This is a genomic window from Serratia proteamaculans, from assembly GCF_949794035.1.
In the GTDB taxonomy this organism is placed as follows: Bacteria; Pseudomonadota; Gammaproteobacteria; order Enterobacterales; family Enterobacteriaceae; genus Serratia; species Serratia proteamaculans.
In genome coordinates, this window is sequence record NZ_OX461105.1 from 346029 (window position 1) to 458511 (window position 112483).

The window sequence follows — 112483 nt, forward strand, 5'->3', positions numbered from 1 at the left end:
TATTCGCCTTTCTGATGACCCATCAGTTCCAGGCCGATATTCGCCAGCACTTCGTTGGTGTTCATGTTCAGCGAAGTCCCTGCACCGCCCTGGAACACGTCTACCGGGAACTGATCCATACATTTGCCTTTATCCAGTACTTCATCACAGGCCTGGATGATGACATCGGCGATTTTGCGTGGGATGGTTTTTAGTTCTTTGTTCGCCAGCGCAGCGGCTTTTTTTACCATCACCATGCCACGAACAAACTCGGGCACATCGCTAATTTTGCTATTGCTGATATAAAAGTTTTCAATCGCACGCAGAGTGTGAACACCGTAATAGGCTTCTGCGGGGACTTCACGTGTTCCTAACAGGTCTTCTTCGATACGAATGTTATTTGACATGAGAACCTTCTTTATATTGCTGCCGAATTAATTAATTGTCAGGTAACCAAATTATGTTGCCGAAGGCTTCAGGCGTGAAACGATTAACCACAGTGCCCGTTGCTGCCCAGATCATATGCTGGTTAGTAATAAATGACTGAATCCAGATCACCTTCTTAGCCTTCTAAAATCACGTGTTTCCCGTTCTGTGATCTCATTCACGTTTACTAACTTTAGCAATAAAAAAGGGCCTTTGGTTGAAATGACCATTGGCTGACCCCATTGTATTCAGGTCGGCCGTTTACCGGCCCCTTTTTCGCGTCGTCGCCTCCGTGCGGCGGCGTAGATCTACCAGAGGAGAACCAGGTGCGCTGGTTACCGTTACTGCTGATATTTCTGTTGGCATACATAGAAATATCTCTATTTATCAAAGTCGCCGCCGTCATGGGCGTGGCGATCACCCTGTTGCTGGTGGTGTTCACTTCCTGCGTTGGTATTTCGCTGGTGCGTAATCAGGGCATGAAAACCTTCATGCAGATGCAACAGAAGCTGGCCGCGGGTGAAAGCCCAGCGGCGGAAATGGTGAAGAGCGTTTCACTGGTGTTGGCGGGCTTCCTGCTGCTGGTGCCGGGGTTCTTTACCGACTTCCTGGGCTTGTTGCTTCTGCTGCCGCCGGTGCAGAAGTCGCTGACGCTGAAGCTGATGCCGCATCTTTCGGTCTATCGTCCTGGCGGTTGGGGACCGGGCGGAAATGCGGCCAACGGCAATACTTTTGACGGCGAATTTCAACGTAAGAACGACGATCGTTATACGTTGGATCACCAGCCGGACGATCACGACAAACCTAACGATCGATAAAAAAACGCGGCCCAGGCCGCGTTTTTTGCATCCGTAGCCCAGTATGGCCATCAAAAGCGAAAATTTTTTTGTCTGGCCCCTTGAAGGGGGATGGAATGCCCCCATTTCAAATCCCACGAGGCCGGTAATAACAATCCGGTGACAACCCTAAATCTGATAGAGACCTTCTTACAGGAGAGCGTTCAATGAGTATTCGTCCATTGCATGACCGCGTTATCGTCAAGCGCAAAGAAGTTGAATCAAAATCTGCTGGCGGCATCGTTCTGACTGGCTCTGCAGCGGGTAAATCTACTCGTGGTGAAGTAGTAGCCGTTGGTAAAGGACGTGTTCTGGAAAGCGGCAGCATCCAGCCGCTGGATGTGAAAGTTGGCGATATCGTGATTTTCAACGACGGTTACGGTGTGAAAGCAGAGAAGATCGACAATGAAGAAGTGTTGATCATGTCCGAAAGCGACATTCTGGCAATTGTTGAAGCGTAATAACGCTTTATCTTCTGAACTGAACGAGTTGAAGGGAAATACCAATGGCAGCTAAAGACGTAAAATTCGGCAATGACGCTCGCGTGAAAATGCTCCGCGGCGTGAATGTTCTCGCTGATGCAGTAAAAGTGACCCTGGGCCCGAAAGGCCGTAACGTAGTGCTGGATAAATCCTTCGGCGCTCCTACCATCACTAAAGATGGCGTATCTGTTGCTCGTGAGATCGAACTGGAAGACAAGTTCGAAAACATGGGCGCGCAGATGGTGAAAGAAGTTGCCTCTAAAGCGAACGACGCTGCGGGCGACGGTACCACCACTGCAACCGTATTGGCTCAATCCATCATCACCGAAGGCCTGAAAGCAGTGGCTGCCGGCATGAACCCGATGGATCTGAAGCGCGGTATCGACAAAGCGGTTATCGCCGCTGTTGAAGAGCTGAAAAAACTGTCCGTACCTTGCTCTGACTCCAAAGCCATCGCTCAGGTAGGCACCATCTCTGCAAACTCCGACGAAACCGTCGGTAAACTGATTGCAGAAGCGATGGAAAAAGTGGGCAAAGAAGGCGTTATCACCGTTGAAGAAGGCACTGGCCTGCAAGACGAGCTGGATGTTGTTGAAGGGATGCAGTTCGACCGTGGTTACCTGTCTCCGTACTTCATCAACAAACCAGAAACCGGCTCTATCGAACTGGAAAGCCCATTCATCCTGCTGGCTGACAAAAAAATCTCCAACATCCGTGAAATGCTGCCAGTACTGGAAGCCGTGGCGAAAGCCGGCAAACCACTGCTGATCATTGCTGAAGATGTTGAAGGCGAAGCGCTGGCTACCCTGGTGGTTAACACCATGCGCGGCATCGTGAAAGTGGCTGCGGTTAAAGCACCTGGTTTCGGCGACCGTCGTAAAGCCATGCTGCAGGACATCGCTACCCTGACTGGCGGTACCGTAATCTCTGAAGAGATCGGTCTGGAGCTGGAAAAAACTACCCTGGAAGATCTGGGTACGGCTAAACGCATCGTGATCAACAAAGACACTACTATCATCATCGATGGTAATGGTGAAGAACCTGCGATTCAGGGCCGTGTGTCCCAGATTCGTCAGCAGATCGAAGAAGCAACTTCTGATTACGACCGTGAAAAACTGCAAGAGCGCGTAGCAAAACTGGCTGGCGGCGTTGCGGTAATCAAAGTCGGTGCAGCTACCGAAGTTGAAATGAAAGAGAAGAAAGCTCGCGTTGAAGATGCTCTGCACGCAACCCGTGCTGCAGTAGAAGAAGGCGTGGTTGCTGGTGGTGGTGTTGCACTGATTCGTGCAGCGTCCAAACTGGGTGAACTGCGTGGCGTGAACGAAGATCAGAACGTGGGTATCAAAGTTGCGCTGCGCGCAATGGAGTCCCCACTGCGTCAGATCGTTCTGAACTGCGGCGAAGAGCCATCTGTTGTTGCTAACACCGTGAAAGCGGGCGAAGGTAACTACGGTTACAACGCAGCAACTGAAGAATACGGCGACATGATCGCGATGGGTATCCTGGATCCAACCAAAGTAACCCGTTCTGCTCTGCAGTACGCGGCTTCTGTGGCTGGCCTGATGATCACCACCGAGTGCATGATCACCGACCTGCCAAAAGGCGACGCTCCTGATTTAGGCGGCGCTGGCGGTATGGGTGGCATGGGCGGCATGGGCGGCATGATGTAATCATCCCCCACACGTTTGTGTGCTGAAAACCCCGGTCAATTGGCCGGGGTTTTTTTATGCTCTGTGGGATCAGTCTTCCGCAGGTGCAGTGGCTTTTTGCTGACTATTGAAGAACAGAAATGCCGGATACTCGCTCTCGTGGGTGCCAAAAACGGTTTCGATACCGTAATCCGTGGTGACACAGAAGGATATATCACGGGCACCTCTGGCCCAGGCGGCTTTAACGGTGCTGCTGATATCATCTGAGTTGCGATAGTTGCCATTTGAGGCGACCCAGGCTCGTGTGACCTGTCTCCCGCCGCAGACCGGGGCATTATGTTGGGTCAGTGTCTCTTCATCCCAATTGGCGCTGGTTTCAAAGAAATGGAGCATGTGGCTCGAGCCACTGAGGGTATTGGCGCTGTGGAAACGCAGGAAAATACCGTTATAAGGCACTCCGTCCAGTTCTTTTTCTTCGGGCAGCTTGAATTTGAAATAGGCGGTCTGACGCTGTTCCTGTGGGCTACTCGTTCCATTTTGTGCCAGCATGCCGGGTTCGCTGCCGTAGTTGGCATTGGCATACTCGCCACCGCGGGTATAACTATCGGCGATAGCGGGTTCAAAGACACTCGGTAGCCTTTTATCACACAAGACACCACTATTCAGACAGTAGTTGACCGCATATTTGAGGGTATCTTCCCGCCAGCCATTAAAAAAGTCAGCGTGGGCGGTATACAGACTGCCCCATTTGGGCTCAACCCGTCCCCCGGTGATGGTAGGGTTCATCGATAACCGCAGGGCCGAGAGTTTGGTTCCGTTAGGGAGTACGTAAGCAATATTCATTTGCAGCAACGGAATTTTAACCGGGTAGTTGGATGGGCAAACGCCGTCTACATCATATACCGCATTGCGTGGCCCATGATGCGGAGGGGCCAGGTGTTTGCCGTCCCAGCAGTTAGGGAAGGAGAATGCCAGGTTAAATTGGGTGTGGCCATCACCATAGGTTGGGCAGGTTTCCAGTGGGTCCGGAGTGTAATGCCCGCCCTCATCGGTTTTGCAAAAATACATAACGCCTTGTTTGGCGCTGCTGCTTTCGTGTTGGCCAACCATTAATTGCAAACCTTTGGGGAATGCGACTACCGGATGGCGGGTATCGGCATTTCGGTAATAGGTTTTCATATGGTCAGGTTTAATGATTTCACCGTTGGTGGTATCCAACAGCTGCGGTGCCCAGTATGAGGTGCCGTCTGCGGCCGAAGTGCAGGTGTTATCCGGCTTGGCCATCAGCGAATCTACCGTGCTATAGGCATTGGCCTCCTTGTTACCAAAGAAATCGTGCACCATGGACTCCCCCGGGCGGCCAAATGCCATCATCGGATCGTCCGGTAAGGTATGGGACAACAGGCATTCAATATTGAATTGCCCCATGCCCTTTTCTGCAGTTCCGCCTTCGGCATGAACCGCACCGCTGAGCGCCAGCATCACACCGCTGGAAAGGAGAAGTAACCCTTTGTTTTTTTGCCCGTTCATATTAAGAATATCCCTCGATGATTGAGTCCATAAAACAGAATAAAAAGGAGAATGGAGCTTTGGCATCAAGGTGGCATAAAATTGAGATCGGGTAGTCTCAAATTCGATGAATATAAGGTTTTTTAAGTTGTTGGGTTCTTATTAACCCTGAAAATCAACTCATCGGGATGGGATAAACGTGGATTGATGGGTATTTGCGTGCTTAGTCGCACTGTATTTGATGATATTTTTGCAGACCAGGCTGATTTAGCTGGTAAACTGATCTTTCATCAGCTGTCGCTCAAGACGTTGGCCTGGCACCAGTGGCAACGGATGCTTAAGAGATGGCATCGCTTTCTGATAAGCTTTTGCGAAATTCTCAATATCATATGGGGAACAAGATGCGGATTAAAGCCTTACTGGGTCTTTCGGCAGCTGTGCTGCTGGCAGGTTGCAGCAGCACCAATGAACTGTCCGCCGCAGGTCAGCAGGTTAAATTTACCGACACCAAACCGGCAGCAGAGTGCCAGCTGGTTGGCGAAGTGACGGGCACCCAGAGCAACTGGTTGTCCGGTAACGGGGGTGAAGGCAGCTCCATGCGTGGCGCGGCAAACGATCTGCGCAACAAGGCCGCAGCGATGGGCGGCAATGTGATTTATGGCGCAACCAGCCCAAGTCAGAACCTGCTTTCAAGCTTTGCCCCGCTGGACAGCAAAATGGCCGGCCAGGTTTATAAGTGCCCGTAACGGCCTAATGAGCAACTCGTAACATAAAAAAGAGGCATGCCCCGGCATGCCTCTTTTTGTATCTGCAATATATCCGTCAGTCAGTCTTGCATCAGGTGCAGATCGAGAGGGGTTTTGCTTGGCTTTCCGCCGACTTCGCGGGTCAAACGCGGCACCAAATAGCCGGAAACCTTGCTCAACAGTGCCTGCATGATAGCGCGCGCCTCGTCGTCGCTGACCATAAAGTGCGCTGCACCCTGCACCTTATCCAACACGTGGATGTAATAAGGCAGAATACCAGCGTCAAACAGTGCGTTGCTCAGGGCCGCCAGCGTATCGGCATCGTCATTGATACCGCGCAGCAGCACGCTTTGATTCAGCAGCGTGACGCCAGCCAGACGCAGTTGTGCCATGCTGGCCTGCAGCTCGCGGTCAATTTCATTGGCATGGTTGATGTGGGTGACCATCAGTACCTGAAGACGCGACGCCGACAGCCGCCGACACAGCTCTGGAGTAATACGCGCCGGGATAACCACGGGCAAACGCGTGTGGATACGCAGGCGTTTTAGATGCGTAATGGCTTCAAGTTCACCGATCAACCAGTCCAGTTCGTGGTCCTTCGCCATCAGTGGATCACCACCGGAGAAAATAATCTCATCCAGTTCCGGGTGTTGACGGATATAATCCAACGCCTGACGCCAGTTGGCCTTATTGCCCTGGTTGTCCTGATACGGAAAATGGCGGCGGAAGCAGTAGCGGCAGTTGACCGCACAGCCGCCTTTAACCAGCAGCAAAGCGCGATTACGGTATTTATGCAGCAGTCCTGGCACCACGCTACGCTGTTCATCCAGCGGATCGGTGGTGAAGCCGGGGGCGTTGATGAATTCCTCGCTGACGGTCAGTACCTGACGTAACAGCGGGTCATTGGCATCACCCGGACGCATGCGTGCAGCGAAGGCGCGAGGGACGCGCAACGCAAAGAGCTGGCGTGCTTCGCGGCCCTGTGGCAGTTCCGGATGCGTATTCAGTGACAAAAGCTGCAGTAATTCATCGGGATCGGTAATAACATCGGCGAGTTGATGCAACCAATCTTCTCTATATGCCGTATTTTGGGTTATAATGTGTGCCATTTTTTTGGCTAAGCTACCAGTTTAAATATTCAGAGGGCCATCATGGCGACTTATTCTAGCAACGATTTCCGTCCGGGTCTTAAAATCATGTTCGAGGGCGAACCTTACGCTATCGAATCCAGTGAGTTCGTTAAGCCGGGCAAGGGCCAGGCGTTTGCGCGCGTTAAAATGCGTCGTCTGCTGACCGGCAGCCGCGTTGAAAAAACCTTTAAATCTACCGACTCTTGCGAAGGCGCAGACGTGGTAGATACCAACATGAACTACCTGTACAACGACGGTGAGTTCTATCACTTCATGCATCCAGAAACTTTCGAGCAGCACGGGGTTGAAGAAAAAACCGTATCTGACGCGGCAAAATGGCTGCAAGATAACGCGGAATGTATCGTTACCCTGTGGGATGGTCGTCCTATCGCAGTTCAGCCACCGAACTTCATCGAAGCTGAAATCACTGATACCGACCCAGGCCTGAAAGGCGATACTGCCGGTACCGGCGGCAAGCCTGCAACCCTGAGCACCGGCGCAGTAGTTAAAGTGCCATTGTTCGTACAGATTGGCGAAGTTGTCCGTGTTGACACCCGCTCTGGCGAATACGTTTCACGCGTAAAATAAGTTTCAAAACAAAGGAGCCCAGCGTGGCTCCTTTGTTTACCCCTCCCGCATATTGTTGGCAGAATCCACATAATGAAGAAAACTCTGTTGGCCATTATCTCCCTGTTGTTACTGATGTCCCTTAGCGGGTGTAATACTTTCCGTGGCTTCGGTGAAGACGTTCAGCACCTCGGCGGCGCTATCTCGCGAACAGCCAGTTAATAAGTATCAAATGCACTAATGTAATAGTGCGAAATAAGACCGTTTTAAACAGCAACTCCCGCTGATATTTACTAAGCTTAGAAAGCCGTACTTTTTCCTCACTGACAAATAAGGGCTTTCATATGCTGAAGAAAAGTATTATCGCGATTTTCTCTTTGATGATCTTAACCTCATTGACCGCATGCAATACCACTCAGGGCGTAGGCGAAGATATTCAGGCTGGCGGTAAGGCCATCCAGCGTAGCGCGCAATAACTTACCTTGCTGATTTCTGCGGTATTCCGCGAACCGCCACGAACAGGCATCGTCGTGGGATACCGTTTCCCCTGCTGAACTTCCTCCTGCAAGCACCTTTGTGCTGTTATCCTCTCCAGCGGAAGGTATAATCTCTGCGCATATCACAACGCTAAACGGGACGACCTGTTTACGCATCTGCATTCGGGGACGACCCCATCGTAATGGAGCCTGTTACATGGCTTGGATTATTCTGCTTATTGCCGGTTTACTTGAAGTGGTTTGGGCTATCGGCCTGAAATACACCCATGGTTTTACCCGCCTGACCCCCAGCCTTATCACTATTGCCGCCATGGTGGTCAGTATGCTGTTGTTGGCGCATGCGATGAAAACGTTGCCTGCCGGCACGGCCTACGCGGTATGGACCGGTATTGGTGCAGTAGGGGCAGCGATTATGGGGATGGTGTTACTGGGCGAATCAACCAATATTGCGCGCATTCTCAGCCTGTGCCTGATCGTTGTTGGCATACTCGGGCTGAAGTTCAGCAGTCACTGATTCTGCGACTGTTTTACCCAAATCAGCTTATCGATAGCAAAGCCGTTGTTCTTCGCGGTTTGTAATAACCTGTCGCGTGTGGCAGCGTCCAGCTCTGGCGTGCGCGACAGGATCCACAAGTAATCCCGGTTCGGGCCGCAGACCAGCGCGTAGCGGTAATCCGTATCCAACTCAATCACGTTATACCCGCCATAGAAAGGCCCAAAGAACGACACTTTTAGCGCAGCCACCTGCGGTGAGCCAATGAAATAGGCTTTGCCGGTGCTTTCTTGCCACTGTTGTTTTTGCGTATTAAAGCCACGGTTAATCACTTTCAGGCCGCCATCTTCGCGTGGGCTGTAATTGGCGGTGACCTGTTCAAGGCCACGTTCGAAGCGGTGGTCAAGGCGAGCGATTTCGTACCAGGTTCCAAGATAGCGCTGGCTGTCGAAATTATTCACTACTTTGACGTCCTTCGGCGGGGAAACGCTGCAAGCGACAGAGAGCAGGGCGGAAAGCATCACATAAAGTTTTGACCAGAAATGCATGGGTGACTCCTGTTTACCTTATTGAGTTAAACAGTGTAGCCCAAAGGCAGGGCTGGCGACCTACGAAAGTGGGCCGCCAGAAGGGGTTTACAGGGTCACTACGCCGATAACGGTCACGACGCTGAGGATTGCAGCCAGGCCGTAGAATACCCATTTGCCGGCCGGCACATGGATTTTCAGATCATGCATCGCATGGTGGATACGGTGAAGACCGCACCATAGCGGCAGGATAATCATCAGCAGCAGGAACAGGCGGCCGATCAGGCTTTGGCAGAATGCCAGTACGCGGTCGTAGCCCAGCGCATCGCCGGGAAACAACCCCAGCGGCAGCAGAATGCCGACCAACAGTACGATAGCGGGGGCAATGATCGCTCCCCACATGCCGCCGGCGCCGAATAATCCCCAGAAAACCGGTTCGTCTGAGCGTTTAGGTGCTTGATTTATCATGTTTCCTCCGGATTACACCAAGGCCACGGCCAGGATGACCACGCTGGCGATCAGGGTCACCGCCCACAGCGTTTTCACTATGGGCCCCGGGCCCATTTTCTCGCTGTTGACCACTATATTGGCGGCTTTCGGCGCCAAATCGAACCAGGTCTTGGTATGCAGCAGCGCGGCCAGCAGGGCGACGACGTTAATCAGCAGTACCAGCGGGTTTTGCAGAAAACCGACGAAACCCGCCCAGCTGTCCACGCCGCCTTTCAGCGCAAAGACACCGTAGATCAGCACGATACTGAACCAGACTGCCGGTACCGAGGTACTTTCTCGCAGCATATAGAAACGGTAGAAGCCGAGCTTTTGCCACCAGGTCGGCGTCATGGTGCGCACATAGGGCTTACGTTGTGTTGTCATTACTGTTTATCTCCCTTATTGCGGCTTCAGCATGGCGATCATGAAGTCTTTGGCACTCTCTACCTTGCCCTGCTGAATAGCAGCGGCCGGGTCGACGTGCTTCGGACAAACTTCAGAGCAGTAGCCGACAAAGGTACAACTCCAGACGCCGTTTTCACCATTGAGCTGCGCCATACGCTGTTTCTGGCCGTGATCGCGGTTATCCAGGTTGTAGCGGTGCGCCAGAGTGATGGCCGCCGGGCCGATAAACTCTGGATTCAGACCGAACTGCGGGCAAGCGGCATAGCACAGGCCGCAGTTGATGCAACCGGAGAACTGGTGATACTTGGCCATCTGCGCCGGCGTCTGCACGTTAGGGCCATCTTCCGGTTTGCGGTTATTGCCGATGATGTAAGGCTTAATCGCTTCCAGACTTTCGATAAAGTGGGTCATATCGACCACCAGATCGCGTTCAATCGGGAAGTTGCCCAGCGCTTCTACCTTCATGCCGCCGGTATATTCGCGCAGGAAGGTTTTACAGGCCAGCTTCGGCACCCGGTTGACCATCATGCCGCACGAGCCGCAGATTGCCATACGGCATGACCAGCGGTAGGAAAGGTCGGGGGCCAGGTTATCCTTGATGTAGCCCAAGGCGTCGAGCAACGAGGTTTGCTCATCATAAGGCACCGCGAAGGTCTCGAAATGCGGCTCAGAGTCGCGTTCCGGGTTATAGCGCATGACCTCGATTTTCAGCGTGTTCATCTCAGCCATTTGCCTGCTCCTTATCCTTTTTATCCTGCGCTTCGGCTTCAGCGCCGTACACACGTTTGGCCGGTGGCAGTTTGGTGATCTTCACGTCGCTGTATTCCAGGCGGGGTGCGCCGTTCGGGTTATGGAACGCCAGCGTATGCTTGAGGAAGTTCACGTCGTCACGTTCGGTACAGCCTTCGTCCAGACGCTGGTGAGCGCCGCGGGACTCTCTGCGGTTTAAGGCGGAATGTGCCATGCATTCGGCCACGTCCAGCCCGTAACCCAGCTCGATGGTGTACAGCAGATCGGTATTGAATACGCTGGAGCTGTCGGTAATTTTGACGCGCTTAAAGCGTTCTTTCAGCTCAGCCAGTTTATCGACGGTTTTCTGCATCAGTTCCGGTGTACGGTAAATACCGCAGCCTTCTTCCATCGACATGCCCATCTCGTCGCGGATTTTGGCCCAGTTTTCGTTGCCTTCCTGCTTTATCAGGTTGCTCAGCCGGGTTTCGACGTCGCGCCCTTGTGCATCCAGGGCACTGCCGTTGGCCGGGCCGGTTTCCAGCGCGCGGCGAGCGGCTTGCTCACCGGCTACCCGGCCGAACACCACCAGTTCCGCCAGTGAATTGGAACCCAGGCGGTTGGCACCGTGCAGGCCGACGGAGGAACATTCGCCGACGGCAAACAGCCCCTTGATGCGGGTTTCGCAGTTTTGATCGGTTTCAATGCCGCCCATGGTGTAGTGCGCGGTTGGGCGCACCGGGATCGGCTCTTTCACCGGATCGACACCGACGTAGGCTTTGGCCAGTTCACAGATGAACGGCAGGCGTTCCAGCAGTTTCTTCTCACCCAGGTGACGCAGGTCGAGATAGACCACATCACCGCGTGGGGTAGGGACGGTGCGACCGGCGCGCCATTCGTGCCAGAAGGCCTGCGAGACTTTGTCACGCGGACCCAGCTCCATGTATTTGTTCTTTGGCTCACCCAGCGGAGTTTCCGGACCCATGCCGTAGTCCTGCAGGTAACGATAGCCGTCTTTGTTTACCAGAATACCGCCTTCACCACGGCAGCCTTCGGTCATCAGGATACCGGAACCCGGCAGGCCGGTAGGGTGATATTGGACGAACTCCATATCACGCAGGGGGATGCCGTGGTGGAACGCCATGCCCATACCATCACCGGTGACGATGCCGCCGTTGGTGTTATAGCGATACACGCGGCCGGCACCGCCGGTCGCCATGATCACGGCATTGGCGCGGATCTGTACGCGAGTGCCTTCCATCATGTTCATCGCTACCAGGCCGCGGGCCTGGCCATCATCTACCAGAATATCCAGTACAAAGTGCTCGTCGAAACGCTGGATTTGCGGGTATTTGAGGGAGGTTTGGAACAGGGTGTGCAGCATGTGGAAGCCGGTTTTGTCGGCGGCGAACCAGGTGCGTTCAATCTTCATGCCGCCGAAGCGACGTACGTTGACCGAACCGTCTTCTTTACGGCTCCATGGGCAGCCCCATTGTTCAAGTTGGGTCATTTCGCGCGGGCAGTTGTGAACGAAATGGTCGACCACATCCTGCTCACACAGCCAATCGCCCCCGGCAACGGTGTCGTTGAAGTGGTAGTCGAAGCTATCGTGATCCTGAGTGACGGCGGCGGAGCCTCCTTCAGCGGCCACCGTATGGCTGCGCATCGGGTAGACTTTTGAGATAAGCGCGATTTTCAGTTGGGGGTTGGCTTCCGCTGCGGCTATTGCCGCACGTAAACCAGCACCCCCGGCCCCAATAATGGCAAGATCGGCGTTAAAGGTTTGCACTGCATTCCTCCAATATTCTTGTTAAGAACGGCAAATTAAATATCTATGCTTAATATTTATAAAAATTCTTCGGGTGCTAACTAACTGAGTTCATTATCGTTGCATTAACACTAAGGATAGATATCTCCCACCAATAATGTGGAATTAACTATACCTAAAGTTAAGTAGAAGAAATTTGATGTGATCGATTGTTTTGCCTTTTAACCGCTGGCCGGAAGGATAATTTACTGCCAGCAGGATTTAACGTTTATTCACCTTTTATTAACCTTATTACTAACGCTTTATCAGTTAATAGCCCGGTTAAAAGCGTCCTGCCTGTTAAGAATTTGTTTGCATGCCGGGATACGAGTAGACTGCATCCCCTGTTTGATTTCGGAGTAATTACCATGAGCGAAACGGCAAGCTGGCAGCCAAGTGCACCCATCGCCAATTTGTTGAAGCGCGCAGCGATCCTGACTGAGATCCGGCGTTTCTTCGCCGATCGTGGCGTGTTGGAAGTTGAGACGCCAACCATGAGCCAGGCGACGGTCACCGATATCCACCTGTTCCCGTTCCAGACGCGTTTTGTCGGGCCCGGCGCGGCGGATGGCCTGACGCTGTACATGATGACCAGCCCGGAATACCACATGAAGCGGCTGTTGGCGGCGGGTAGCGGTCCGATCTATCAGATGGGACGTAGTTTCCGTAATGAGGAAGCCGGCCGTCACCACAACCCTGAATTCACCATGCTGGAGTGGTACCGTCCGCATTACGACATGTACCGGCTGATGAACGAGGTGGACGATCTGCTGCAGCAGGTGCTGGATTGCGATAGCGCGGAAACTCTGTCGTATCAGCAAGCTTTCTTGCGTCATCTGGATATCGATCCGCTGTCAGCGGAGAAGGCGCAGCTACGTGAAGCGGCGGCCAAGCTTGATCTGAGCAACATTGCCGATACCGAAGAAGATCGCGATACGCTGTTGCAGTTGTTGTTCACCGTCGGCGTGGAGCCGCACATTGGCCGTGACAAGCCGGCGTTCGTGTATCACTTCCCGGCCAGCCAGGCATCGCTGGCGGAGATCAGCACCGAAGATCACCGGGTAGCGGAGCGTTTCGAGGTCTATTTCAAAGGTATTGAGCTGGCGAATGGCTTCCGTGAACTGACGGACAGCCGCGAGCAAGGTCAGCGCTTTGCACAGGACAACCGCAAGCGTGCGGAACGTGGCCTGCCACAGCACCCGATTGATAACAACCTGCTGGACGCTTTGCTGCACGGCATGCCTGAATGCTCCGGTGTGGCGCTGGGGGTTGACCGCCTGGTGATGCTGGCGTTGGGGGCCGAGAGCCTGAGTGAAGTGATTGCCTTCCCGGTTGAGCGCGCGTAACCGCGATACCCGTCGTCTTTCAAGCTGCAGCGTTGTTACCTGCACTAGCTCACCCCAGTTACTTACTCAAGTAAGCGCCTGGGGATGAGCGAGCTGGGCGCCTAGCTGCAACTTGAAAGCCATAGGGTATATTGTGGTGGTAAAAGGGTTCGGTGTTGCATTGCACGCCGAACCCTTTTTGCATTCTGCGCTTACAGACTGCCCGATTCGCGTTTGGTGTTTGGCGCTGGCGTTGACGGCGGAGTACGGCCATTACTGGTCAAGCGCGATAGCGTCTCGCTGCGTACCTGGAACGGTGGGTATGGCAGTGTAATGCCATGCTCGCGGTAACCGGCCAGAATCAACTGATGGATCTCGTGGCGTAGCGGCATGCGGTGACCCATCTCGGCGGCGTAAATACGCAGCTCAAAGATTTGGATACCCTGCTGCAGATCGACCAGATATACCTCTGGTGCCGGGGTATCCAACACCAGCGAACAGCGCTCGGCGGCGTTGGTCAGGATCTTGGTCACCTCTTCGCTGTTGGCTTCTCCCGGCGCCGGCACCGTCAGTACTACACGGGTCAGGTTGTCCGACAGCGACCAGTTAATGAACTGCTCGGTGATAAACGCCTTGTTCGGCACAATGATCTCTTTGCGATCCCAATCTGAAATGGTGGTGGCGCGAGTATTGATCTTGGTAACGCTGCCGGTCAGGTTGCGGATCGTTACGGTATCGCCGATGCGGATCGGTTTTTCGAACAAAATGATCAGGCCGGAGATAAAGTTGGAGAAGATCTCCTGCATACCGAAGCCCAACCCCACGCTGAGCGCGGTCACGACCCACTGCAGTTTCGACCATTCAATGCCGATCCACGAGAAGCTGAGCAGGGCGCCGAACAACAACAGCAGGTACTTGGTGATGGTGGTAATGGCATAGCCGGTGCCTGGCGTCAGATCCAGGTGTTGCAGTACCGCCAGCTCCAGCAGCGCCGGCAGGTTACGTACCAACTGCATGGTGACAATCAGCACCAGAATGGCGATTAACACCGCACCCAGGGTAATCGAATGCGCGGTATCCACCCCATTGACCGTCGAGCTGACGTTCCACAGGGTGATATTTTCCAGGAAGCTAAAGGCGGAATGGATCTCTGACCACAGCACGATCACCGACACCAACGCGATCATCGTCAGGATCGAACGGACCAGCCGCAACGACTGGGCGCTGATGGTGTCCAGATCGATCTCCGAATCATCCAGGTCCATCGAGCCTTCGGTACTGTTAGGCGTGTGTGAGCTTTCTTCCTCACCGCGAGCACGCTGGGCCAGGATATCGGCGCGGCGCTGCTTGGCACGGTCAAAGGCGATACGCCGCCGCTGGATCAGCATCCAGCGGCGAATAATATGGTAAATCACCAGCAGGAAGAACCAGATGGCGACCGAGGTTTCCAGACGCGCCAGCAGCGCCTGTGAAGTGGTCAGGTAGCCGACGGCCGAGGCCAGCGCTGCCAAAACCGGTGCCGACAGCAGCAGTCCCCACAGCGCAGTGTTGACCATGTTCTCGCCGGAGCCTTTCTTGTCCAGATACAGCGGGATCCCGGCACGTTTCAGGCTGTTGGTCACAAGAGCCAATGCCAGACACAGCAAGATAAAGCACAGTCGGCCGAGGGTATTGGCAAATTCGCGTTCTTTCAGGCTGTCGAAGGTGATCAGCGCCATGATCAGCGGCACGATCAGCCAGATCGACATCTTGTAGTAACGCATGGCGCGTGAAACCTGTTTCGCCGGCCAGCGGAAGTGCACGATAAACAGCCCTTGTGGATGGGCGAAGGCGGCGCAGATCATGCAGACCCACAAGATTGGCAGCGTGGCAGTGACGCCCTTGCCGATGGCTTCGGCTACCGGGTAGTTCCAGGCACTTTGCAGGCCAAAGCCGAGCGCAGCCCACAGTACCGGCAGCGGCAGCGCCACCAGAATCGACCAGAACACGGTGCGTACCGTCAGGAAGAACTCATCCTGGGTGACTTTGCCCACCCGGCTGCTGGCGCGTGTCAGGAAGGCGTGGTAGTGCTTGCGGGAACTGATGCTGAAAATCACCAGCAGCAGGGCGCCGAAAATGGGGATCAGCGTTTCTTTGCTGGTGACCATCATCATAAAGGCGCCGCCGAGCTGCGACAGCGTATCCAGTGACAGTAACAGGGTGAGATCGTGCGCCACGTTAATCGGGTAGGACAGGTTGATCGGATTAATGTCCGGTACCCAGAACAGATAGCGGTGGGTGGCGTCCCGGATTTCGTTCAGCGCTTCAATCAGCTGGGTGTTGGCGACTTTCAGCTTGGTCAGTTCGAGAATTTGGGTATCACAACCCGAGAGCAGTGAATTCAGCAGTTCGCGCTGGGTACGCAACTGGGCGTCAACGATACGCCGTTCCGCGCTGGTCAGCTCACTGCCGTCGTCGCGCTTAAACTCACGCTGTGAGAGCTTCTCCAGCTGGCTTTCAAACTGCAGCCGTTGCACGCGGAGTTGGGCCATATCACCGTCCAACTGCTGCGGCTTGGGCATTTCCGGCAGTGTCGCCACCTGGGCACGCAGGGTTTCACCTAGCGCCGATGAGGAGCCGAGCCACTGGGCTTGTTCGATAATGGTGCTTAATGCCTGGCGCACCTGCAGCGTTTGCGCGGCAGCCTGACGTTGTTGGGATGAGATCAGATCCATGCGCTGGGCCTGATTGTTCAACGCGGCGGAAAGCTCGCGGTTGATCTGTAGCTGCTGGCTGATGCTTTTCGGCAGGTCACCGTTCTGCTCGGCCAGCTGCTCGGTTTTTTCCAGTGCCAGTTCGGCTTCACGCTGCCGCTGGGCATTGAGGTTATTACGCAGCGCCTGCAGCTGGATGTCGATTTTCTCGTGGCGCTTTTTGTAGACCTCGGCGCGCATCCGCGCCAGTTCCTGGCGATTATTGGCCGACAGTTGTGCCAGTTCGAGTTCATCGACTTTGGCCTTGCGCGCAGCGGCTTCGGTTTGTAATAACGCCAGCGCGGCCTGAGCATGCGGGGTGGTCGGGTTGGCGGGCTGAGCCTGCAGGCGGCGCTGTACTTCCGTCAGCGCCCGGCGAGCATCGGTCTGCTGCTGGGGCAATTGGCCAAGAGAATCGCTGATTTCCCGCGTTCGCTCCTGTTCCTGCTGTAACAGACGAGCCTGTTCCAGCAGCAGGCTGCTGGTTTGCAAGATCTGCTGCTCGAGATCGCTGGCCGGCAGGTTATCGCCGTTCGGCAGGATCTTACTGTCTTCCACCACCAATTGACGGCGCAGTTCCTGCGTCATCTTCGGAAAATCGTCGATCACCCGCTGATACTGCTCAACGCGGGTCAGCGATTCTTTGCGTTCCGATAACCAGTTAAGGGCGCTTTGCAGCGCCTCAGTGGTTTCCGCCTGATTAGGCGCGTTCTTGGTGCTCTCTACCTGCTTCAGCTCCTGTTTAAGCTGATTTTCGGTAGGCACCGTGGCGGCCAGCACCGATTGAGACAATAAACAACCGAGCAATAGCGTGATAATCAGGCGCACAGTATCAATTCCCTTAGATCTGCGGTGTTTGTGCGGCGGCAGGTACAGCCGGGATTTCTGCGAAGGCCTCGCCCATGCGGGTTACGGTGCCGTTGTTCAACTGCGGGGCAAACTGCACGCTGCCTGGGGTAAACAGGTTGATGACCGTTGAGCCCAGCTTGAAGCGGCCCATTTCTGCCCCTTTCTCCAGTGCGATAGCGCCTTCAGTGCCTTCTGCCGGATAGGTCCAGCGTTTGATAACGCCTTCGCGCGGTGGCGTAACGGTGCCGGCCCAAACGGTTTCGATGCTGCCAACGATGGTGGCACCCACCAGGATTTGCACCATGGGGCCGATGGCGGTATCGAATACGCAGATCACACGCTCATTGCGGGCAAACAGATTTGGCACGTTGGCGGCAGTCAGCGGGTTGACGGAAAACAGGTCGCCCGGGACGTAAATCATTTCGCGCAGCACGCCGTCGCACGGCATATGCACGCGGTGATAATCACGCGGTGCCAGGTAAGTGGTGGCGAACAGGCCATTGCGGAACGGCTCGGCCAGCATGTAGTTGCCGGCCAGCAGTGCTTCCAGGCTGTAGTAATGGCCTTTTGCCTGGAAAATCTGGTCGTCGTTGATTGGGCCGAGTTGGCTAATCGCACCGTCGGCAGGCAGCGCCAGCCAGTTGGCATCGCTGATGATAGGACGCGCGCCATCACGCAGCGGGCGCACAAAGAATTCGTTGAAGCTGGCGTAAGAACTCAGCTCTGGGTGTTGCGACTCTTGCATATTTACACGGTAGTAACGGGCGAATGCCTTCAGTACCAACTGGGTCAGCCAACCGGCTTTTTTATCCGCGCCCCAGCCAGCCAGACGGGTCAGCGCCAGCTTGGGTAACCAATACTGCAATTTAATTTTGATGCTATCCAGCACATTAACCTCGTGAATCGGGGTAAAGGGCGCGCATTGTAACCGTGGCTCCGCCACAGTCAACGCCGCCCGGTATTATCAGCCTGCGGCGTCGGTAAAGTTCTTGCGAACCTTCACGGATGCCATGCTTTCCAGAATGCGATGGTAGTTTTCAAAACGCTCTTTCGCGATATCGCCTTTCTCCATCGCTTCGCGGATGGCGCAGCCTGGGTCGGTGTCGTGGCGGCAGTCGCGGAATTTGCATCCGCCCAAATAGTCACGGAATTCGACATAGGCTTGAGTCACTTGTTCCGGCTCCAGATGCCACAGACCAAACTCACGCACACCCGGTGAATCGATCACATCGCCGCCGTGCTGGAAATGGTACAGCCGCGCGGCGGTGGTGGTATGTTGCCCGAGGCCTGAGACATCGGAAACCTGATTTACCAGAATTTGCTTATCGCTCGGTGGCAGCAGAGCATTCAACAGGCTGGATTTGCCCACCCCGGACTGGCCGGCAAAGATACTGATGCGATCAACCAGCGCTTGTTCAAACGCCTCCATGCCTTCACGCGTCTGGCTGGAGACTTCCAACACCCGATAGCCGATATGGCGATAGATATCCATCATGCCGTCGACGTGCTTGCGTGCTTCGGCATCCAGCAGATCGATTTTGTTCAGTACGATCAGCGGTTCGACCTCCAGTGTTTCACAAGCCACCAGGTAGCGGTCGATCATATTCAGTGACAGCTCTGGCAGGATCGCGGAAACGATGACGATCTGATCGATATTGGCAGCGATGGGTTTCACGCCGTCGTAAATGTCGGGACGATTCAGGACGGAAGTGCGTTCATGCACGGCCTCGACGATGCCTTTGACCCCTGCATGGGTGCCGACACCTGGGCGCCACACTACGCGATCGCCGGTCACCAGCGAACGCAATGTCCGGCGGATATTGCAGCGGTGCTGGGTGCCATCCGCGGCTTCAACGTCGGCGTGCATGCCGAAACGGCTGATGACGATGCCGTCTTGCGGCTCGCCCAGCTGGGAATCATCCAATTCCGGTTTCTTATCAGTGCGTTTCAGGCGACGTTGATGGTTCGCCTGCACGCGGCGTTCTTGACCTTTGGACAGTTTGTTCTTGCTCACTGCGCCTCACTTGAATCCGCTTTATCGCTCATGGCGACCAAAACGACTATGATACACGCTATTTTATATTAAATAACCGTTGTTAGCCGCTACGCGCAGCGGACCTCCGTCGGTAAATAGCCAGCGCCGGTCGCCGCCTTGTCTGCAGTTTGTTTATCTTTTGGCTTTTACGCAGGAAATATCATGACAGGAAACGAAAATAACCTGATTTGGATCGATCTGGAGATGACCGGATTGGATCCTGAACGCGATCGTATCATCGAGATCGCTACATTGGTCACTGACGCCAATCTGAACATTCTTGCGGAAGGGCCGGTGATCGCCGTGCATCAATCCGATGAGCAGCTTGGCCTGATGGATGACTGGAACGTGCGCACTCATACCGGCAGTGGGTTGGTGGAGCGGGTGAAGGCCAGCCAATTCGATGATCATGCCGCCGAGCTGGCCACCATTGCCTTCCTGCAGCAGTGGGTGCCGGCAGGTAAATCACCGATCTGCGGTAACAGTGTGGGCCAGGACCGCCGTTTCCTGTTCCGTTATATGCCTGAGCTGGAAGCCTACTTCCATTACCGCTATCTGGACGTCAGTACTTTGAAAGAGCTGGCGCGTCGTTGGAAGCCGGAAATTCTCAGCGGTTTTAAAAAGCAGGGCACTCATCAGGCAATGGATGATATCCGTGAGTCGGTGGGCGAATTGGCCTATTACCGTGAGCATTTCATTAAGTTGTAATGGATGCACGGCCCCATAACCGGGGGCGTCTTGTCAAAAGCGGCCGATCCCGCCGCTTAATTAGCCAGTTTGGCGCTTTAATCGGCAATCAAACAAAAAACGTGTTTTTTTGCTTTCAGGGGCTTGCGGCAGAAAGGATTTCTCGTATAATGCGCACCCCGTACCGATGAAGAATTTCGTTTAGTTCCGACATCGTTACGCCGGGCGGGAATAGCTCAGTTGGTAGAGCACGACCTTGCCAAGGTCGGGGTCGCGAGTTCGAGTCTCGTTTCCCGCTCCAAATTCAACAATGCTGCTTTATGTGGCGTGATGAATAAAAAAAGTATCAAGTAGTACCCATGCGACGCGGGAATAGCTCAGTTGGTAGAGCACGACCTTGCCAAGGTCGGGGTCGCGAGTTCGAGTCTCGTTTCCCGCTCCAAAAAATTCAAAGGCCATGTTGTTGTTTGATGGCCGGATGCACAAGCATCTCAATGCGGGAATAGCTCAGTTGGTAGAGCACGACCTTGCCAAGGTCGGGGTCGCGAGTTCGAGTCTCGTTTCCCGCTCCAATTTTATCTTCGGTTTAACTTAGTCCAACGCCTTTATCGGCGCGGCTTCTTGTCCCGTTATACATACCCTGTCGAAATGTTGTAAACAGACTTATCCACAGGTAGCGTACATAATACCCTCAGCTCAAAAAATCAACGCCACAGAAATGAAATATTTATTGCATTGATTCGTAAGCATTTTTATTTATCGAAAAACGTTATACCGATCACTTGCTCTTTTTGTTGCACTTGAAAGACAAAGCATTTTTATTTTTATGCACAAATCCACAGAGTGACTGTTGGGCCCGGAAGTAAGGGTTTAGGCATCCCTCGGTAATCCTTTTTCCACAGCCCGAATCAATCGTTTTTTCTGCGTTGTCTGTACTTCTATACCCTGTGCCTCGCGCCGTCCCAACTGCTGCTCCAGCGCCCAATGAATATGTTCGTCCAGCATGGCGTCCTGTTCCAACCGGGAGCGCAGCGCAATGACTATCGCATCCTGATAAGGGGCATTGCCTAATGCCACGGCAATATTACGCAACCAGCGCAAATGGCCGATTCGCCGGATAGCGGACCCTTCGGTAATGCGCAGGAATTTCTCTTCCGTCCAATCGAACAGTTCAATCAATTGCGGCGCATGCAACGCAGCTCGTGGGCTGAAGTCATCTTCGTCGGTGAGCTGTGAGAAACGGTTCCACGGGCAGATCAGTTGGCAATCATCGCAGCCGTAAATACGGTTGCCTAACAGTGGGCGGAACTCTTCCGGGATCGCACCCTCCAGCTCGATGGTGAGGTAGGAGATGCAGCGTCGGGCGTCCACGGTGTAGGGCGCGACGATGGCGCCGGTCGGGCAGGTGGTGATGCAGGCCACGCAGCGGCCACATTGTTCCTGTTGCGGCTTGTCTACCGGCAGGGGCAGATCGATCAGCAGTTCGCCGAGAAAGAACCAGGAACCGGCTTCGCGATTGAGAATAAGTGAGTGTTTACCAACCCAGCCAATCCCGGCCTTGGAGGCCAAGGCGCGTTCCATCACCGGTGCGGAGTCAACAAAAGGGCGAAAATTTAGCTCGCCGCAATAGGCCTGGATCTGGTCGCCGAGCTTTTTCAGCCGTTGGCGCAGCAGTTTGTGATAGTCCCGCCCCAGTGCATAGCGGCTGACATAACCCAATTCAGGGTTTTGTAATGTGCTGGCAAAGGCCGCTTTGGCCGGCAGGTAGTTCATGCGTACGCTGATGACACGCAGTGTGCCGGGCAGTAACTCATGAGGCCGGGCGCGCAGCATGCCGTGGCGCGCCATCCATTCCATTTCGCCGTGGTATTGTTTGTCCAGCCAGGCCTGTAGTTTAGGCTCTTCCGCGCTGAGATCGGTGTCGCAGATGCCTACCTGCTGGAATCCTAGCGATTGGCCCCATTGCTTGATATGTTGGGCTAGCTGATTGAGATCGAGGGGGTGAGTCATGACGGGCCACAGTGAAAAACAATACTCTGACAGTTTATCACACTCTGTCTGGTCTGCGGACTGGATCCGGCGTGCGGAAGCCAGCGCCGCCGCCTCGCAAGGTATTTCACTATACCAACTGATGCAACGTGCCGGAGAGGCCGCTTATACCCTGGCGCTTGACCAATACCCGGCCGGCCACCACTGGCTGGTGCTGTGCGGTCATGGCAACAATGGCGGTGACGGTTACGTGGTCGCCAGGCTGGCAGCGGCGGCTGGTGTCAAAGTTAGTCTGATCGCCTGCGAAGGCACGCGCCCACTGCCGCCTGAAGCTGCCGAAGCACGACAGGCCTGGCTGGCCGCTGGCGGCGAAATTCTTCCGGCTGAGAGCCGTTGGCCGGAAAGCATCGACCTGATTATCGACGGCCTGCTTGGCACCGGGTTGAGCAGCGCACCACGAGCGCCGTACCATGCCCTGATTGAAACCGCTAATCGCCACCCCGCACCGGTTATCGCACTCGACATTCCCTCTGGCCTGTTGGCTGAAAGCGGCGCTGCGCCTGGGGCGGTGATCCGCGCCAGGCACACGATGACGTTTATTGCCCTCAAACCGGGCCTGTTGACCGGTCAGGCTCGTGACTGGGTCGGGCAACTTCACCAGAGTACGCTAGGATTATCTGGCTGGTTGGCGAAGCAACCGACACCGATTCAGCGGCTTACTGCCGAGTCCTTGCCCCAGTGGCTGAAACCGCGTCGTCCCTGCTCACATAAAGGTGAACAAGGGCGTCTGCTGGTGGTCGGTGGCGATCACGGCTTTGGCGGCGCGATACGCATGGCGGCAGAAGCGGCCTTACGCAGCGGTGCCGGATTAGTGCGAGTACTCACTCACATTGAGCATGTTGGACCCTTGCTGACCGCCAGACCTGAGCTGATGGTGCAGCCTTTGAGTGACGAGACGCTGCAACAGGCACTCGAGTGGGCTGATGTGCTGGTCGTGGGGCCGGGATTAGGCCAGGGAGAATGGGGTAGGAATGCGCTGAAAGTATTGCAAGCCAGTGATAAACCGGCGTTATGGGACGCGGATGCGCTTAACTTACTGGCATTAAACCCCGAGAAGCGTCAGAATCGTGTGATTACCCCGCATCCTGGGGAGGCGGCACGCCTGCTGGGGTGCCGTACCGCCGAGATTGAGAGTGATCGCTTACTTGCAGTGCGTAACCTGGTGGCGCAATACGGTGGCGTAGCCGTGCTGAAAGGCGCCGGCACGCTGATTGCCGATCGGCAAGGCCAAATGGCGATCGCCGACGTCGGCAATGCCGGCATGGCTTCTGGCGGGATGGGTGATGTCCTGTCGGGCATCATCGGCGGTTTGCTGGGGCAAAAGCTCTCGCTGTATGATGCTGCCTGTGCCGGATGTGTGGTGCATGGCGCAGCTGCCGATCGCGTGGCGGCAAGACAAGGAATCAGGGGGATGCTGGCGAGTGATTTACTGCCTGAAATTCCTTATTACGTTAATCCTGAGTTGGCATAAATAGAAACTATCGAATGAAAGAACTCGTTTTACCTCTGCCGGATGAGGCAGCGACTGTCGCATTGGGAGCCGTCTTGGCTAAGGCGTGCGATCGTGCCAGCGTAATTTATCTTTACGGAGACCTGGGTGCCGGTAAAACCACCTTCAGCCGAGGTTTCCTGCAGGCATTGGGGCATCAGGGCAACGTTAAAAGCCCAACTTACACGCTGGTGGAGCCGTATGCGCTGCAACCGCTGGCGGTGTATCATTTTGATCTGTATCGCTTAGCCGATCCGGAAGAACTCGAATTTATGGGTATTCGCGATTATTTTGCGCAGGATGCCATTTGCCTGGTGGAATGGCCACAGCAGGGCACGGGCGTATTGCCGGAGCCGGATCTGGAACTGTATCTCAGCTATCAGGATCAGGGGCGAGAGGCAAAAATTCAGGCGGTTTCCGCCTACGGCAGCCAGCTTTTAGACCGTATTCACGGGCCACAGGAATGACGCCGCAATGACGTATGCGTTGAGAAAACTACTCGTAATCGCCCTGATCGCCGTATTGGGGCCCTTGGGTGCGGCCAGTGCGCTGGCGGCATCGTCGCTGTCTGATATTAAAGTCACCAATGCCCAGCGCGAAGCTACGGTTTCGGTGAGCTTCAATGGTCCGCCGGATTATGCCTTCTTCCCTTTGCACGGACCTGACCGGGTGGTCCTGGACGTTAACCAGAAAGGCAAAGTTGGCGGTCTGCCGCTGAATTTTAGCGGACAAAACCTGGTGAAAAGCATTCGCTCCAGTACGCCGAAAGATGCCCAGAGCGTGCGGTTGGTGTTTGATCTGACCCAGCGCGCGAAGACCCGGGTGGCGACACGCCAGAGCGGCAGTATCTATACCGTGGTGTTTACCATTGCCGCGGAAGGCCGTGCGAATACAAATGTCGTGCGTAAAGCCCCGGTGCCGGTGCCTGCTCCGGTGGCCGTGAGCCAGCCAGTGCGCAAAGCGCAGGTGGTGAGTGAACCTGAGCCTGAGCCAGTCCCGGTGCGTAAAGCGCCGAGTGGTTCGAACCCCTTCACCAATAAGCCAACCGTGGTTGCAGGTACCGCATCGGAAGTTACGCCGCGTAGCAGCCGCGTTTCCGCAGGTTCCGGCGATCGGGTCGTGGTGGCGATTGATGCCGGTCACGGCGGTCAGGATCCGGGTGCCATCGGGCCGAACGGCCTGAAAGAGAAAAATGTCACTATTGCCATCGCTCGTCGCCTGCAGGCGTTGCTGGATGCCGATCCTCAGTTCAAACCGGTCTTAACGCGTAATGGCGACTACTTCATCTCGGTGATGGGACGTTCCGACGTGGCGCGTAAGCAGGGCGCAAACGTGCTGATCTCCATTCACGCCGATGCTGCACCAAACCGCAGTGCCAACGGGGCCTCGGTTTGGGTGTTGTCCAACCGCCGTGCCAACAGTGAGATGGCGGGCTGGCTGGAACAGCATGAGAAACAGTCTGAATTACTGGGTGGGGCGGGTGATCTGCTGGCCAACAGCCAGGCGGACCCTTACCTGAGCCAGGCGGTGCTGGATCTGCAGTTCGGTCACTCGCAACGCGTGGGTTACGATGTCGCGGTTAAAGTCTTGCAGCAGTTGCAAAGCGTCGGTTCATTGCATAAACGTCGTCCGGAACATGCCAGCCTTGGCGTGTTGCGTTCGCCGGACATTCCATCATTGCTGGTGGAAACAGGATTTATCAGTAATAGCACGGAGGAGCGGCTGCTCGGCAGTAGCGCGTATCAGGAAAAAATTGCCAAGGCGATCCATAACGGCCTGCGCAGTTATTTCCTGGCGCATCCGCTACAAGCCGACCCAAAGGTGGAAAACCGACCGCTGGACGTCGCAGCGGCGGTTAACTCCTCAACAACAGACGTCAGTCAGCCTGCACCGGTCGTCAGTTCGGCCAGCAGCAGCCGCATTAGCGGCAAAACACAGATTCACGTGGTGAAGCGGGCGGAAACGCTCTCCGGTATCGCCGACAGCTATGGCACCACCATGGCGGCGTTACGTGAGCTGAACAAGCTGAAGAAGGATGGCGTGTGGGTCGGCCAGCGCCTCAAAGTACCGGCGGGTAAAACTGCCGCTGCCAGCACGGTCGCCAAGGCCAAGCCCAGCGTGAAGAAGCCGTCGAAGCATAAAGTGACCCGCGGTGATACTTTGACATCTATTGCCAGTCGTTATGGTGTCAGCGTTAGCGACCTGAAACGCGTGAATAAACTGAAGTCGGACGTCGCGCCGCTGGATCGGACGCTGACCATTCCGCAGGCCTAGTGCCCACATTACAGGAGTCAGCATGCCCATCCAGGTGTTACCGCCCCAGCTTGCCAACCAGATTGCCGCCGGTGAAGTGGTCGAGCGCCCCGCGTCTGTGGTCAAGGAACTGGTGGAAAACAGTCTGGATGCCGGGGCGACGCGCATTGATATTGATATCGAACGCGGTGGCGCCAAGCTGATTCGCATCCGTGATAACGGCTGCGGTATTGGCAAGGATGATTTGGCTCTGGCGCTGGCCCGTCACGCCACCAGTAAAATCAGCACCCTCGACGATTTGGAAGCCATTGTCAGCCTCGGCTTTCGCGGTGAAGCTTTAGCCAGCATCAGCTCGGTTTCCCGTTTGACTCTCACTTCTCGCACCGCAGAACAAAACGAAGCCTGGCAGGCTTATGCCGAAGGCCGTGACCAGGCAGTAACGGTCAAGCCGGCGGCGCACCCGACAGGCAGCACGCTGGAAGTTTTGGATCTGTTCTACAACACCCCGGCGCGGCGCAAATTTATGCGCACCGAGAAAACCGAATTCGGCCATATCGATGAAGTGGTGCGACGCATTGCGCTGGCACGCTTCGATGTGGCAATTAACCTCAGCCACAATGGCAAACTGATGCGCCAGTATCGTGCGGCGAAAGATGAAAGCCAGTACGAGCGTCGCCTGGGCAGCATTTGTGGACCGGCTTTTTTACAGCATGCATTGAACATATCCTGGCAGCACGGTGATCTGACCATTCGCGGTTGGGTGGCCGATCCTGCTGGCGCGCGCCAACTGGGCGAAATGCAATATTGCTACGTCAACAGCCGCATGATGCGCGATCGTTTGATCAATCACGCCATCCGTCAGGCCTATCAGGATCAACTGAAAGACGACCAGCAGCCGGCTTATGTGCTATATCTCGAGGTTGACCCGCATCAGGTGGACGTGAATGTCCATCCGGCCAAGCACGAAGTGCGTTTCCATCAGGCGCGGCTGGTGCACGACTTTATCTATCAGGCGGTAACCACCGTATTGCAGCAGGTTGGCAATGCACCACTGCCGCTGGCCGAGGAAACAGATCAGCCATCTGCACCAGTCTGGCAGCCGGAAAACCGCGTCGCCGCCGGTGGCAACCATTTCTCGCAGCCGGCACCGCGCCGCGAAACCGCATCGACCGAACCTGCCGTCGCGCGTGAGCGTGCGCCACAACCGGCTTATCATTCGGGCAGTGGTTATCAGAAACGTGAAGGTGAGCTGTACAGCAAACTGTTGCAGGCCACTCCGGCTGCTGAGCCTCTACGGCAAGAAACACCGAAACAGCCGCTGTTCCCTCCGGTAAAAACCGAGCAGGAAACGCCGCTGGCCGGCAGTCAGCACAGTTTCGGCCGGGTGCTGATGATCCACCCTCCCTGCTATGCGCTGATTGAAAACCGTCAGCAATTGATGTTGCTTAATCTGCCAGTGGCCGAACGCTGGCTGCGCCAGGCGCAACTCAATCCTTCGCCAGAAGGTTTGCGGCCTCAGCCGCTGCTGATCCCGATCAAGCTGACGTTGAACAAGCAAGAAGCGGCTGCCTGTGTGCACCATCAGCCGCTATTGGTAAAAATGGGGCTGGATCTGCAGGCAGATCATGGGCGTGTGACGCTGCGCGCAGTACCTTTACCATTACGCCAACAAAATTTACAAAAACTGATACCCGAACTGTTAGGCTACTTGGCCGAGCATCAGGAGATGTCGCCCGCGGTATTGGCTACCTGGTTCGCCCGCCATTTAGGGAGCGAACATGAGCAATGGAACACCTCGCAAGCGATACAATTGTTGACCGACGTTGAACGACTTTGCCCGCAGCTGGTCAAATCACCACCGAGCGGACTTTTACAACCTGTTGATTTACAGGCTGCACTGGCAGCACTTAGGCATGATTGAAACTGAAATGACACCACGTCCCCCGGCTATTTTTATCATGGGGCCGACCGCCTCGGGCAAAACCGCATTGGCGATCGCGCTGCGTGAACGCCTGCCTGTGGAATTGATCAGCGTGGATTCCGCGCTGATTTACCGCGGTATGGATATCGGCACGGCCAAACCGAGCGCTGAAGAATTGGCGCAGGCGCCGCATCGGCTGATTGATATACACGATCCTGCCGAAGCCTACTCCGCTGCGGATTTTCGTGCCGACGCACTGAAAGAAATGGCTGCCATTACCGCTGCCGGGCGTATCCCGCTGCTGGTGGGGGGCACCATGCTTTATTTCAAGGCGTTGCTGGAAGGATTATCGCCGTTGCCGCCCGCCGATCCGGCGGTGCGCGAACGCATCGAACAGCAGGCGGCAGAGCAGGGTTGGGACGTTTTACACCGTCAGTTACAAGAGATTGACCCGGTTGCGGCATTGAGAATTCATCCGAATGATCCGCAGAGACTGTCCAGAGCACTGGAAGTTTTTTTTATTTCGGGTAAAACTTTAACGGAACTGACTAAAATTTCGGGTGAATCGTTGCCGTATCATGTTCACCAATTTGCGATAGCACCGACCAGCCGTGAGTTGATTCATCAACGTATCGAGCTGCGGTACCATCAAATGTTGGCGGCAGGTTTTGAAACGGAAGCGCGTGCACTTTTTGCACGGGGTGATTTGCATACGGATTTGCCTTCCATTCGCTGTGTCGGTTATCGCCAGATGTGGTCATATTTGTCTGGCGAGATTAGTTACGATGAGATGGTTTATCGTGGTATTTGCGCAACGCGTCAGTTGGCCAAGCGCCAAATGACCTGGTTACGAGGCTGGGACTCGGTACATTGGCTGGACAGCGAGAAGCCGGGAGAGGCTTTGGACTCGGTAATACAGGTTGTTAGTGCATAGGTTGAGTGATTGTGTACAATTGATGAGTATTCAGCGCGCAAATTTTTTAGGTCGTTTATTTTAGAGCCGACAGGTTCTTAGTTAAAAACAACAAGCAAATAAGGAAAAGATAGAATGGCTAAGGGGCAATCTTTGCAAGATCCGTTCCTGAACGCATTGCGTCGTGAACGTGTTCCGGTTTCTATTTATTTGGTGAATGGTATTAAGCTGCAAGGCCAGATTGAGTCTTTTGACCAGTTTGTCATCCTGTTGAAAAACACGGTGAGCCAGATGGTTTATAAGCACGCTATCTCTACCGTTGTCCCGTCACGCCCGGTTTCGCACCATAGCAATACTCCGAGCGGCGGCACCAGTAATTATCACCATGGTAACAACCCGTCTGCGCCGCAACAGCCGCAGCAGGAAAGCGATGACGCTGAATAAAGCGCGTTGCGAGTCAACCATGACGGGGAGCATAAGCAGCCGTGGGCTGTTTATGTCCCCCAAACTCACGGGTTCCCGTTTGAGAGGTTGCAAGCTTGTTTGACCGTTATGAAGCCGGTGAGCAGGCCGTCCTGGTTCATATCTATTTCTCGCAAGACAAAGATACAGAAGATCTCAGTGAGTTCGAATCCCTGGTGTCCTCTGCGGGTGTCGAAGCTTTGCAAGTGGTGACTGGTAGCCGCAAAGCCCCACATCCCAAGTACTTTGTCGGTGAAGGAAAGGCCGAAGAAATTGCAGATGCGGTAAAAGCCAGTGGCGCATCTGTTGTCCTGTTTGATCACTCCCTTTCTGCGGCGCAAGAGAGAAACCTTGAACGCCTGTGCGAATGCCGGGTGATCGATCGCACCGGGTTGATTCTAGACATCTTTGCCCAGCGTGCCCGTACCCATGAAGGTAAGCTGCAGGTAGAGCTGGCGCAGTTGCGTCACATCGCCACGCGTTTGGTTCGTGGCTGGACGCACCTTGAGCGTCAAAAAGGGGGGATTGGCCTGCGCGGGCCAGGGGAAACCCAGTTAGAGACCGACCGTCGTCTGTTACGCGATCGCATTAGCTTGATTCTACGCCGCCTGGAGCGGGTAGCTAAGCAGCGTGAACAGGGCCGACGTGCGCGTACCCGTGCTGAAGTGCCAACCGTATCGCTGGTGGGATACACCAACGCCGGTAAATCCACCCTGTTTAATCGAATAACGTCTGCGGATGTCTATGCTGCAGACCAGCTATTTGCCACCCTGGATCCAACCTTGCGGCGCATTGATGTGGCCGATGTGGGCGATACCGTGTTGGCGGATACCGTAGGCTTTATCCGGCACCTGCCGCACGATCTGGTGGCCGCCTTCAAGGCAACGCTGCAAGAAACGCGTCAGGCCTCTTTGCTGTTACATGTAATCGACGCCGCGGATACCCGTGTCGATGAAAACATTGAAGCGGTAAATACCGTGCTGGCAGAGATTGACTCGGATGAGATCCCTACACTGTTAGTGATGAACAAAATAGATATGCTGGATGATTTTGTTCCGCGTATCGACCGCAACGATGAAAACTTACCGATCCGGGTGTGGCTGTCCGCCGCCAGCGGTGAAGGTATCCCGTTGCTGTATCAGGCGTTGACGGAGCGCTTATCGGGGGAAATCGCGCATTATGAGCTGCGCTTACCGCCAGAGGCAGGCCGTCTTCGTAGCCGTTTTTACCAGCTTCAGGCAATTGAGAAAGAGTGGAACGAAGAAGACGGCAGCATTGGCGTGGTGGTGCGTATGCCCATCGTCGAATGGCGTCGCCTCTGCAAACAGGAACAGGATCTGATTAACTTTATAGTATGATCATATCCTGTTACATTTGAGCTTCGCGTAAGCCTGAAGTACCCAATCACAGAATATGGAGCTAAAACATGGCGTGGAATCAGCCCGGTAATAACGGACAGGACCGCGACCCGTGGGGGAGCAGCAATAACAATGGCGGCAACTCTGGCGGTAATAACAAAGGCGGTCGCGATCAAGGGCCACCTGATTTGGACGATATCTTCCGCAAGCTGAGCAAGAAATTGAGCGGCTTGGGCGGGGGCAAAGGCTCCAACGGCAATAACAGCGGCGGCACGGGCACCTCGGGTCCAGGCCTCAGCGGTCGTATTATCGGTATCGCCGCGGTTGCGGTGGTGGTGATTTGGGCCGCCAGCGGCTTCTACACCATCAAAGAAGCCGAGCGCGGTGTCGTGACTCGTTTTGGCAAGTTCAGTCACCTGGTACAGCCGGGTTTGAACTGGAAACCGACCTTCATCGATGAAGTTCGTCCGGTCAACGTGGAATCGGTGCGTGAACTGGCCGCTTCTGGCGTGATGCTGACCTCCGATGAGAACGTGGTGCGCGTAGAAATGAACGTGCAGTACCGCGTAACCAATCCGGAAGCGTATCTGTTCAGCGTGACCAATGCCGACGACAGCCTGAGCCAGGCTACTGACAGCGCCCTGCGTGGCGTTATCGGCAAGTACACCATGGACAAGATCCTGACCGAAGGCCGTACTATCGTGCGTAGCGATACCCAACGCGTACTGGAAGAGACTATTCGTCCGTACAACATGGGCATCACGCTGCTGGACGTCAACTTCCAGGCCGCTCGTCCGCCGGAAGAGGTAAAAGCCGCATTTGATGATGCGATTGCCGCACGTGAAAACGAGCAGCAGTACATCCGTGAGGCAGAAGCTTACGCCAACGAAGTTCAGCCACGTGCGAACGGTCAGGCGCAGCGTCTGCTAGAAGATGCCAAGGCGTATAAAGACCGTACCATCCTGGAAGCTCAGGGTGAGGTTGCTGGCTTTGCCAAGCTGTTGCCGGAATACAAGTCTGCACCGCAAATTACCCGCGAGCGTCTGTATATCGAAACCATGGAAAAAGTCCTGAGCCACACCCGTAAGGTGTTGGTGAATGACAAAGGCAACAATCTGATGGTGTTGCCACTGGATCAAATGCTGCGTGGCCAAGCCGGCGCGGCAGCTGACGGCAGTAAAGACACCAGCCTGATTCGTCTCAACCCGGGTACATCTGCCAACAGCGGCGCCAGCTCCAGCAGCCAGCGCACCAGCAACGGCTCGGTCATGGACCAGCGCCGGGCTAATGCACAGCGTGACGACACCACTCGCGTAGGGAGAGAATAATCAATGCGTAAGTCTTTTGTAGTAATCGTCCTCGCGGTGCTGGTGGCGTTGTACGCCTCTCTGTTCGTGGTTCAGGAAGGTCAGCGTGGCATCGTGCTGCGTTTTGGCAAGGTACTGCGTGACAGCGACAATAAGCCGCTGGTATATGCGCCGGGTCTGCACTTCAAGATCCCGTTCATTGAGTCAGTGAAAACGCTGGACGCACGTATCCAGACTATGGACAACCAGGCTGACCGCTTTGTTACCAGCGAGAAGAAAGACCTGATCGTCGATTCTTACCTGAAATGGCGTATCAGCGATTTCAGCCGTTACTACCTGGCAACCGGCGGCGGTGATGTTTCACAGGCCGAAGTGCTGCTGAAACGTAAATTCAGTGACCGTCTGCGTTCCGAGATTGGTCGTCTGGATGTGAAAGACATCGTAACCGACTCGCGCGGCAAGCTGATGTCCGACGTACGTGACGCGCTGAACACCGGTACCGTGGGTGATGACCAGGAAGTGGCGACCACCGAAGCCGATGACGCTATCGCCTCTGCGGCGGCGCGTGTTGAAAAGGAAACCACCGGCAAACTGCCGAAGGTTAACCCGAACAGCATGGCGGCATTGGGTATCGAAGTGATCGACGTGCGTATCAAGCAGATCAACCTGCCGGCCGAAGTGTCTGATGCAATCTACCAGCGTATGCGCGCCGAGCGTGAAGCGGTAGCCCGTCGTCACCGTTCACAGGGTCAGGAAGAGGCTGAGAAGCTGCGCGCGACTGCAGACTATGAAGTGACTCGTACCCTGGCAGAAGCCGAACGTACGGCGCGTATCACTCGTGGTGACGGTAATGCCGAAGCGGCCAAACTGTTTGCTAACGCATTCAGCCAGGATCCGGACTTCTACGCCTTCATCCGTAGCCTGCGTGCTTATGAAACCAGCTTCAGCAGCAGTAACCAGGACGTGATGGTACTGAGCCCGGACAGCGATTTCTTCCGCTACATGAAGTCGCCTGATTCCGTGCGCAAGTAAGCACGACAGGTTAATGATCGAGGGCCCGTTTAAACGCGGGCCCTTTCTTTTTGGGAGTCACTGATGAATTCAACGATCTGGCTGGCACTTGGGCTGGTTTTGGTGCTGGAAGGCTTGGGCCCGATGTTGTTCCCGCAGGCCTGGCGTAAAATGATACTGGCGATGACCCAGTTTCCTGACGCGACACTGCGTCGATTTGGCGGTGGAATAGTGGTTGCGGGCTGCGTGATCTACTACATGTTGCGTACACACGCAGGGGTTTAAAGTTTAGCCTAAAAAATATGCAACCCTATGCTAAAAGTGCTGAAACTCACGAATTACGGTGGTAGAATCCATTTTTAAGCAACCGGTGATTTTTAAAATGGGTAAGAACGTCGTCGTACTGGGCACTCAATGGGGTGACGAAGGTAAGGGCAAGGTCGTAGACCTGCTGACCGAACGGGCTCAATATGTAGTGCGCTACCAAGGGGGCCATAACGCTGGCCACACTCTGGTTATTAACGGTGAAAAAACCGTCCTTCATTTGATTCCTTCAGGCATTCTGCGTGCAAACGTGACCAGCATCATCGGCAACGGTGTGGTTCTGGCTCCCGACGCATTGATGAAAGAAATGGGTGAACTCGAAGCGCGCGGCATCCCGGTACGCGAACGTCTGTTACTGTCCGAAGCCTGCCCGCTGATCCTGCCTTATCACGTTGCGCTGGATAACGCGCGCGAGAAAGCACGTGGCGCGAAAGCCATCGGCACCACCGGTCGCGGTATTGGCCCGGCTTACGAAGATAAAGTTGCTCGCCGCGGTCTGCGCGTTAGCGACCTGTTCAACAAAGAAACCTTCGCCGTTAAGCTGAAGGAAATCGTTGATTATCATAACTTCCAGTTGGTCAACTACTACAAAGTTGAAGCCGTTGATTACCAGGCGACTTTGGATTACGTGCTGTCTATCGCCGATATCCTGACCGCCATGGTTGTTGATGTGTCCGAACTGCTGGACGGTGCGCGCAAGCGTGGCGATCTGATCATGTTCGAAGGCGCACAAGGCACCCTGCTGGATATCGACCACGGTACCTATCCGTACGTGACCTCCTCCAACACCACTGCTGGCGGCGTTGCTACCGGTTCAGGTATTGGTCCGCGTTACGTGGATTACGTGCTGGGCATCGTTAAAGCCTACTCCACCCGCGTGGGTGCAGGTCCGTTCCCAACTGAGCTGTTCGACGAAACCGGTGAGTTCCTGTGCAAGCAGGGTAACGAGTTCGGCGCCACTACGGGTCGTCGTCGTCGTACCGGCTGGCTGGACGCGGTAGCGGTTCGCCGCTCAGTACAGATCAACTCCCTGTCCGGCTTCTGCCTGACCAAGCTGGACGTGCTGGATGGCTTGAAAGAAGTGAAGATCTGCGTGGGTTACCGCATGCCTGACGGCCGCGAAATGACCACCACTCCGCTGGCGGCTGAAGGTTGGGAAGGTATCGAGCCAATCTACGAAAGCATGCCGGGCTGGAGCGACACCACCTTTGGCGTGAAAGAACACAGCAAACTGCCACAGGCGGCGCTGAACTACATCAAGCGCATTGAAGAGCTGACTGGCGTACCGGTAGACATTATCTCTACTGGCCCAGACCGTAGCGAAACCATGATCCTGCGCGACCCGTTCGACGCATAATCTGGCCTTGCTGCAGTAAAACAAACCGGGCAATGTCCCGGTTTGTTTTTATCATTTTTCTCCCCGGTTGCGGTTTCACTTCGAAAAATCCTTTCTTTAACCTGTCCAGAGCCCGAGATACGCTAAATAATTAGCGGCGAACTCTCTGGCTGGTTTATTATCCAATAAGTAATCTTTTGAATAATGCCGAAAATCGGCGTATCAGACGGGTAAAATGATACCCAGAGGTAGATGTGCAGTTAACAAGTTTTACTGATTACGGCCTGCGGGCGTTGATCTACATGGCCTCGCTGCCACCGGACAAAATGACCAGCATCTCGGAAGTTACCGAGGTCTACGGCGTGTCCAGAAACCATATGGTAAAGATCATCAATCAGTTAAGCCGGGTTGGGTTTGTGACCGCGGTGCGCGGTAAGAACGGCGGCATCCGTTTGGGCAAACCGGCCGAAACCATTCGCCTCGGCGATGTCGTCAGGGCGCTGGAGCCGCTCTCACTGGTTAACTGCAGCAGTAACTTTTGCCACATAACCCCTGCTTGCCGCCTGAAACTGGTGCTGCAACAGGGCGTACAGAATTTCCTTGAAGAGCTGGACAGCCATACGCTGGCCGATATGGTCGAAGACAATCCATCGCTCTACAAGCTATTGCTTGTCGAATAAAGCGTCGCTGAGAAGACAAGGCTCAGCGGCACCCTGCTGATGACAACGGAGGAACCGCAATGTCACAAGATCCATTCCTGGAACGAGAAGCAGAAAAATATGAATCCCCAATCCCAAGCCGTGAATTCATTCTGGCCCATCTGGCGAAAAGAGAAACGCCGGCTAGCCGCGAAGAGCTGGCCAAAGAGCTGAATTTAACCGGTGAAGAACCTTTAGAAGCGTTGCGCCGCCGTCTGCGTGCGATGGAACGTGACGGTCAGTTAATCTTTACCCGCCGCCAGTGCTATGCACTGCCGGAACGCCTTGATCTGCTGCGCGGCACCGTTATCGGCCACCGTGATGGCTTTGGTTTCCTGCGTATTGAAGGCAGCAAAGACGACCTGTATCTGTCAGCCGAGCAGATGAAAATGGCGATCCACGGTGATGTGGTGCTGGCACAGGCAATGGCTGCAGACCGTAAGGGCCGCCGTGAAGCGCGTATCGTCCGCGTATTGGTGCCAAAAACCAGCCAAATCGTCGGCCGCTTCTTTATGGACGCCGGTACCGGCTTTGTGGTGCCGGACGACAGCCGCCTGAGCTTTGACATCCTGATCCCTGCCGAGGCCGCCAGCGGTGCGCGCATGGGCTTTATGGTGGTGGTTGAGCTGACCCAGCGTCCGACCCGCCGTACCAAAGCGGTGGGCAAGATCGTTGAGATCCTCGGCGATAAAATGGGCACCAGCATGGCGGTGGATATCGCTCTGCGCACCCATGAGATCCCGCATGTCTGGCCACCACAGGTAGAAAAACAGGTTGCCGACCTCAGCGAACAGGTACCGGAAGCCGCCAAGAAAGGCCGTGTCGATCTGCGTCAGTTACCGCTGGTGACTATTGATGGCGAAGACGCGCGCGATTTCGATGATGCGGTTTACTGCGAGAAGAAACGCGGCGGTGGCTGGCGCCTGTGGGTAGCTATTGCCGACGTCAGTTACTACGTACGTCCGCGCACGGCGCTGGATGACGAAGCGCGTAACCGTGCGACTTCGGTGTACTTCCCGTCGGAGGTTATCCCGATGCTGCCGGAAGTGCTGTCCAACGGCCTGTGCTCGCTGAACCCGCAGGTTGACCGCCTGTGTATGGTGTGTGAGATGACCATCTCCGCCCAGGGGCGTCTGTCGACGGCCAAATTCTATGAAGCGGTAATGAGTTCTCATGCCCGTTTAACCTACAACAAAGTCTGGCACATCTTGCAGGGCGATCAGGAGCTGCGTGAGCATTATCACCCGCTGGTCAAGCACCTGGAGGAACTGCACACCATGTACAAGGTGCTGGATCAGGCGCGTGCCGAACGTGGCGGTATTGCTTTCGAAACCGAAGAAGCCAAGTTTATCTTCAACGCCGAACGCCGTATTGAGCGCGTAGAGCCAACGGTGCGTAACGACGCCCACAAGCTGATCGAAGAGTGCATGATCATGGCGAACGTCGCCGCGGCGCGCTTCGTTGAGAAGAATAACGAGCCGGCGCTGTTCCGTGTGCACGATCGTCCGAGCGACGATCACATTACCGCATTGCGCAGCGTGTTGGGCGAACTGGGTCTGACGTTGGGCGGCGGCAACAAGCCGCAGCCGAAGGACTACGCCACTTTGATGGATGAAGTGTCCGAACGTCCTGACCATGAAATGCTGCAAACCATGCTGCTGCGTTCCATGAAGCAGGCCGTCTACGATCCGGAAAACCGGGGCCACTTTGGTCTGGCGCTGGCTTCTTATGGCCACTTCACTTCACCGATCCGCCGTTACCCGGATCTGGCGATGCACCGCGCGATCAAATATCAGCTGGCTAAAGAGCACGGCGAGCCGAAAGAGCGCTGGACGCCGACCGGTGGCTGGCACAGCGAGTTTGAAGAAATGCTGCAGCTGGGCGAACACTGTTCGATGGCCGAACGCCGTGCTGATGAAGCTACGCGTAACGTGGCCGACTGGCTGAAATGCGACTTTATGCAGGATCACGTTGGCGAAGTGTTCAGCGGTATTATTGCCAGCGTGACCGGCTTTGGTTTCTTCGTCCGCCTGAACGATCTGTTTATCGACGGTCTGGTGCACGTATCATCGCTGGATAATGACTATTATCGCTACGATAATATCGGTCAGCGTCTGATTGGCGAATCCTCCGGCGTGGTTTATCGCCTGGGTGATACGGTGGAGATCCGCGTTGAAGCGGTGCATATGGACGAGCGTAAAATCGACTTCGCTCTGGTCTCCAGCACTCGCAAACCGCGTGGTGAAGGCAAAACCGAACGCGATCGTGCCAAGAATGGTGGCCAACGCACTCTGCGTGGCGGGGCCGGTGCAGGCCGTACTTCTGCGCCACGCAAACGTCGTGGTGGCAAAGCGCCAGCCAATTTTGAACCTGACAGCGCCTTCCGTAAAGACGAAGCCAAATCCGCTGACAAGGTGAAGAAAGACAAAAAGGCGAAAGCCAAAAAAGTGTCCGACAAAACCCGGAAAATAGCGTCGGCGACCAAGGCCAAACGCGCCGGCAAGAAGAAAGGTGCTGAGCAGGCTTAATCTGCCACACGTCATTATCACCGGCTGGCATACGCCAGCCGCACAGTTAAAAGAGCATCATGAGCGAAATTATTTACGGTATTCATGCCGTCAAGGCCCTGTTAGACAACGATCCGCAACGCTTCCTGGAAGTGTTTATCCTCAAAGGGCGTGACGATCGCCGCTTGCAGCCGCTGATTGCCGAGCTGGAAGCGACCGGCATTGTGATCCAGGTGGCAAACCGCCAGTGGCTGGATGAGAAAGTCGAGGGCGCGGTGCATCAGGGCATTATCGCCCGGGTGCGCGAAGGGCGTCAGTATCAGGAAAATGACTTGCCGAAGTTGCTTGAAAGCGTGGATACGCCGTTCCTGCTGGTGCTGGATGGCGTGACCGACCCGCACAACCTCGGGGCCTGTCTTCGCAGCGCCGATGCGGCCGGCGTACACGCCGTCATTGTTCCGCGCGATCGTTCTGCCCAGCTGAATGCCACGGCCAAGAAAGTGGCCTGCGGCGCGGCGGAAAACGTTCCGTTGATTCGCGTGACCAACCTGGCGCGAACCCTGCGTTTGCTGCAGGAAATGAACGTCTGGGTCGTCGGCACTGCCGGCGAAGCCGACCACACCTTGTTCCAGAGCAAAATGACCGGCCCAATGGCGCTGGTGATGGGCGCGGAAGGCGAAGGCATGCGTCGCCTGACTCGCGAGCACTGCGATGAGTTGATCAGCATCCCGATGGCAGGCACGGTATCTTCACTGAACGTTTCAGTCGCCACCGGCATCTGTCTGTTTGAAGCGGTGCGTCAGCGCAGCTGATTTACCGGTAAGGGCGCAGAATTTTGCGCCCTTATTACTTTCTCAATTCCCACCCTGTGATCTTACCTGCGGCAGAAATCCCCCTGACGACCATAATTACTCCTGACGCTTTTATCAGGGAGCAAGCCCATGGTCTGGAATACACACACCGTTTTTAATCAGCCGAAGCCACTGGGGAACAGTAATTTGTTCCTGTCCGATACGCCGCTGCATGAAGCGGTACAGCGCGAACAAGCCGGTTGGGATGTCGAGGTGCTGGCCTCGCTGGGCCAACAGTTGGGCACCCAGGAGTCACTGGAGCTGGGGCGACTGGCCAATGCCAATCCGCCGGAGCTGCTGCGCTATGATGCCACCGGCCAGCGGTTGGACGATGTCCGTTTCCATCCCGCCTGGCATATCCTGATGCAGGGGCTGATTGCTAACCGGGTGCATAACCTGCCGTGGCAGGAGGATGCCCGCATTGGTTCGTTCGTGGCACGCGCCGCGCGCTTTGTACTGCATGCCCAGGTCGAAGCCGGCACCCTGTGTCCGGTGACCATGACTTTTGGCGCCATTCCACTGCTGCAGCGCTCATTACCTGCAGAATTCCAATCCTGGCTGACGCCGCTGCTTTCCGACCGTTACGATGCGCATTTGTTGCCCGGTGGGCAAAAGCGCGGTTTGTTGATTGGCATGGGGATGACAGAAAAGCAGGGCGGTTCCGACGTATTGAGCAATACCACCACCGCCAACCCGCTGGCGGTACGGGACACGGGGGAAGCTTACCGGCTGGTGGGACACAAATGGTTCTTCTCGGTGCCGCAGAGCGATGCGCACCTGGTGCTGGCGCAGGCCGAGGGCGGTCTGTCCTGCTTCTTTCTGCCGCGTATTTTGCCGGACGGCACGCGCAACGCCATTCGGCTGGAACGGCTGAAGGATAAGCTGGGTAATCGCTCCAACGCCAGCGGTGAGGTGGAGTTCCAGGATGCCATCGCCTGGCTGGTGGGTGAGGAAGGGGACGGTGTGCGGCATATCCTGAAAATGGGCGGTCTGACGCGTTTTGACTGTGCGTTGGGCAGCCAGGGTTTGATGCGCCGCGCGTTGTCGGTGGCACTGTACCACGCTCTGCAGCGGCAGGCGTTTGGCAAGCCCCTGATCGAGCAGCCTATGATGCGCCAGGTATTGGCACGGATGGCGTTGCGGCTGGAGGGGCAGACGGCGGCCTTGATGCGCCTGGCGCGTGCCTATGACAGCATTGGCGTCGGAGCCCCTTTGGAACAGGCGCTTTGTCGGGTAATGACCCCGGCGGCGAAGTTTGAAGTCTGCCGGCAAGGCATCCCTTTTGTTGGCGAAGCGATGGAAGCGCTGGGTGGTATTGGCTACTGTGAAGAGAGTGAACTGCCGCGGCTGTACCGTGAAATGCCGGTGAACAGTATCTGGGAAGGTTCTGGCAATATTATGTGTCTGGACGTGATGCGGGCCTGGGGAAAGTTGCCGGTGGTGCAGGAGGCGCTGGAGCTTGAGTTTGGCGAGGTCAGGGGACAGAACCGCCACTTTGATCACCAATGGCGACGTCTGCTCCAGTTGATGCGCAAACCCCAGGAAGAGCAGGGCCGCGCGGTTACCGGCGCGTTATTCAATCTGTTCGCCGCAGCACAGCTTCTGCGTTACAGTTCACCGCCGTTGGCGGAAGCCTGGTGTCAAATGATGCTTGATGCCCGCGGTGAACGAGCATTACCAGACCGACTGTGCGAGATGCTGTTCGCCCGAGCGATGGGTGGCTAGGGAAAACAGTGGCGCTACAGCGGGAAAAGCTTTTTAATTCAGCACTTGGCCCGTAAGGGATACTGACCTCTGACCAGGAAAATGACATGGATATTCTCAGCGCGTTGGCGGCATTCGCCTCTTATTTCTTCAGTGGCTTTGCCATGGTTCTGGTGTTTTTGTTTGTCTATACCCGCATTACGCCGCATGACGAATGGGCGTTGATCAAGGCCGACAATCAGTCAGCCGCCTTTGGTTTTGTCGGTGCCTGCCTGGGTTATGTGATCCCGCTGGCCAGTGCGGCGATCAACTCGGTCAGCCTGCTGGACTACCTGTTATGGGGCGTGGTGGCATTGGTGGTACAGCTGCTGCTGTTTGCGGCGGTGAAAATCTACATGCCGCGTATCAGCGACAAGATTGAAGCCAATCACGTAGCTGCCGGGATTTTCCTGGGGGGCGTATCGATCAGTGGCGGCGTGTTGAATGCGGCCTGTATGACCTACTAAAGATAGAGTATTGCCGAGGCGCGCCAGCCTGGCTGATGCGCCTGTTCTTCCAGCCGCAGGATCCGGTAATAGCTCGCGCCATGCTCATCAGCCTTGCGGGCAATCAATTGTTCGACATCCTGAGGCGAGCCGGACAGGTTATTCAGGGTGATTTCCGCAATTTCGCTAAGCGGCGTAACGCGGTCTGCGGGCGCCAATTCAGCGGATTGGGCGCTGGCGCTGAGTAACCCCATTGAAAGCAGGAGGGCGGTGAGTGCGGCGGAGCGTGTCATGGCGTTCCCCTTGGTCGGATCCTGGATCCACGCCCGCAGGCTGCGGCGCGCTGACCGCCAGTGTGCAACAGCCAACTTCAGTCTGTGCAAAGCCAATGTAAATCTTTTTAAAACTCCAGCGTTTACCGGTACAGGATCGCTTGCGAATACCATTGGCCGGGAACCACGGTTTCACTGTTCATCATGATCATGTAATAGCGTGCACCGCTGGCGTTGGCTTTCTTCTGAATTTCCGCCTCTACATCCATTGGACTACCGCGGACCAGCGCGCTGGTGGTGCCCATTTTCACCAGACTGCCGGTTTGCGCCCGGGTGATCTCTTGCGCTTGCCCGGTGGGTGCCGGTGGGGCTTTTGGCGTAGTGCTCATTATGCCGCAGGCGCTAAGCAGCGTGACCAGCGTCAGGGGCAGTAACAGGCGGGACGGTTTCATAGGCACCTCGGTATAGCGGATAGCATGATTTCAGTGTAACCCATTATAAATTGGAACAGATTAAGCTAATGCTTTTTAGCGCAAGTTTGCCATTATGAGGGCCAACAGCAACGCAGAGGGAAAACGGATGATTGAAATCTATGACGAGCGAGTGGGAGACATTGCGGTGATCCACGCGGTGCCCGCGGGACAGTATCATCAACCGCTGCCGACGGTATTTTTCTACCATGGCTATACCTCTTCGAAAGAAGTCTATGCCTACTTTGCCTATGCCTTGGCCAAGGTCGGGTTTCGCGTGGTACTGCCGGATGCCGATCTGCACGGCGAGCGTTTTGATGGTGATGAACCGAAGCGGCTGGCCAGATTTTGGGAGATCCTCCGTCGCAATATTGACGAGTTACCGGCACTGAAGGCGCATTTTGAGCAGCGCGGTCTGGTTGCCGGAGGGCGTATTGGCGTGGCTGGGGCATCAATGGGCGGGATGACGACGCTGGGCAGTTTTGCCCGTTATCCGTGGGTGAAGGCTGCTGCCAGTCTGATGGGGGCCGGTTATTACACCTCTCTGGCGCAAACGCTGTTCCCGCCGCTGGATGAGCAGGGGGAGCCTTTGTCGCCCAGCGGCTTTGACGCGCGCATTGCCGTGCTGGCGGAATACGGTCTGGAGCACCAGTTGGAAAAAATTGCCGACCGCCCACTGTTGCTGTGGCACGGTGAGGCGGACGATCTGGTACCGGCGGCGGAAAGCCTGCGGTTGGCGACTGAACTGCGCCAGAGCGGCTGGGACCGGCAATTGACGTTGCTCACTGAGCCGGGGGTCAAGCATCGCATTACGCCGCAGGCGCTCAGTGCTACCGCTGATTTCTTCGTGAGAACGCTGTAAAAAAAGCCCCCTGCATGCAGGGGGCTGATGGTGACTTGCGTATTTTAATTGACTGTTTTGGGCACGACTTGCTTCCCTGGTACTGCATTTTCACTTAGCGATACAGCTCGGCGCTGACGTGGATGGTGCTGTTGTTTTCAGGCTCATGCAGGGCAATGATCCGATAGGCAGTGGCGCCGCGCTGATCGGCTATCTTGCTCACCTGGCTGGTGGCGTCATCCGGGGAGACCACATTCTGGTTCAGCGTGACGAATCCTACGCTCTGACGTTGGTCAGCCTGATGGGAAGTGATCTCGGTCGCGGCCATGACGTTGGCGGAAAACAGCAAAGCAATGGCGGTAACGATGGTAATACTTTTCATAATTGCCTCTCTTAACTGTTTGCTTCAACGGCCTGACAGCCGATGCCAGTGCAGCAAAAAGTTATTTGCATGTATTGAATAACCTCAAATCTTTTTCGTCGCGCTGTCTGCGGCGGATAACTACCATTTTAGACCTTCCCGTCGGATTAAAAAGGCCATCATTTTGATAACCTCGTTCAAAAAAAATGAATGAAATTCATGCGGCAGTGATGATTTTATTGAGAGATTTTTTGAACTGATGGATTTGTGTACATAGGTTTTGCTAACAGCAAATCGTGCTATTTTCGCATCCGCTTCGCATTACCGATAATAAGCCCCCTTCGACCCTTGAGTTTTTCAGCCTGCGCAAGTATGATTACGCGTCATTTTTTCAGCCGCACACACATACACGTTCCTTGCTTCCATGGGCCGCGGTTGACCCTGACAGGAGGCTGAATAATCCGTAAGGAGCAATTCGATGCGTCATTACGAAATCGTTTTTATGGTCCACCCTGACCAAAGCGAACAGGTTCCGGGCATGATCGAGCGTTACAGTGCTACCATCACTAACGCTGCTGGTCAGATTCACCGTCTGGAAGACTGGGGCCGCCGTCAACTGGCTTACCCGATCAACAAACTGCACAAAGCTCACTACGTTCTGCTGAACGTTGAAGCTCCGCAGGAAGCGATCGATGAGCTGGAAACAAACTTCCGCTTCAACGACGCCGTTATCCGCAGCATGGTTATGCGCGTTAAGCACGCGGTAACTGAAGCATCTCCGATGGTTAAAGCGAAAGACGAACGTCGTGGCGATCGCCGCGAAGACTTCGCTAACGAAACCGCAGATGATGCAGATGCTGGGGATTCTGAAGAGTAATTTACCGTGACGGCTAATCGGCTGACGTTGTCTGGCACTGTGTGCAAGACGCCGACGCGTAAAGTGAGCCCGTCAGGTATTCCACATTGCCAGTTCGTGCTTGAGCACCGTTCAGTGCAGGTGGAAGCCGGTTTTACCCGGCAAGCCTGGTGTCGTATGCCGGTGATTATCAGCGGCAAAGCCCATCAGGCCATTACTCAAAGTATAACGGTCGGTACGCCTCTCACCGTTTCAGGTTTCATTAGCAGCCATCAAGGGCGCAATGGACTGAACAAGACGGTGTTGCATGCCGAGCAGATTGAATTGATAGATTCTGGAGACTAGCCTAATGGCACGTTATTTCCGTCGTCGCAAGTTCTGCCGTTTCACAGCGGAAGGCGTTGTTGAGATCGATTACAAAGATATCGCAACGCTGAAAAACTACATTACCGAAAGCGGTAAAATTGTCCCGAGCCGTATTACCGGTACTCGTGCAAAATACCAGCGTCAGCTGGCTCGCTGCATCAAGCGTGCTCGCTACCTGTCCCTGCTGCCATACACTGATCGTCATCAGTAATCGGCCGCCGTCTATTAACGACTTTAAGAGGATAAGGTAATGCAAGTTATTCTGCTTGATAAAGTAGCAAACCTGGGCAGCCTGGGTGATCAAGTTAACGTTAAAGCGGGCTACGCCCGTAACTTCCTGGTACCACAGGGCAAAGCTGTTCCTGCTACCAAGAAAAACGTAGAGTTCTTCGAAGTACGCCGTGCAGAACTGGAAGCCAAACTGGCTGAAATTCTGACTGCTGCTGAAGCTCGCGCAACCAAGATCAACGAACTGGGTTCAGTCACCATCGCGTCTAAATCAGGCGACGAAGGTAAACTGTTCGGCTCTATCGGCACCCGCGACATCGCTGACGCAGTTACTGCGGCTGGCGTTGAAGTTGCCAAGAGCGAAGTTCGTCTGCCGAATGGCGTTCTGCGTACCACTGGTGAACACGAAGTTCAGTTCCAGGTACACAGCGACGTATTCGCACAGCTGAATGTAGTTGTGGTAGCAGAAGCTTAATCGCTGCTGCTCACCAAGTTAAAACGCCAGCCTCGTGCTGGCGTTTTGCTTTTCTGCGTCCGGCAAAACGCGTTACCCTGTTATCACCCTGGGTGAGGAGCAGCGGCAAATGGCAGAGATTAACCTACAGCGTGTGTATGACTTTACCGGCCCGGCGCCGGAGAACTGCTATCTGATTGATCGACTGTGGCCGCGAGGCATCAGCAAGGAACGGCTACAGGGCGTACAGTGGCTAAAGCAGGTCGCGCCGGATAATGCACTGCGGCAGTGGTTTCATCAGCATATAGAGCAGTGGGAAGAGTTTGAAAGTCGCTACCGACGGCAACTGGCGGAAAATGACGCCTGGCAGCCGCTGGTGGCGTTATTACGGCAAGGGCAACCCGTGACCTTGCTTTATGGCAGTAAAGACACACAGCACAACCAGGGCGTCGTGCTGCGCGACTTTCTGTTGGCGCAGTTAGCGAATTAACGCTCGCGGCGATAGCTGCCGTCAGCCTGGCGGCGGAATAGCACCTGGCTGTTATCTGCTGTAGTGACCGACAGGGCGGTGATCACACCGTTGGTATCCCGTTCGATACGCACTTCCTGGCCGGCCTTCATATTGCTGAGTGGCTTGTCGTTGCCTTCCACCTGCGCCATGGCGAACACTTCGTTCACTGGCAGGTTGTTGTCGCGGAACAGTTGCGCCAGCGTCTGGCCCGGCTGGATCTGGTAGCGTTGCCAGTTACCCGCCGGTTCCGCCTCTGGGGCGTGCTGTTGCTGAGCGTCATTTTGCAAATCGGCCCGCAATGGGACGCTGTTATCCTGCTGAGTGACCGGGAAGGGCTGCCCGCTGTTTTGCGAAGAATATGGCCACAGCAGCGCCAGCAGCAGGATGATGCCGAAAATCAGGGTCCAGCGGCGGTGAAAATAGGGTAATGGCTCCATCCAACCAAAACCGTCCGGCAGATGCCAGATCTTCAGCAGTAACGCTTTGATATTCTGTCCCTTACCCTTTTCCGGTGGTTGTTCTGAATCCGGATCTTCTACCGCCTCTGGCGCGGAGCCTGGTTTCAGGCGCTGGCTGAAGTTCAGCCAGGTGCGCAGCAATGGCTGGTAGACACGGGTGGTTTTCCTTCTCCTGGGCGAGATTCTGCCCATGGTGACCTCTCTTCAACGGCGTAAAATATCAGAGTACAAAAGGCTGTACCGACGGCCCGATGCCCTGCTTCCAGTATAGCCCGCTAACTGATTGAAGTGAAAGGCAGCAGCAAACTCATGTCTGTTGCGGCAGGCGACTCGCCTGGGATCGCGTAAGCGGGCGTTAACAGAAGGTTATTGTTTCTTTTTCTACGACAAAAGTCATCATTCTCCACACAAGATTTTACCCGGCTTTGCGGCGCTGTTATGCTGCGCTTTCGACTTTTTACAGACTAAAGGAAAACCCCATGACAACCCCTTCTTTTGACAGCGTTGAAGCGCAAGCGAGTTACGGGATTGGTTTACAGGTCGGCCAGCAGTTGCAAGAGTCCGGTCTGGAAGGTTTACAACCGGAAGCTTTGCTGGCAGGTTTGCGTGACGCGCTGGAAGGGAATGCCCCGGCGGTTCCGGTAGACGTGGTTCACCGTGCCCTGCGTGAAATCCACGAACGTGCAGATGCCGTGCGTCGTGATCGTCAGCAGGCAATGGCCGTTGAAGGTCAGAAGTTCCTGGAAGATAATGCCAAGCGTGACGAAGTGACGCTGACCGAATCCGGTCTGCAGTTCTCCGTGCTGGAGCAGGGCAATGGCCCAATCCCGTCCCGTCAGGATCGCGTGCGTGTACATTACACCGGTCGTCTGATTAACGGCGACGTGTTCGACAGCTCTGTAGAGCGTGGCCAACCGGCTGAGTTCCCGGTTAGCGGCGTGATCCCAGGCTGGATCGAAGCACTGACCCTGATGCCGGTTGGTTCCAAATGGCAGTTGTATATCCCACACGACCTGGCCTACGGCGAGCGTGGTGCAGGCGCATCCATCCCGCCATTCAGCGCGTTGGTGTTTGACGTAGAACTGCTGGAAATCCTGTAATCCTATAATAGGTTTCTCTGGGCGCCTTGGTGGCGCCCTTGTTTTATGCGCCGTTTAGCGCGCGGGGGAACAGCAGGTTATTCTCCAGATTGATGTGTTCCATCAGGTCATCGATGAACTCGTCAATACCGCCATACAGCGCCTGCCAGGTATTGCAGGCTCCTTCCGGTGGCGTCACGTTATTGGTGAGGAATTTCACCACCTCTAATTGCTCGCCCGCTTCGTCATGCTCATGTTCCATTACCGAGATCGGCCCAGCCGCCTGGCGTCCCATACCCTGTCTGATCATCGGGAACAGGATCTGTTCTTCTTTCATCATATGATTTTCCAGATCCAGCCGGATCAGGTTCAGCTGTTTAGCCAGACCGCGTGGACAGGTGGGCTTGTCTGCGTGAACCCGTTCGACTTTTTCCGCCATCAGTACCAACTCGGCCAGTTGTTCGCGGTGCCGCTGATGGAAGCGTGGCAGGATATAGTCAATCACGTCGCCGAGGGGGGCCGTGCGCCAATCATGGCTTGGTTCCGGTTCGGCGGCGAGGGTAGCCAGCTGGTTTTCCAATTGCTCGATATCCAGCCCTTTACGCTCGGCGGCGCGTTGCAGCGTTTGTTTACCGCCACAGCAGAAATCCAAATCGTTCAGGCGGAACAGGCGTGATGCCCGGGGAATGGCGATGGCGAGAGCGCCAAGGGATTGGTTACGGTAATCCATGGGAGTGCCTCTTTAAATGAAAGAATTTATAACATGCATTATAAATGCAATTTAAAAGACGCACCAGAGAGTAAAAGGGGTAGATGGCCAAGGGAAGGTGGCTTCCCCCGGCCTACTGCTTATTTATTTACGGCTCAAATCAATCTGATAAACCGCAAAACCTACGCTGTCTGTCCCTTCGGCTTTCATCGGGTATTGGGCGTGCGCTTTGATAAACGCAGTGGCTTTGTCACTCGGTGAGGTTTCGAAGCGGATATCCAGTGGCTGCGAACTGCTGAACGTCGCCAGGCGCCAGTTGTTATCCACCTGTGGCCGTACCGCGCCGCGCCGTTGGGTTTCAGCGCTGATATAAGCCGCCAGTACCGAACGGTTCTCATCCGGTGAGGCGAAGGCGATGTGCTGATCGCCGGTCCCCGCAAACTTGCCGCCGTAGGCGCGGTAGTTATTGGTGGCAACCAGGAAGGTGGCTTTCGGGTCGATCGGCTTGCCTTTGAACGTCAGATCCTTAATGCGCTCTGCCCTGTCGTTGATCAACTGGCATTCGCCGTCGTAACGCGCCGGCTGGCCGACGTCGACCTGATAATTAACCCCGTCAATCACATCGAAGTTATAGGTGCGGAAACCGTCCCAGTTGATCAGGCCCTGGGGCTTGCTGCTGTTAACGTCGATCTGGTTGAACTGCCCGGCGGAACACTCCAGCCATTCTTTCACCTCTTTGCCACTGGCCTTCACCACCACCAGCGTATTGGGGTAAAGGTAGAGATCGGACGCGTTACGGAAGGTGAGCTGACCTTTTTCCACTTCAACAAAGCTGGCCGGATCGTTCTTGCGCCCGCCCACCTTGAACGGTGCCGCGGCTGACAGAACCGGCAGGTCGGCCAAATCCGGATCGCCCTGAATATAGTGCTCGACGTAGGCTTTCTGCGCGTTATTCACGATTTGCACCGTCGGGTCATCTTGTACCAGCGCCAGATAGCTGTACATGTTGTCGTCAGCCTTGCCGACTGGCTTACTGACGAAGTCCCGCGTGCCTTTATGATCTTCCGCCAACACTTTCACCAGTTTGGCGTCTTCCGCTGCCAGTGATTTTTTGTTCTCTTTGTCGTAAATCGGCCGTGCTTGCGCCTTGGCTGCCGTGACTTTCCAGGTGCCGCTGTCGTTATTCAATTGCAGATCGACCACGCCGAGGTGATCGCCCCACTGGCCCGGCATCACCGCCGGTATGCCATTCAGCGTACCCTGTGCGATGTCAGCCCCTTTGATATTGGCGAAATCCTTGCTTGGGAATACCGCGTGAGCATGGCCGAACATGATGGCATCGATGCCTGGCACCTGGCTGAGGTAGTACACCGAGTTTTCCGCCATGGCCTTATAGGGCTCGCTGGACAGGCCGGAGTGTGGGATTGCAACGACCAGATCGGCACCCTGTTTGCGCATTTCCGGCACGTAGCGTTTAGCCGTTTCGGTGATGTCGTTGACGGTGACCTTGCCCTGCAGATTGGCTTTATCCCACACCAGGATTTGCGGCGGTACAAAGCCGATATAACCGATGCGTAAACTATGTTCTTTGCCGTCACGGTCTTTTACCGGCGTATCGACGATAATGTAAGGAGTGAATAGCGGTTTCTGAGTTTTGGCGTCGATCACGTTGGCGTTGATGTACGGGAATTTGGCACCGGCAATGGCGTTTTTCAGATAGTCGAGCCCGTAGTTGAACTCATGGTTACCGATATTGCCGACCACATAGTTCAGGGTATTCATTGCCTTATACACCGGGTGTACATCACCGGGTTTCAGGCCCTTGGCCGCCATATAATCGCCGAGCGGGCTGCCCTGAATAATGTCGCCGTTGTCCACCAGTACCGTATTGGCGGCTTGCTGGCGGGCCTGTTCAATCAGGCTGGCGGTGCGAACCAGGCCGAATTTATCGGTCGGTTTATCCTTGTAGTAATCAAAGTCCATCATGTTGCTGTGCAGGTCAGTGGTTTCCAGCACGCGCAGATCGACCGTTGCCGCCTGTGCCGAGGCGCAAACCAGCACAGCGAGGGCAGACAACGTCAGCGGAGGCTTCATCATTGTTGGCTTTCTCCATTCCATTTTTCGAGTTTTATCGCAGAGGGACATGTAATTAACATTGGTCGTCTCACCAAACTGTGAAGTGTGGCAGAAAATTAGCCGAGGGAGCGCAGGAAATGTCACAGTTGTGACGGCAAAGACTTGAACGATTACCGCAGGTTAAATCGTTGTGATGGATATTCCATGCAAAAAAAACTAGGCTGCTAGCAATGAGAAAGGGGAAATGACCCACGGAACTGCCTATCTGAGGTGAATGATGTTAGAGCAAATTTGCCAACTGTCCCGCGAGGCGGGCGCGGCAATCATGGCGGTGTATGACGGTGAACAACCGCTTGATGTCGCACAGAAAAAAGATGACTCGCCGGTGACTGCGGCCGATCTGGCAGCGCACCACATAATCAAACGTGGCCTGGCGGCACTAACGCCGGAAATCCCCTTGCTGTCGGAGGAAGATCCACCGGCCTGGGAAGAACGGCAGAATTGGACACGCTACTGGCTGGTCGATCCGCTGGACGGCACCAAGGAATTCCTTAATCGTAACGGCGAGTTCACGGTAAATATCGCGCTGATAGAAGGCGGTGAGGCGGTGATGGGCGTGGTGTATGCCCCGGCGATCGACGTGCTGTATCTGGCCGAGCGCGGTAAAGCCTGGAAAGAAGAAAAGGGCCAGCGTCAGGTGATTGGCGTCAGTAATGCCAATCCGCCGCTGGTGGTGGTGAGCCGTTCGCACAGTGACGAAGAACTGAAGGATTACCTGAAACAGTTGGGGGAGCATCAGACCATTTCTGTCGGCTCCTCACTGAAGTTCTGTCTGGTGGCAGAGGGCAAAGCGCAGCTCTATCCGCGTTTTGGGCCCACCAATATCTGGGATACCGCTGCCGGTCACGCAGTCGCGGTGGCCGCCGGGGCGCAGATCCACGACTGGCAGGGCAGACCGCTGCTCTATACACCGCGTGAATCTTTCCTCAACCCCGGCTTCCGGGTCTCGCTGTTCTAAATCAGTTCGCCAGGAGCTGGTGCAGTTGGGTCATTACCTGCTGCACCTCTTCCGGCGTCAGCGCGCCGTCTTTGGCGAACTGGATCCTGCCTTGCTTATCCAGCACCACAATGGCTGAACCCTTCGGCTGCAGATCCCAGGCTTTACGCACGTTACCGTTGCTGTCGACCACAAACTGCGACCAGGGGAACTCTTTCTTGCTGTCTTCAATGCTGCTGCGGACAAACATCGCGGTGCCGAGCAGGGCATCGTCGGTGTTCACGATTGTCGTCGTTTGGTAACGATCGTGCGGTAGCTTGGCTTTCTTAATCGCTTCTATCAGTGGGTCGTTCATGTCTTTGGCGGAACTGCGGCCGGCAATATGCTGGATGACTCGCACTTTTCCACTGAGCTGCGCGCTATTCCAGTTTTGATAGCTAAACTTATCATTAGCGTAGTTCAACTCCCCCTTGTCGCTGACGCCAATTGGCGCGACGCGTTGCTGGAGCTGGAAGTTGTGCGCAGAGGCCAAAAGGGGTGCAAACAGCAGGGATACAATGAGCATGTGACTTTTTTTCATGCCTTCTCCTTGAAGGGGAAACGGTGCCGACAGCACCCGACAGCCTAAAGCATAGGTGGTGATCGGAGGTCTGTCCTGTTAGCCGGATCTCAGTTTTTCCTTCTGGGGAGTAATACCTGGATTTTGAAGGGATATACTGAAAAAATTATATATAATCATATACAATTCTGTCAAAAAGTGTAAATCCAGTGAAGATCACCAGGCGGAAATGAACGATATGGTCTTTACTAGGTCTACTACATGGCAATCAAGTTGCGTTCTTACTTTAGAGGCTGCCACCTTGGCGGCTCGCTGAGCGCATGGACCAAACGGAGGAGAGTAATAGAATGAGAATCTTCCAGCGTTATAATCCGTTGAAAGTGGCGAAGTACGTAAAGACCCTGTTTCGTGGCCGGCTGTATATCAAAGATGTAGGCGCGTTCGAATTCGACGAAGGGAAAATCCTGTTACCGAAAATTCGTGACCGGCGCCACTTCAGCGTGATGTCAGAGGTCAATCGCCAGGTGTTGTTATTGCAGACTGAGATGGGTTGATAGATTACCCGTCGGCTTTCAAGCTGCAGCGTTGTTACCTGCAAAAGCTAAAATAATTGCGGCCCCGATGGGGCCGCTGACGTTTTTATCGCTTGGGATCAGGCGGCGGGATTTTCTTCCGGTGCCTTCGGCAGTACCGATGCCGGCTTGTCGCTCAACCGGGTCACCAACAGCTGGTCAATCTTGTAGCTGTCGATGTCGACCACTTCAAACTTGTAGCCGGCATATTTCACGAAGTCGGTACGTTTCGGGATCTTGCGCAGCATGTACATCATAAAGCCGCCGATGGTTTCGTAGTTGCCCGCCTGCGGGAACTCATCAATGTGCAGAACACGCATCACATCGTCGATCGGCGTACCGCCCTCAATCAGCCATGAGCTCTCATCACGCGCCACGATCTGCTCTTCCTGGCCTTGGCCCACCAGATCGCCCATCAGTGTGGTCATCACGTCATTCAGTGTGATGATACCCACGACCAACGCATATTCATTGAGAATAACCGCAAAGTCTTCACCGGCGGTTTTAAAGCTTTCCAGCGCTTCGGACAGCGTCAGGGTATCCGGCACGATCAGCGCCGAACGGATCTGCACGCCGCTGCTCAGTACCAGGCTCTGATTGCCCAGCACGCGGTTCAGCAGGTCTTTGGAGTCCACATAGCCGACTACCTGATCGATATTGCCGTCACACACCAGGAACTTGGAGTGCGGATGGGTCGAGACCTTTTGGATAATGCTTTCTTCGGTCTCACGCAGATCGAAGTAAACCACGCTTTCACGCGAGGTCATCGACGAAGGCACGGTACGTGATTCCAGTTCGAACACGTTTTCGATCAGCTCATGCTCCTGCTTGCGCAGCACGCCCGCCAGAGCCCCGGCTTCCACCACCGCATAGATGTCGTCAGAGGTGATGTCGTCCTTACGCACCATCGGCAGTTTGAACAGGCGGAAGATCAGGTTTGCCATGCCGTTGAAGAACCACACCAGCGGCCGGAAAATCATGATTGAGAAACGCATCGGGTTGATGATCCGGACGGCAAACGTCTCTGGTGCAATCATACCGATGCGCTTCGGGGTCAAATCTGCGAACAGGATAAACAGGCTGGTCACCAGCACGAACGAACAGATGAAGCTGGCCTGCTCTGCCAGTTCAGGCGACAGGAAACGGTCGAAAATCGGTTGGAAAGTGGGGGAAAAGGCTGCATCGCCAACGATACCGCCGAGGATTGCCACGGCGTTCAGGCCAATCTGTACCACGGTAAAATACAACCCCGGGGTTTCCTGCAGTTTGAGGACTTTGGCGGCATTGACGTTACCTTCGTCAGCCATCAGTTTCAGTTTAATCTTGCGTGACGCGGCCAGAGAAATTTCCGACAGTGAGAAAAACGCACTCACTGCGATCAGAAAAAGAATCAGTAAAATACTGTTTAACATAATCTATCCATACGTACCGACGGGATGACGGCGCTCTTGAGGAAGGGTAGTACATTGTAAAAAAAGTAGCGATAACAACCAGAAAGAAGGTTATCGGGCCGCAGAGGCAGCCCGCACAGTATAGCAGCAGCCCTACAGGGGCCGCCAGCGGTTAAAAAATTACCGTCAATCGGTGTCTTAGCCCTGAGGTGGCAAACAGACACCGATACCGCCCAGACCACAGTACCCTTCCGGATTCTTGTACAGATACTGCTGGTGGTCGTCTTCCGCATAGTAGAACGGCAGTGCCGGTGCCACTTCGGTGGTGATGGCGCGTTTATCGCCGGCCTCGTTCATCGCCTGCTGGAAACGTTGCAGGCTGCTTTCCGCCTCGGCCTGCTGCTCTGGTGTCAGCGTATAAATCGCTGAGCGGTACTGGGTTCCGACGTCACCGCCCTGACGCATACCCTGAGCCGGGTCGTGGTTCTCCCAGAACACCTGCAGCAACTGTTTATAGCTGATGATTTTCGGGTCAAATACCACACGCACCACTTCGGTGTGACCGGTCTGGCCGCTGCACACTTCGCGGTAGGTTGGGTTTGGTGTATAGCCGCCGCTGTAGCCGGCTGCGGTGCTGTAGACCCCCTGCTGTTGCCAGAACAGGCGTTCGACACCCCAGAAACAGCCCATGGCGAAGATCGCTACCGCCATACCGTCCGGCACCTGGGTCATTGAATGATCGGTGACCACGTTGAGCGTGGCAACCGGCATGGGAGTGGTGCGGCCAGGCAGCGAGTTTGCCTTGTCGACGGTTTGTGTTTTATCAAAAAATGGCACCACGGTTGACTCCTGTTGTCACAGTAGGAATTGGCCCAAGAGGCGGCTGTTAAGTTGTATCTAACCGCAACTTTGCCCACAATAAGCTGCATATTGAGATCAGGTATCAGCTTAACGCAGTATTTTGTACGCCAAAAGATAAGAATGCGTCAGTTTACTGTGACACTAAAATCGTAACATGCAGCGTCTGGAATCATGCTGAAAAGGGCTGCCGTCTTGATAGCGCGGAGTAGGCCCTGGCACCAGAGCGAGTGTTATTGCAGGAAAGAAAAATAAATTAAGGAGAACGCGTGCCACGATACCGTGCCTTGTGCTTTTTGTGTGCGCTGCTCGCCACGCCTGTGGCGTATTCGGCGAATGTGCGGCTGCAGGTTGAAGGACTTAGTGGGGAACTGGAAAAAAACGTTCGAGTGCGTCTGTCGTCCATCACGCCGGAAGAGGTCAGCACGGATGGCCGTTTTCGCGCTCGTGTGGATGAAGCCGTCCGTCAGGGCCTGCGAGCGCTCGGCTATTATGAGCCGACCATCGACTTTACGCTGGATGACCGTCCAGGGCTGGCTCGTCCGGTGCTGCACGCCAAGGTTAACCCGGGTGAGCCGGTGCGGATTGCCGGTGCCAATATCGCGCTGGAAGGCGGTGCGAAAACCGATGACGACTATCTGACGCTGGTCAAAAAAGGCAAGCCAACGATAGGCGAGATCCTCAATCACGGTAAATACGACAGTTTTAAAGGTTCGCTGACCGGCCTGGCATTGCGTAAAGGCTATTTCGATGCCGATATGACCAAGAGCCAGCTCGGCGTGGCGGAAGATCTGCATAAGGCCTATTGGGACATCGATTTCAACAGTGGGCAGCGTTACCGCTTCGGCCAGGTGAAGTTCACCGGCTCGCAAATTCGTGAAGACTATCTGCAAAATCTGGTGCCCTTTCATCAGGGGGATTATTACAGTTCGGAAGATCTGGCCGAGCTGAATCGCCGTTTGTCCGCCACTAACTGGTTTAACTCGGTGGTGGTGTCCCCTGATTTCCAAGATGCCAAAGAGAACAAGATTTTGCCGTTAGATGCGCTGGTGTCACCGCGCACTCGCAACACCATCGAAACCGGGGTGGGCTATTCCACCGACGTGGGTCCCCGGATCAAAGGCACCTGGAAAAAGCCGTGGCTCAATGACCGCGGCCACAGTCTGGAAACCAGCGCCAGCATTTCGGCCCCGGAACAGCAGCTTGATTTGACCTATAAAATCCCGTTATTGAAGAACCCGCTGGAGCAGTACTACCTGTTGCAGGGCGGCTTCAAGAACGTCGATCTCAACGATACCAAGTCCGTCACCTCAAAAGCGGTGGTTTCCCGTAACTGGGATCTCTCCAGCGGCTGGCAACGGGCGTTGAACCTGACCTGGCGTCTTGACCACTTTACTCAGGGTAACGTCACCAACACCACCATGCTGCTGTACCCGGGCGTCAGCGTTAACCGTACCCGCTCGCGCGGCGGTTTGATGCCAACCTGGGGTGACAGCCAGCGTTATTCTATCGATGTGTCCGACAGCACCTGGGGCTCCGACGTGGACTTTGCGCTGATGCAGGCGCAGAACGTCTGGATCCGTACGCTGGCCGACAAGCACCGTTTTGTCGCGCGTGGGCAGGTGGGCTGGATCGAAACCAACGACTTTGAAAGGGTACCGCCGGATCTGCGATTCTTCGCCGGTGGTGACCGCAGTATCCGTGGCTATAAGTACAAGGGCATTTCACCCCGTGATGATGACGGCAAGCTGACCGGCGCCTCCAAAATGCTGACCGGCTCGCTGGAGTATCAATACAACGTGACCGGCAAATGGTGGGGCGCGGTGTTTGTCGATTCCGGCGAGGCGGTGAACGATATCAAGCAGAGCGACTTTAAGACCGGTGCCGGCTTCGGCGTGCGCTGGCAGTCACCGGTTGGTCCGGTGAAGCTGGATATCGCGGCTCCGGTTGGGGATAAAGACACCCACGGGGTGCAGTTCTATATTGGTTTGGGGCCTGAACTATGAGCCTGATAAAAAAGATTTGTCTCGGATTTCTGATTGTCCTGCTGTTGCTGATCGGCGGCGTTGCATACCTGCTCGGGACCACCAGTGGTCTGCATTTGGTTATCAACAGTGCGGCGCGCTGGGTGCCGGGGCTGGATATTGCCAGCGTCACTGGCGGCTGGCGTGACCTGACGCTGAAAGGTGTGAAATACCAGATGCCGGGCGTGACGGTGAATGCCGGCCAGTTCCATCTGTCGCTCGATCTGGCCTGTTTTAAAAACAGTTCGCTGTGTGTCAATGCTTTGACCGCACAGGACGTGGACGTGGTGGTGAAAACCAAAGAAATGACGCCGTCCGCGCCGGTGACAGAAACCAGCGAGCCAACCACCAACCTGAGTACACCATATCCGATTACCCTGCGAATGCTGGCGTTGAACAACGTCAAAGTCAGCGTAGACGATACGGCAATTTCCCTTGGCGAATTCCGCACGGGGGCGCAGTGGCAGGAACGTGCGCTGACCCTGCTGCCAACCAAAATCAGCGGCTTGCTGATTGCCCTGCCAAAAACCCCACAGAACCCGTTACCGGAGGCAGTACAGCCGGTGGTCGAGGTGGCGAAAAAGGTAGAGGAAAAAGCCAGTCAGGGCGTGAAGCCGGCACCACAGCCGGAAGAGAAGCCGCTGGGTGAAACGCTGAAAGCCCTGTTTGCCAAGCCACTGCTGCCGGATTTACCGGACATTCGCCTGCCGCTGGATATCACCGTCAAGGAGATCAGCGGTGAACAACTGCGGTTGACCGGTGACACCGACGTGCTGATCACCAGCCTGTTGTTGCAGGCCAGTACTCTGGATCAGCATATCCAGCTGGACAATTTCGATGTCAAATCCCCGCAAGGCACGCTGTCGGCACAGGGACAGGCCACGCTGACGGGCACCTGGCCGGTGGAGATGGTGGCGAATAGCACGCTGAACATCGATCCGCTGAAGGGCGAAAAGGTCAAACTGAACATCGGCGGTGGGTTGCGTGAAGAACTTAAGGTGGCGCTAAACCTGTCCGGTCCGGTCGGCGCGCAGCTTGATCTGCAAACCCAACTGGCCGAAGTCGGTTTACCGCTGGCGCTGACGCTGCAAAGTAAACAGCTGAAATGGCCGCTGAGCGGCGAATCGCAGTACCAGATCAACGATTTCCGCCTGCGCTTTAACGGCAAGGCAACAGAGTATGCGTTGTCGACCCGCGCCAATATCAAAGGGCAGGACTTGCCACCGGCGGTATTGACGCTGGACGGCAAAGGCAACGTTGAACAGTTTAAACTGGATCGCCTGCGCTTGGCAGCCTTGCAGGGCAATACCGATCTGACCGCGCTGGTGGACTGGAGCAAGGCCATCAGTTGGAATTCACAACTGACGCTGAGCGGCATCAATACCGCCAAACAGTGGCCGGAATGGCCGGCGAAGCTGGATGGCAAGATCACCACCCGCGGCAGTCTGCACGGCGGCAGTTGGCAATTACAGGTGCCGGTGCTGCAGCTCGACGGTAACGTGAAGCAAAACAAGGTCACCGCACGCGGTACGCTCAGTGGCAATGCTGCCGGCCAGTGGAAAATCCCGGGTATCGATCTGACCCTGGGACGCAACCAACTGAACGTGAAAGGCCAACTGGACGAGAAGAGTTGGAACCTGGATGCGAACATCGACGCACCGCGTCTGGACGGGGCACTGCCAGGATTGGGGGGCACGGCGAAAGGCTTGCTGAAACTGCGCGGTAACCTGCAGGCACCTCAGTTGCTGGCTGACCTGACCGCTTCCGGTCTGCAGTGGCAGGCGCTGCATATCAACCGGGTGAAAATTGACGGTGACGTACGCTCCAGCGACCAGATCCAGGGGCAACTGGCGGTACGCGTCGAACAACTGAAACAGGATGCGTTGGACATCAGTCTGTTGACGCTGGATGCCAAAGGCAGTGAGAAGCAGCATCAGCTGCAACTGAAAATTGACGGCAAGCCGGTCTCCGGCCAGTTGGCGCTGCAGGGCAGTTTTGATCGCCAACAGCAACGCTGGCGTGGCAACCTGAACAATACTCGCTTCGATACCCCGGTGGGGGAATGGCGGTTAACCCGCGCTATTGCGCTTGATTACCTGAATAGCGCACAGAAAATCAGCATTGGGCCACACTGCTGGCAGAACCCGAATGCTGAACTGTGCGTACCGAAAACCATCGAGGCCGGCCAGAGCGGCCAGGCCAGCGTGGTGCTGAACCGCTTTGATCTGGCGATGATTAAACCTTTCCTCGGTCCGGAAACGGCGCTGAGTGGCGTGTTCACCGGACGGGCAGACGTGAGCTGGAAACCGGGTGGTGCGCTGCCGGAGGCAAAAGTCTCGCTGGTGGGCAACGGGGTGAAGGTGGTACAGCAGGTGCAGGGTAATGCGCTGCCGATTGCCTTTGACAAGCTGAATCTTAATGCCGGCCTCGCCAATGGTCGGGCGCAAGCCGACTGGTTGATCAAGTTGACGAATAATGGTCAGTTTGACGGTAACGTACAGGTTGTCGATCCACAGGTGCGTCGCAATATCAGCGGTAACGTCAACATCACCAATATTTCTCTGGCGATGATTAATCCGGCGCTGATGCAGGGGGAGAAAGCCGCGGGCATGCTGAATGCCAACCTGCGTCTGGGCGGTAACGCGCAGAAACCTTTGGTATATGGTCGTATGGCATTGGACAAGGTCGATATCGACGGTCACTGGATGCCGTTTGACATGACCGAAGGTCGTCTGGCGATGAACTTTGACGGTATGACCTCGACGCTGGAAGGTCTGGTCAGCACCACCCACGGTCAGCTTAATCTGTCCGGCGATGCGGACTGGCGCGACATCAACGCCTGGCGTGCGCGTATCGCTGCCAAGGGCGATAAATTGCGGGTGACGGTGCCGCCGATGATCCGTATCGATGTTTCACCGGATCTGATATTCGAAGCGACGCCGCAGTTGTTCTCACTCAATGGCTCTGTCGATATTCCGTGGGCACGTATTACAGTACAAGAGCTGCCGGAAAGTGCGGTGGGCGTCTCTTCCGATGAAGTGATGCTGGATGACCAACTTAAACCGATACAGCCAAAAACGGCGGGGATCCCGATCAACAGCAACCTGATGATCCACGTTGGCAACGATGTGCGATTGGATGCCTTTGGTCTGAAGGCCCGGTTGAAGGGCGATCTGAAAGTGGTGCAGGATAAGAATGGCCTGGGCTTGAACGGCCAGATTGACATCCCTTCCGGTCGCTTCCATGCTTATGGTCAGGATTTGATCGTTCGCAAGGGCCAGTTGATGTTCTCTGGGCCGCCGGATCAGCCGTTGCTGAATCTTGAGGCGATCCGTAATCCGGATTCTACCGAAGACGACGTCACCGCAGGGGTGCGGGTCACCGGGTTGGCGGATGCACCGAAGCTGGAAGTGTTCTCGGATCCGGCCAAATCCCAGCAGGAAGCGCTGTCTTATCTGCTGCGTGGGCAGGGATTGGGCAGTTCCGGCGCAGATGGCAACGCAATGACCTCAATGTTAATTGGGATGGGGGTTGCACAAAGTGGTCAACTTGTGGGTAAAATCGGCGAGGCGTTTGGCGTAAGTAATTTGGCCCTGGATACTCAGGGGGTTGGCGACAGTTCCCAGGTTGTCGTGAGTGGTTATGTTCTCCCAGGCTTACAAGTAAAATATGGGGTGGGCATTTTCGACTCGCTGGCCACGCTGACGTTGCGTTACCGCCTGATGCCTAAATTGTATCTTGAAGCGGTGTCTGGTCTCGACCAGGCATTAGATTTGCTCTATCAGTTTGAGTTTTAGCGATGCGAATAATTGTCTACGGCAGTTTACGACGCAAACAGGGAAACAGCCATTGGATGACCAACGCCCAATGGCTCGGCGAGCATGAGCTCGAAGGCTATCAGATTTATAATCTGGGCCATTACCCGGCGGCGATCCCTGGAGAGGGCACGGTACATTGTGAGGTGTACCGCATCAACTCATCGATTTTGGCTGAGCTGGACGAACTGAAAAGCAACACCAAGGACTATAAGCGCGAGCTGATTCAGACGCCTTATGGGAGTGCGTGGATCTACCTGTATAAACACAGCGTGGACGGTTACCCGCGGATTAATAGCGGTGACTGGCTGAAGCGTCTCGACGAAAAGTAAAAAAAAACACCGCTCACTGAGCGGTGTTTTTTTATCGGACGGCGGCTAAGAATTACTTCTTGGCAGCACGTTCGAAAGAAGCAATGATTTCAGCTTTAGCCGCGGCAGCGTCTGCCCAGCCTTCCACTTTCACCCATTTGCCTTTCTCCAGATCTTTGTAGTGCTCGAAGAAATGAGAGATCTGTGCTTTCAGCAGTTCCGGCAGGTCGTTCACATCTTTGATGTGATCGTACTCTTTGCTCAGTTTGCTGTGCGGAACGGCAACCAGTTTCGCATCTTCACCGGCTTCGTCGGACATCTTCAAAACGCCAACCGGACGGCAGCGGATCACTGAGCCAGGCTGCAACGGGTATGGCGTTGGTACCAATACGTCAACCGGATCACCGTCCAGAGACAGGGTGTGGTTGATGTAACCGTAGTTGCACGGATAGAACATCGCGGTGGACATGAAACGGTCAACGAACAGCGCGCCGGTGTCCTTGTCGATTTCATATTTGATCGGATCGGCATTGGCCGGGATTTCGATAACTACGTAGATGTCTTCTGGCAGGTCTTTGCCAGCAGGGACGTTAAGCAAGCTCATGTCGGTTTCCTTTAATCAAACCAGAAATGGAGTGGCGGCTATTATAGCGGACTCTTTTGCGATTTCCTGCCCTTTTCATCACCCTCGCCCCGGCAGACGGCCATCCACTGAATTTCCAGATTAATCCTCCAACGGCGTTAAGTTTTTCCCGCGGTTGCCGATAACTTCATCAAATAATAATGAGTCGGCGAAGTCTGGCTCTGCGTTTTACCTCCTCTACGTTAGAACTCACTATTTCTGAAGCCGGGAACAACTCATGTTAAAAAAGATTACGGTCAAGGCCGGGCTGATTGCCCTGCTGAGCCTGATGACGCTGCTGTTGATTATGGTCAGCACGATCGGCGTCAACGCCATTAACGAAGGCTCGCGTTCGTTAAATACCCTGAACCAGATCCTGGGGGAAGAACTGGGATCGCTGGCCAGCAGTTCCAACCTGACGCTGCGGGCCAGAACGGCCGCCTCACTGGCGGTGCGCCAGCGCGAAATTGGCCAGATCGAAGTGTCTGATGCCACGGTGGGCCGTATTTATGATTACCTTGCGCAGTCAAAGCAGGAAATGGCGCGCTTTGTCAGCGTCGGCACCGTTACCGAACGTGGGCGCGAATTGTCCACTCGTTTGCAAAACAGCTATCGCGCTTATCTGGAGCAGGGCGTCAGGCCAATGGCCGATGCCATCAAGGCTGGCAAAGTTGATGATTATTACGACATCCAGGAAACCAAAATCTCCGCCCTGAGCATCGCTTTCGAAAAAGACCTCAGCGATTTCCGTAGCTTTGCCATGAAGATTGGCCAGCAACGGGTACATGAGGCGGAAGGCAATGCCAGCACCAAGATTACCCTGATCCTGATCGCCGGCCTGCTCAGTGTATTGCTGGCGGTACTGGCCTGGTTTGCGTTGCGAGTGATTATCCTGCGGCCACTGGATGAATCTATCGCTCAGCTGGAACATATCGCCGGCGGCGACCTGACGCACCACATCACCGGCGAAGGGGAAACCGAAATGGGCCGTCTGGTGTGTGCGATGCAGCGGATGCAACAGGCATTGGTCAGTTCAGTCAGTAAGGTGCGTGATGCCAGTAGCCAAATTGACACCGGTTCACGCGAACTGGCTGCCGGTAACCAGCACCTGGCGCAGCGTACCGAAGAGTCGGCTGCTTCGCTGGAGGAAACCGCCGCCAGCATGGAGCAACTGACCTCAACGGTGAAAATGAATGCCGAGAACTGCGAACAGGCCAATCAACTGGCGCTGAGCGTCTCTGATATCGCCAATCAGGGCAGTGAGGTGGTCAGCCAGGTAATGGACAAGATGCAGGCGATAACCGACAGTTCACGGCGCATCGCCGATATCATCAGCGTGATGGACGGCATCTCTTTCCAGACCAATATTTTGGCACTGAATGCGGCGGTAGAGGCGGCACGTGCGGGTGAACAAGGGCGCGGTTTCGCCGTGGTAGCCGGTGAGGTTCGCAACCTGGCCCAACGTAGTGCGCAGTCGGCGAAAGAGATTAAAGGGTTGATCGAAGCATCGCAAAACCGGGTGCAGGAAGGCGAACAGATGGCCGAGTCAGCGGCGAAAACCATGAATGGGATCACCGGTGAAGTGGGGCGTGTAACGGCGTTGATGCGGGAGATTTCTGCGGCTACGCGTGAGCAAAGCAGCGGTATTGAGCAGGTCAACCTGGCGGTGGCACAGATGGATCAGGTGGCTCAGCAAAATGCGGCTTTGGTCGAAGAGTCGGCGGCAGCGACACGCTCGCTGGAGGAGCAGGCTCAGTTGCTGGCGCAGAGTATGGCGGCGTTCAAACTATAATGCAGGGGGGCGAAATGCGCCCCCCGCATAGAACCGGTTATTCGTCCGGGTTCTCGGCGATAAAGCGCTCGGCGTCTTCCACCATGGATTTGGTGCCGACGAAGAACGGTGCTCGCTGGTGCAGTTTCACCGGGGTAATGTCCAGAATACGGTTTTTACCGTCACTGGCTTTACCGCCGGCCTGTTCCGCCAGGAACGCCATCGGGTTGCATTCATACAGCAGGCGCAGCTTGCCTTGCGGGTGGCTGGCGGTGCTTGGATAAATATAGATGCCGCCTTTCAGCAGGTTGCGGTGGAAGTCGGCAACCAGTGAACCGATGTAGCGGGAGGTGTAAGGGCGTTGCGTCGCTTCGTCCTGCTCCTGACAATATTTAATGTATTTCTTCACACCGCGCGGGAACTTGATGTAGTTACCTTCGTTGATGGAATACATATTGCCGCTGGCCGGGAAGCGGACTTTCTCATGGGAGAGGCAGAACACGCCCAGAGAAGGATCGTAAGTAAAGGCATGCACGCCATAACCGGTGGTGTACACCAGCATGGTGGATGAACCATAAACCACGTAGCCGGCGGCGACCTGAGCGCTACCTGGTTGCAGGAAGTCTTCTTCGGTCACTGGAATGCCGACCGGGGTAATGCGACGATAGATAGAGAAAATCGTACCGACCGAGACGTTGACATCGATGTTGGACGAGCCGTCCAACGGATCCATCAGCACCACGTACTTGGCATTTTCAGCCCGCTCGCCGTCGAATATCACGATTTCATCTTCTTCTTCAGAAGCGATACCCGCAACTTCACCGCGTGCTTTCAATGCTGCTTTCAGCTTTTCGTTGGCGTACAGGTCCAGTTTCATCTGAACTTCACCCTGTACGTTGGAAACGCCGCTGGTGCCGAGAATATCAACCAGGCCCGCTTTGTTGATATCGCGGTGGATGATTTTGGCGCCCAGTTTAATTGCAGAAAGTAATGCTGTCAGCTCGCCGGTGGCGTGAGAGAAGTCGTGCTGTTTCTCGACGATAAATTCGCCTAACGTTTTCATGACACAATCCCTGAATCTACGGATGGGTAGCGGTTTGTTAACAAACCGCCAACGTATTCGCGAGCAGTGTAGCCCAAAGATGAACGCTATTCATAGGCAAATCCATTTCTTCTGGACGATTCTGAGCGTTAGAATGGGGGCAACATTCGACGTACTCTATGAGAAAACTATGCGCATTCACATTCTTGGGATCTGTGGCACCTTTATGGGCGGGCTGGCGGTGCTGGCACGTTCGCTAGGGCATGAGGTGACCGGCTCTGACGCTAATGTCTATCCGCCGATGAGCACGCTGTTGGAGAGGGAAGGGATCGATCTGATCCAGGGTTACGATCCGGCTCAGTTGGATCCTGCACCAGATCTGGTGATCATCGGTAACGCCATGACACGCGGCAATCCGTGCGTTGAAGCGGTACTGGAGCAGGGTATCCCTTACGTTTCCGGCCCGCAGTGGCTGCACGATTATGTGCTGCGCGATCGTTGGGTGTTGGCCGTTGCCGGGACACACGGCAAAACCACCACCGCGGGCATGGCGACCTGGATCCTGGAAGCCTGCGGCTACCAGCCGGGCTTTGTTATTGGTGGGGTTCCGGGCAACTTTGACGTTTCTGCTCGCCTGGGCGACAGCCCGTTCTTTGTGATCGAAGCCGACGAGTATGATTGCGCGTTCTTCGACAAGCGTTCCAAGTTTGTGCATTACAGCCCGCGTACGCTGATCCTGAACAACCTTGAATTTGATCACGCCGATATCTTCGACGATCTGAAAGCGATCCAAAAACAATTCCACCATCTGGTGCGCTTGGTGCCGGGCAAGGGCAAGATCATTTTGCCTGATAATGACAGCCACCTGAAACAGGTGATGGCGATGGGCTGCTGGAGTGAGCAGGAACTGGTTGGCGAAGAGGGAGCATGGCGTGCGCAGAAACTGACGCCGGATGCCAGCCATTATGCGGTATTCCTCAATGGCGAACAGGTAGGTGAAGTGAAGTGGTCGCTGGTGGGTGAACACAACATGCATAACGGTTTGATGGCCATTGCCGCCACCCGTCATGTTGGCGTGCTGCCTGCCGATGCCTGCCGTGCACTCGACGACTTTATCAATGCTCGTCGTCGCCTGGAGTTACGTGGTGAAGCCAATGGCATCACGGTATATGACGATTTTGCCCATCACCCAACGGCGATCCTGGCGACCCTGGCCGCGTTGCGTGGCAAAGTCGGCGGCACCGCCCGCATTCTGGCTGTGCTCGAGCCGCGTTCCAACACCATGAAAATGGGGATTAGCAAGAACGATCTGGCGCCATCCCTTGGCCGCGCTGATGAAGTGTTCCTGTTCCAGCCGCACCATATCCCCTGGCAGGTTGCGGAAGTGGCGGAAGCCTGCGTTCAGCCGGCCCACTGGAGTGCCGACCTCGACACGCTGGTGGATATGATCGTGAAAACGGCCCAGCCGGGTGACCATATTTTGGTGATGAGTAACGGCGGCTTTGGTGGGATCCACGATCGGCTGTTGGAGGCTTTGGCCAACAAACCGGAACCGAAAGCAACCTATTGATTGCTTGGGAATTTGAAGTGTTTTGTGCAGAGGGCCGGTAACGGCCCTTTTTTACGCCCATAAAAAAGCCCTCGCGAGCGAGGGCAACGGGGTCCGTCGGATAGGACGACGAAGTTTCTTCAGAGAATCAGTGCTTACGACAGAACTCGGCAGTGGCAGTGACGAGGGTAATCAGTTCGGTAAGCATGTCCCCTGAATTGTTATTTGTAGATTTCTGCTGTCGCGTGCCAGTTGCCGTTTTCGTAGGCTTCGATCACGCGGTAGGCTTTAGCGCCTTGCTTGTCGGCCTTGTCGGACAGGGCCTGGCGAATATCGGAAGGCGCGCCGGTAATGCCGCTGGCGGTAATGGTACCGACAGACTGAAGATTGTTGGCCTGGTCATTAGTGATTAACGTAGCGGCAGAAGCACCGAACGAAACGACTGACAGCAGGCTGAGTGCGGCGAGGGTAGTTTTCATGTTCATGATATTGGGTCCTGTTGCGATAACCGCCTGGAAGGGCTTTTGCAGCGTTTTTATTCTTGAAGGCTGTTATCGGTAATGCTGGGTTCCAGAGTTTTATTGCCCGTTTCCGGGTAACACCTTGTACTTATTTGTAAATTTCTGCGGTGGCGTGGAAGTTGCCTTCGTTGCGCGCTTCGATTACACGGTAAGCGGTTGCCCCTTTGGCATCGGCTTTTTCAGACAGTGCCTGGCGGATGTCTGAAGGTGCACCGGCAACGCCGCTGACGGTAATAGTCCCTGCGGCCTGCATTTTTGCGGCCTGATTTGCATCAACAGATTGTGCTGCAAATGCGCCGAAAGAAAGCATGGATAGAACGCTCATGGTTGCGATGGTAGCTTTAATTTTCATGATTTAGCCTTTTCGTATTCTTTTATCAGTTCCAATGAACTGTGATTTACGTCACGGAAATGAGTATACATCTAGTAACCCTAAAAATTAATAGTTAGCTAACAGTTTCTTGTGAAACTTTATTATGGTGTTGCTTATTTTTAATAACCAGATGGAATAAAAACCGCTCATAAAACGATCTTTCAATGTTAAAATTATGTAATTTCAATGAGGTAAGTGCTTTTGACCAAAAGTGCGGAAGATAGCAGTAGCTATCACTGGTTACGGTGAAATGTCATTGAAATGTGTTGTGGTGTGGAGGAAACTTGGTTTTAAACGTGGTAGATGATGGGGGAAAGGTAAGGGTAGGGTTAAAGAAGTGCTAACAAAACGCGACCGTTGGCCGCATTTTGTTAGCGCTATGCATCATAACTCTTGTTCGAACAGCGTCAGGATGGCTTCGTACAGCTGACGAGCGGTAAAGCTGCTGGCCGGGGTAACGAAAATAGTGTCGTCACCGGCGATAGTGCCGAGGATGCCTTCAGATTTACCCAGCGAGTCCAGCAGGCGGGCTATTAACTGTGCGGCGCCGGGACTGGTGTGGATCACTACCACAGCATCGTTATGATCGACGTCCAACACCAGGTTTTTCAGCGGGCTGGTGGTGGTGGGTACGCCGAGTTCGGCCGGAAGGCAATACACCATTTCCATTTTGGCATTGCGCGTACGCACCGCACCGAACTTGGTCAGCATGCGCGATACTTTGGATTGGTTGATGTTTTCGAAGCCTTCTTCTTGCAGCGCCAAAACAATCTCGCCTTGAGAACTGAATTTTTCTTCTTTCAATAACGCTTTAAACGCCTTGATCAGATCTTCCTGCTTTGCGGGATTACGCATTTTGCACCGTGGAATGTTGACAATTGAAGTGATTATTATGCATATAAATGAATTTTTATGCAATAAAAGGACGCCCGGAAAAAACAAAAAGGCCCGGACAATGAGGAAAGGGCAGCATTTTAACAAAATCCGTATCCCATGAATATGCCCTTTCCGTGACCGAAAAAGCCGTCTGCGGTAGTAAAGAAAATGTTATTAAAATGATGTTGTTCTGATGTTGTGTAAGGGTGTAATGTAACCGCCGGTTAACTTGCTCGTGAATAACCTCGCAGTATTTTTGATTAGTGTGCGCTATGCCCTTAATGCGTAAGCGATTTAATCTAAGATGAGCGCGACATCGGCCGTTTTATTGCGCCAGTTCTCAAACAGACTGTTAAGAGATTGTTTTTAAAGGTGTAATAATTTAAGGTCCGTACCCAACATATTCACGGCGCTTTATATATTTAAGATAATAAAGGAGTATAGGATGAAAGTTGCAGTTCTCGGTGCTGCTGGCGGTATCGGCCAGGCCCTCGCCCTTCTACTCAAAACCCAGCTTCCTTCAGGTTCTGAACTCTCTCTCTACGACATTGCCCCCGTTACCCCAGGCGTTGCCGTCGATTTAAGCCACATCCCAACCGCAGTTAAAATCAAAGGCTTCAGTGGCGAAGACGCGACTCCAGCCCTGCACGGCGCGGACGTGGTACTGATTTCTGCCGGCGTTGCACGCAAACCAGGCATGGATCGTTCAGATCTGTTCAACGTGAACGCGGGCATCGTGCGTAATCTGATCCAGCAAGTGGCAACAACCTGCCCGCAAGCCTGCATCGGTATTATCACCAACCCGGTTAACACCACCGTGGCTATCGCAGCAGAAGTGCTGAAGAAAGCCGGTGTTTATGACAAAAATAAACTGTTCGGCGTGACTTCGCTGGATATCATCCGTTCCAACACCTTCGTGGCTGAGCTGAAAGGCAAACAGCCGGAAGAGCTGAACGTACCGGTAATCGGCGGACACTCTGGCGTGACCATCCTGCCATTGTTGTCACAGATCCCTGGCGTGAGCTTTACCGAGCAGGAAGTGGCTGATCTGACCAAGCGTATCCAGAATGCGGGTACTGAAGTGGTTGAAGCTAAAGCCGGTGGCGGGTCTGCAACCCTGTCAATGGGTCAGGCGGCGGCGCGTTTCGGCCTGTCTCTGGTTCGTGCGCTGCAAGGCGAAAAAGGCGTGGTGGAATGTGCTTACGTGGAAGGGGATGGCAAATATGCTCGCTTCTTCGCACAACCGCTGGTGCTGGGTAAGAATGGCGTTGAAGAACGCAAAGACATCGGGACTCTGAGCGCGTTCGAACAGAAAGCGCTGGAAGACATGCTGGATGTTCTGCACAAAGATATCGAACTGGGCGAAAAGTTTATCAATAACTGATCATTCAGTGGTGCATGAGTATACATAGGCCGCCGGACAGCGTACCGGCGGTTTTTTTATGCCCGAAGCTATGACCGGATGCGGGCTTTTCGATCCAGCAGGTTATGGGTGTGTGGATCGAAATAACGGCTTGGCCAAATCTCTGCAGGATGGATGTTAAGTGATTCGGCAATTAACCATTCCCCTTTTGGCCAGGGGCGCGATAGCGCATTCGCCAGCGTTGATGAGCTTAGCCCTGCCTTGCGCGATACCGCCGCCAGTGTGGTTCCCTTCTTACGTAAAGCCGCAATGATATCCGCCGGATGCCAGTCCTTGTTCCTTGAGTTCATGTTTGCATTCCTTTTTTGATTAGCGAAAGTTCTGTTAGTGGTATAACTAACAGGTCAAAATTAATCGTTTGAACAACATGAAACGCTTATACGGAAACTAGGATACCACTAAATTTCTTAAAAAATATCCCATAAATTTCCCAAAAAAAGATATTTGCCGACTTTTGCCCAGAGAACATGGCTATGAAAAAAGAGTGGTTTGCCGCCAAGGAGCTGACAGGCGTAGCAGGATTACCCTCCTCACCACAGGGAATAAATTTGATGGCGCGTCGTGAAGGCTGGATCAGCCGCCGGCGTAAAGGCGTGCAGGGGAAAGCGCTGGAATACCATATTGACAGCTTGCCTGCCGGGATACGTAATTTATTGGTATTAAAAGAAGAACCTGCGAGCTATGAGATTGACCGCAAGGATCCGCTGGCCGTGTGGATTGAATATTTCTATCACCTGACGGAGAGCGAACGTGAGAAAGTTTTGGCGTTCCTGATGCGAGAAGGGATCGGTAGCTTACTGGCGCGTATTTCAGCGGAGAAATGAGCAGACCCGCAGAGCGGGTCTGTGGAAACAGCAAGACGTTTATTGTTTCTTAAAAATCACGTTGAACCGCAAGATGCGCTAATCCTTCCAGCGCGGAACGATGAGCGGATTCCGGGAGAACCTGCAATGCGGCAATGGCCTTGTCGGCCTCTTCCTCAGCACGCTGGCGGGTATATTCCAGGGAGCCGCATTGCTGCATGGCCTCCAACACGGGCTCCAGCAAATGACGGCCGTTACCTTGTTCAATAGCCCCACGGATCATGGTTTTCTGTGCGCCTTCGCTGTTATGCATGGCGTGCAGTAACGGCAGTGTCGGCTTCCCTTCATTGAGATCGTCACCGGTATTTTTACCCAGCGTGCTGCCGTCGGCGCTGTAATCGAGCAGGTCATCGATCAACTGGAAAGCGGTGCCAAGGTAGCGACCGTAATCCTGCAGCGCTTTTTCTTCTGCTTCACTTGCATCTGAAAGGATGGCTGAGGACTGTGCTGCCGCTTCAAACAGACGTGCGGTTTTGCTGTAGATCACCCGCATGTAACTTTCTTCGGTAATGTCCGGATCGTTGACGTTCATTAACTGCAGCACTTCGCCTTCGGCTATCACGTTGACGGCCTCTGACATCAGCGCCAACACGCGCAGCGATTCCAGGCTGGTCATCATCTGGAAAGCACGCGTATAAATGAAGTCGCCGACCAGCACGCTGGCGGCATTGCCGAAGGCGGCATTGGCGGTGGCCTTGCCGCGGCGCATATCTGATTCATCCACCACGTCATCATGCAGCAGGGTAGCGGTGTGAATGAATTCGATCAGCGCAGCCACGGTAATGTGTTTATCACCCTGATAATGCAACGCCCGCGCCGCCAGAACGGCGATCATCGGGCGGATGCGTTTACCGCCACCACTGATAATGTAATAGCCAAGCTGATTGATGAGCGTGACATCGGAATTCAGCTGTTCGAGAATTGTTGCGTTCACGGCCGCCATATCTTGCGCGGTTAACTCGGTAATTTGCTCTAGGTTCATTGTATTTTTTTCAGCTGTGTTTCTCTTCACCGCGTTGAGATCGCTGCTCACATCGGTACATGGCGGTAACTGTCCCTCTGATTGTACTTGAAAAACGGCTCAGATAAACGCCATGAAAGAAACTGTGCTTTTTTTCTTCTTTTTTCTGCTTCTGGTCTTATTCTGCTCTTGTCATATGCTGGATTATTGCGTAGAATTCGCGCCCTATTGTGAATATTTATAGCGCGCTCTGTACTAAACAGTTGGGCACGCGGAAAGCGGAGTTTTATATGTACGCGGTTTTCCAAAGTGGTGGTAAACAACACCGAGTAAGCGAAGGTCAAACCATTCGCTTGGAAAAGCTGGACATCGCAACTGGTGAAGCAGTTGAGTTTGACCAGATTCTGATGATCGCTAATGGCGAAGATATCAAAATCGGCGTTCCTTACGTCGATGGCGGTAAGATCAAAGCTGAAGTCGTTGCTCACGGTCGTGGCGAGAAAATTAAGATCGTTAAGTTTCGTCGTCGTAAGCACCATCGTAAGCAGCAGGGCCACCGTCAGTGGTTCACTGACGTTAAAATCACCGGCATCAGCGCTTAAGTTAGGGGAGCAGATTAATGGCACACAAAAAGGCTGGCGGCTCGACTCGTAACGGTCGCGATTCAGAAGCTAAACGTCTGGGCGTAAAACGCTTTGGCGGCGAAGCAGTACTGGCAGGCAGCATCATCGTTCGTCAGCGCGGCACTAAATTCCACGCTGGTACCAACGTGGGTTGCGGCAAAGACCACACTCTGTTTGCTTTGAAAGACGGTAAAGTCAAATTCGAAGTTAAAGGCCCGAGCAATCGTAAATTTATCAGCATCGAAGCTGAATAATTTTCCGAGCCTTACTAAATAGATGTAAGCCCCGCAATTCGTTGCGGGGCTTTTTACATTTATGGGCTGCTTGTGTATCGGCCCGTCAGCGCTGGCAAAGGTAAGATGGAAACGAAACAGCAGGTCGGAATTGGCATTTCTCTGGCGGTGACTACGGCAGTTTGCTGGGGTGCATTGCCGATTGCGATGAAAGAAGTGCTGGTAGTGATGGAGCCGTTTACCATCGTTTGGTATCGATTTACCATTGCTGCACTTGGATTGGGGCTTATTTTGGCCGTGCGTGGCAAGTTGCCGCCGGTGACCCTGTTCCGTCAACCGCGCTGGTTGTTGATTCTGGCCATCGCCACCGCAGGCTTGCTGGGGAATTTTATTTTCTTCAGCTCTTCACTGCAGTATCTCAGCCCGACAGCATCGCAAGTGATCGGCCAACTATCGCCGGTCGGCATGATGTTTGCCAGCGTGCTGATTTTAAAAGAGCGCATGCGTATTACCCAGGTGATTGGCGCGCTGATGCTAATCTGCGGGTTGCTGTTGTTCTTCAACGTCAGCCTGATTGAAATTTTCACCCGCCTGACGGATTACACCCTTGGGGTGTTGTTGGGTGTGTGTGCGGCAACGGTCTGGGTTACTTATGGCGTTGCGCAGAAAGTGTTGCTGCGTCGATTGGCCTCGCCGCAAATCCTGGTAATGTTGTACACTTTATGTGCAGTGGCGTTATTTCCTCTGGCCAGGCCGGAGGTGATTTTCCAGCTCAGCGGTTGGCAATTAGCCTGTCTGCTGTTCTGTGGTGCCAACACGCTGATTGGTTATGGTGCGCTGGCTGAGGCCATGGCGCGCTGGCAGGCGGCACAGGTGAGCGCGTTAGTGACGCTGACACCGCTGTTTACCCTGCTTTTTTCAGATTTATTGGCGCTGGCCTGGCCACACGTATTCGCCGCCCCGACATTAAATGTCGTCGGCTATGTCGGTGCTTTCGTGGTGGTAGCGGGCGCCATGTTTTCCGCAATTGGTCACCGTTGGTGGCCGCGACGGGCAGAACCCCGCCTGGTTGCTCCTTTGAAGCAGCCTGGTGAATGATTTACGGAGACGGTAAATGAAGTTTGTAGATGAAGCAGCGATTTTGGTCGTTGCAGGTGACGGTGGTAATGGTTGCGTCAGCTTCCGTCGCGAAAAGTATATCCCGAACGGCGGGCCTGATGGTGGTGACGGCGGCGATGGCGGCGACGTCTATCTGTTGGCGGACGAAAACCTCAACACGCTGATCGACTACCGCTTTGAGAAATCTTTCCGCGCCGAACGTGGCCAGAACGGTCAGAGCCGTGACTGTACCGGCAAGCGTGGCAAAGATATTACCATCAAGGTACCGGTAGGTACTCGCGTGCAGGATCAGGGCACCGGCGAGATCCTCGGTGACATGACCCGTCATGAGCAGCGTCTGATGGTGGCGAAAGGCGGTTGGCACGGTTTGGGCAACACCCGTTTTAAATCATCGGTCAACCGTGCTCCGCGTCAGAAAACGTTGGGTACCGCCGGTGAAGCTCGTGACATCCTGCTGGAGCTGTTGCTGCTGGCCGATGTGGGTATGTTAGGCCTGCCGAACGCCGGCAAGTCGACCTTTATCCGCGCCGTGTCTGCTGCCAAGCCGAAAGTGGCTGACTATCCGTTTACCACTCTGGTACCAAGCCTGGGTGTGGTGCGTATGGACCACGAGCAAAGCTTCGTGGTTGCCGATATCCCAGGGCTGATCGAAGGTGCCGCTGACGGCGCTGGTCTGGGTATTCGCTTCCTGAAGCATCTGGAGCGTTGCCGCGTGCTGTTGCACCTGGTGGATATCGCCCCAATCGATGAGTCTGACCCGGTAGAAAATGCCAAAATCATCATCAATGAGTTGAATCAGTATAGCGAGAATCTGTCGCAGAAGCCTCGCTGGCTGGTTTTCAACAAGATTGATGTGATAGGCGAAGAAGAAGCTGCCGAACGTGCCAAGGCGATTGCAGAGGGCATGGGTTGGGAAGGTAAATACTACATGATCTCCGCCGTCAATCGCGAAGGTGTCAATGCGCTGTGCTGGGATGTGATGAAGTTTATCAATACCCAACCGAAAGCCATGGCCATCGCAGAAAGCGCGCCGGAGAAAGTCGAGTTCATGTGGGATGATTACCATCGTGAACAGATCGCTGAAGTGGAAGCTGAAGCGGATGACGACTGGGATGACGACTGGGATGAAGAAGACGACGAAGGCGTCGAAATCGTTTACCAGAAGTAATCTTGCGAAGAGAGGGGCTCAGTTAATACTGGGCCCTTTTTTTATTTCAATACGTTTTCCGGCAACCAGCATTGAGCATTGAGCCCGTGGGTATCCTGACGGTTTTCCAACGTTAAGCGGCCCTGATGCAGTTGTACAATACGGGTCACGATGTTCAGCCCCAGCCCACTGCCGCCATAGCGCTGATCCATACGGCGGAAGGCCTGGGTGAGTTCGCCGACCATTTTCTCTTTGACGCCCGGTCCTTCATCGATCACCTGTAGCCGATGCCCGCGATCCTGCCGAGTCAGTTGCACCTGGATCCTGCTGCCCTCGGGGCTATAACGATGGGCATTCTCCACCAGGTTGCGCAGCAGCAGACGTAACAGCACCGGGTCGCCATGTACCGGCGCGGTGGCCGGAAGCTGCCATTGCAGACTTTGTCCGCGTTGCGCAGCCAACTCCTCGAGTTCTTCCCGTAGCGGTTGAATAACGTCGCTCACCCAATCGAAGCGTTGATAATGGCCACTGGCAAAATCTTGCCCGGCGCGCGCAAGCATCAACAATTGCTCGACGGTGTGCATCAGTTGGTCAATGCGGGTAATCAGCGGTCCGCTTTGCGGGATCCCCTGCTTTTCCATTAACTCCAGATGCAGACGGATCCCCGCCAGAGGTGTACGCAGCTCATGGGCGGCATCGGCGGTAAACAGCCGTTCCTGTTGGATGGTGTTATCCAGTCGCGAGAACAATTGGTTGAGTGTGGTGGTAACCGCCATCATTTCCAGACTGTCACTGTTGAGCGGCAGTGGCGTCAGGTTATCGGCGGAGCGCTTTTCCAGCCGTTGCTGCAGTTGATTAAGCGGTCGGATAATCCAGCTGATAGCCCAAAATGAGGCCAGCAGGGTGACGATCATCATGATCAGTGAAGGGGCGAGCAACGAGGCTATCGCTTCGGCGATTTCCGTATCGACACGCTCGGTACGAACCTTGGCCGACAGGGTTTCATCCACCAGGAAGCTGATTTGCTCCTGGCTTTCATGCCACAGCCAAAAGGCACTGATAAGCTGGGTGACCAAAAGGATCAGCGCCAGCATCAACAACAGACGACGGCGCATGCTGATCATGATGAGGATTCCAGGCGATAGCCGATACCGCGAACGGTACGGATGCGATCCTTACCCAATTTGCGGCGCAGGTTATGGATATGCACTTCCAGCGTGTTAGAGCCCAAATCATCCTGCCAGGTATAAAGATCCTGCTGCAGCAGTTCACGGTTGACCGTTTGTCCGGCGCGCATCATCAGACGCGACAGGATGGCGAACTCTTTTGGAGTGACTTCCACCGGCTGTTGTTGAACATAAACCTGCTGACTGGAGAGATTGAGCTGGAGATCGTCCAACTGCATGAGATTGTCACTGTGGCCCTGGTAGCGGCGGATCAGCGCTCGCACGCGCGCCTGCAGCTCAACCAAAGCAAAGGGCTTCACCAGGTAATCGTCGGCGCCGGCATCCAGCCCGTCGACACGATCTTCCAGTGCGTCACGTGCTGTCAGAATTAGTACCGGCAATTCAACTTGCTGGCGGCGCCACTGCCGAAGCAGGCTGGCGCCGTCCATGTCGGGCAGGCCCAGATCGAGGATAATCATACTGTACTGACTGGTGAGGAGCAGAGCACTGGCCTCCGCCGCCGTGGCGGCGCAGTCGCAGGCATAGCCTTCCCCGGCTAATGCCAGTGCCAGGCCTTGTTGCAGCAGCTCATCGTCTTCAACAATCAGCAGTTTCATCATAACCCTCAGTTATTCTGATAAATATCCCGGTACAGGCGGCTTTCGAAACGTACCAAGGGAGCACGGCGCTGTTTCTGATCTTCCGGCGGCACGGCATAGCCTGACAGATACTGTACGAAGGCAAAACGCTGTCCGCTGGCGGTGGTGATAAACCCGGCCAGGTTATACACGCCTTGCAGCGCACCGGTTTTGGCAGAAACCTTGCCGTCGACACCGGCTTCATGCAGACCGCCACGGTAACGCAGGGTTCCGTCGTAGCCGGATAACGGCAGCATCGAAATAAAGTTTAGCTCGCTGTCATGCTGCGCAATGTACTGCAATGCCTGCATCATGGTTGCCGGGGCCAGCAGGTTATGGCGTGACAGGCCTGAGCCGTCTACCACGATGCTGTTACCCAAATCGACGCCGGCTTTCTGACGAAGGACCTGACGCACCGCGTCGGCACCGGCACGCCAGGTGCCCGGAACGCCAAAACGCTCATGGCCGATAGTGCGGAATACGGTATCGGCGATCATGTTGTCCGATTTCTTCAGCATGATCTTCAACAACTCGTGCAGCGGCGCTGATTGAGCTTGGGCGATCACCGTTCCTTTCAGGCCTGGCTGGGTCTGACGCTTCAGGTGGCCGTCGATCTGAATGCCGGCCTGTTTCAGCTCATCTTTTAAAATAGCACCGGCATAGCTGGCGCCATCCTGGATAGCAAAAGCCAGCGGCAGTGGGTCGCTGCGTTGGGTCAGACAGCCGGTCAGCGTAAAGCGGTTCAACTCGCCCGGCACCACATCCAGTTCGCAATATTGGGCGTCCGCAGAACCTTTCGCCAGCGTACGTACCTGGCTGAACATATTCACCGGATAATAGGAGGCCACGCGAATAAAGGCCATGTCGCCCGGATTTGGCGCGCTGTACAGCGACACCGAGAAGCAGTTGCGGTCGACTATCGCCGCCGCCGGTGGTGCGCTGAAGCACTGCGTCAGGTCGTTCCACGGCCAACCGGGGGCTTTGTCATGGCTGGCGAATACCGAAGTATCGACCAGCACATCGCCGGTGATCTGGCGTACGCCCTGTTTTTTCAGGATCGCCACCATGTTGCGCAGACTTTGGCGCTTAAAGGTCGGATCGCCGCTGAAGCGGGCAATCAGGTTACCGCGCAGCACGCCGTCACTGATATCACCCTGGCTTTCCAGCGTGGTCGTGAAGCGATAGTCGGGGCCGAGCTGCAATAATGCAGCCAGCGCGGTCAGCACTTTCTGGGTACTGGCCGGCAACGCCATTTGCTGAGAGTGATAATCGATGGTCGGTGTGTCTGCACCGATCTTCTGAACTACCAGGGCAAGGTTGGCCCCATCAGGCAAATATTGTGTGTAATCTTCAACCGGGGCCGCATTCGCATTTAGAACAAATGCGCAAGCCAATGCACTGACAATTCGTGAAAAACGCATAATCTCGGGATAACAGCTGGATAACGTGCCGTCATACTACGGTGCATTCAGGGAAAAAGTAAACGATGACCCTCAAGGAACTCTACGCTAAAATGCGTATCAAAATGCAAAATCGATCCTGACTTGGGCAACAGTTCCGAGTCAGGCTTCTTTTGTTTGTCGCCTGGAGGCGGGGGGCATGTACCCACCGTTTTTTCATTCGAACACGTCAGGATGACGGTTATTTGAACAGGAAAGATTTAGAGGTATTTACATTATGAAACAGATTCCGATGACCTTGTTTGGCGCTGAAAAACTGCGTGAAGAACTCGATTTTTTGAAAGGGGTGCGCCGTCCGAAAATCATTGCGGACATCGCTGACGCCCGTGAACACGGCGATTTGAAAGAAAACGCAGAGTACCATGCCGCTCGTGAGCAGCAGGGTTTTTGCGAAGGGCGTATCCAGGAAATTGAAGCCAAGCTGTCGAACGCGCAGGTGATCGATATCACCAAGATGCCAAATAATGGCCGCGTGATTTTTGGCTCCACCGTATCGGTGATGAACCTGGATAGCGAAGAAGAAGTGACCTACCGCATCGTTGGTGACGACGAGGCCGATTTCAAGAAAAATCTGATTTCGGTGAATTCACCGATGGCGCGCGGTTTGATCGGTAAAGAAGTTGATGACGTGGTCGTGATAAAAACCCCGGGTGGCGATGTCGATTATGAGATCTTGAAGGTTGATTATCTCTGATCTCTCTGCATTCGTTCAGAAAATCGCCAGGGTTTTGTAAAGAAAGGAAAAAGGCCGCACGCGGCCTTTTATCTGAATCAGGTGCATGGCACCTTTTCGTTAACCCAATGCTTATTAACGCGGTAGACTGATCTTGCGCTCTTTAGACGGGCGGTAAAGAATAAGCGTACTGCCGATGACTTGCACGTTGCAGGCACCCGTTTCACGCACGATAGCGTCGGCGATCAGGGTTTTGGTCTCGCGATCTTCAGCAGCGATTTTTACCTTGATCAGCTCATGATGCTCCAGAGCCTGTTCAATTTCAGCCAGCACCCCTTCGGTGAGACCGTTATTACCCAGCATGACAACCGGTTTTAACGGATGCGCCAGGCCTTTCAGGTGCTGTTTTTGTTTATTATTCAGATTCATTGTCTTTTTTGCTTAAGTTGGGATTGAAAACGGTACATTCTACCGCCATCTCATGTATATCACCAAATCGGTCTTCACCGGTGTGAGTCTACATGAGCAGCGAACCTGACATTAAGACTCTTTTTATGATAGTTGGAAAACGAGATGGCTAATAAAAAGCGTTCTGCTAGCTCCAGTCGCTGGTTACAAGAACACTTTAGCGATAAATATGTTCAACAGGCGCAGAAAAAAGGGCTGCGTTCGCGCGCCTGGTTTAAACTTGATGAAATACAGCAGAGTGACAAACTGTTTAAACCCGGTATGACCGTAGTGGACTTGGGTGCGGCACCGGGGGGCTGGTCGCAATATGTCGTGACCCAGATCGGCGGTTCCGGCCGTATTATCGCCTGTGATATTTTGCCAATGGATCCTATCGTTGGCGTCGATTTCCTTCAGGGCGATTTTCGTGATGAACTGGTGATCAAGGCTCTGTTGGAACGTGTAGGTGAAAGCAAGGTTCAGGTGGTTATGTCTGACATGGCCCCGAATATGAGTGGCACTCCGGCCGTCGATATTCCAAGATCGATGTATCTGGTGGAATTAGCACTGGGAATGTGTCGTGATGTCCTCGCACCAGGCGGAAGTTTCCTGGTGAAGGTGTTCCAGGGAGATGGTTTTGACGAGTACCTACGGGAAATTCGCTCCCTGTTTACGAAGGTTAAGATTCGTAAGCCAGACGCTTCCCGCGCACGTTCGCGCGAAGTGTACATTGTAGCGACAGGGCGCAAGCTGTAGTACCCTAACGCTGTTTGTTAACACAGTTGTAATATGAGGTTAATCCCTTGAGTGACATGGCGAAAAACCTAATTCTCTGGTTAGTCATCGCGGTAGTGTTGATGTCTGTATTCCAGAGCTTTGGGCCCAGCGAGTCGAATGGCCGTAGGGTGGATTACTCTACCTTCATGTCCGAGCTGACCCAGGACCAGGTTCGCGAAGCGCGAATCAACGGACGTGAAATTAACGTTACCAAGAAAGACAGTAACAAATACACGACCTACATCCCTGTCAACGATCCTAAATTGCTGGATACGTTGTTAACCAAGAATGTGAAAGTTGTTGGTGAACCACCTGAAGAGCCGAGTTTGCTGGCTTCTATCTTTATTTCGTGGTTCCCAATGCTGTTGCTGATCGGGGTTTGGATCTTCTTTATGCGGCAAATGCAGGGCGGCGGCGGCAAGGGCGCGATGTCCTTTGGCAAGAGCAAGGCCCGCATGCTGACGGAAGACCAGATCAAAACCACTTTTGCTGACGTTGCTGGTTGTGACGAAGCAAAAGACGAAGTGAGCGAACTGGTGGAATACCTGCGCGAGCCGAGCCGTTTCCAGAAACTGGGCGGCAAGATCCCTAAAGGCGTGCTGATGGTTGGCCCTCCAGGGACCGGTAAAACGCTGTTGGCGAAAGCGATCGCCGGCGAGGCAAAAGTGCCGTTCTTCACCATTTCCGGTTCCGACTTCGTGGAAATGTTTGTGGGTGTCGGTGCGTCTCGTGTGCGTGACATGTTCGAACAGGCCAAAAAAGCGGCTCCGTGCATCATCTTTATCGATGAAATCGACGCCGTCGGTCGCCAGCGTGGCGCCGGTCTGGGTGGCGGTCATGATGAACGTGAGCAAACGCTGAACCAGATGCTGGTTGAGATGGACGGCTTTGAAGGCAACGAAGGCATTATCGTCATCGCTGCGACCAACCGTCCAGACGTGCTTGACCCGGCATTGCTGCGCCCAGGCCGTTTCGACCGTCAGGTTGTGGTTGGTCTGCCAGACGTACGTGGCCGTGAGCAGATCCTGAAAGTGCATTCTCGTCGCGTGCCTTTGGCGCCAGATGTTGATGCTTCAGTATTGGCACGTGGTACTCCGGGCTTCTCCGGTGCTGACCTGGCTAACCTGGTCAACGAAGCAGCGCTGTTTGCCGCTCGCGGCAACAAACGCGTCGTGTCGATGGTTGAGTTCGAAAAAGCCAAAGACAAGATCATGATGGGTGCGGAACGTCGCTCCATGGTGATGACCGAAGCGCAGAAAGAGTCGACCGCGTATCACGAAGCAGGCCATGCCATTATCGGTCGTCTGGTTCCTGAGCACGACCCGGTACACAAGGTAACGATTATTCCTCGTGGCCGTGCATTGGGTGTCACCTTCTTCCTGCCGGAAGGCGATGCAATCAGCGCCAGCCGTCAGAAACTGGAGAGCCAAATCTCTACTCTGTACGGTGGTCGTCTGGCTGAAGAGATCATTTACGGGCCAGAGAAAGTCTCTACCGGTGCGTCGAACGACATTAAAGTGGCGACCTCGATTGCCCGCAACATGGTGACCCAGTGGGGCTTCTCCGAGAAGCTGGGGCCACTGCTGTATGCGGAAGAAGAGGGCGAAGTGTTCCTGGGTCGTTCCGTGGCCAAGGCGAAACACATGTCGGACGAAACCGCGCGCATCATCGACCAGGAAGTTAAATCCCTGATCGAACGCAACTACATCCGTGCGCGTGCGTTGTTGATGGAAAACATGGACATCCTGCATTCAATGAAGGATGCGCTGATGAAATATGAAACCATCGATGCGCCACAGATCGACGATCTGATGAACCGCAAAGACGTGCGTCCGCCAGCGGGTTGGGACGATGCGAGCAAAGGCAGCAACTCCGACAATGGTGGCACACCAAAAGCTCCAACGCCGGTAGATGAGCCGCGTACGCCAAACCCAGGCAATACCATGTCTGAACAGCTAGACAAGTAACTTTGGCTGTGTAATAACATCGAACCCCGGCATGCCGGGGTTTTTTATTGTCCGGCGGGCAGTGAACCAGGCAACAGTAAGGTGGATTAGTAATGCAGTTAACCGTGCGAGACACGACTTTCGATCTTTCCCATCCACGGGTGATGGGGATCCTCAACGTAACACCGGATTCTTTTTCTGACGGCGGCCAACACAACTCGCTAAATCAGGCGTTGCTGCATGCCCATGCACTGATTTCGGCCGGTGCGACCATGATTGATGTGGGTGGTGAGTCGACCAGACCGGGAGCGGCAGAGGTCAGTGAAGAAGAAGAGATCGCACGCGTAGTGCCCGTGGTGGAAGCGATAGCCCGTCGTTTTGAAGTCTTTATCTCGGTGGATACCTCAAAAGCCGGGGTGATCCGTGAATCGGCCCTGGCGGGGGCGCATTTGATTAACGACGTTCGCTCGTTGCAGGAGCCGGGTGCGCTGGCCGCAGCCGCAGAAACTGGGCTACCAGTATGCCTGATGCATATGCAGGGTGAACCGCGAACCATGCAGCAGGCGCCGCACTATGACGACCTTATTGGTGACGTAAACGCCTTTTTCCAACGGCATATTGAACGCTGTAACGCCGCCGGGATTACAAATCAGAAATTGCTGCTCGACCCAGGATTCGGTTTCGGTAAGAATTTAGCGCACAATTATCAGCTTCTGGCCAGATTGTCCGAGTTTCATCACTTCGGCCTGCCGTTGTTGGTGGGAATGTCGCGTAAGTCGATGATTGGGCAACTACTTAACGTGCCCCCTGAGCAGCGGGTCATCGGCAGCGTGGCCTGTGCGGTGATCGCCGCCATGCAGGGCGCACAGATTGTCAGAGTGCATGACGTTAAAGAAACCGTCGAGGCGATGCGTGTCGTCGAGGCAACACTTTCAGCTAAGGGATGATAGAGACATGAGCGAGCGCAAATATTTTGGTACCGACGGCATTCGTGGCAAGGTCGGTGATAGTCCTATTACCCCTGAGTTTGTTCTGAAGCTTGGCTGGGCGGCGGGTAAGGTACTGGCACGTCACGGATCTCGTAAAATTATTATCGGTAAAGATACCCGAATCTCCGGCTATATGCTGGAGTCGGCGCTGGAAGCCGGGCTTGCCGCAGCGGGGCTGTCTGCCTCGTTCACCGGCCCGATGCCGACGCCGGCGGTAGCGTATCTGACGCGTACCTTCCGTGCTGAAGCCGGTATTGTGATCTCCGCATCGCATAACCCGTTTTATGACAACGGCATTAAGTTCTTCTCGATTGATGGGGCCAAGTTGCCGGACCATGTTGAAGAAGCTATTGAAGCCGAAATGGAAAAACCGCTGACCTGCGTGGAATCCTCAGAATTGGGCAAGGCCAGCCGGATCATCGACGCTGCCGGCCGCTACATCGAATTCTGTAAAGGTACCTTCCCGAGCGAACTGAGCCTGAAAGGCCTGAAAATCGTGGTGGACTGCGCCAATGGCGCAACCTATCACATTGCGCCAAGCGTGCTGCGCGAGTTGGGTGCCACAGTGATTGCCATCGGCGTTGAGCCGGATGGCATGAATATCAATGAAAAATGCGGAGCGACCGACGTTCGTCAACTGCAGGAGCGTGTGCTGCAGGAAAAAGCCCATGTCGGCCTGGCATTTGACGGTGACGGCGACCGCGTGATGATGGTTGATCACCTTGGCAACAAGGTCGACGGCGACCAAATCCTGTATATCATTGCCCGTGAAGGACTGCGTCAGGGCCAGTTACGCGGCGGTGCGGTCGGTACGCTGATGAGCAACATGGGGCTGGAGCTGGCACTCAAGCAGTTGGGCATTCCCTTTGCACGCGCGAAAGTCGGTGACCGCTACGTACTGGAGAAGCTGCAGGAACTGGGGTGGCGTATCGGTGCGGAAAACTCCGGCCACGTGATCCTGCTGGACAAAACCACCACGGGTGACGGCATCGTCGCCGGCCTGCAGGTGCTGACCGCGATTGTTCGTAACAGTATGAGTCTGCACGATCTGTGCAGCGGCATGAAATTGCTGCCGCAAATTCTGGTCAACGTGCGCTTTGTCGGCGAGCACAACCCGCTGGAATCCGAAGAAATGCGTAAAATTACCGAGCAGGTTGAAGTGGAACTGGCCGGTCGCGGTCGCGTTCTGCTGCGCAAATCTGGTACCGAACCCCTGATCCGCGTGATGGTGGAAGGTGAAGACGAGCAGCAGGTGACTGCGCTGGCGCATCGTATCGCTGATGCGGTGAAATCTGCGGGTTAATTGAACGCTGATGAGTCCGGGGGCGGTGGTTGCCCCCGAAAATCACAGACTGCGAATTTTATTGGTGTTTTTTTCCGCAAACGCGCCGGTGGCTGCAAATTGCCCTTGCGTGGTTTAGCGCCTTTGGTTAGTATTCACACCCGCTTCAGTGGGCAGTTTGATATAACGCCTGCGACTTCTTTTTAGAAAAGAAGCCTATGGGGTGTGAAGCATTTGGCACGCGGTGAAGCCGCAAGGATACGGGTACAACTATGTACGAAGCTCTTCTGGTAATTTTCCTGCTGATCTCAATCGGGCTGGTAGCTCTGATTATGCTGCAGCAAGGTAAAGGCGCTGATATGGGAGCCTCATTCGGAGCAGGTGCGTCTGGCACGCTGTTCGGTTCGAGTGGTTCCGGCAACTTCATGACCCGCATGACGGCTGTGCTGGCGACGTTGTTCTTCGTCATCAGTCTGATCCTGGGCAACCTTAGCACCAACCAGACCAAGAAAGGCAGCGAGTGGGAAAATCTGGGTCAGCCAGTGAAATCTGAGCAGACTACCGCGCCGGCAGCACCAACCAAGCCGAGCAGCGATATCCCGCAGTAAGCGCCAGGCAGTAACAGAGTTTGAAAACGGTTGTTGTTACCTCGATATAAATAACAGCCGTTAGCAGTAAGAGTCAGTACCGAGGTGGTGGAATTGGTAGACACGCTACCTTGAGGTGGTAGTGCCCTAACGGGCTTGTGGGTTCGAGTCCCATCCTCGGTACCAAATCCCAGAGATAACTTGCTATTTTGCGATTATCGGCGTAATATTTGCCACGTTTTCGGACGCGGGGTGGAGCAGCCTGGTAGCTCGTCGGGCTCATAACCCGAAGGTCGTCGGTTCAAATCCGGCCCCCGCAACCACTTTCCTTTAAGTGTTTATTTTCAAATACACTTTTCGATTGAATTCCGCTTTTCTCGATCAACATTTGAAAATGACACTTGTTAGAAAGTTGCACCGAAGCCGCTTAGCGGCAAACAGGGTCCAGTTGCATAAAGCCCCGAATTTTCGGGGTTTTTTGTTATTTGGCAACAGAATCACTGGGCTATTAGGCCCTTTTTTTATGTCTTGGGGGTGGGCTTGTCCACATTAGAGCAAAAATTAACAGAGATGCTTTCGGCACCGGTAGAAGCGTTGGGCTTTGAACTTGTAGGCATCGAATTTATTCGTGCGCGCCAATCGACGCTCCGTATCTATATTGATAGTGAAAACGGCATCAATGTTGACGATTGTGCTGATGTCAGCCACCAGGTCAGCGCTGTATTGGACGTCGAAGAGCCAATCACAGTCGCTTACAACTTGGAAGTCTCCTCTCCTGGCCTTGATCGCCCGATGTTCACCGCCGAGCACTATACTCGTTTCCTCGGTGACGAAGTCAGCTTGGTCCTGCGCATGGCCGTACAGAACCGTCGCAAATGGCAGGGCATTATCAAGTCTGTCGATGGCGAGATGATCACGGTTACTGTGGAAGGGAAAGATGAAGTGTTCGCGCTGAGCAACATCCAGAAAGCGAACCTGGTACCCCACTTTTAAAGTTTGGATGAGGCAACTAGGATGAATAAAGAGATTCTGGCTGTTGTTGAAGCTGTTTCCAATGAAAAATCCCTTCCGCGTGAGAAGATTTTCGAAGCGCTGGAAACCGCATTAGCCACCGCCACCAAGAAAAAATACGAGCAGGAAATCGAAGTTCGCGTCAGCATTGACCGCAAAACGGGTGATTTCGATACCTTCCGCCGTTGGGTTGCTGTAGATGAAGTGACTCAGCCAACGCGTGAAATCACGCTGGAAGCTGCACAGTATGAAGAGCCAGGCATGGAACTGGGCGGTTACATCGAAGATCAGATTGAATCTGTCACCTTCGACCGTATCACCACTCAGACCGCGAAACAGGTTATCGTACAGAAAGTTCGTGAAGCCGAGCGCGCGATGGTGGTTGATGCCTTCCGTCAGCACGAAGGTGAAATCGTCACCGGCGTGGTGAAGAAAGTTAACCGTGACAGCATTGCGCTGGACCTGGGTAGCAACGCCGAAGCGGTCATTGGCCGTGAAGACATGCTGCCACGCGAAAACTTCCGTCCGGGCGACCGCATCCGCGGTATCCTGTACGCCGTTCGTCCTGAAGCCCGTGGTGCGCAGCTGTTTGTCAGCCGCTCCAGCGCCGAGATGCTGAAAGAACTGTTCCGCATCGAAGTACCGGAAATCGGCGAAGAAGTGATTGAAATTAAAGCGGCAGCCCGCGATCCCGGCTCCCGTGCAAAAATTGCAGTGAAAACCAACGACAAGCGCATCGACCCAGTCGGCGCTTGTGTCGGTATGCGCGGTGCGCGCGTTCAGGCTGTTTCGAGCGAGCTCGGCGGCGAACGTATCGACATCATCCTGTGGGATGATAACCCTGCGCAGTTCGTCATCAACGCCATGGCGCCGGCAGATGTTGCCTCGATCGTGGTTGATGAAGATAATTGCACCATGGATATCGCCGTTGAAGCCAGCAATCTGGCACAGGCGATCGGCCGTAATGGCCAAAACGTGCGTTTGGCATCCCAGCTGTTAAAACAACATCGTGACGATGACCGTTGGGAACTGAACGTGATGACGGCGGACGATCTGCAGGCCAAGCACCAGGCCGAAGCTCATGCCGCCATTGATACCTTCACCAAACATCTTGATATTGACGAAGATTTCGCCACCGTACTGGTTGAAGAAGGCTTCTCTACTCTGGAAGAGTTGGCTTACGTGCCAATCAAAGAGCTGCTGGAAATCGACGGTCTGGATGAAGATATGGTTGAAGCGTTGCGCGATCGCGCCAAAGCTGCATTGACCACGCTGGCCCTGGCACAAGAAGAAAGCCTGGGCGACCAAAAACCTGCTGACGATTTGCTCAACCTGTCGGGTCTTGAGCGCAGCATGGCCTTTAAACTGGCCGCGCGTGGGGTTTGTACGCTGGAAGATCTTGCCGAGCAGGGTGTTGACGATCTGGCTGATATTGAAGGGCTTAGCGATGAGCAAGCCGGCGAGCTGATTATGGCCGCACGTAATATCTGTTGGTTTGGCGACAACGCGTAATAAACTGTAGCAGGAAGGAACAGCATGACGACAGATGTAACCGTAAAATCGCTGGCAGCAGAGATCCAAACTCCAGTTGATCGCCTGGTACAGCAGTTTGCTGATGCAGGGATTAACAAGTCGGAGAGCGACTCTGTAACCCAACATGAGAAAGAAGCCTTACTGGCGCACTTGAACCGTGAACACGGTAGCGCGCCGGGTAAGCTTACATTGCAGCGCAAAACGCGCAGCACCTTGAATATTCCGAGCACCGGCGGTAAAAGTAAATCGGTGCAAATTGAGGTCCGCAAGAAACGCACTTATGTAAATCGCGATACGCCAGAAGCCCAACAGGCTGAAGCGGCAGAGCAGGCACAGCGTGAAGCGGAAGAGCAGGCACAGCGCGCAGCAGAAGAGCTGGCGAAACGCGAAGCAGAAGCAAAGCGCGCAGCCGAAGAGCAAGCCAAACGTGAGGCCGCGGAGATCGCTAAGCGTAATTCAGCGGAAAAAGAAAAAGTGACGAATCAACATACCGACGAAATGACCAAGCCAGCACAGGCAGAAAAAGCACGCCGTGAAGCCGAAGCCGCAGAACTGAAACGTAAAGCGGAAGAGGAAGTTGGGCGCAAGGTTGAAGAAGACGCCAAACGCGTAGCGGAAGAAGCGCGCCGCATGGCCGAAGAGAAAGGCGAAGAATGGGCTGCTGCTGAGAAAGCCAGCGCAGCGGTTGAAACTGCCGATTATCATGTAACCACTTCCCAGCACGCCCGTGCTGCCGAAGACGAAAACGACGCTAAAGTTGAAGGCGAACGCCGCGCCCGCACTCGTGGCGGTAAAGCGACCAAGCAGAAGAAAGGCAACAAACTTTCCGAGTCTAAAGCAGACCGTGAAGAAGCGCGTGCCGTGACCCGTGGTGGTAAAGGCAAGCGTAAGCCAAGCACTCTGCAGCAAGGCTTCAACAAGCCGGCTCAGGTGGTTAACCGTGACGTTGTGATCGGCGAAACCATCACCGTAGCCGAACTGGCTAACAAGATGGCGGTTAAAGGCTCCCAGGTCATCAAAGCGATGATGAAGATGGGTGCAATGGCCACCATCAACCAGGTTATCGATCAGGAAACCGCGCAGCTGGTTGCTGAAGATATGGGCCACAAAGTTATCCTGCGTCGTGAGAACGAGCTGGAAGAAGCGCTGATGAGCGACCGTGATACCGGTGCTGCGGCTGAGCCACGTGCGCCAGTTGTGACCATCATGGGCCACGTTGACCACGGTAAAACTTCTCTGCTGGACTACATCCGCTCCACCAAGGTGGCAGCAGGCGAGGCCGGTGGTATTACCCAGCATATCGGTGCTTACCACGTAGAAACCGAAAATGGCATGATCACCTTCCTGGACACCCCAGGCCACGCAGCCTTTACTTCAATGCGTGCTCGTGGTGCTCAGGCGACAGACATCGTTGTTCTGGTTGTTGCTGCCGACGACGGCGTTATGCCGCAAACCATCGAAGCTATCCAGCATGCGCAAGCGGCGAAGGTACCTTTGGTCGTTGCAGTAAACAAAATTGACAAGCCGGAAGCCGATCCGGACCGCGTTAAGCAGGAACTGTCCCAGTACGGTGTTATGCCGGAAGAGTGGGGCGGCGAAGCACAGTTCGTTCACGTATCTGCGAAAGCCGGTACTGGTATCGACGAACTGCTGGAAGCTATCCTGTTGCGTTCTGAAGTTCTCGAACTGAAAGCGGTACGCAGCGGCATGGCCAGCGGCGTAGTTATCGAATCCTTCTTGGATAAAGGTCGTGGCCCGGTTGCTACCGTGCTGGTACAGGAAGGTACGCTGAATAAAGGCGATATCGTTCTGTGTGGCTTCGAATACGGCCGTGTGCGTGCGATGCGTGACGAACTGGGTCACGAAGTGACCTCTGCAGGTCCTTCTATTCCGGTTGAGATCCTGGGCTTGTCCAGCGTTCCTGCTGCCGGTGATGAAGTGACTGTCGTGCGTGACGAGAAGAAAGCGCGTGAAGTTGCGCTGTACCGTCAAGGCAAGTTCCGCGAAGTTAAACTGGCGCGTCAGCAGAAATCCAAACTGGAAAACATGTTTGCGAACATGACCGACGGTGAAGTTTCTGAGCTGAACATCGTACTGAAATCCGACGTACAGGGTTCTTGTGAAGCGATTTGCGAATCACTGCTGAAACTCTCTACCGACGAAGTGAAAGTGAAGATTGTTGGCTCTGGCGTAGGTGGTATCACCGAAACCGACGCCACGCTGGCAGCGGCTTCCAACGCCATCATCCTGGGCTTCAACGTTCGTGCCGACGCTTCTGCGCGCCGCGTGATTGAAGCAGAAAGCCTGGATCTGCGTTACTACTCCGTGATCTATAACCTGATCGACGAAGTGAAGCAGGCGATGAGCGGTATGTTGGCGCCTGAATACAAGCAGCAGATTATCGGCCTGGCCGCCGTGCGTGACGTGTTCAAATCGCCTAAATTTGGTGCCATTGCAGGTTGTATGGTTACCGAAGGTAATATCAAACGTCACAACCCAATCCGCGTTCTGCGCGACAACGTGGTTATCTATGAAGGCGAGCTGGAATCCCTGCGCCGCTTCAAAGATGACGTTAACGAAGTCCGTAACGGCATGGAATGTGGTATCGGTGTTAAGAACTACAACGACGTGCGCGTCGGCGACATGATCGAAGTATTCGAAATCATCGAGATCCAACGCACCATCGCTTAACGCTAGCACATCTGCTTAAGTCTGTTCTGGGGGGCCTTGTGCCCCCCGATTTGTCTGGAGAATCCACAAAATGGCAAAAGAATTCAGCCGCGGTCAGCGCGTGGCACAAGAGATGCAAAAAGAGATTGCTATCATTTTGCAACGTGAAGTCAAAGACCCGCGTGTCGGCATGGCTACCGTTTCTGGTGTAGAAGTTTCCCGTGATTTGGCCTACGCCAAAGTTTACGTCACCTTCCTGAACGTGTTGACCGAAAACGCCGATCCGGATCTGGTGCCTAAAGGCATTAAAGCTCTGGAAGACGCTTCAGGTTACATCCGCACGCTGCTGGGTAAAGCCATGCGTCTGCGCGTAGTGCCTGAGCTGACCTTCGCTTACGACAACTCTCTGGTTGAAGGCATGCGCATGTCCAACCTGGTGACCAACGTAGTGAAGAATGACGCCGAACGCCGTTCCGCATCAGGCGATGACGAGGAGGCTTAATGAGTCGCCCTCGTCGCCGCGGCCGTGATATCCACGGTGTCCTGTTGCTGGACAAACCGCAGGGGCTGTCGTCCAACGACGCCCTGCAAAAAGTAAAACGCCTCTATAACGCCAATCGCGCGGGCCACACCGGCGCGCTCGACCCGCTGGCGACCGGCATGCTGCCGATTTGCCTCGGTGAGGCGACCAAGTTTTCACAGTTCCTGCTTGATTCCGACAAACGCTATCGTGTGATTGCCCGACTTGGCCAGCGTACCGATACCTCGGATGCTGACGGTCAGATAGTGCAGGAGCGGCCGGTGAATTTCACCCAGGCGCAGCTCGATGTGGCGCTGGACAGTTTCCGTGGCGATATCAAGCAAGTGCCTTCGATGTATTCGGCACTGAAGTACCAGGGCAAGAAACTCTATGAGTATGCTCGCCAGGGTATCGAAGTACCGCGTGAAGCGCGCAGCATTACCGTTTATGAACTGCAGTTTATTCGCTGGGAAGGGGATGAGCTGGAGCTGGAAATTCACTGTTCGAAAGGGACTTACATCCGCACCATCACCGATGACCTCGGTGAGTTGCTGGGTTGCGGTGCGCACGTGATCTACCTGCGTCGCCTGCAGGTGGCGACCTACCCAACTGAGCGCATGGTCACGCTGGAGCAGTTGAATGAATTGCTGGAACAGGCCCACCGGCAGGAAGTCGCCCCGGCCGAGCTGCTCGATCCGCTGTTGATGCCGATGGACAGCCCGGTGGAGAACTACCCGGAAGTGAATTTGCTGCCCGTTGTCGCGGGTTACGTGAAGCAGGGGCAACCGGTTCAGGTTGCCGGCGCACCGGCCTCGGGCATGGTGCGTATCACCGAAGGTGAAGAGCGTAAATTTATCGGCGTGGGTGATATTGCCGATGACGGTCGTGTGGCGCCGCGCCGCCTGGTAGTCGAATATTTCGACTAAGGGCAGAAAACGCACTGTCTTGCGATCGCACTGCGCTAAGAGTAGAATGGCGCAGCTTATGCATTGGGTTGCTGAATTAGAGATCGGCGCCTGTATTTATTATCTATAATCTGGAGTATGACAATGTCTCTAAGTGTTGAAGCTAAAGCTAAAATCGTAGCTGATTTCGGTCGTGGTACTAACGACAGCGGTTCTTCCGAAGTTCAGGTTGCCCTGTTGACTGCGCAGATCAACCATCTGCAAGGCCACTTCTCAGAGCACAAAAAAGATCACCACAGCCGTCGTGGTCTGCTGCGTATGGTTTCTCAGCGTCGTAAGCTGCTGGACTACCTGAAGCGTAAAGATGTAGCACGTTACACCAGCCTGATCGAGCGTCTGGGTCTGCGTCGCTAATCAAGCGAGTTTCAGTGGAAAGGGGCCTATTTTGGCCCCTTTCTTCTAGGAAGCATAAGCAAATCAGGTTAATGTATTACTGATGTTTCCAAACAGGATCTTCCGTTACAGAGGTTCGCGCGGCTAATGAGAGGCTTTGTCTCAGGCTTGAGATAAGGATTGTCATTAGTCGCGAGGATGTAGTGAGAAGGCAAACCGAGTCACTGGCGTGTCGAGTCGTCAATACGATTGCGCGCCTAATCTAAGGATATAATTTTGCTGACACCGATCATTCGCAAATTCCAGTATGGCCAGCATACCCTCACTATTGAGACCGGTATGATGGCTCGTCAGGCCACTGCCGCCGTTATGGTGAGCATGGATGACACCGCCGTATTCGTTACCGTAGTTGGCCAGAAAAAAGCCAAACCAGGCCAGAGCTTCTTCCCACTGACGGTTAACTATCAGGAGCGTACTTACGCTGCTGGTCGTATCCCGGGTAGCTTCTTCCGTCGTGAAGGCCGTCCGAGCGAAGGTGAAACTCTGACCTCCCGTCTGATTGACCGTCCGATCCGTCCACTGTTCCCGGACAGCTTCCTGAACGAAGTTCAGGTGATCGCGACCGTAGTTTCTCTTAACCCGCAGGTTAACCCGGACATCGTTGCGATGATCGGCGCCTCTGCAGCCCTGAGCCTGTCCGGTATTCCGTTCAATGGCCCAATCGGTTCTGCCCGCGTGGGTTACATCAACAATCAATACGTGTTGAACCCAACCAGCGACGAGCTGAAAGAAAGCAGCCTGGATCTGGTGGTTGCCGGTACCGCTGGCGCAGTACTGATGGTTGAATCCGAAGCTGACGTTCTGAGCGAAGATCAGATGCTGGGCGCGGTGGTCTTTGGCCACGAGCAACAGCAAATCGTTATCGAGAACATTAACTCCCTGGTTGCCGAAGCCGGCAAAGCCAAGTGGGACTGGCAGGCACCTGCAGTCAACGAAGCGCTGCACGCGCGCGTTGCAGAACTGGCAGAAGGCCGCCTGGGCGACGCTTATCACATCACCGAAAAACAAGAGCGTTATGCTCAGGTAAATGCGATCAAGAGCAGCGTTGTTGAAACCTTGCTGGCACAGGACGAAACTCTGGACGCATCTGAAATTCAGGACATCCTGGGTAGCGTTGAGAAAAACGTCGTTCGTAGCCGCGTGCTGCGTGGCGAGCCGCGTATCGACGGCCGTGAAAAAGACATGATCCGTGGTCTGGACGTGCGCACCGGCGTGCTGCCGCGTACCCACGGTTCCGCACTGTTCACCCGTGGTGAAACTCAGGCACTGGTTACCGCAACACTGGGCACCGCCCGTGACGCGCAGAACCTGGATGAGCTGATGGGCGAAAAAACCGACAGCTTCCTGTTCCACTACAACTTCCCTCCGTACTCCGTTGGTGAGACCGGGATGGTAGGTTCGCCAAAACGTCGTGAAATTGGTCACGGTCGCCTGGCGAAACGTGGCGTATTGGCTATGATGCCTAAACCAGAAGATTTCCCGTACACGGTGCGTGTGGTTTCTGAAATCACCGAATCCAACGGTTCTTCTTCCATGGCTTCCGTCTGTGGTGCTTCTCTGGCGCTGATGGATGCAGGTGTGCCAATCAAGGCTGCCGTTGCCGGTATCGCAATGGGCCTGGTGAAAGAACAAGATAACTTTGTTGTTCTGTCTGACATTCTGGGTGACGAAGATCACCTGGGCGACATGGACTTCAAAGTGGCCGGTAGCCGTGACGGTATTACCGCGCTGCAGATGGACATTAAAATTGAAGGCATCACCCGCGAAATCATGCAGGTTGCACTGAACCAGGCCAAGGGCGCGCGTCTGCACATCCTGGGCGTGATGGAACAGGCTATCAGCACCCCGCGTGGCGATATCTCTCAGTTTGCACCACGTATTCACACTATCCGAATCAACCCGGACAAGATCAAAGACGTGATTGGTAAAGGCGGTTCTGTCATCCGTGCGTTGACTGAAGAGACCGGTACTACCATCGAAATCGAAGATGATGGTACAGTTAAAATCGCTGCTACCGACGGTGAGAAAGCGAAATTCGCTATCCGCCGTATCGAAGAGATCACTGCCGAGATCGAAGTGGGCCGTATTTACCAGGGTAAAGTTACCCGTATCGTTGATTTCGGCGCATTCGTGGCGATCGGCGGCGGTAAAGAAGGTCTGGTACACATCTCTCAAATCGCTGACAAGCGCGTTGAGAAAGTGACCGACTATCTGCAGATGGGTCAGGAAGTACCGGTCAAGGTACTGGAAGTTGACCGTCAGGGCCGTGTGCGTCTGAGCATCAAAGAAGCGACAGCACCAGAAGCAGGTTCACCTGCGCCTGAAGCAGAATAACTGTATAGATAGATTTACAGCTCCCAGCCATGGGGTTGGGAGCTGTTCGTATCGCGCGGGTAGGATGCCTGCGTATTAGCAAACGGATGAGAGGATGTTCATCCAATGTTTGTCTTCGGGAGTGGGAAATGAAGCCTTTCTTGCGCTGGTGTTACGTTGCGACAGCACTCATGCTGGCAGGATGCAGCAACCATGATTGGCGTAAAGACGAAGTTTTGGCGATCCCGTTGCAGCCAACTCTGCAGCAGGAAGTGATCCTGGCGCGCATGGAACAAATACTTGCCAGCCGGGCACTGACGGACGATGAGCGTGCGCAGCTTTTATATGAGCGCGGTGTACTGTATGATAGCCTCGGGCTACGTGCACTGGCGCGCAATGATTTCTCGCAAGCGCTGGCGATACGTCCTGATATGCCAGAAGTTTTCAACTACCTGGGCATTTACTTAACGCAGGCAGGCAATTTTGATGCTGCCTATGAAGCGTTTGATTCTGTACTAGAGCTTGATCCAACTTACAATTACGCGCGTTTAAACCGGGGCATCGCTCTTTATTATGGCGGCCGCTTCCCGTTGGCGCAGGATGATCTGCAGGCGTTTTATCAAGACGACCCAAACGATCCCTTCCGTTCGTTGTGGCTGTATCTTGTGGAAAGAGAAATCGATCCCAAGAAGGCTGACGTAGCGCTCAAGCAGCGTTATGACAAAGCGAACCGAGGGCAATGGGGATGGAATATTGTCGAATTCTACCTGGGCAACATCAGTGAAAAAACGCTGATGGAAAGGCTCAAGGCAGATGCAACGGATAACACTTCGCTCGCTGAGCATCTCAGTGAAACTGACTTCTATTTGGGTAAACACTACCTGAGTCTGGGGGACAAGGACACCGCTTCGGCGCTGTTCAAACTGACGGTTGCTAACAACGTTCACAACTTCGTTGAGCACCGCTATGCATTGTTGGAATTGGCGCTGTTGGGCCAAGAACAAGACGACCTATCGGAATCGGACCAGCAATAGCTGACGAACAACTATCAGCCTGATATACATTGGTTTTTTGCCAAAGTTATCGCCTTAACGGGCGAGGGCTTTTTTGTTCGTTTTATAATCTAATTTGAGCCGGTTCACACTTTTCAATGAAAATGACTGAAAATTTTCTCGACGAGTTATGTAGACTGGCTGCCATTATTAATGAGGCACGTGTACATGACTACTGAGCTTGAAACCTCTTTTGCTGACCTGGGGCTGTCTGCTCCGATCATTTCTGCCCTGACCGATCTGGGCTACGAAAAACCGTCACCGATCCAGGCTGAGTGTATTCCTCACCTGTTGAACGGCCGCGATGTGCTGGGCATGGCACAGACCGGTAGCGGTAAAACTGCAGCATTCTCGCTGCCACTGTTGCACAACCTGAAAGCTGAGTTGAAATCACCTCAGATTCTGGTGCTGGCACCGACCCGCGAACTGGCGGTTCAGGTTGCTGAAGCAATGACCGATTTCGCAAAACACATGAATGGCGTTAACGTTGTGGCCCTGTACGGCGGCCAGCGTTATGACGTTCAGCTGCGCGCTCTGCGTCAGGGCCCGCAAGTTGTAGTAGGTACCCCAGGCCGTCTGCTGGACCACCTGAAGCGTGGCACTCTGAACCTCTCTAACCTGAGCGGTCTGGTGCTGGATGAAGCCGACGAAATGCTGCGCATGGGCTTTATCGAAGACGTTGAAACCATCATGGCGGAGATCCCGGCTGAACATCAGACCGCGCTCTTCTCTGCAACCATGCCGGAAGCTATCCGTCGCATTACCCGTCGCTTTATGAAAGATCCGCAGGAAGTGCGCATTCAATCCAGCGTCACTACCCGTCCGGACATCAGCCAGAGCTACTGGACTGTGCAGGGCATGCGTAAAAACGAAGCATTGGTACGTTTCCTGGAAGCTGAAGACTTTGATGCGGCGATTATCTTCGTCCGTACCAAAAACGCGACCCTGGAAGTGGCCGAAGCGCTGGAGCGCAGTGGTTACAGCAGCGCCGCACTGAACGGTGACATGAACCAGGCCCTGCGTGAGCAGACACTGGAGCGTCTGAAAGATGGTCGTCTGGATATCCTGATCGCGACCGACGTTGCTGCCCGTGGCCTGGACGTTGAACGTATCAGCCTGGTTGTGAACTACGACATCCCTATGGATTCCGAGTCTTACGTTCACCGTATCGGCCGTACTGGCCGTGCTGGTCGTGCCGGCCGTGCGCTGCTGTTCGTTGAAAACCGCGAACGCCGCCTGCTGCGCAACATCGAACGCACCATGAAGCTGACCATTCCAGAAGTTGAACTGCCGAATGTAGAACTGCTGGGTGAGCGTCGTCTGGCCAAGTTTGCCGCTAAAGTACAGCAACAGCTGGAAAGCAGTGATCTGGACATGTACCGCGGCCTGCTGGCTAAACTGCAGCCGGGTGAAGAAGAGCTGGAAATGGAAACTCTGGCCGCAGCACTGCTGAAAATGGCACAGGGCGAACGTCCTCTGATCCTGCCAGCTGATCCTGTGTTCAAACCGCGTCAGCGTCGTGAATTCAACGACCGTGACGATCGCGGTAGCGACCGTCGTCGTGACGCGCGTCCAGACAGCCGTGACGGTGGCGCTGAGCGTCCACGTCGTGAACGTCGTGACGTTGGCGAAATGCAGCTGTACCGCATTGAAGTGGGCCGTGATGACGGCGTTGAAGTTCGTCATATCGTTGGCGCGATCGCTAACGAAGGCGACATCAGCAGCCGTTACATTGGTAACATCAAGCTGTTTGCCGGCCACTCCACTATCGAGCTGCCAAAAGGTATGCCGGGCGAGATCCTGTCTCATTTCACCCGTACCCGTATCCTGAACAAGCCGATGAACATGCAACTGCTGGGCGATGCACAGCCGCATGAACGTCGTGAGCGTCCTGCACCTGCCGGTAACGGTGAGCGTCGTGGCGGGGCTCGTCCTTCCACCGGCGAACGTCGTGAAGGGGCAAACCCAGGCCGTCGTTCTTTCGGTGATCGTCGTGAAGGCGGTGCTGCTGCACCTGCCGGCAACGGTGGCGAGCGTCGTGGCGGTAACTTCAACCGTGACGGCCAGCGCGCCCCACGTCGTGATGACGCCGCTCCGGCTGCACCACGTCGTCGCTTCGGTGATGCATAACGCCTGATTTAGCCGTTCACGGTTAATCGGACTAAAAACCAGCCTTCGGGCTGGTTTTTTTATGCCTGAAATTCGCCGTTAATGGGCAGAAAATGGCGTATCATTTATAAGGTTTTTTTCTTATGGATACTACGCACGGGAGATGCCATGAGTTGGCAGCAGTTTAAGTCTCAATACCTGGTGCGCTTTTGGGCACCTTTACCTGCGGTGATTGCCGCCGGGATCCTTTCTACCTACTACTTCGGTTTGACCGGGGCCTTCTGGGCGGTGACCGGCGAGCTTACCCGCTGGGGCGGCCACGTTTTGCAGTGGTTCGGTCTGCACCCCGAGCAATGGGGTTACTTCAAGGTCATCGGCCTTGAAGGGACGCCACTACAGCGCATCGACGGCAGAATGATCATCGGCATGTTCGCCGGCTGTATCGCCGCTGCGCTATGGGCCAACAACATCAAGCTGCGCCAGCCGCAGAACCGCATCCGCATTGTGCAGGCGCTGCTGGGGGGGATTATCGCAGGTTTTGGGGCACGCCTGGCGATGGGCTGCAACCTGGCTGCCTTCTTTACCGGCATTCCGCAGTTCTCGCTGCACGCCTGGTTCTTTGCGCTGGCGACCGCCGCCGGTTCTTACTTTGGTGCCAAATTTACCCTGCTGCCGATGTTCCGCATTCCGATCAAATTGCAGAAAGTGAAGGCCGCCGCGCCGCTGACCCAAAAGCCGGAACAGGCGCGCCGTCGTTTCCGTCTGGGCATGGTGGTTTTCTGTCTGGCGATCGCCTGGTCGCTGTGGACGCTGTTTGATGCCCCGAAGCTGGGGATTGCCATGTTGTTTGGCATTGGTTTTGGCCTGCTGATTGAACGGGCGCAAATTTGCTTCACCTCGGCGTTCCGCGATCTGTGGATCAGCGGCCGTACTCACATGGCGAAAGCGATCATTCTCGGTATGGCTGCCAGTGCGATTGGTATTTTCAGCTACGTGCAACTGGGTGTGGCACCAAAAATCATGTGGGCTGGCCCTAATGCGGTACTGGGCGGATTGTTGTTTGGTTTCGGCATCGTCCTCGCGGGCGGCTGCGAAACTGGCTGGATGTACCGCGCGGTAGAAGGTCAGGTGCATTACTGGTGGGTAGGGTTGGGGAATATCATTGGCGCTACGCTGTTGGCCTATTACTGGGATGATTTGGCCCCAACGCTGGCCACCGACTACGATAAGGTCAACCTGCTGGAGACCTTCGGCCCAATTGGCGGCTTGTTGGTGACCTACCTGCTGCTGGCAGTGGCGTTTGGCGCCATGCTGTGGTGGGAGAAACGTTTTTTCCGCGCCAAACCCGACGCGCAGGTGGTTAATTTAAGGAATGTGTCATGAAACAAGCGGCGATAGTGCCGGATTACCGGTTGGATATGCTGGGCGAGCCTTGCCCTTATCCGGCCGTGGCGACGCTGGAGGCGATGCCGCAGTTGAAGCCGGGGGAAATCCTCGAGGTGATCAGCGACTGCCCGCAGTCGATCAACAACATTCCCCTTGATGCACGCAACCACGGCTATAAGGTGCTGGATATCCAGCAGGACGGACCGACCATCCGCTATCTGATCCAGCGCTAGTCAGCAGTCAGAGGAAAAGCAGGGAGGCAATAAACTGGGGGATCATCTCCCCCAGTTCTCACTTAGGCTTTCACCAAATCGCCCTTCACGGCGGCGACAATCTCAAACGAATGCAGCCGGGCCTGATGGTCAAAGATCTGGCCGTTGACCATGATTTCATCCGCCCCGGTTTCATTCAGTAGCGTCTGCAACCCGCTACGTACGGTCGCTTCATTGCCGATAACCGACATGCGCAGCGCCTGATCGACCCCGTATTGTTCCCCGGCGGTCCACAAGGCGTGGATATTGTCGACTGGCGCCGGCAAGGGGCCCGGCGAGCCGCGGCGCAGATTGATAAACTGCTGCTGCATCGAGGTAAACAGGAAGCGCGCTTCAGCGTCACTGTCGGCGGCCACCACGTTGACACATACCATGGCGTGCGGTTGCTGGCACTGCTCGGAAGGCTTGAAGTTATCGCGATACAGATTAAATGCCTGGAACAGCATCTCTGGCGCAAAATGGGAAGCGAAGGCAAACGGCAGGCCGAGCTGTGCCGCCAGCTGTGCGCTGTACAGGCTGGAGCCCAACAGCCAGATCGGCACGTGCAGCCCCTGGCCGGGTACCGCCTGCACCGGCTGACCCGGTTGGACATCACAGAAGTAATGCTGCAGTTCCTGCACGTCGCGTGGGAAATTATCCACTTCACCGGACAGATGACGACGCAGCGCCATCATGGTGCGTTGGTCGGTTCCGGGAGCGCGGCCCAGACCCAGATCGATACGCCCGGGATAAAGCGATTCCAGCGTGCCGAACTGCTCGGCGATCACCAAGGGCGCATGGTTGGGCAGCATCACGCCACCGGATCCGAGGCGGATGCTCTGGGTACCGGCGGCCAGATAGCCCAGCAGCACCGAGGTGGCCGCGCTGCCGATGCCGGTCATATTGTGGTGTTCTGCCAGCCAATAACGCTGGAAGCCCCATTTTTCGGCATGTTGTGCTAGATCTAAAGAGGCGTGAAATGCATCGCGCGGTTTGGCCCCTTGCGGAATAGGGGATAAATCCAATACTGAGACAGGTACCGCCGTTTTTTCAGTCATGACATCGTCCATCAAAGAGTTGATCGCTTAAAGGGCGATTGCAGAAGTCTGCAAACTACAAAGCCAAATGTGCTTTAAGTGTTAAAAGCATAATCCAATTTATGGTTATAAAAGAGGATATATGTGCTTGTGATATCCTTATGAGTAAAATGGTTTTTTTGGGAGCCGATTGAAATATGGACGTGATGATTCCACCCGCCGCTTATCGCTCAGGGAGCTGAGAGAATGAAAAAAAAGACGTTGTTTACCTTACTGTTGATGGTGGTGGCGGTCGCCATGGCGATCTTGTTCCGCGCGCATAATCAGGATTTGTTATTGCAAGGGGAAGTGGACGCACCGGAGGTGATCGTGGCCTCCAAAGCCAAGGGGCGAGTGATTGAACGGCTGGTGGAGCGGGGTGACGACGTAAAAGCCGCACAGGTCATGATCCAGCTTGATAGCCCGGAGTTGATGGCGCAACTGCGTTCTGCACAGGCGTCACGCGATGAAGCCAAGGCGCAGCTCGACCAATCTCTGCACGGTACGCGTGAAGAAAGCATCCGTAATCTGCGTGCCAACCTGGCGCAGGCCGAGGCGCAATACCGTAATGCGCAGAATGACTACAACCGTAACCTGAGCGTATCCGGCAAAGGTTATATTTCGAAGTCCGAGTTGGATAGCTCGCGCCGTGCACGTGATACCGCATTCCAACAGGTGCAGGCGGCCAAGGCCAATCTGGACGAAGGCACTAACGGCGACCGTATCGAACTGCGCCAGCAATATGCTGCAGCGCTGCGGGCGGCGGAAGAAAACCTGCTGCAAGTGAAAGCCCAGACGGATGATCTGCGGGTTGTAGCCCCGGTGGCCGGTGAAGTGGGGCCGATCCCGGCGGAGGTGGGAGAACTGCTGAATGCCGGCAGCCCGTTGCTGACGCTGATCCGCGTTCCGGATGCCTACTTCGTGTTTAACCTGCGTGAAGACATTTTGGCTCATGTTCGCAAGGGCGATAAGATCCAGATGCGGGTACCGGCGCTGAAGAACAAAATGATCGAGGCAGAGGTACGTTACATTGCGCCGCTGGGCGACTACGCCACTAAACGCGCCACCCGCGCTACCGGTGACTTCGATCTGAAAACCTTTGAAGTGCGCCTGTATCCGTCACAGCCGGTTGACGGCCTGCGTCCAGGGATGAGCAGCTTATGGCTATGGAAAGAGTAAGGGCCGGTTGGCGCTGCTTCAGCCACGCGTTTGACAACGAGTGCCGCGTTGCCTTCCGCAGCCCGGTGGTGCACTGGCTGAGCTGGATTTTTCCGCTGATCCTGTTTGGCCTGATCAGCAGCAACTTTTCCGAAGGCACCTTGCTCGATCTGCCGGTGTCGGTGGTGGATAACGATCACAGTTCGCTGTCCAAGTCGCTGACCCGCAGACTGGATGCCGGCTCTCATGCCCATGTCGAACTCTATGACGGCGGGTTGGCCGAATCGCTGCACCGTCTGCGTAGCGCACAGGATTACGCGCTGCTGTATGTGCCGCCGGATTTCGAAGCCAATGCGCTGGCGGGCAAACAGCCGAGCGTGGTGATGTACTACAACGCGTTGTTCTATGGGGCCGGGTTGTATTCCACCCAGGATTTCAGCGGTCTGATGACCGAGATTAACGCCAACTACCGCAGCATTATCGCCGCCGAGATGGGGAAAACCTTGCCACCGCTGGCGGACGTGACGCTGTCGTACGGCAGTTTGTTCAATGCCAGCGGCAGCTACATCTATTACCAGCAGTTTGCCGCCACCATTCACCTGCTACAGCTGTTCGTGGTGACCTGTATGATCTACGTGCTGGCACGCAGTAAATCGCTGCTGACGGCCCGGCCGTTCAGCCTGGCGCTGCTGGGTAAACTGGCACCCTACACCCTGTGTTTCACCAGTCTGTTGATGGTTGAGATTGCTGCGCTGGTGGGCATTTTTGATGCCCGCGTCAGTGGCAACCCTCTGTTCATGCTGATGATCGCTTTCTTCTACGTGATGGCGGCGCAGAGCATTGGCCTGCTGTTGTATACCTTTACCAGCACCACCATCACCGCCTATAGCCTGATCGCCATCCTGGTGAGTATTGCGCTGACCTTCTCGGGGATGGCGGTACCGGAACTGTCGATGCCGTTACCGGCACGCATCATCTCCAATATTGAGCCCTTGACCCATGCGCTGTATGCGATGTTTGACGTGTTCCTGCGGCAGGTACCGGCCAGTGCCATCTTCAGCGTTTGCGCGTTGTTGTTTGTCTATCCGCTGGTGGCCGCGCTGCTGGTGCGTAACCGACTGCTGCCGCGGTTGCAGAAAGAAGGGAACGCAGGATGAAAATCTACTGGAAAACCTTCGTCCGGGTGCTGTTGGGCATGCTGGAGCGGCCGATGTGGCTGATGCTGATCCTGTCGCTGTGCGTCATGAGCATGGTCTATGCCAACCGAACGGTGTGGGATCTGCCGGTCGGCGTTATCGATCAGGACCACAGCACGGCCAGCCGTGAATTGATCCGCCAACTGGATGCCACCTCGAAGATTGCCATCGTGACTTACGACAGCCTTGAGCAGGCAAAAAGTGACCTCGGCTGGCGTAAGCTGTTCGCGGTGATCATCATGCCGGTGGATCTGGAGAAAAAGATCCTGAGCGGCCAAAATATCGTGGTGCCGGTTTACGGCGATGCCACCAACCGGCTGGCCAATGGGCAGATCCAGCAAGACGTGGTGGCGGCCTATCAACAGCTCCTTTCCCAGTACAACAATGGCTTATTGTTGCGCAGTGGTTTCAGCGAACGCCAGGCACAGGTGATCCTGACGCCCATACAGGGGCAGACGCTGGATGTGTTCAACCCCGGCATCAGCTTTGCGGCGATTATCTTCCCCGGCCTGCTGGTGATGCTGTTGCAGCACTCGTTATTGATTGCCTGCGTACGTGTCAGCATTGCCATGAAGAGCATGCCCGGTGGCAAGCCACCGCTGGCGGCCCATTTGGGCGGGCTGACGGCACTGTTGCCGATCTGGTTATTCCTGTCGATCGTGCTGTTCGTCCTGTGGCCGTGGGTGCTGGGTTACCGCCAGACCGCGGGCATTCCAGAAATTTTGCTGCTGACCTTCCCGTTCCTGTTGGCGGTACTGGGGCTGGGTAAGCTGGTGACCGAGTGCCTGCGCAGCGTTGAAATGATCTACCTGACGCTGGCATTTATCACCACGCCGATATTCTATCTCTCCGGTACCATCTGGCCGTTACAGGCGATGCCGAGCTGGGTGCGGGCGATTTCCTATTGTATTCCCTCGACCTGGGCCACCAAGGCGGTTGCTGGGGTAAACCAGATGGGACTGTCGCTGAACGAGGTCTGGGGCGATGTGATGATGTTGCTGGTGCTGGGGATTATTTACACCCTGCTGGGGGTCGGCGTGGGTTTTGTGCACAACAGCGTAGCGCTGCGCAGCCTGCTCCGCAGACGGCAATCCAGCAAGGAGGGCTGAAGCCACCCTTTCCTTGACCCTTAACAAGGTGGACCGGCGCAGGCTCTCGCATAATCACGCCCGTGGATCCTCTTACTGGTGTGATTATATGGCTTACCAACTGAACCTGAACTGGCCCGAGTTTTTAGAGAAATACTGGCAGAAAAAACCTGTTGTTTTGAAAAATGCCTTCCCGAACTTTGTCGACCCAATCACGCCAGACGAACTGGCGGGATTGGCGATGGAGTCAGAAGTGGACAGCCGTCTGGTCAGCCAGACCCATGGCGAATGGCAGGCCAGCAACGGTCCGTTTGAACATTTCGATGGCCTGGGCGAAACAGGCTGGTCCTTGCTGGCGCAGGCCGTGAACCACTGGCATGCCCCCTCAGCCGAACTGGTGCGCCCGTTTCGCGTTTTGCCAGACTGGCGTCTGGATGACCTGATGATCTCCTTCTCGGTGCCGGGCGGCGGCGTGGGGCCACACATCGATAACTACGATGTGTTCATCATTCAGGGAATGGGCCGTCGTCGCTGGCGCGTTGGCGATGCCTTGCCGATGCGTCAATTCTGCCCACATCCGGCGTTGCTGCATGTTGATCCGTTCGAACCGATCATTGATGAGGATTTGGAACCGGGCGACATTCTGTACATCCCGCCAGGCTTCCCCCATGACGGCTTCACTCACGAAACCGCGTTTAACTATTCAGTGGGCTTCCGTGGGCCAAACGGCCGCGACCTGATCAGCAGCTTTGCTGACTACGCACTGGAAAACGATCTGGGGGGCGCGCACTACAGCGATCCTGACCTAACCCTGCGTGAGCATCCGGGCCGGGTAGAAGAACACGAACTTGAGCGCTTGCGCTCAATGATGGTCGAAATGATCAACCAGCCGGAAGACTTTAAGCAGTGGTTTGGCCGCTTTGCCACCACGCCGCGTCATGAGCTGGATATCGCTATGGCGGAGCCGCCGTATGAAGCGCACGAGGTGCTGAACGCACTGATGGACGGTGAAACTCTGACCCGTTTGAGTGGCTTGCGTGTGCTGCACATCGGTGACAGCTTCTTCGTCAACAGCGAACCTCTGGACACCGTCGATGCACGGGCGGCCGATGCGCTGTGTCGTTATACCGAGCTGGGCCAGCCAGAACTGGGCGATGCGTTGCAAAACCCGGCGTTTGTGGCTGAGCTGACAGAGCTGATAAATCAGGGCTACTGGTTCTTCAAAGAGTAGTTGCCGCTGTGCCGGGTGACGCTATGCTTACCCGGCCTACAAAACCAAACTCCCATCCTGTAGGCCCGATATTCTGTCGCGTGCCTGCGATTACGACACCAATTCCAGCCCGGCGACCCGCCGCCAGTAACCATTGCAGTCGGCCTGATCGGTGAGGGTTAATGGCTGTGTGCCTTGCTCATTGGCGCGAAAGCGCTCGACCAGCGCCAGCGTCTCTGCCCCCTGCGGCGACAGGCGCACGATGTCCACCAGCCCTTGCATACTGGTCAACTCGTTGCCCAGGTTGTAGCAGTAGCCACTCATGGTCTGAATGCCGTTGAGCACAAACACTTGCTGTTGTTCCTGTGAACGCATCACTCGCCCCTGTGGATACTTAATGCAGCAGGTTTCGCATTCATCCTTGGCGCGGTCTTCCGATCGTGCGGTAAAGCAGCGCGCCGAATAGGCCAGCGGCAGATGACCGTAGCTCAGTACTTCCACCTCAAACTGCTGGCGGAAACCCAGTTCATCGCACTGTTCCAGCAGCTTGGCCAGCCAGTCGCGGGACAGCTCGACCGGCATACACCAGCGCGTCATGCCCTGGCGGTGCAGCAGGCGCAGGGTGTAGGCGTTGTAGCAGTTCAGCGCGTGGCCGGCGATAAACGGCAGGCTGCGTTCCGCCGCCATGTTCACGGTACCCAGATCGTTGGCTTCAATCAGGAATTCCCCGTTTTCCACATAGCGCTTCAGTTCGTTCAGTTCGGACGGTGCCTGCAGCAGGGCCAGGGTGGAGAGAGCCACCTGTTTACCGCTGCGGGCAATCTCCTGCGCCAGTGCCAGCCAGTCGCCGACCTTCATCTCGCGTCGCTTGGTGCAGACGCTCTCGCCGAGATAAATAATCTCTGCGCTGCTGTTCACCGCCTGCCGGTAAAAATCTTCGACCTCGGTTTTCGGCCAGTAATACTGCACCGGGCCTAATGCGTATTTCATGCTTCCTCCTGCTACTGCCATTTACGGTGATAGGCACCGAGCGTGGTTTGAGTGCCTTCAGACACGGCACCCAGGGCTTCCATCCAGCCTGCGTCGGCCTGATAAGCGGCGGGGTCGGCCTGGCAGCGATCAATAGCCTGACGCCAGACGCGGGCCACCTGGCTAACGTAGGCCGGGCTGCGTTGGCGGCCTTCGATCTTCACCGAAGCGATATTGGCGGCCAGCAACTCCGGCAACAGTTCCAGCGTATTGAGGCTTGTGGGCTCTTCCAGCGCGTGATAGCGCACGTCGTCCACCAGATAGCGGCCCTTGCACAGCGTAGGGTAACCGGCATTTTCATCATCCCGGTAACGGTCGATCAGCACGCCATTCAGACGTGACTCCATGCCCTGCGCCGTTTGCTGCCAGCGTACGTAGCGTGCCGGAGAACAGGCCCCGACGGTATTGGGAGACTCACCGGTCAGGTAAGAAGAGAGGTAGCAACGGCCTTCGGCCATGATGCACAGGCTGCCGAAGGCGAAGACTTCCAGCGGCACCGGGCTGGTACGCGCCAGCTGTTTGACCTGATGCATCGACAACACGCGCGGCAGTACCACCCGGCTGACATCAAAATGGCGCTGGTAGAAACGGATCGCCTCTTCGTTGGTGGCGGAAGCCTGCACCGACACGTGGCGTTCCAACTGCGGATAACGTTCGGCGGCGTATTCCAGCATCGCCAGGTCAGCCAGGATCAGCACGTCGGCACCCAGTTGTGCCGCCATATCCACCGCGCGCTGCCAGCGGGCATAGCCGTCCGGGTGGGCGAAGGTATTGATGGCGATGTGCAGTTTACGCTTGTGGCGATGCACGTACTCGACCGCCTCCTGCAGCTTTTTCTCGGTAAAGTTGAGGCCGGCAAAGTGGCGGGCGTTGGTATCATCTTTCAGGCCGATATACACGGCATCGGCGCCGTTATCCACCGCAGCCTTCAGGGCCGGCAGGTTACCGGCGGGACAAAGCAGCTCCATAGATTTATCCTGACTCAGCCGTACACCCATGGCGGGCATAGACTGTCACAATGGTTGCCGGTGAGGGTCATCAACCGGCAAACGCTAATCGGGAGGCAATTTTAGTGAAAGCGCGATGAACAGGTTTTGATTTGAGGCAGCTTCTGGCGTATTGATAAAGCTGGCGGCGAAATGCACTATTTGTTGATATAGAGCGCTTCAGCCGTGCGCCACTGTGGCAAAATAGTGCATCTGTGTTGAAAGGAGTGAACGACAGTGTTGGAACAATTACGAGCGCGCATTGTGCGCCAAGGGCCGTCGCTGCTGCGCGTACCGCTAAAATTCACGCCGTTTGCTTTGCAGCGCCAGCTTCTGGAACAGGTGTTGGGCTGGCAGTTCCGTCAGGCGCTGGCAGATGGCGATCTGGAATTTCTCGAATCGCGCTGGTTGAAGATCGAAGTTCGCGATCTGGCGCTACACTGGTTTATGACGGTAGAAAACGACAAACTGGTTGTCAGCCAACACGCCGAAGCTGATGTCAGCTTCAGCGGCGACGCCAACGATCTGATACTGATCGCAGCGCGTAAGCAAGATCCCGATACGCTGTTCTTTCAGCGTCGGCTGCAGATTGAAGGGGATACCGAATTGGGCCTGTATGTAAAAAATCTGATGGATGCCATCGAGCTGGAAGCCATGCCTGCGCCGTTGCGCATTGGCCTGCTGCAACTGGCCGAGTTTGTGGAAGCAGGGCTGCAGGAGGGCACGGTGCAAACTTCCCGTGTGCCACTGACATGTTAATCCGCGTAGAAATTCCGGTAGATGCGGCAGGTATCGATGCTCTGCTGCGTCGCGCCTTTGGGCGAGATGACGAAGCTGACCTGGTACAGCAACTGCGTGAAGACGGCCTGCTGACGCTGGGCATCGTTGCTACCGACGACGAAGGTGGCGTGGTGGGCTATGCCGCGTTCAGCCCGGTGGACGTAGCCGGTGAGGATCGCCAATGGGTCGGTCTGGCACCGCTGGCGGTGGACGAAAGTCTGCGTCGACAGGGGCTGGGCGAAAAGCTGATTTACGAAGGGCTGGATGCGCTGAACGAGTTCAGCTATGCCGCGGTGGTGGTGCTGGGCGAACCGGCTTACTACGGTCGCTTTGGCTTTAAGCCGGCTGCTGCCTATGGGCTGCAATGCCGCTGGCCAGACACCGAGGCCGCGTTCCAGGTTTATCCCCTGGCGGAAGATGCCTTGCTTGACGTTAGCGGGGCGGTGGAATACTCCGAGCCGTTTAACCGGCTTTAACCTCAACGTCCGGCAGTAAATAATCCAACGAAAGAGGCGGGTGACTCACCAGCCTCTCTTTTTGCATTTTGCTCAGTTGCTTGACCCGATATTCCAGTCTCAGTGCCCTTGAACGATCCCCTGCCAGGCAGTGAAACGCCAGCACCAGCTCCCCTTTACCTCGCAGTGCCTTCGCACCCTTACCGGCCTGATGTTGCACCAGCCGCCGAGCCACGTCGGTGGTGATGCCGGTATACAGCATGCCGCTGGGCATGCGCAGCATATAGAGGTGCCAGGTTGGGAGTATTTCGTTCATGAATATGCAGCAACTTTGATGGCCAGGGACGGAATATGATGGCATGTTCTCCCGCGCAATCCCATCCCCGGCGGTCAAGTTGTGTTACTGCTGTGAGCCTTTTTTCCCCACCATTTCGAAACGCGGTGAAACCATGCCGTACAGCGTCCAACCGAGGAAGGTGGCGATAGCGCCCCACATCATCGCTTCTTCACCGGAGCTGTACAGGGCATAGAAACTGTACAGTGCGCCAATACCGGCAATGATGTTGGCAATTCGCGCTTTCTTCTCAGGTACTTTCGCCACTTTCTGAATGATGATCAGCGCCGCCATCGACAGAATATAAGGGATGATATTGGTCACCACCGCCAGATTCACCAGCACGTTGAACTGTTTATTCAGCGACGGGCTGATGGTCATCAGCGACAGCACGCTCTGGATCACAACTATGGTCAGCATGCCTTTGACCGGTGCATCGGCCTTGCTGAGTTTGGAGAAAATTTTCGGGAAGAAGCCGCTGTCGGCAGAGGATTTGAATACCTGGGCGATAGTGAACTGCCAACCCAGCAGTGAGCCGACGCAGGACATGATCATCAAGGCCATGATGATCTTGCCGACCGTTGGGTTGAACATATGGGAAAACGCCAGACCAAATGGCGCGGTCGAATTGGCCAGCTCCATGTTCGGCACGATGCCGGCGATCACGTTGGTCGAAACGATATAAATGACCGCGGCGCTGAGGGTGCCGCCCAGTACGGCGATTGGCACGTTACGTTCCGGGTTTTCCACCACGTCGGTGTTGGCGCAGGCGGACTCAAGCCCCAGGAACGCCCATAACGTCATGGAGATAGAGGCGCCAACGGCTTCAAAAGTCGGTACCGAGTGCGGGTTCCACGCGGCAATATAAGCGCTGCCGCTAAACCAGTGCCAGCCGACGATCGAGATCCCCACGACCGGGATAATTACGCCCCAGACGGTGACGCCGCTGATTTTCCCGGTGAGGCGCGCCCCGCCGAAGTTGGCGACGGTAGCCAGCCATAACACGCCGATGGTGGCGATACAGATCCCCAGCGGCGACAGGTTGGCGCCAAACAGCTCGGTGCCATAGCCGACGGCGGAAATGGCGATGGCGATGTTGGCGATCAGCAGCGACACACCATAGGTGTAGTTGGCCATGAAATTGCCGGATTTACCGAAGGCGTATTCGGCATATCCACCCATACCGCCGGATTTGCGGCTGAACATACCGCATTTGGCGAAGGCGTACGCCAGCGCCATTGAGCCCACGGCGGTGACCAGCCAGGAAACGATAGAAATAGTGCCGACTTCCGCCAGCTTGGTGGGCAGCATAATTATGCCAGAGCCCATCATGTTGACCGCCGTCAGGATCGTTAGCTGCACGACCCCCATTTTATTATTGGTCTTACTCATGATCATTCTCTCTTTTATAATACGATCCGGGCGGTGAATAAAATTCACCGCCTTGTAAGGTGATTAATTTTTCATTACGTAGCCGTAAGCGCGGTTCCAGCCATCTTCATCCTGCTGGATATACACGCCCTGTAATTCCGGTGCGAAGCCTGGCAATAAATTGATGCCTTCTTCCAATGCCAGGAAATAACGTTGAGCGGCACCGCCCCAAACTTCACCTGGGACCACACATAAAACACCTGGGGGATAAGGTAAAGCGCCTTCGGCGGCAATTCGGCCCTCGGCTTTGGCCAGTGAGACCAATTCAACATTGCCGCGGACGAATTCGGTATTAGCGTCTTGCGGGTTCATTGCCACTCGTGGGAAGTAGCTTTTCCGGAACATTTCTTTCTGCAGTTCTTTAACGTCGTAACTTACGTAGAGGTCGTGCATTTCCTGGCAAAGCTGGCGCAGGGTATAATCTTTATAGCGCTGCTGATTGTTTTTATAAACCGCAGGCAGAACTTCGCTAATTAACGAATCTTGCTCGACATGTTTTTCAAAGCGGGCAATCAGCGCCACCAGATGCTGCATTTTGGCGATGTCTTCGGCCGGGGTCAGCAGGAACAGAATGGAATTGAGATCGCATTTCTCCGGTACTATGCCGTTTTCGCGCAGATAGTTGGCCAGAATGGTCGCCGGAATGCCGAAATCGCTGTAGTTACCGCTAGCCGTATCGATGCCCGGCGTGGTGAGCAGCAATTTGCACGGGTCGACAAAATATTGCGATTCCTCATAGCCTTCAAAGGCGTGCCATTTTTCACCGGGAATGAAGTTAAAGAAGCGCAAATCGTTAGACATTGTCTCGGTGTCATAAGACTGCCAGGCTTTGCCATCAATTTGGTCCGGCACAAAAGGTTTGATTAAGCTGCAGGTATCCAGCAGCATTTTGCGCGCTTCAATACCTACGCGAACACATTCTTTCCACAGGCGTCGACCGCTTTTACCCTCGTGCATCTTGGCGTTGACGTCCAGTGCGGCAAACAGTGGGTAGAACGGGCTGGTGGATGCATGCAACATAAAGGCATTGTTAAAGCGTTTATGGTTGCAATAACGGTCTTGTCCCTTGATGTGCTTGTCTTTCTTGTGAATTTGCGAGGTTTGTGAGAACCCGGCCTGCTGCTTGTGCACGGACTGGGTAACGATGATCCCCGGGTCGTTTTCATTCAGCTCGAGCAGTAAAGGCGAGCAGTCTTTCATCATTGGAATGAACTGTTCGTAACCCACCCAGGCCGAGTCGAACAGAATGTAATCGCACAGATGACCAATTTTATCGACCACCTGACGGGCGTTATAAATGGTACCGTCATAAGTACCTAACTGAATGATGGCCAAACGGAAAGGCCTGGCTTCATTGGCGCGTTCCGGCGCTACTTCGCGGATCTGTTGGCGTAAGTAGCGTTCTTCAAAGCAGTGCGCGTCAATGCCGCCGATAAAGCCAAACGGGTTGCGAGCGGTCTCCAGATACACCGGTGTCGCCCCAGCCTGGATCAGCGCGCCATGGTGGTTGGACTTATGGTTATTGCGGTCGAACAGCACCAAATCACCGCGCGTCAGCAGAGCGTTGGTCGCGACCTTGTTTGAGGCGGAGGTGCCGTTGAGAACGAAATAGGTTTTATCGGCATTAAAGACTTTGGCGGCATGCTGCTGTGCCGCGCAGGGCGCGCCTTCATGGATCAATAAATCACCCAGTTTGACGTCCGCGTTACACATATCCGAACGGAAAAGGGTTTCGCCGAAGAAGTCAAAGAACTGGCGCCCTGCCGGATGCTTACGGAAGAACTCACCGCCCTGATGCCCAGGGCAAGCAAAGGTGGCGTTACCCATTTCGACATACTGGGTCAGCGTGTTAAAGAAAGGTGGCAGCAGTTCACTTTCATATTTTACCGCTGCGGCCTCCAGTTGCTTGCCGTAGAACTGGGTGTTCTTACCACAGAGTTCAAATACGCCATGCAGGGCCGGCAGGATGTCATTATCCAATTCTTCTTCACAACACACCGCAACGAACAGGGGAATATTCAGGCCAATTTCTTCGAGGTGCGCCACCATGCCTTGCGTGACGTCTTCCACCGACAGCACAATGGCAGCAATATCATTAAAATCACTCTGATGTACATCGACAACTTCGCGTGCTGTTTCAAAGCAGCTTAATGTTTTGGTATTAGCGGCAATTTTTAATTTATTCATTTTTATCATTCTTCAGGCAAAGGCATCCCATCGACAAGTTAATAATCTTGTCGTTAATACCTTCACTCAATAAAGGCATGAGGAGAACGAGGTAATGCTTAAAGGCATAACCTGAGTTCATTCTATTTTTGATTTTATTTCGTGCGTACCCTAAACAGTCATTTAGCTACACTATTTACCGGATAAATTAAATTGATACCGATCCTGATTCTTCAGGATAAATAATTTAGGCGTAATGGTGACAGGCTGTTAAGAGTAACAACGAGAGAGGTGGGGGTTATCTGCAGTTAAAGAAGGCGAAGCTAAAGCAGCTACGATGGGCCATCATCATAATATGAGTGGTCCGTCTGATGTGTGCCATTTTACGGTTATTGTTTTCCATTTCTAATCCACCTTATGGAGTGAAAAGATGGCGCTATTTTAACGTGCTTCAGACTAAAATATGTGATGATTGTCACGTAAATGCTCTGTTTGATAAATAACTATTCACTTGTTATGCAGTGGTTTGAATAAAAAATGATTTTGAGCATTTTTTGAGATGTAAATATTTTGATAAAAAATGAAGTGGTTAGAGCGGTAATTTTTACCGCGCCGTAGAATGAGCAAAAAAAAATGGATTTAAACCGGGTCTATGATGCCAAAATAAATCTACTTTGTTTTATATATGTTAGAAGGGTAATTATTCAAATTTTGAATATAAATGCAGTGAATGTGTTTATGTATTCCATTTTGTGTGGTGATGGAATTATCGTTATTTGTGACCGACTTCAACAACACAGGGTAAGATAAAGCCAGATAAAGAAGGGAGAATTGACCTTGAACACGACTGAAGAGCAGCAACAGATTGCACATTTCCTCAGCAAACAGCATGTGCTGACGCTGTGCGCCGGCAATGGCCTGGACATGTGGTGCGCCAACTGTTTTTACGTGTTTGATGCCGAGCGCATGGTGCTGTGGCTGATGACCGAAACCCATACCCGTCACGGTGAGTTGATGCTGCAAAATAGCCGGGTGGTCGGCACCATTGCGCCGAAGCCGAAGACCATTGCGTTGATCCGTGGCGTGCAGTATCGCGCCGAAGCGGTGATGCTGAGCGGTGATGAAGAACAGCATGCACGTGCGCGCTACTGCAAGCGTTTCCCGATTGCCAAAGTGATGAAAGCGCCAGTTTGGCAACTGAGTCTGCAAGAAGTGAAGATGACCGACAATACCCTCGGCTTCGGTAAAAAGCTGCATTGGACGCGGGCCTGACACAACACACTATACTTTTCAGAGCGATCAATTTGGCGGAGGGGATATGGCACGGGTATTCATTGTAGGGGCTACAGGGTTGGTGGGTGGCGAACTGTTGCGCCTGCTGCAGGCCGATCCGCAGGTCACGGCGATTGTGGCGCCTACGCGTAAGCCACTGCCGGTGCACCCAAAACTGGATAATCCTGTGGGTGATGATTTGTTCGCGCTGCTGACTGAGCAGGAGCAGCCGGTCGATATTGTGTTCTGCTGTCTGGGTACCACACGGCGCGAGGCCGGCAGTGATGCCAATTTTCACTACGTCGATTACACGCTGGTGATCGAAAGCGCGCTGACCGGTCGGCGGTTAGGCGCGCAGCACTGTCTGGTGGTCAGTGCACTGGGCGCCAGTCCGCGCTCGACCTTCCTTTACAACCGCACCAAGGGTGAAATGGAACAGGCGCTGCGTGAGCAGAACTGGCCGCGCCTGACGCTGGTACGGCCATCCATGCTGTTGGGGGAGCGCTCCTCGCCGCGTTTACTGGAGCGCCTGAGTGCTCCCTTGTTCAAATTACTGCCCGGAAAATGGCGCGGAGTTGCCGCTAAAGACGTGGCACAGACGCTGCTGGAGCAGGCGTTCAGCCCCGGCAGCGGCGTTAAGGTGCTGGAATCCGATCGGCTGCATTGTTACCGCAGTGCACGCTGAGATTATCGAACGCCAGCTCCAGGCCCGGCGGCAGCTCGTTGTCCATTAGCCACAGATCGAGATGGTGGCTGATGTGCGTCAGCAGGGTGCGGCCGGGTTGTAAGCGTTGCTGGGTTTCCAGCGCGCGGGTCAGATCGTTGTGGTTGCGCGGTGCCTGCGGCTGGGGCGGAAGGCTGCAGTCGAGCACCATTAAATCGATGGGTACCCCACGCAGGTAGGCTTCGGTCTCTGGTGGCAGGCCGAGGGTATCGGTCAAATAGGCCAGCGATTTCCCTGCTGCCTGGATCAGGTAGCCCAGAGTGAGTTTCGAATGCTGCAGCGGCAGTGGAGTGATCTGCAGGCCGCCCAGTTCCACCGTTTCGAAAGGTTTGAACGGTGGCTGAAACGCCAGAATACCCGGGTGTTTGAACAGATCGTCACAACCCTGTTCATCGGCCGGGCCATACACCGGAATAAAATTTCCGCAGCCCCAGCGCAAAGGAAATAGCCCCTGTACGTGATCCATGTGGTAATGTGTCAGTAAAAAACGTTTAATTTCCCCCGCCGAAAAG

At 54.8% G+C, this 112483-nt stretch carries 112 protein-coding genes and 5 tRNA genes (2 of these 117 only partly in view); 77 read left to right on the plus strand and 40 right to left on the minus strand.

Translation table 11 applies throughout. From position 1 onward, the window contains the following. Window positions 1–386, minus strand: partial view of an aspartate ammonia-lyase gene (gene aspA / locus QOT07_RS01525; RefSeq protein ID WP_099065431.1) — the beginning only. 1051 nt of this gene lie to the left of the window's left edge; 386 of the gene's 1437 nt are visible here — the first part of the coding sequence; its start codon is at window positions 384–386; its stop codon lies off the left edge, out of view. A gap of 345 nt (window positions 387–731) precedes the next feature. Between aspA and QOT07_RS01530 the strand changes: the two genes are divergently transcribed. The 3 genes from QOT07_RS01530 to groL all read left to right on the plus strand — a co-directional run bounded on the left by QOT07_RS01530 (window position 732) and on the right by groL (window position 3393). Continuing rightward, window positions 732–1223: an FxsA family protein gene (locus QOT07_RS01530; RefSeq protein ID WP_283602449.1), complete on the plus strand. Its 492-nt coding sequence runs from the start codon at window positions 732–734 to the stop codon at window positions 1221–1223. 185 nt (window positions 1224–1408) lie between these two features. Next, the gene (locus QOT07_RS01535) at window positions 1409–1702 is read left to right on the plus strand and encodes a co-chaperone GroES (RefSeq protein WP_085119369.1); all 294 of its coding nucleotides are present in this window, start codon (window positions 1409–1411) and stop codon (window positions 1700–1702) included. A 44-nt stretch (window positions 1703–1746) separates the two neighbouring features. Further along, on the plus strand, window positions 1747–3393 hold the full coding sequence (gene groL, locus QOT07_RS01540; RefSeq protein WP_099065429.1) for a chaperonin GroEL: 1647 nt from the start codon (window positions 1747–1749) through the stop codon (window positions 3391–3393). Between the two features lie 69 nt (window positions 3394–3462). On the opposite strand, the gene QOT07_RS01545 is transcribed toward groL, so the two are convergent. Continuing rightward, the gene (locus QOT07_RS01545; protein WP_283602450.1) at window positions 3463–4902 is read right to left on the minus strand and encodes a DUF1996 domain-containing protein; all 1440 of its coding nucleotides are present in this window, start codon (window positions 4900–4902) and stop codon (window positions 3463–3465) included. A 380-nt stretch (window positions 4903–5282) separates the two neighbouring features. On the opposite strand from QOT07_RS01545, the gene QOT07_RS01550 reads away from it, so the two are divergent. Further along, on the plus strand, window positions 5283–5627 hold the full coding sequence (locus QOT07_RS01550) for a DUF4156 domain-containing protein (RefSeq protein WP_012004874.1): 345 nt from the start codon (window positions 5283–5285) through the stop codon (window positions 5625–5627). A gap of 80 nt (window positions 5628–5707) precedes the next feature. On the opposite strand, the gene epmB is transcribed toward QOT07_RS01550, so the two are convergent. Beyond that, window positions 5708–6736 (minus strand): EF-P beta-lysylation protein EpmB, encoded by a 1029-nt coding sequence (epmB, locus tag QOT07_RS01555; RefSeq protein WP_207978132.1) that lies wholly within the window; start codon window positions 6734–6736, stop codon window positions 5708–5710. 42 nt (window positions 6737–6778) lie between these two features. On the opposite strand from epmB, the gene efp reads away from it, so the two are divergent. From efp to sugE, 4 genes are all read left to right on the plus strand, one after another. Next, window positions 6779–7345: an elongation factor P gene (gene efp, locus QOT07_RS01560; RefSeq protein WP_004952647.1), complete on the plus strand. Its 567-nt coding sequence runs from the start codon at window positions 6779–6781 to the stop codon at window positions 7343–7345. 69 nt (window positions 7346–7414) lie between these two features. Beyond that, window positions 7415–7546 carry an entericidin A/B family lipoprotein gene (locus tag QOT07_RS01565; RefSeq protein WP_085119376.1) on the plus strand — a complete coding sequence of 44 codons (132 nt, stop codon included), beginning with the start codon at window positions 7415–7417 and terminating at the stop codon, window positions 7544–7546. A 122-nt stretch (window positions 7547–7668) separates the two neighbouring features. Continuing rightward, on the plus strand, window positions 7669–7800 hold the full coding sequence (locus QOT07_RS01570; protein ID WP_044553925.1) for an entericidin A/B family lipoprotein: 132 nt from the start codon (window positions 7669–7671) through the stop codon (window positions 7798–7800). A 217-nt stretch (window positions 7801–8017) separates the two neighbouring features. Then, complete coding sequence (sugE, locus tag QOT07_RS01575) at window positions 8018–8335, plus strand: quaternary ammonium compound efflux SMR transporter SugE (protein ID WP_017891350.1); 318 nt, start codon at window positions 8018–8020, stop codon at window positions 8333–8335. Here the strand turns inward: sugE and blc are convergent. From blc to frdA, 5 genes are all read right to left on the minus strand, one after another. Next, the gene (gene blc / locus QOT07_RS01580) at window positions 8329–8862 is read right to left on the minus strand and encodes an outer membrane lipoprotein Blc (protein ID WP_283602451.1); all 534 of its coding nucleotides are present in this window, start codon (window positions 8860–8862) and stop codon (window positions 8329–8331) included. The two genes, sugE and blc, sit on opposite strands and share 7 nt — an antisense overlap. 87 nt (window positions 8863–8949) lie before the next feature. Beyond that, a complete protein-coding gene (gene frdD / locus QOT07_RS01585; RefSeq protein WP_085119381.1) occupies window positions 8950–9309 on the minus strand; it encodes a fumarate reductase subunit FrdD in 360 nt (119 codons plus the stop codon). Between the two features lie 12 nt (window positions 9310–9321). After that, entirely contained in the window at window positions 9322–9714 is a 393-nt protein-coding gene (gene frdC / locus QOT07_RS01590) for a fumarate reductase subunit FrdC (RefSeq protein WP_085119382.1), read from the minus strand. 15 nt (window positions 9715–9729) lie between these two features. Then, a complete protein-coding gene (locus tag QOT07_RS01595) occupies window positions 9730–10464 on the minus strand; it encodes a succinate dehydrogenase/fumarate reductase iron-sulfur subunit (protein ID WP_085119384.1) in 735 nt (244 codons plus the stop codon). Beyond that, a complete protein-coding gene (gene frdA, locus QOT07_RS01600) occupies window positions 10457–12253 on the minus strand; it encodes a fumarate reductase (quinol) flavoprotein subunit (protein ID WP_207978128.1) in 1797 nt (598 codons plus the stop codon). The genes QOT07_RS01595 and frdA overlap by 8 nt, the downstream gene beginning before the upstream one ends. 386 nt (window positions 12254–12639) lie before the next feature. Between frdA and epmA the strand changes: the two genes are divergently transcribed. Beyond that, complete coding sequence (gene epmA, locus QOT07_RS01605; RefSeq protein WP_283602452.1) at window positions 12640–13617, plus strand: elongation factor P--(R)-beta-lysine ligase; 978 nt, start codon at window positions 12640–12642, stop codon at window positions 13615–13617. A 191-nt stretch (window positions 13618–13808) separates the two neighbouring features. Here epmA and mscM read toward each other — a convergent pair whose 3' ends face one another. The 3 genes from mscM to rsgA form a co-directional block, all read right to left on the minus strand. Beyond that, window positions 13809–17156: a miniconductance mechanosensitive channel MscM gene (mscM, locus tag QOT07_RS01610; protein ID WP_283602453.1), complete on the minus strand. Its 3348-nt coding sequence runs from the start codon at window positions 17154–17156 to the stop codon at window positions 13809–13811. A gap of 13 nt (window positions 17157–17169) precedes the next feature. Then, the gene (gene asd / locus QOT07_RS01615) at window positions 17170–18066 is read right to left on the minus strand and encodes an archaetidylserine decarboxylase (RefSeq protein ID WP_261416201.1); all 897 of its coding nucleotides are present in this window, start codon (window positions 18064–18066) and stop codon (window positions 17170–17172) included. 75 nt (window positions 18067–18141) lie between these two features. Then, window positions 18142–19191: a small ribosomal subunit biogenesis GTPase RsgA gene (rsgA, locus tag QOT07_RS01620; RefSeq protein WP_283602454.1), complete on the minus strand. Its 1050-nt coding sequence runs from the start codon at window positions 19189–19191 to the stop codon at window positions 18142–18144. Between the two features lie 183 nt (window positions 19192–19374). Here rsgA and orn point away from each other — a divergent pair, with 183 nt between their 5' ends. The 4 genes from orn (at window position 19375) to QOT07_RS01640 (ending at window position 20471) form a co-directional block, all read left to right on the plus strand. Next, entirely contained in the window at window positions 19375–19920 is a 546-nt protein-coding gene (orn, locus tag QOT07_RS01625) for an oligoribonuclease (protein WP_085119392.1), read from the plus strand. Between the two features lie 204 nt (window positions 19921–20124). Continuing rightward, a tRNA-Gly gene (locus QOT07_RS01630) sits at window positions 20125–20200 on the plus strand. Between the two features lie 65 nt (window positions 20201–20265). Beyond that, a tRNA-Gly gene (locus tag QOT07_RS01635) sits at window positions 20266–20341 on the plus strand. A 54-nt stretch (window positions 20342–20395) separates the two neighbouring features. After that, window positions 20396–20471, plus strand: a tRNA-Gly gene (locus tag QOT07_RS01640). Between the two features lie 298 nt (window positions 20472–20769). On the opposite strand, the gene queG is transcribed toward QOT07_RS01640, so the two are convergent. Beyond that, complete coding sequence (gene queG / locus QOT07_RS01645; RefSeq protein ID WP_099064464.1) at window positions 20770–21909, minus strand: tRNA epoxyqueuosine(34) reductase QueG; 1140 nt, start codon at window positions 21907–21909, stop codon at window positions 20770–20772. Between queG and nnr the strand changes: the two genes are divergently transcribed. From nnr to QOT07_RS01725, 16 genes are all read left to right on the plus strand, one after another. Beyond that, on the plus strand, window positions 21908–23419 hold the full coding sequence (nnr, locus tag QOT07_RS01650) for a bifunctional ADP-dependent NAD(P)H-hydrate dehydratase/NAD(P)H-hydrate epimerase (RefSeq protein ID WP_283602455.1): 1512 nt from the start codon (window positions 21908–21910) through the stop codon (window positions 23417–23419). The two genes, queG and nnr, sit on opposite strands and share 2 nt — an antisense overlap. 14 nt (window positions 23420–23433) lie before the next feature. Beyond that, the gene (gene tsaE, locus QOT07_RS01655; RefSeq protein WP_283602456.1) at window positions 23434–23904 is read left to right on the plus strand and encodes a tRNA (adenosine(37)-N6)-threonylcarbamoyltransferase complex ATPase subunit type 1 TsaE; all 471 of its coding nucleotides are present in this window, start codon (window positions 23434–23436) and stop codon (window positions 23902–23904) included. A gap of 7 nt (window positions 23905–23911) precedes the next feature. Next, window positions 23912–25711, plus strand: a complete 1800-nt coding sequence (gene amiB / locus QOT07_RS01660; protein WP_283602457.1) for an N-acetylmuramoyl-L-alanine amidase AmiB — start codon at window positions 23912–23914, stop codon at window positions 25709–25711. A gap of 22 nt (window positions 25712–25733) precedes the next feature. Continuing rightward, entirely contained in the window at window positions 25734–27611 is a 1878-nt protein-coding gene (gene mutL, locus QOT07_RS01665; RefSeq protein WP_262261522.1) for a DNA mismatch repair endonuclease MutL, read from the plus strand. Further along, on the plus strand, window positions 27604–28545 hold the full coding sequence (gene miaA, locus QOT07_RS01670; RefSeq protein WP_283602458.1) for a tRNA (adenosine(37)-N6)-dimethylallyltransferase MiaA: 942 nt from the start codon (window positions 27604–27606) through the stop codon (window positions 28543–28545). The genes mutL and miaA overlap by 8 nt, the downstream gene beginning before the upstream one ends. 114 nt (window positions 28546–28659) lie before the next feature. Beyond that, window positions 28660–28968, plus strand: coding sequence for an RNA chaperone Hfq (gene hfq, locus QOT07_RS01675; RefSeq protein WP_012004894.1), 309 nt, complete (start codon window positions 28660–28662; stop codon window positions 28966–28968). Window positions 28969–29063: 95 nt separating this feature from the next. Continuing rightward, window positions 29064–30344 carry a ribosome rescue GTPase HflX gene (hflX, locus tag QOT07_RS01680; RefSeq protein WP_085119406.1) on the plus strand — a complete coding sequence of 427 codons (1281 nt, stop codon included), beginning with the start codon at window positions 29064–29066 and terminating at the stop codon, window positions 30342–30344. Between the two features lie 68 nt (window positions 30345–30412). Continuing rightward, window positions 30413–31672, plus strand: a complete 1260-nt coding sequence (gene hflK, locus QOT07_RS01685) for an FtsH protease activity modulator HflK (protein ID WP_085119407.1) — start codon at window positions 30413–30415, stop codon at window positions 31670–31672. A 3-nt stretch (window positions 31673–31675) separates the two neighbouring features. Beyond that, a complete protein-coding gene (gene hflC / locus QOT07_RS01690; protein WP_085119409.1) occupies window positions 31676–32683 on the plus strand; it encodes a protease modulator HflC in 1008 nt (335 codons plus the stop codon). Between the two features lie 63 nt (window positions 32684–32746). Beyond that, window positions 32747–32947, plus strand: coding sequence for a DUF2065 domain-containing protein (locus QOT07_RS01695; protein WP_017891360.1), 201 nt, complete (start codon window positions 32747–32749; stop codon window positions 32945–32947). A 97-nt stretch (window positions 32948–33044) separates the two neighbouring features. After that, window positions 33045–34343 (plus strand): adenylosuccinate synthase, encoded by a 1299-nt coding sequence (locus QOT07_RS01700; protein ID WP_099064530.1) that lies wholly within the window; start codon window positions 33045–33047, stop codon window positions 34341–34343. Window positions 34344–34576: 233 nt separating this feature from the next. Then, window positions 34577–35002: a nitric oxide-sensing transcriptional repressor NsrR gene (nsrR, locus tag QOT07_RS01705; protein ID WP_085119411.1), complete on the plus strand. Its 426-nt coding sequence runs from the start codon at window positions 34577–34579 to the stop codon at window positions 35000–35002. Window positions 35003–35061: 59 nt separating this feature from the next. Then, window positions 35062–37548, plus strand: coding sequence for a ribonuclease R (rnr, locus tag QOT07_RS01710; RefSeq protein ID WP_283602459.1), 2487 nt, complete (start codon window positions 35062–35064; stop codon window positions 37546–37548). 59 nt (window positions 37549–37607) lie between these two features. Continuing rightward, window positions 37608–38339, plus strand: a complete 732-nt coding sequence (gene rlmB / locus QOT07_RS01715; protein WP_085119414.1) for a 23S rRNA (guanosine(2251)-2'-O)-methyltransferase RlmB — start codon at window positions 37608–37610, stop codon at window positions 38337–38339. A gap of 129 nt (window positions 38340–38468) precedes the next feature. Then, window positions 38469–40103 carry an isovaleryl-CoA dehydrogenase gene (locus QOT07_RS01720; protein ID WP_283602460.1) on the plus strand — a complete coding sequence of 545 codons (1635 nt, stop codon included), beginning with the start codon at window positions 38469–38471 and terminating at the stop codon, window positions 40101–40103. A gap of 86 nt (window positions 40104–40189) precedes the next feature. Continuing rightward, window positions 40190–40588 carry a DUF350 domain-containing protein gene (locus QOT07_RS01725; protein ID WP_099064471.1) on the plus strand — a complete coding sequence of 133 codons (399 nt, stop codon included), beginning with the start codon at window positions 40190–40192 and terminating at the stop codon, window positions 40586–40588. Here QOT07_RS01725 and QOT07_RS01730 read toward each other — a convergent pair. Both QOT07_RS01730 and bsmA read right to left on the minus strand, forming a co-directional pair. Then, window positions 40585–40860: a YdgH/BhsA/McbA family protein gene (locus tag QOT07_RS01730; protein ID WP_099064472.1), complete on the minus strand. Its 276-nt coding sequence runs from the start codon at window positions 40858–40860 to the stop codon at window positions 40585–40587. The genes QOT07_RS01725 and QOT07_RS01730 overlap by 4 nt on opposite strands. Window positions 40861–40982: 122 nt before the next feature. Continuing rightward, the gene (bsmA, locus tag QOT07_RS01735) at window positions 40983–41291 is read right to left on the minus strand and encodes a biofilm peroxide resistance protein BsmA (RefSeq protein ID WP_283602461.1); all 309 of its coding nucleotides are present in this window, start codon (window positions 41289–41291) and stop codon (window positions 40983–40985) included. Between the two features lie 127 nt (window positions 41292–41418). On the opposite strand from bsmA, the gene yjfP reads away from it, so the two are divergent. Continuing rightward, on the plus strand, window positions 41419–42171 hold the full coding sequence (gene yjfP / locus QOT07_RS01740; protein ID WP_283602462.1) for an esterase: 753 nt from the start codon (window positions 41419–41421) through the stop codon (window positions 42169–42171). 94 nt (window positions 42172–42265) lie between these two features. Here yjfP and QOT07_RS01745 read toward each other — a convergent pair whose 3' ends face one another. Next, on the minus strand, window positions 42266–42532 hold the full coding sequence (locus QOT07_RS01745) for a YdgH/BhsA/McbA family protein (protein WP_283602463.1): 267 nt from the start codon (window positions 42530–42532) through the stop codon (window positions 42266–42268). Window positions 42533–42989: 457 nt separating this feature from the next. Here QOT07_RS01745 and rpsF point away from each other — a divergent pair, with 457 nt between their 5' ends. The 5 genes from rpsF (at window position 42990) to QOT07_RS01770 (ending at window position 44905) form a co-directional block, all read left to right on the plus strand. Further along, window positions 42990–43388 carry a 30S ribosomal protein S6 gene (gene rpsF, locus QOT07_RS01750; protein ID WP_006317459.1) on the plus strand — a complete coding sequence of 133 codons (399 nt, stop codon included), beginning with the start codon at window positions 42990–42992 and terminating at the stop codon, window positions 43386–43388. Window positions 43389–43394: 6 nt separating this feature from the next. Beyond that, window positions 43395–43712, plus strand: a complete 318-nt coding sequence (priB, locus tag QOT07_RS01755) for a primosomal replication protein N (protein WP_085119426.1) — start codon at window positions 43395–43397, stop codon at window positions 43710–43712. A 4-nt stretch (window positions 43713–43716) separates the two neighbouring features. After that, window positions 43717–43944 carry a 30S ribosomal protein S18 gene (gene rpsR / locus QOT07_RS01760; protein ID WP_002210155.1) on the plus strand — a complete coding sequence of 76 codons (228 nt, stop codon included), beginning with the start codon at window positions 43717–43719 and terminating at the stop codon, window positions 43942–43944. 39 nt (window positions 43945–43983) lie between these two features. Then, the gene (gene rplI, locus QOT07_RS01765) at window positions 43984–44436 is read left to right on the plus strand and encodes a 50S ribosomal protein L9 (protein WP_012004910.1); all 453 of its coding nucleotides are present in this window, start codon (window positions 43984–43986) and stop codon (window positions 44434–44436) included. Window positions 44437–44545: 109 nt separating this feature from the next. Next, complete coding sequence (locus tag QOT07_RS01770) at window positions 44546–44905, plus strand: DUF488 domain-containing protein (RefSeq protein ID WP_283602464.1); 360 nt, start codon at window positions 44546–44548, stop codon at window positions 44903–44905. Here the strand turns inward: QOT07_RS01770 and QOT07_RS01775 are convergent. Further along, on the minus strand, window positions 44902–45576 hold the full coding sequence (locus tag QOT07_RS01775) for an OapA family protein (protein WP_283602465.1): 675 nt from the start codon (window positions 45574–45576) through the stop codon (window positions 44902–44904). The two genes, QOT07_RS01770 and QOT07_RS01775, sit on opposite strands and share 4 nt — an antisense overlap. A gap of 287 nt (window positions 45577–45863) precedes the next feature. On the opposite strand from QOT07_RS01775, the gene bamJ reads away from it, so the two are divergent. Then, entirely contained in the window at window positions 45864–46484 is a 621-nt protein-coding gene (gene bamJ / locus QOT07_RS01780; protein WP_037423251.1) for a BamJ family beta-barrel-assembly machinery protein, read from the plus strand. A 43-nt stretch (window positions 46485–46527) separates the two neighbouring features. Here bamJ and ytfE read toward each other — a convergent pair whose 3' ends face one another. Together ytfE and QOT07_RS01790 are read right to left on the minus strand one after the other, a co-directional pair. Continuing rightward, window positions 46528–47193, minus strand: coding sequence for an iron-sulfur cluster repair protein YtfE (gene ytfE / locus QOT07_RS01785; protein WP_207978111.1), 666 nt, complete (start codon window positions 47191–47193; stop codon window positions 46528–46530). Between the two features lie 123 nt (window positions 47194–47316). Continuing rightward, window positions 47317–49269 carry a bifunctional 2',3'-cyclic-nucleotide 2'-phosphodiesterase/3'-nucleotidase gene (locus tag QOT07_RS01790; protein WP_283602466.1) on the minus strand — a complete coding sequence of 651 codons (1953 nt, stop codon included), beginning with the start codon at window positions 49267–49269 and terminating at the stop codon, window positions 47317–47319. 256 nt (window positions 49270–49525) lie between these two features. Here QOT07_RS01790 and cysQ point away from each other — a divergent pair, with 256 nt between their 5' ends. Further along, window positions 49526–50266, plus strand: a complete 741-nt coding sequence (gene cysQ / locus QOT07_RS01795; protein ID WP_198404478.1) for a 3'(2'),5'-bisphosphate nucleotidase CysQ — start codon at window positions 49526–49528, stop codon at window positions 50264–50266. 1 nt (window position 50267) lies between these two features. Here the strand turns inward: cysQ and QOT07_RS01800 are convergent, their stop codons facing one another. After that, on the minus strand, window positions 50268–50825 hold the full coding sequence (locus tag QOT07_RS01800; RefSeq protein ID WP_099064480.1) for a YtfJ family protein: 558 nt from the start codon (window positions 50823–50825) through the stop codon (window positions 50268–50270). Between the two features lie 326 nt (window positions 50826–51151). Here QOT07_RS01800 and QOT07_RS01805 point away from each other — a divergent pair, with 326 nt between their 5' ends. Beyond that, a complete protein-coding gene (locus tag QOT07_RS01805; protein ID WP_012004917.1) occupies window positions 51152–51358 on the plus strand; it encodes a DUF1107 domain-containing protein in 207 nt (68 codons plus the stop codon). Between the two features lie 98 nt (window positions 51359–51456). Here the strand turns inward: QOT07_RS01805 and paeA are convergent, their stop codons facing one another. Both paeA and msrA read right to left on the minus strand, forming a co-directional pair. After that, window positions 51457–52788, minus strand: coding sequence for a polyamine export protein PaeA (gene paeA / locus QOT07_RS01810; RefSeq protein ID WP_099064481.1), 1332 nt, complete (start codon window positions 52786–52788; stop codon window positions 51457–51459). A gap of 177 nt (window positions 52789–52965) precedes the next feature. Next, window positions 52966–53607, minus strand: coding sequence for a peptide-methionine (S)-S-oxide reductase MsrA (gene msrA, locus QOT07_RS01815; protein WP_261256889.1), 642 nt, complete (start codon window positions 53605–53607; stop codon window positions 52966–52968). Between the two features lie 287 nt (window positions 53608–53894). On the opposite strand from msrA, the gene tamA reads away from it, so the two are divergent. Genes tamA through QOT07_RS01830 form a run of 3 tightly spaced genes read left to right on the plus strand, consistent with a single transcriptional unit; the run spans window position 53895 to window position 59796 of the window. Continuing rightward, on the plus strand, window positions 53895–55631 hold the full coding sequence (tamA, locus tag QOT07_RS01820; RefSeq protein WP_283602467.1) for an autotransporter assembly complex protein TamA: 1737 nt from the start codon (window positions 53895–53897) through the stop codon (window positions 55629–55631). Further along, window positions 55628–59446 carry an autotransporter assembly complex protein TamB gene (gene tamB / locus QOT07_RS01825; protein ID WP_283602468.1) on the plus strand — a complete coding sequence of 1273 codons (3819 nt, stop codon included), beginning with the start codon at window positions 55628–55630 and terminating at the stop codon, window positions 59444–59446. Before tamA ends, tamB begins: the two co-directional genes overlap by 4 nt. 2 nt (window positions 59447–59448) lie before the next feature. Beyond that, a complete protein-coding gene (locus tag QOT07_RS01830) occupies window positions 59449–59796 on the plus strand; it encodes a gamma-glutamylcyclotransferase family protein (protein WP_006317485.1) in 348 nt (115 codons plus the stop codon). Between the two features lie 52 nt (window positions 59797–59848). On the opposite strand, the gene ppa is transcribed toward QOT07_RS01830, so the two are convergent. Then, window positions 59849–60379 carry an inorganic diphosphatase gene (gene ppa, locus QOT07_RS01835; protein WP_085119444.1) on the minus strand — a complete coding sequence of 177 codons (531 nt, stop codon included), beginning with the start codon at window positions 60377–60379 and terminating at the stop codon, window positions 59849–59851. Window positions 60380–60635: 256 nt separating this feature from the next. Here ppa and QOT07_RS01840 point away from each other — a divergent pair, with 256 nt between their 5' ends. Next, complete coding sequence (locus tag QOT07_RS01840; protein ID WP_283602469.1) at window positions 60636–62189, plus strand: methyl-accepting chemotaxis protein; 1554 nt, start codon at window positions 60636–60638, stop codon at window positions 62187–62189. A gap of 37 nt (window positions 62190–62226) precedes the next feature. Here QOT07_RS01840 and fbp read toward each other — a convergent pair whose 3' ends face one another. Beyond that, a complete protein-coding gene (gene fbp / locus QOT07_RS01845; RefSeq protein ID WP_099064485.1) occupies window positions 62227–63231 on the minus strand; it encodes a class 1 fructose-bisphosphatase in 1005 nt (334 codons plus the stop codon). 169 nt (window positions 63232–63400) lie between these two features. Between fbp and mpl the strand changes: the two genes are divergently transcribed. Further along, the gene (gene mpl / locus QOT07_RS01850) at window positions 63401–64780 is read left to right on the plus strand and encodes a UDP-N-acetylmuramate:L-alanyl-gamma-D-glutamyl-meso-diaminopimelate ligase (RefSeq protein WP_112347912.1); all 1380 of its coding nucleotides are present in this window, start codon (window positions 63401–63403) and stop codon (window positions 64778–64780) included. A gap of 200 nt (window positions 64781–64980) precedes the next feature. On the opposite strand, the gene yhcN (QOT07_RS01855) is transcribed toward mpl, so the two are convergent. The 3 genes from yhcN (QOT07_RS01855) to argR form a co-directional block, all read right to left on the minus strand. Continuing rightward, window positions 64981–65244: a peroxide/acid stress response protein YhcN gene (yhcN, locus tag QOT07_RS01855; protein WP_099064487.1), complete on the minus strand. Its 264-nt coding sequence runs from the start codon at window positions 65242–65244 to the stop codon at window positions 64981–64983. Between the two features lie 124 nt (window positions 65245–65368). Further along, a complete protein-coding gene (gene yhcN, locus QOT07_RS01860; protein WP_099064488.1) occupies window positions 65369–65632 on the minus strand; it encodes a peroxide/acid stress response protein YhcN in 264 nt (87 codons plus the stop codon). Window positions 65633–66037: 405 nt separating this feature from the next. Beyond that, window positions 66038–66508: a transcriptional regulator ArgR gene (argR, locus tag QOT07_RS01865; RefSeq protein ID WP_020824937.1), complete on the minus strand. Its 471-nt coding sequence runs from the start codon at window positions 66506–66508 to the stop codon at window positions 66038–66040. A 466-nt stretch (window positions 66509–66974) separates the two neighbouring features. On the opposite strand from argR, the gene mdh reads away from it, so the two are divergent. After that, the gene (mdh, locus tag QOT07_RS01870) at window positions 66975–67913 is read left to right on the plus strand and encodes a malate dehydrogenase (protein WP_283602470.1); all 939 of its coding nucleotides are present in this window, start codon (window positions 66975–66977) and stop codon (window positions 67911–67913) included. A gap of 68 nt (window positions 67914–67981) precedes the next feature. On the opposite strand, the gene QOT07_RS01875 is transcribed toward mdh, so the two are convergent. Beyond that, the gene (locus QOT07_RS01875; RefSeq protein WP_085119457.1) at window positions 67982–68242 is read right to left on the minus strand and encodes a helix-turn-helix domain-containing protein; all 261 of its coding nucleotides are present in this window, start codon (window positions 68240–68242) and stop codon (window positions 67982–67984) included. 183 nt (window positions 68243–68425) lie between these two features. Here QOT07_RS01875 and QOT07_RS01880 point away from each other — a divergent pair, with 183 nt between their 5' ends. Next, window positions 68426–68776 carry a DNA-binding protein gene (locus tag QOT07_RS01880; RefSeq protein WP_283602471.1) on the plus strand — a complete coding sequence of 117 codons (351 nt, stop codon included), beginning with the start codon at window positions 68426–68428 and terminating at the stop codon, window positions 68774–68776. Window positions 68777–68825: 49 nt separating this feature from the next. Here the strand turns inward: QOT07_RS01880 and ispB are convergent, their stop codons facing one another. After that, on the minus strand, window positions 68826–69797 hold the full coding sequence (ispB, locus tag QOT07_RS01885) for an octaprenyl diphosphate synthase (protein WP_099064491.1): 972 nt from the start codon (window positions 69795–69797) through the stop codon (window positions 68826–68828). 269 nt (window positions 69798–70066) lie between these two features. Here ispB and rplU point away from each other — a divergent pair, with 269 nt between their 5' ends. The 4 genes from rplU (at window position 70067) to cgtA (ending at window position 72919) form a co-directional block, all read left to right on the plus strand. Next, window positions 70067–70378 (plus strand): 50S ribosomal protein L21, encoded by a 312-nt coding sequence (rplU, locus tag QOT07_RS01890; RefSeq protein WP_012004933.1) that lies wholly within the window; start codon window positions 70067–70069, stop codon window positions 70376–70378. A gap of 17 nt (window positions 70379–70395) precedes the next feature. Further along, window positions 70396–70653, plus strand: coding sequence for a 50S ribosomal protein L27 (gene rpmA, locus QOT07_RS01895; RefSeq protein WP_004933559.1), 258 nt, complete (start codon window positions 70396–70398; stop codon window positions 70651–70653). A 105-nt stretch (window positions 70654–70758) separates the two neighbouring features. Then, window positions 70759–71730 (plus strand): DMT family transporter, encoded by a 972-nt coding sequence (locus tag QOT07_RS01900; RefSeq protein WP_099064492.1) that lies wholly within the window; start codon window positions 70759–70761, stop codon window positions 71728–71730. A 16-nt stretch (window positions 71731–71746) separates the two neighbouring features. After that, on the plus strand, window positions 71747–72919 hold the full coding sequence (cgtA, locus tag QOT07_RS01905) for an Obg family GTPase CgtA (RefSeq protein WP_099064493.1): 1173 nt from the start codon (window positions 71747–71749) through the stop codon (window positions 72917–72919). 41 nt (window positions 72920–72960) lie between these two features. On the opposite strand, the gene pmrB is transcribed toward cgtA, so the two are convergent. The 3 genes from pmrB to dacB are packed head-to-tail and all read right to left on the minus strand — an operon-like array spanning window position 72961 to window position 76123. Continuing rightward, window positions 72961–74022 (minus strand): two-component system sensor histidine kinase PmrB, encoded by a 1062-nt coding sequence (gene pmrB, locus QOT07_RS01910; protein WP_219015278.1) that lies wholly within the window; start codon window positions 74020–74022, stop codon window positions 72961–72963. Then, window positions 74019–74681, minus strand: a complete 663-nt coding sequence (gene pmrA, locus QOT07_RS01915) for a two-component system response regulator PmrA (RefSeq protein ID WP_099064532.1) — start codon at window positions 74679–74681, stop codon at window positions 74019–74021. Before pmrA ends, pmrB begins: the two co-directional genes overlap by 4 nt. An 8-nt stretch (window positions 74682–74689) precedes the next feature. Next, complete coding sequence (gene dacB, locus QOT07_RS01920; RefSeq protein WP_099064495.1) at window positions 74690–76123, minus strand: serine-type D-Ala-D-Ala carboxypeptidase; 1434 nt, start codon at window positions 76121–76123, stop codon at window positions 74690–74692. A 256-nt stretch (window positions 76124–76379) separates the two neighbouring features. Here dacB and greA point away from each other — a divergent pair, with 256 nt between their 5' ends. Next, window positions 76380–76856: a transcription elongation factor GreA gene (gene greA / locus QOT07_RS01925; protein ID WP_085119470.1), complete on the plus strand. Its 477-nt coding sequence runs from the start codon at window positions 76380–76382 to the stop codon at window positions 76854–76856. Window positions 76857–76970: 114 nt separating this feature from the next. Here the strand turns inward: greA and yhbY are convergent, their stop codons facing one another. Continuing rightward, the gene (gene yhbY / locus QOT07_RS01930) at window positions 76971–77264 is read right to left on the minus strand and encodes a ribosome assembly RNA-binding protein YhbY (RefSeq protein WP_004933536.1); all 294 of its coding nucleotides are present in this window, start codon (window positions 77262–77264) and stop codon (window positions 76971–76973) included. Window positions 77265–77408: 144 nt separating this feature from the next. Here yhbY and rlmE point away from each other — a divergent pair, with 144 nt between their 5' ends. From rlmE to yedF, 19 genes are all read left to right on the plus strand, one after another. Beyond that, the gene (gene rlmE / locus QOT07_RS01935) at window positions 77409–78038 is read left to right on the plus strand and encodes a 23S rRNA (uridine(2552)-2'-O)-methyltransferase RlmE (RefSeq protein ID WP_099064496.1); all 630 of its coding nucleotides are present in this window, start codon (window positions 77409–77411) and stop codon (window positions 78036–78038) included. Window positions 78039–78094: 56 nt separating this feature from the next. Then, window positions 78095–80026, plus strand: coding sequence for an ATP-dependent zinc metalloprotease FtsH (gene ftsH / locus QOT07_RS01940; RefSeq protein WP_085119471.1), 1932 nt, complete (start codon window positions 78095–78097; stop codon window positions 80024–80026). Window positions 80027–80118: 92 nt separating this feature from the next. Further along, a complete protein-coding gene (gene folP / locus QOT07_RS01945; protein ID WP_099064497.1) occupies window positions 80119–80952 on the plus strand; it encodes a dihydropteroate synthase in 834 nt (277 codons plus the stop codon). 7 nt (window positions 80953–80959) lie between these two features. Beyond that, window positions 80960–82297: a phosphoglucosamine mutase gene (gene glmM / locus QOT07_RS01950; RefSeq protein ID WP_283602472.1), complete on the plus strand. Its 1338-nt coding sequence runs from the start codon at window positions 80960–80962 to the stop codon at window positions 82295–82297. A 251-nt stretch (window positions 82298–82548) separates the two neighbouring features. Next, the gene (secG, locus tag QOT07_RS01955; RefSeq protein WP_012004944.1) at window positions 82549–82884 is read left to right on the plus strand and encodes a preprotein translocase subunit SecG; all 336 of its coding nucleotides are present in this window, start codon (window positions 82549–82551) and stop codon (window positions 82882–82884) included. A gap of 78 nt (window positions 82885–82962) precedes the next feature. Then, window positions 82963–83049: transfer RNA gene (locus tag QOT07_RS01960), tRNA-Leu, on the plus strand. A gap of 60 nt (window positions 83050–83109) precedes the next feature. Next, a tRNA-Met gene (locus QOT07_RS01965) sits at window positions 83110–83186 on the plus strand. Between the two features lie 217 nt (window positions 83187–83403). Continuing rightward, window positions 83404–83856: a ribosome maturation factor RimP gene (rimP, locus tag QOT07_RS01970; RefSeq protein ID WP_071827073.1), complete on the plus strand. Its 453-nt coding sequence runs from the start codon at window positions 83404–83406 to the stop codon at window positions 83854–83856. Window positions 83857–83877: 21 nt separating this feature from the next. Then, window positions 83878–85386: a transcription termination factor NusA gene (nusA, locus tag QOT07_RS01975; RefSeq protein WP_085119476.1), complete on the plus strand. Its 1509-nt coding sequence runs from the start codon at window positions 83878–83880 to the stop codon at window positions 85384–85386. 24 nt (window positions 85387–85410) lie between these two features. Then, a complete protein-coding gene (gene infB, locus QOT07_RS01980; RefSeq protein WP_207978098.1) occupies window positions 85411–88098 on the plus strand; it encodes a translation initiation factor IF-2 in 2688 nt (895 codons plus the stop codon). Window positions 88099–88168: 70 nt separating this feature from the next. Beyond that, a complete protein-coding gene (gene rbfA, locus QOT07_RS01985; RefSeq protein ID WP_085119479.1) occupies window positions 88169–88579 on the plus strand; it encodes a 30S ribosome-binding factor RbfA in 411 nt (136 codons plus the stop codon). Then, on the plus strand, window positions 88579–89523 hold the full coding sequence (truB, locus tag QOT07_RS01990; protein WP_129935225.1) for a tRNA pseudouridine(55) synthase TruB: 945 nt from the start codon (window positions 88579–88581) through the stop codon (window positions 89521–89523). Before rbfA ends, truB begins: the two co-directional genes overlap by 1 nt. A 123-nt stretch (window positions 89524–89646) precedes the next feature. Next, entirely contained in the window at window positions 89647–89916 is a 270-nt protein-coding gene (gene rpsO / locus QOT07_RS01995; RefSeq protein ID WP_012004950.1) for a 30S ribosomal protein S15, read from the plus strand. Window positions 89917–90171: 255 nt separating this feature from the next. Further along, window positions 90172–92289: a polyribonucleotide nucleotidyltransferase gene (pnp, locus tag QOT07_RS02000; protein ID WP_085119483.1), complete on the plus strand. Its 2118-nt coding sequence runs from the start codon at window positions 90172–90174 to the stop codon at window positions 92287–92289. 128 nt (window positions 92290–92417) lie between these two features. After that, window positions 92418–93302, plus strand: a complete 885-nt coding sequence (gene nlpI, locus QOT07_RS02005; protein WP_099064500.1) for a lipoprotein NlpI — start codon at window positions 92418–92420, stop codon at window positions 93300–93302. A 122-nt stretch (window positions 93303–93424) separates the two neighbouring features. Further along, on the plus strand, window positions 93425–93499 hold the full coding sequence (yrbN, locus tag QOT07_RS25885) for a protein YrbN (protein WP_223499600.1): 75 nt from the start codon (window positions 93425–93427) through the stop codon (window positions 93497–93499). Continuing rightward, complete coding sequence (locus QOT07_RS02010; RefSeq protein WP_099064501.1) at window positions 93489–95450, plus strand: DEAD/DEAH family ATP-dependent RNA helicase; 1962 nt, start codon at window positions 93489–93491, stop codon at window positions 95448–95450. The genes yrbN and QOT07_RS02010 overlap by 11 nt, the downstream gene beginning before the upstream one ends. A gap of 147 nt (window positions 95451–95597) precedes the next feature. Further along, window positions 95598–96812: a selenium metabolism membrane protein YedE/FdhT gene (yedE, locus tag QOT07_RS02015; RefSeq protein ID WP_283602473.1), complete on the plus strand. Its 1215-nt coding sequence runs from the start codon at window positions 95598–95600 to the stop codon at window positions 96810–96812. Then, a complete protein-coding gene (yedF, locus tag QOT07_RS02020; protein ID WP_004952879.1) occupies window positions 96809–97048 on the plus strand; it encodes a sulfurtransferase-like selenium metabolism protein YedF in 240 nt (79 codons plus the stop codon). The genes yedE and yedF overlap by 4 nt, the downstream gene beginning before the upstream one ends. Before the next feature lie 62 nt (window positions 97049–97110). Here yedF and QOT07_RS02025 read toward each other — a convergent pair whose 3' ends face one another. Beyond that, entirely contained in the window at window positions 97111–98124 is a 1014-nt protein-coding gene (locus QOT07_RS02025; protein ID WP_176979870.1) for a luciferase-like monooxygenase, read from the minus strand. Window positions 98125–98349: 225 nt separating this feature from the next. Between QOT07_RS02025 and QOT07_RS02030 the strand changes: the two genes are divergently transcribed. From QOT07_RS02030 to QOT07_RS02045, 4 genes are all read left to right on the plus strand, one after another. Then, the gene (locus QOT07_RS02030) at window positions 98350–99321 is read left to right on the plus strand and encodes an HlyD family secretion protein (protein WP_099064503.1); all 972 of its coding nucleotides are present in this window, start codon (window positions 98350–98352) and stop codon (window positions 99319–99321) included. Beyond that, entirely contained in the window at window positions 99303–100457 is a 1155-nt protein-coding gene (locus tag QOT07_RS02035) for an ABC transporter permease (protein WP_099064504.1), read from the plus strand. Before QOT07_RS02030 ends, QOT07_RS02035 begins: the two co-directional genes overlap by 19 nt. After that, window positions 100454–101605 (plus strand): ABC transporter permease, encoded by a 1152-nt coding sequence (locus tag QOT07_RS02040; RefSeq protein ID WP_283602474.1) that lies wholly within the window; start codon window positions 100454–100456, stop codon window positions 101603–101605. The genes QOT07_RS02035 and QOT07_RS02040 overlap by 4 nt, the downstream gene beginning before the upstream one ends. 88 nt (window positions 101606–101693) lie before the next feature. Next, window positions 101694–102815, plus strand: coding sequence for a ribosomal protein uL16 3-hydroxylase (locus tag QOT07_RS02045; RefSeq protein WP_283602475.1), 1122 nt, complete (start codon window positions 101694–101696; stop codon window positions 102813–102815). A 90-nt stretch (window positions 102816–102905) separates the two neighbouring features. Here QOT07_RS02045 and QOT07_RS02050 read toward each other — a convergent pair whose 3' ends face one another. Next, entirely contained in the window at window positions 102906–103784 is an 879-nt protein-coding gene (locus QOT07_RS02050) for a U32 family peptidase (protein WP_261427705.1), read from the minus strand. 11 nt (window positions 103785–103795) lie between these two features. After that, window positions 103796–104791 carry a ubiquinone anaerobic biosynthesis protein UbiU gene (gene ubiU / locus QOT07_RS02055; RefSeq protein WP_099064508.1) on the minus strand — a complete coding sequence of 332 codons (996 nt, stop codon included), beginning with the start codon at window positions 104789–104791 and terminating at the stop codon, window positions 103796–103798. 255 nt (window positions 104792–105046) lie between these two features. Here ubiU and ubiT point away from each other — a divergent pair, with 255 nt between their 5' ends. Further along, entirely contained in the window at window positions 105047–105568 is a 522-nt protein-coding gene (gene ubiT / locus QOT07_RS02060) for a ubiquinone anaerobic biosynthesis accessory factor UbiT (protein ID WP_085119498.1), read from the plus strand. Further along, a complete protein-coding gene (locus QOT07_RS02065) occupies window positions 105562–106065 on the plus strand; it encodes a GNAT family N-acetyltransferase (protein ID WP_099064509.1) in 504 nt (167 codons plus the stop codon). The genes ubiT and QOT07_RS02065 overlap by 7 nt, the downstream gene beginning before the upstream one ends. On the opposite strand, the gene QOT07_RS02070 is transcribed toward QOT07_RS02065, so the two are convergent. From QOT07_RS02070 to speFL, 4 genes are all read right to left on the minus strand, one after another. Beyond that, complete coding sequence (locus QOT07_RS02070; RefSeq protein ID WP_283602476.1) at window positions 106052–106360, minus strand: GIY-YIG nuclease family protein; 309 nt, start codon at window positions 106358–106360, stop codon at window positions 106052–106054. The genes QOT07_RS02065 and QOT07_RS02070 overlap by 14 nt on opposite strands. 84 nt (window positions 106361–106444) lie before the next feature. Further along, on the minus strand, window positions 106445–107770 hold the full coding sequence (gene potE / locus QOT07_RS02075; RefSeq protein WP_099064511.1) for a putrescine-ornithine antiporter: 1326 nt from the start codon (window positions 107768–107770) through the stop codon (window positions 106445–106447). Window positions 107771–107833: 63 nt separating this feature from the next. Then, window positions 107834–109996 (minus strand): ornithine decarboxylase SpeF, encoded by a 2163-nt coding sequence (gene speF / locus QOT07_RS02080; RefSeq protein WP_099064512.1) that lies wholly within the window; start codon window positions 109994–109996, stop codon window positions 107834–107836. A gap of 277 nt (window positions 109997–110273) precedes the next feature. Beyond that, window positions 110274–110378 carry a leader peptide SpeFL gene (speFL, locus tag QOT07_RS02085; RefSeq protein ID WP_112347931.1) on the minus strand — a complete coding sequence of 35 codons (105 nt, stop codon included), beginning with the start codon at window positions 110376–110378 and terminating at the stop codon, window positions 110274–110276. 434 nt (window positions 110379–110812) lie between these two features. Between speFL and QOT07_RS02090 the strand changes: the two genes are divergently transcribed. Together QOT07_RS02090 and QOT07_RS02095 are read left to right on the plus strand one after the other, a co-directional pair. Beyond that, a complete protein-coding gene (locus tag QOT07_RS02090; protein WP_261416169.1) occupies window positions 110813–111247 on the plus strand; it encodes a YhbP family protein in 435 nt (144 codons plus the stop codon). Window positions 111248–111293: 46 nt separating this feature from the next. Then, window positions 111294–111932, plus strand: coding sequence for an NAD(P)H-binding protein (locus QOT07_RS02095; RefSeq protein ID WP_283602477.1), 639 nt, complete (start codon window positions 111294–111296; stop codon window positions 111930–111932). Here the strand turns inward: QOT07_RS02095 and phnP are convergent. After that, a protein-coding gene (gene phnP / locus QOT07_RS02100; protein WP_261427703.1) for a phosphonate metabolism protein PhnP crosses the window boundary here: on the minus strand, window positions 111883–112483 show its 3' portion. 182 nt of this gene lie beyond the right edge of the window; 601 of the gene's 783 nt are visible here — the last part of the coding sequence; its start codon lies off the right edge, out of view; the stop codon is at window positions 111883–111885. The genes QOT07_RS02095 and phnP overlap by 50 nt on opposite strands.

Excerpts from the sequence above, each read along its gene's own strand:
- QOT07_RS01535 (WP_085119369.1), top strand. The coding sequence starts at position 1,409 with ATGAGTATTCGTCCATTGCATGACCGCGTTATCGTCAAGCGCAAAGAA.
- groL (WP_099065429.1), top strand. The coding sequence starts at position 1,747 with ATGGCAGCTAAAGACGTAAAATTCGGCAATGACGCTCGCGTGAAAATG.
- QOT07_RS01545 (WP_283602450.1), bottom strand. The coding sequence starts at position 4,902 with ATGAACGGGCAAAAAAACAAAGGGTTACTTCTCCTTTCCAGCGGTGTG.
- QOT07_RS01550 (WP_012004874.1), top strand. The coding sequence starts at position 5,283 with ATGCGGATTAAAGCCTTACTGGGTCTTTCGGCAGCTGTGCTGCTGGCA.
- epmB (WP_207978132.1), bottom strand. The coding sequence starts at position 6,736 with ATGGCACACATTATAACCCAAAATACGGCATATAGAGAAGATTGGTTG.
- efp (WP_004952647.1), top strand. The coding sequence starts at position 6,779 with ATGGCGACTTATTCTAGCAACGATTTCCGTCCGGGTCTTAAAATCATG.
- QOT07_RS01570 (WP_044553925.1), top strand. The coding sequence starts at position 7,669 with ATGCTGAAGAAAAGTATTATCGCGATTTTCTCTTTGATGATCTTAACC.
- sugE (WP_017891350.1), top strand. The coding sequence starts at position 8,018 with ATGGCTTGGATTATTCTGCTTATTGCCGGTTTACTTGAAGTGGTTTGG.
- blc (WP_283602451.1), bottom strand. The coding sequence starts at position 8,862 with ATGCATTTCTGGTCAAAACTTTATGTGATGCTTTCCGCCCTGCTCTCT.
- frdD (WP_085119381.1), bottom strand. The coding sequence starts at position 9,309 with ATGATAAATCAAGCACCTAAACGCTCAGACGAACCGGTTTTCTGGGGA.
- frdC (WP_085119382.1), bottom strand. The coding sequence starts at position 9,714 with ATGACAACACAACGTAAGCCCTATGTGCGCACCATGACGCCGACCTGG.
- QOT07_RS01595 (WP_085119384.1), bottom strand. The coding sequence starts at position 10,464 with ATGGCTGAGATGAACACGCTGAAAATCGAGGTCATGCGCTATAACCCG.
- epmA (WP_283602452.1), top strand. The coding sequence starts at position 12,640 with ATGAGCGAAACGGCAAGCTGGCAGCCAAGTGCACCCATCGCCAATTTG.
- orn (WP_085119392.1), top strand. The coding sequence starts at position 19,375 with ATGACAGGAAACGAAAATAACCTGATTTGGATCGATCTGGAGATGACC.
- nnr (WP_283602455.1), top strand. The coding sequence starts at position 21,908 with ATGACGGGCCACAGTGAAAAACAATACTCTGACAGTTTATCACACTCT.
- queG (WP_099064464.1), bottom strand. The coding sequence starts at position 21,909 with ATGACTCACCCCCTCGATCTCAATCAGCTAGCCCAACATATCAAGCAA.
- tsaE (WP_283602456.1), top strand. The coding sequence starts at position 23,434 with ATGAAAGAACTCGTTTTACCTCTGCCGGATGAGGCAGCGACTGTCGCA.
- amiB (WP_283602457.1), top strand. The coding sequence starts at position 23,912 with ATGACGTATGCGTTGAGAAAACTACTCGTAATCGCCCTGATCGCCGTA.
- mutL (WP_262261522.1), top strand. The coding sequence starts at position 25,734 with ATGCCCATCCAGGTGTTACCGCCCCAGCTTGCCAACCAGATTGCCGCC.
- miaA (WP_283602458.1), top strand. The coding sequence starts at position 27,604 with ATGATTGAAACTGAAATGACACCACGTCCCCCGGCTATTTTTATCATG.
- hfq (WP_012004894.1), top strand. The coding sequence starts at position 28,660 with ATGGCTAAGGGGCAATCTTTGCAAGATCCGTTCCTGAACGCATTGCGT.
- hflK (WP_085119407.1), top strand. The coding sequence starts at position 30,413 with ATGGCGTGGAATCAGCCCGGTAATAACGGACAGGACCGCGACCCGTGG.
- hflC (WP_085119409.1), top strand. The coding sequence starts at position 31,676 with ATGCGTAAGTCTTTTGTAGTAATCGTCCTCGCGGTGCTGGTGGCGTTG.
- QOT07_RS01695 (WP_017891360.1), top strand. The coding sequence starts at position 32,747 with ATGAATTCAACGATCTGGCTGGCACTTGGGCTGGTTTTGGTGCTGGAA.
- QOT07_RS01700 (WP_099064530.1), top strand. The coding sequence starts at position 33,045 with ATGGGTAAGAACGTCGTCGTACTGGGCACTCAATGGGGTGACGAAGGT.
- rnr (WP_283602459.1), top strand. The coding sequence starts at position 35,062 with ATGTCACAAGATCCATTCCTGGAACGAGAAGCAGAAAAATATGAATCC.
- rlmB (WP_085119414.1), top strand. The coding sequence starts at position 37,608 with ATGAGCGAAATTATTTACGGTATTCATGCCGTCAAGGCCCTGTTAGAC.
- QOT07_RS01720 (WP_283602460.1), top strand. The coding sequence starts at position 38,469 with ATGGTCTGGAATACACACACCGTTTTTAATCAGCCGAAGCCACTGGGG.
- QOT07_RS01725 (WP_099064471.1), top strand. The coding sequence starts at position 40,190 with ATGGATATTCTCAGCGCGTTGGCGGCATTCGCCTCTTATTTCTTCAGT.
- QOT07_RS01730 (WP_099064472.1), bottom strand. The coding sequence starts at position 40,860 with ATGACACGCTCCGCCGCACTCACCGCCCTCCTGCTTTCAATGGGGTTA.
- bsmA (WP_283602461.1), bottom strand. The coding sequence starts at position 41,291 with ATGAAACCGTCCCGCCTGTTACTGCCCCTGACGCTGGTCACGCTGCTT.
- yjfP (WP_283602462.1), top strand. The coding sequence starts at position 41,419 with ATGATTGAAATCTATGACGAGCGAGTGGGAGACATTGCGGTGATCCAC.
- QOT07_RS01745 (WP_283602463.1), bottom strand. The coding sequence starts at position 42,532 with ATGAAAAGTATTACCATCGTTACCGCCATTGCTTTGCTGTTTTCCGCC.
- rpsF (WP_006317459.1), top strand. The coding sequence starts at position 42,990 with ATGCGTCATTACGAAATCGTTTTTATGGTCCACCCTGACCAAAGCGAA.
- rpsR (WP_002210155.1), top strand. The coding sequence starts at position 43,717 with ATGGCACGTTATTTCCGTCGTCGCAAGTTCTGCCGTTTCACAGCGGAA.
- rplI (WP_012004910.1), top strand. The coding sequence starts at position 43,984 with ATGCAAGTTATTCTGCTTGATAAAGTAGCAAACCTGGGCAGCCTGGGT.
- QOT07_RS01770 (WP_283602464.1), top strand. The coding sequence starts at position 44,546 with ATGGCAGAGATTAACCTACAGCGTGTGTATGACTTTACCGGCCCGGCG.
- QOT07_RS01775 (WP_283602465.1), bottom strand. The coding sequence starts at position 45,576 with ATGGGCAGAATCTCGCCCAGGAGAAGGAAAACCACCCGTGTCTACCAG.
- bamJ (WP_037423251.1), top strand. The coding sequence starts at position 45,864 with ATGACAACCCCTTCTTTTGACAGCGTTGAAGCGCAAGCGAGTTACGGG.
- ytfE (WP_207978111.1), bottom strand. The coding sequence starts at position 47,193 with ATGGATTACCGTAACCAATCCCTTGGCGCTCTCGCCATCGCCATTCCC.
- QOT07_RS01790 (WP_283602466.1), bottom strand. The coding sequence starts at position 49,269 with ATGATGAAGCCTCCGCTGACGTTGTCTGCCCTCGCTGTGCTGGTTTGC.
- cysQ (WP_198404478.1), top strand. The coding sequence starts at position 49,526 with ATGTTAGAGCAAATTTGCCAACTGTCCCGCGAGGCGGGCGCGGCAATC.
- QOT07_RS01800 (WP_099064480.1), bottom strand. The coding sequence starts at position 50,825 with ATGAAAAAAAGTCACATGCTCATTGTATCCCTGCTGTTTGCACCCCTT.
- QOT07_RS01805 (WP_012004917.1), top strand. The coding sequence starts at position 51,152 with ATGAGAATCTTCCAGCGTTATAATCCGTTGAAAGTGGCGAAGTACGTA.
- paeA (WP_099064481.1), bottom strand. The coding sequence starts at position 52,788 with ATGTTAAACAGTATTTTACTGATTCTTTTTCTGATCGCAGTGAGTGCG.
- tamB (WP_283602468.1), top strand. The coding sequence starts at position 55,628 with ATGAGCCTGATAAAAAAGATTTGTCTCGGATTTCTGATTGTCCTGCTG.
- QOT07_RS01830 (WP_006317485.1), top strand. The coding sequence starts at position 59,449 with ATGCGAATAATTGTCTACGGCAGTTTACGACGCAAACAGGGAAACAGC.
- ppa (WP_085119444.1), bottom strand. The coding sequence starts at position 60,379 with ATGAGCTTGCTTAACGTCCCTGCTGGCAAAGACCTGCCAGAAGACATC.
- QOT07_RS01840 (WP_283602469.1), top strand. The coding sequence starts at position 60,636 with ATGTTAAAAAAGATTACGGTCAAGGCCGGGCTGATTGCCCTGCTGAGC.
- fbp (WP_099064485.1), bottom strand. The coding sequence starts at position 63,231 with ATGAAAACGTTAGGCGAATTTATCGTCGAGAAACAGCACGACTTCTCT.
- mpl (WP_112347912.1), top strand. The coding sequence starts at position 63,401 with ATGCGCATTCACATTCTTGGGATCTGTGGCACCTTTATGGGCGGGCTG.
- yhcN (WP_099064487.1), bottom strand. The coding sequence starts at position 65,244 with ATGAACATGAAAACTACCCTCGCCGCACTCAGCCTGCTGTCAGTCGTT.
- yhcN (WP_099064488.1), bottom strand. The coding sequence starts at position 65,632 with ATGAAAATTAAAGCTACCATCGCAACCATGAGCGTTCTATCCATGCTT.
- argR (WP_020824937.1), bottom strand. The coding sequence starts at position 66,508 with ATGCGTAATCCCGCAAAGCAGGAAGATCTGATCAAGGCGTTTAAAGCG.
- mdh (WP_283602470.1), top strand. The coding sequence starts at position 66,975 with ATGAAAGTTGCAGTTCTCGGTGCTGCTGGCGGTATCGGCCAGGCCCTC.
- QOT07_RS01875 (WP_085119457.1), bottom strand. The coding sequence starts at position 68,242 with ATGAACTCAAGGAACAAGGACTGGCATCCGGCGGATATCATTGCGGCT.
- QOT07_RS01880 (WP_283602471.1), top strand. The coding sequence starts at position 68,426 with ATGAAAAAAGAGTGGTTTGCCGCCAAGGAGCTGACAGGCGTAGCAGGA.
- ispB (WP_099064491.1), bottom strand. The coding sequence starts at position 69,797 with ATGAACCTAGAGCAAATTACCGAGTTAACCGCGCAAGATATGGCGGCC.
- rplU (WP_012004933.1), top strand. The coding sequence starts at position 70,067 with ATGTACGCGGTTTTCCAAAGTGGTGGTAAACAACACCGAGTAAGCGAA.
- rpmA (WP_004933559.1), top strand. The coding sequence starts at position 70,396 with ATGGCACACAAAAAGGCTGGCGGCTCGACTCGTAACGGTCGCGATTCA.
- QOT07_RS01900 (WP_099064492.1), top strand. The coding sequence starts at position 70,759 with ATGGAAACGAAACAGCAGGTCGGAATTGGCATTTCTCTGGCGGTGACT.
- cgtA (WP_099064493.1), top strand. The coding sequence starts at position 71,747 with ATGAAGTTTGTAGATGAAGCAGCGATTTTGGTCGTTGCAGGTGACGGT.
- pmrB (WP_219015278.1), bottom strand. The coding sequence starts at position 74,022 with ATGATCAGCATGCGCCGTCGTCTGTTGTTGATGCTGGCGCTGATCCTT.
- pmrA (WP_099064532.1), bottom strand. The coding sequence starts at position 74,681 with ATGAAACTGCTGATTGTTGAAGACGATGAGCTGCTGCAACAAGGCCTG.
- dacB (WP_099064495.1), bottom strand. The coding sequence starts at position 76,123 with ATGCGTTTTTCACGAATTGTCAGTGCATTGGCTTGCGCATTTGTTCTA.
- greA (WP_085119470.1), top strand. The coding sequence starts at position 76,380 with ATGAAACAGATTCCGATGACCTTGTTTGGCGCTGAAAAACTGCGTGAA.
- yhbY (WP_004933536.1), bottom strand. The coding sequence starts at position 77,264 with ATGAATCTGAATAATAAACAAAAACAGCACCTGAAAGGCCTGGCGCAT.
- rlmE (WP_099064496.1), top strand. The coding sequence starts at position 77,409 with ATGGCTAATAAAAAGCGTTCTGCTAGCTCCAGTCGCTGGTTACAAGAA.
- ftsH (WP_085119471.1), top strand. The coding sequence starts at position 78,095 with ATGGCGAAAAACCTAATTCTCTGGTTAGTCATCGCGGTAGTGTTGATG.
- folP (WP_099064497.1), top strand. The coding sequence starts at position 80,119 with ATGCAGTTAACCGTGCGAGACACGACTTTCGATCTTTCCCATCCACGG.
- glmM (WP_283602472.1), top strand. The coding sequence starts at position 80,960 with ATGAGCGAGCGCAAATATTTTGGTACCGACGGCATTCGTGGCAAGGTC.
- secG (WP_012004944.1), top strand. The coding sequence starts at position 82,549 with ATGTACGAAGCTCTTCTGGTAATTTTCCTGCTGATCTCAATCGGGCTG.
- nusA (WP_085119476.1), top strand. The coding sequence starts at position 83,878 with ATGAATAAAGAGATTCTGGCTGTTGTTGAAGCTGTTTCCAATGAAAAA.
- infB (WP_207978098.1), top strand. The coding sequence starts at position 85,411 with ATGACGACAGATGTAACCGTAAAATCGCTGGCAGCAGAGATCCAAACT.
- rbfA (WP_085119479.1), top strand. The coding sequence starts at position 88,169 with ATGGCAAAAGAATTCAGCCGCGGTCAGCGCGTGGCACAAGAGATGCAA.
- truB (WP_129935225.1), top strand. The coding sequence starts at position 88,579 with ATGAGTCGCCCTCGTCGCCGCGGCCGTGATATCCACGGTGTCCTGTTG.
- rpsO (WP_012004950.1), top strand. The coding sequence starts at position 89,647 with ATGTCTCTAAGTGTTGAAGCTAAAGCTAAAATCGTAGCTGATTTCGGT.
- nlpI (WP_099064500.1), top strand. The coding sequence starts at position 92,418 with ATGAAGCCTTTCTTGCGCTGGTGTTACGTTGCGACAGCACTCATGCTG.
- QOT07_RS02010 (WP_099064501.1), top strand. The coding sequence starts at position 93,489 with ATGACTACTGAGCTTGAAACCTCTTTTGCTGACCTGGGGCTGTCTGCT.
- yedE (WP_283602473.1), top strand. The coding sequence starts at position 95,598 with ATGAGTTGGCAGCAGTTTAAGTCTCAATACCTGGTGCGCTTTTGGGCA.
- yedF (WP_004952879.1), top strand. The coding sequence starts at position 96,809 with ATGAAACAAGCGGCGATAGTGCCGGATTACCGGTTGGATATGCTGGGC.
- QOT07_RS02025 (WP_176979870.1), bottom strand. The coding sequence starts at position 98,124 with ATGACTGAAAAAACGGCGGTACCTGTCTCAGTATTGGATTTATCCCCT.
- QOT07_RS02030 (WP_099064503.1), top strand. The coding sequence starts at position 98,350 with ATGAAAAAAAAGACGTTGTTTACCTTACTGTTGATGGTGGTGGCGGTC.
- QOT07_RS02035 (WP_099064504.1), top strand. The coding sequence starts at position 99,303 with ATGGCTATGGAAAGAGTAAGGGCCGGTTGGCGCTGCTTCAGCCACGCG.
- QOT07_RS02040 (WP_283602474.1), top strand. The coding sequence starts at position 100,454 with ATGAAAATCTACTGGAAAACCTTCGTCCGGGTGCTGTTGGGCATGCTG.
- QOT07_RS02045 (WP_283602475.1), top strand. The coding sequence starts at position 101,694 with ATGGCTTACCAACTGAACCTGAACTGGCCCGAGTTTTTAGAGAAATAC.
- QOT07_RS02050 (WP_261427705.1), bottom strand. The coding sequence starts at position 103,784 with ATGAAATACGCATTAGGCCCGGTGCAGTATTACTGGCCGAAAACCGAG.
- ubiU (WP_099064508.1), bottom strand. The coding sequence starts at position 104,791 with ATGGAGCTGCTTTGTCCCGCCGGTAACCTGCCGGCCCTGAAGGCTGCG.
- QOT07_RS02065 (WP_099064509.1), top strand. The coding sequence starts at position 105,562 with ATGTTAATCCGCGTAGAAATTCCGGTAGATGCGGCAGGTATCGATGCT.
- QOT07_RS02070 (WP_283602476.1), bottom strand. The coding sequence starts at position 106,360 with ATGAACGAAATACTCCCAACCTGGCACCTCTATATGCTGCGCATGCCC.
- potE (WP_099064511.1), bottom strand. The coding sequence starts at position 107,770 with ATGAGTAAGACCAATAATAAAATGGGGGTCGTGCAGCTAACGATCCTG.
- speF (WP_099064512.1), bottom strand. The coding sequence starts at position 109,996 with ATGAATAAATTAAAAATTGCCGCTAATACCAAAACATTAAGCTGCTTT.
- speFL (WP_112347931.1), bottom strand. The coding sequence starts at position 110,378 with ATGGAAAACAATAACCGTAAAATGGCACACATCAGACGGACCACTCAT.
- QOT07_RS02095 (WP_283602477.1), top strand. The coding sequence starts at position 111,294 with ATGGCACGGGTATTCATTGTAGGGGCTACAGGGTTGGTGGGTGGCGAA.